Raw genomic sequence first — 113283 nt, forward strand, 5'->3', positions numbered from 1 at the left:
GATCGTGATGCTCTTCCGGCACGGTCTCGTAACGCGAACGCCCGTCACGGAAGTCATGACGCTCGATGATGCCGGCATCCTCGAACAGCTTTACGGTGCGGTAGACCGTCGAAATCGAGATCTTGGCATCCACCTTGACGGAGCGGCGGTGCAGCTCTTCGACATCGGGATGATCCTCCGAACTCTCGATGATGCGCGCAATGACCCGCCGTTGCTCCGTCATGCGCATGCCGCGCTCGGCGCAAAGCTCCTCAAGGGATTTTACGGGATCGTTCATTGAATACGGTCTTCGGTCTATTCGTCTATGACAACGGACTAGCGAAGAACACGGCGCATGACAAGCGCCGTCGATTTCGCGCCGCTTTCGTCGACATAATAGGCCTTGCGTTCGCCGACCGTTTCGAAACCGAGCTTGCGATAGAGACCGAGAGCCGGCTGATTGACGCCATCGACTTCCAGGAACATGGTTTCGCCGCCGCGGTTACGCGCCTCGCGCAATGCCGCCTGCATCAGCCGCCAGCCGAGGCCGGTGCGGCCCAGCTTGGCATTGACGGCAACCGTCAGGATTTCCGCCTCGCCCGCCGCATGGCGCGCCAGGACGAAGCCGGGAAGCGGCTTTTTCAGGATGGCGTTGGTCTGACGGGCAACAAAGCCAAAGGTCGTGTCCTGCGACAGGAGGCTTTGAAATTCGCTATCGTCCCAAACCCGCGAAAAACGTTCGCCATGCAGTGCCGCCACCTCGGCGCAATCCTGCAACTGCATCGGAACGATCTCGTATTCGGCTTTCAGGGTGAGATAGGATTCCAGCATGGTCATACCCTGGCGACTGCGTACCCTGCCTGCGGTCTGGCGTCGGGTCCGCGAAGATAAAGCGGCTTCGGCTTTTCGCTGACAGGTTTGACAGCGCCCAGCCGGGCGACGGTGGCAATCGGAAAGGCATCAGGCCGTGCCGCCGGCGGAGCGTCGCTTAGCCGGGCAACCGCCGAGCCGGTGACGACGCCATCGAAAGCATCAGCGATCGTACGCGCTTCATCAGTTGTCACGGCGCGCGCCTCATCCAGCGGATGGCCATCGGCATCGAAGGACTGGAGATAGATCTCCTCCCGCTTGGCGTCGATGGCAGCCAGAACCGATTTACCCGGATTCGTTTCCCGTGCGGCAGCGGCCATGACCTCGAGGGTCGTGACGCCGACAGCGGGAATGTTTAGGGAAAGCGCGAAACCGCGGGCCGCTGCAACGCCGATACGGATCCCGGTGAATGAGCCGGGACCGACGGTCACGACCACACGCTCCACGGCCGCGAGCGCTATATCGGCTTTAGCCAGCGCCCGGTCGACAACATCCATCAAATGTTCGGCATGCCCTCGCCCGATCGTTTCCGTGACCTCCCCCATCACAGAATCACTACCGCTATCATACACAGCGGCAGCGCAATCCACACCTGCCGTGTCAAGCGCCAGTACGATCATCACAATTTTTCCGAAAGAGCAGTACGCAAAGCACGGTGACCTATCTTCGAACCGTCACCGCACTTCAATCCGTGTCTTTGCATGCCGTTGTCCAAAAGCCGCCGCGCACTTTCTGGGATCATGCCTGGACGGCTTCGACTTCCTGCACTTCCGGCACGAAATGACGCAGCAGGTTCTGCACGCCATGCTTCAATGTCGCCGTAGACGACGGGCAGCCGGAGCAGGATCCCTTCATGTTGAGGTAGACCTTGCCGTCGCGGAAGCCACGGAAGGTGATGTCGCCGCCATCCTGGGCGACGGCCGGACGAACGCGGGTCTCCAGCAATTCCTTGATGGTGAGCACGATCGCTTCGTCGCCTTCATCGTAGAATTCGCCGCCGGCGTCCTGCGCTTCGGAGAGAACCGAGGATGCACCCATGACCGGCTTGCCGGACATGAAATGCTCCATGATCGAGCCGAGAATGGCGGGCTTCAGGTGCTGCCATTCCTGGTTTTCCTTGGAGACGGAGATGAAGTCGTAGCCGAAATAGACACCGCTGACGCCGGGGATATCGAAGAGGCGGGCAGCAAGCGGCGAAACTTCCGCTTCCTCGGCGCTGCGGAATTCGGCCGTGCCGCTTTCCATCACCACCTTGCCCGGCAGGAACTTAAGGGTTGCCGGGTTCGGCGTCGCTTCGGTCTGAATGAACATCTTGATCTCCATGCGGCGGACCAAAGGCCCATGCCACTTCAGTAGTGTCCGACTTTAGAATATTTCAAAAGAAAATAGGCTTTTTGGCCGCGCTATTCAAGAGACTGATTCTCAAGAATTAGCCCAATGGAACTCAGCTTAGCGCGTCGATTTCCTCGTTCGTCAGCGTATCCGGCAGCACCGTCACGGGGATCGGGAAGGCCGCGGCACGGCCGGCGATCGAAGACACCAGCGGTCCCGGCCCTTCCTTGGCCGAACCGGCAGCAAGAACAAGCAGCGCGATATCCCGGTCTTCCTCGATCACCGCATTGATCTGCTCGGCGGCCGATCCTTCACGAATTACGACCTCGGGATCGATGCCGATATTCTCGCGTACGATCTGCGCCGCCTTGGCCGTTGCCGCCTCGGCCTCCTCACGCGCTTCGGCCCGCATGATCTCCTCGACACCCAGCCATTGCTGGAAATCGCCTTCGGGGATCACAAACAGGAGCACAAGGCCGCCGTTGGAATTCTTGGCGCGCCGGCCGGCATAGTGGACGGCACGCTGGCATTCGGGAGTGCCGTCAATGACCGCCATGAACTTGCGGCGATGACCTTCGAGCCGTGAGAGACGTTTTGATACCATAGACCAAGTCTGACATCGAAATCCGTGCCATGGCAAGCCCCGTTTTGAACCCGGTGACTATTGCCGCTCAGCCGACCTACAGGTCCATCAGCCTCGCTTCGCCCGACACTCGGATGGAGCTGCCAACTGCGGCCGGGATATCGGCATGCAGGCGGGAACGCATACCCATATCCTCACCCTGGATGATGTCGATGGCGCCGCCATGCGGCCAGGCGATATCGCGGAGATATCCGGCGAAGGCTGCGGTCGAAGCGCCGGTCGCCGGGTCTTCATAGACCCCGCCCGAGGCGAAGGCATTGCGGGTCTGGAACAGTCGCGGCGTTTCAGCGTAGGCGAGCAGGATCGTGACCCAGCCTTCGCGGACCATCAAGGAGCGGCCCGCATCGAGATCGTATGCCATGGCGGCAAGCGTCTTGCGGGATTTCAGGGCCAGCATGAAATGATCGGCGCCACCGTGAATAAGCGCTGGCGGAATGGCCGGGTCCAGATCGTCGGTCGAATATCCGAACAATGCCAGCACCTCCGACAACACTTCCGGGGGCGGCGCTTTGCTTCTCGTCGGCGGCGACTGCAGGGCCGCCGAGAGGACGTCGCCATTCCGATGCCCTTCGACGGTGATATCAGCCTGATTGAGCGTCAGCGCAAAAATCCCGTCGCCTTCCCGCAACGCAAGCGCCGCTCCAAGCGCGATCGTCGCGTGACCGCAGAATGGAACTTCCGATTCCGGAGAGAAATAGCGCACTCTCCAGCCCTGCCCTTCCGGGCTGGCAAAGCGGTCTCGGAGAATCCAACCTCGGCTGCGATGCTCTGCATCTCGGCGGCATCGGGTATGACATCGGCAATCAAAACGCCGGCGGGATTGCCGCCAGCTCCGTTTTCCGAAAAGGAAGCAATCCGCAAAATCGTCAAGGTCGGCCATCCGTTCGCTGCTGTTGGCGCGCCGCATCGACAGCGCGCCAAGCGATAAGAGACCAAAAGCCTTAGTAGATAAAGCCGATAATGTCGCGGACTTGCTTCATCGTCACTTCGGCGCGGGCTCTCGCACGGTTGCTGCCATCGCGCAGGATAGCGTCGATATGGCCGGGGTCGGCCATCAGGCGACGCATTTCGCCGGTGATCGGCGAGAGCACATGCACGGCGAGATCGACCAGCGCCGGCTTGAAGACCGAGAATTGCTGGCCGCCGAATTCCGAGAGAATGTCGGCCTTCGACCTGTCGGCAAGGGCCGCATAGATGCCGACAAGATTGTCGGCTTCCGGCCGGCCTGCAAGACCTGCTATTTCGCTCGGCAAGCCGTCCGGATCGGTCTTGGCCTTGCGGATCTTCTTCGAGATGTTCTCTTCGTCGTCGAGCAGATTGATGCGCGACAGATCGGAAGCATCTGATTTCGACATCTTCTTGGTGCCGTCGCGCAGCGACATGACGCGCGGCGCCGGGCCATCGATCAACGGCTCGACCATCGGGAAATAGGCATGCACCGGCTCGTCACCGACGGTGATGTCGATGCCGTAGCCCGAGCGGCGGATATGTTCCATGTAGTCCAGATTGAACTTCATGGCGATGTCGCGCGTCAGTTCGAGGTGCTGCTTCTGGTCGTCGCCGACAGGCACATGCGTGGCGCGGTAGACGAGAATGTCGGCGGCCATCAGGCTCGGATAGGCGTAGAGGCCAAGAGAGGCCTGCTCGCGGTCCTTGCCGGCCTTGTCCTTGAACTGCGTCATACGGTTCATCCAGCCGATGCGGGCAACGCAGTTGAAGATCCAGGCAAGCTCGGCATGTTGCGGCACGGCAGACTGGTTGAAGACGATATGCTTTTGCGGGTCGATGCCGGCGGCGAGGAAGGCGGCCGTGATCGAACGGATCTGGCCCGGCATGTCCTCATGCACGAGCTGAGCCGTCAGCGCATGCATGTCGACGACGCAGTAGATGCAGTCGTTGTTGGCCTGCAGTGCCACGAACTTGCGGATCGCGCCGAGATAGTTGCCGAGATGGAGATTGCCGGTCGGCTGGACGCCGGAGAATACGAGCGGCTTGAATTCGGTCATGTCGTCCTCAAAAGGCTGGTGGAGGGCCTGGGCGAGCTCGCGCTCGACCCTTGGTTTCGAGCGGCTTATGCACGGCGGGCAGGCGGGGATCAAGAGGATATCTGGCGGAGTCTCAGGAAGAATGCTGGATCAGGTCCCAGGTGTTGCCATAGGGATCGGCGAAGACCGCCACCGTGCCATAGACCTCATGGCGGGGCTGCTCCAGAAACCGTACGCCCTTGGCAATCATCGCCGCATGGTCACGGGCGAAATCGTCGGTCTTGAGGAAGAAGCCGACACGGCCGCCGGTCTGGTTGCCGATCGCTGCACACTGCTTGTCGTCGGCTGCTTGCGCGAGCAACAACGCTGCCCCCTCGCCGCCCTTCGGCCTGATGACGACCCAGCGCTTGCCCTCCGGCTGCACCTCGTCCTGCAGGCAATCGAAGCCGAGGCAATCGCAATAGAAGGCCTTGGCGCGATCGTAATTGTCGACGACGAGGGTGATCAGGAAGAGGGATTGGGGCATGGGAGAACTCCGCATTTGCCAAAATCGTCCCCTCGCCCCGCTTGCGGGGAGAGGGTTAGGGTGAGGGGCCATGCACAAAAGTTCGGCGCTGGCAGACTATCTTGGCCAGCCGTTAAAATGGCGGCGCCTGCATACTTTTAACTTTGCGGGGGCATCGGTGAAGGCCCCTCATCCGACTTCTCGCAATCTCACTTCGTTCGATCGCTCCAAGCCACCTTCTCCCCGCATTGCGGGGCGAAGGAACTTGCTTACTCCCCATTCACCGCTTTTGCGTCCGGCGCAGGAGCTGGCGGCTTGCGGTTGATGTTGCGGCGGATCATGCCCAAATCCACGCCGCCGATCAGGAAGGCGACAACGAAATACACCACCATCGCAATCAATATGAGCAAGCCCAGGACGCCGGTCTTGATGAGCAGCGTCGAGCCGGACCCCAAAAGCGGCTCCCAGCGATGCGACAAATATATGATGACGCCGCCCATGACGGCGGAGGAGACGAGCAGCATGACGGTACGGCGTGCCAGCGACCATTCCCAGGCGAGATGTCCGCGGCGATAGAGCACGACGAAGAGCTGCACAGCGTTCAGCCATCCGGCAACCGCCTCGGCGAGCGCAATGCCGCGTTCAGCCAGCACCGGGAAAAGTAGGATGGACAGCGCCGAATTGACGAAGACGGCGACCGCCGTGTAGCGCATCGGCGATTTGGTATCTTCGCGGGCATAAAAGCCGGGTTGCAGCGCCTTGATCAGCACGAAAGCCGGCAGGCCCAGGCCGAAGATGGCGAGGATGGAGCCGACCAGCGTTGTATTGTTCGCGTTAAAGGCGCCACGCTCGTAAAGCACGCGGATGATATCGTCGGAGAGAAGCCAGAGGGCGACAGCGGCCGGCAGGGTCAGGAACAGCACGAATTCGATCGAGCGGTTCTGGATATTGGCGGCTTCCTTGATATGGCCTGACTTCAGCGAACGGGCCAGTTCCGGCAGAAGCACGATTCCGACCGCGACGCCGACGACGCCGAGCGGTAGCTGGTAGATGCGGTCTGCATATTGCAGGGCGGCGATCGCGCCTTCCTTGCCCGAGGCGATCGCCTGGCCGATTACCAGATTGATCTGGGTGACGCCGCCGGTGATGGCCGCAGGGATGGCGAGAAGCAGGAGCCGCTTGACATTGGGCGTGAAGCGCGGAAAGCGCAGGCCGATATTGATGCCGGCATGGCGCACGCCGATATAGACGACGGCCAGTTGCAGCACGCCTGCCACCAGCACCGACCAGGACAGGTACCAGGCGGTGGCCAGCGGATCGGCGCCGAAATAGATCGCGTAGAACAGCGCGCTGATCATCACCAGGTTGAGGAAGATCGGAGCCACGGCGGCGGCGAAGAAATGATGCAGCGAATTCAGCATGCCGCTCATCATCGCCGTCAGCGACATCGACATGAGATAGGGGAACATCACGGCGGCCAGCCGGACCGTCAGGTCGAATTTCTCGGCATCGTCGGCGAAACCAGGCGCGATGACCCAACGCACCAGGAGCGGCATGCCCAGTTCCATGACGATGGTGATCAGCAGCAGGACCGAGAAGAGAACGCCGAAGACTTCTTCGGAAAAGCGCTTGGCACCCTCGATGCCGTTCGCCTCGATCTCCTTGGCGAAGAGCGGCACGAAGGCGGCGTTGAAGGCGCCCTCGGCGAAGAGGCGGCGGAAGAGATTCGGAAAGCGGAAGGCAGCATAGAACACGTCGGCCATTGGCCCCGTGCCGAGGGCGGCGGCCATCAGCGTTTCGCGTGCGAACCCGAAGACGCGGCTGCCGAGCGTCGCGCCGCCGACGGTGATGAATTTCTTGACGAGGCTCATGCGGCTGAACCGGCTTTCTTTTCAGTTTCAGTATCGAGCTTTTCAACGGCGGAGGAACGCGTGGCGGCGGGCGCGATGATGCCGGACGGCATGCGCTCACGCACCTCATCCTCCTCGCCGGCCATCACGGCCTTCAGACGCGCGGTGATATTGGCTCGTTTGTTTTCGTTGGAGATTTTCTGTCCGACGAGATCGGTCACGTAGAAGCTATCGATGACTTTTTCGCCGAAGGTGGTGATGCGCGCCGACTGGATGTCGAGCGACAGGTCCGAAAGGACCGCAGTGATTTCCGACAGGAGGCCGGGGCGGTCGAGGCATTCCACTTCAATGACGGTGAACTTGTTCGACAGGCTGTTGGAGATCGTCACCGATGGCGGGATGACGAAAGCCTTGTTTTTGCGGCGATTCTTGGTGCGGGTGGCGATGACTTCCGGCAGGCGCTTGCGGCCGGCAAGCACGTCCTCGATCATCTTGCCGATGGTGCCGGCACGCCGCAGCTCGTCCGCATCGTCGGGGAATTCGCGGCTGACATGGATCGTGTCGAGCGCACGACCGTCGGACGTCGTGAAAATCTGCGCATCGGCAATATTGGCGCCCGCGGCAGCACAGGCGCCGGCGATAACCGTCAGGAGGCGCGGATGGTCCGGCGAGAGCACGGTGATTTCGGTGATGGCGTGGAAACTGTCGGTGCGCACCATGGTCGCGAGCACCTGGCCGGATTTGTCGGTCTGGCGAATGAATTGCGTATGGCGGATCTGATCTTCTAACGGCACCGAGAGGAGATAGGGCTGGTAGTGCAGCTTGACATAGGCCTTGCGGTCTTTCTGGCTCCAGTCTCCCAGCGCCTTTTCGAGCGCTTTGGCGGCCTCTTCAGCCCGCTCCTTGCGCGACACTTCCGAGAAACCGCCGGCGAGCAGTAGTTCGGTCTCGTAGTAAAGCGTGCGCAGAAGCTGGCCCTTCCAGCCGTTCCATACACCGGGGCCAACGGCGCGAATGTCGCATACCGTCAGGATCAGCAGCATCTTCAGCCGGTCGAGCGACTGCACCCGGTCGGCAAAATCGATGATGGTCTTGCGGTCGGTCAGGTCGCGAGTCTGGGCGACCATCGACATGGTCAGATGCTCCGCAATCAACCAGACGACCAGCTCCGTCTGCTTCGGCGTCAGGCCGAAACGCGGGCAAAGCTTGCGCGCCACCTTGGCGCCGGCCTCGGAGTGATCTTCCTCGCGGCCCTTGGCGATGTCGTGCAGCAGAACGGCGACATAAAGCGCGTCGCGGTCCTCGATATTCGGCATCAGCTTGTTGGTCAGCGGATGGGTATCTTCCGCCTTGCCCTTGTCGATCTCTGAAAGCACGTCGACGGCGCGGATCAGGTGCTCATCGACCGTGTAGTGATGATACATGTTGAACTGCATCATCGAGACGATCTTGCCGAATTCCGGAATGAACCGGCCGAGCACGCCGGCCTCGTTCATACGACGCAGGATCAGCGCCGGATCGCGCTTCGAGGTAAGGATCGCCAGGAAAAGACGGTTCGCCTCCTCGTTTTCGCGCAGGTCGTTGTCGATCAGCCCCAGCGAACGGGTGACGCGCTTCAACGCGTCGGGATGAAACTCCAGCCCATTGATATCGGCAACGAAGAACAGCCGGATCAGGCTTACCGGATCGCGCTTGAAAACATCGGGATTGGCAAGCGCGATGCGGCCGCGATCCTCGACGAATTCGAGCGTCCCAGGAATCTTGCGTGAACGGTGGGTGAAGCGGCTGAGGACGCCGGTCAGGCCCGGCGTCGCCTTGGCCTGCTGGTCCTCAAGCGCTGCGCAGAGGATACGGGTGAGATCGCCGACATCCTTGGCAACGAGGAAGTAGTGCTTCATGAAGCGCTCGACGGCGGAAAGACCGGGACGGGCGTGATAGCCAAGCGCCTCGGCAATCTCGCGCTGGATGTCGAAGGAGAGCCGCTCCTCCGCCTTGCCGGTCAGGAAGTGCATGTGGCAGCGCACCGCCCAGAGGAAATCCTCGGACTTCTGGAAAAGACGGTATTCCTGCTTCGAGAGCACGCCGAGCTTCACCAGATCGGCGGGATCACGGACGTGATAATAATATTTCGAGATCCAGAAGAGCGTATGCAGGTCACGCAGACCGCCCTTGCCTTCCTTGACGTTCGGCTCGACCAGATAGCGGGTATCGCCGGCTTTGCGATGACGTTCGTCGCGCTCGGCAAGCTTGGCGGCGATGAATTCCGGGCCCGTGTTGGTGACGATTTCCTTGTCGAAACGCGTTTCCAGTTCACCCGCCAAGGGTTCGCTGCCGCAGATATAGCGCGTTTCGAGGATGGCGGTGCGCACCGTCATGTCGGACTTTGCCTGGCGCATGCATTCTTCGACGGTGCGGGTGGCGTGGCCGACCTTGAAGCCCATGTCCCAGAGCATATAGAGAATGAATTCGACCGCCTTGTGCGTCTCGTCCTCCGGCTTCGGCTGGAAGAGGAACAGAAGGTCGATGTCCGAGCCGGGCGCCAATGTGTCTCGGCCATAGCCGCCGACAGCGGTGATCGCGAAGTTGCCCTTCTGCTTCGGATGGACGTGGTGGACCGTGAAGTCATAGAGAACGGTGATGATCTGGTCCTGCAGCCAGGAAATGCGGTACGCGCATTCGAGCCCGCTGCCGTCTTCCGAAAGCAGACGGCGCGCCTTTTCGCGGCCCTCCTGGCTCGCCTTCTTCAACAAGGCGAGAAGGGCGGAGCGCTCATCCTTCTTGTCCTCATGACGCTTGGCGAGGGTCTCGCATTCCGCCCTCAGCGCAGAAACGTCGAGAATGACGGAAAAATCGATCTCATGCTTTACCATGCTCGGCCGACCGGGATCCTGTTCATTGACCGCGGCCCATTGCCGGCGCGCCTGTCTTTTCGTCTGCATGCGCTATAGCCTCTTTGCCCGGCGATTGACACAGGCATTCTACGCCCGAATCCGCATAATTCAGCCTAGACCAAATTTCCCGGGTGAGCGGCTCCGGGAGTTCTATCGGTCAACGTTGACGAAGGGCGACGGCTGTCGATGCAGAAATCGGCAGTTTTAGGGCTGCGGCAGCTCAAGCGACCGTCTGAGTTCGTTGATGCTATATAATATATTTCGCGATTGGGCGCCGATCTGCATCAACATTTCCCGCTCGCACTCCCAATAGCCGGCCTTGGCGATCCTCGAGCTGATGTCGGAAATCCGGCTGCAGGACAGGGCTATATTCAGAAGTCCGCGATCGGATTCGCAGTCCGGCGCGTCACCCTCGCCACAGATCTTGCCGCGAGCGGCGATCGGAGAAAAACGTTCGGCGAGAATGCGGACCTCGGCGAGAAGATGTTCGATATGCATCGGATTATCCTTGGAAATCGCCTGTTATCAGCCGGCCTTGTTCAGGGTCTTCTTCAGTTCGTAAAGTGCGTCGAGAGCCGCACGCGGCGTCAAATCGTCAAGATCGAGCGCCTTCAGCGCCTCCTCTACCTTGGACGGCCCGCGCCGGCCAGCCACTTCCTCGCGGCGAACCGCGACCTGGAAGAGCGGCAGGTCGTCGATCAGTTGGCTCGCAGGGTTTTTGCGGTCGGCATCTTCCAGGCGCGTCAGAACGTCGCGGGCGCGCGCCACCACCGAAGCCGGCAGGCCGGCGAGCCGCGCCACCTGGATGCCGTAGGAGCGATCGGCCGCGCCCGGTCCGACCTCGTGCAGGAAGATCACGTCACCATCCCACTCCTTGACACGCATCGTCGCATTCGAGAGCCGGCCAAGCTTTTCCGACAACACCGTCAGCTCATGGAAATGGGTGGCGAAGAGACCCCGGCACCTGTTGGCCTCATGCAGGTGCTCGACCGCCGCCCAGGCGATGGAGAGACCGTCGAAAGTCGCAGTACCACGGCCGATTTCATCGAGGATGACCAACGACCGGTCCGTCGCCTGGTTGAGGATCGCCGCCGTCTCGACCATCTCGACCATGAAGGTGGAGCGGCCGCGCGCCAGATCGTCCGAAGCGCCGACGCGCGAGAACAGCCGGTCGACAATGCCGATATGGGCAGAGGCAGCGGGCACAAACGACCCCATCTGTGCAAGCACGGCAATCAGCGCGTTCTGGCGCAGGAAGGTCGATTTACCGCCCATGTTCGGGCCGGTCAGCAGCCAGATCGCGCCGTCCTTGCCGTCCGCCGTCGGCGACAGGTCGCAATTGTTGGCGACGAAGGGGCCACCCGCCTGCCGGCGCAATGCCTGCTCGACGACGGGATGGCGGCCGCCACCAATCGCAAACATCCTGGAGTCATCGACCAGCGGCCGGCAATAGGCCTGTTCCTCGGCAAGCAATGCCAGCCCGGCCGCGACGTCGATCACCGATAGCGCACGGGCGCCGGCCTTGATCGCCTCCGCCTCGGCGACGACGGCTGCGACCATGCGGTCGAAGGCCGCCAACTCGATCGCGAGCGCCTTGTCGGCGGCATTGGCGATGCGGCTTTCGAGATCGGCAAGCTCTGTCGTGGTGAAGCGCATGGCATTCGCCATGGTCTGGCGGTGGATGAAACGCGCCTTGGCTTCGGCAGTCTCCGTCATCGGCCCGGCATTGCCGGCCGTGACCTCGATGAAGTAGCCGAGCACGTTGTTGTGCTTGATCTTCAGCGATTTGATGCCGGTTTCCTCGGCATATTGCAGTTGCAACCCGGCAATGACCCGGCGCGACTGGTCGCGCAGCGCGCGGACTTCGTCCAGCTCGGCATTCGCCCTTTCCCGCAGGAACCCGCCGTCGCGCTTCAACAGCGGCAATTCGTCGGCGAGCATGCCGGCGAGCAGCGCTTCGAGATCGGCGGGCAATGCGCGGAGCCCGGCAAGGGCCGCTCCCAGTTCGGCGGGAAGCAAGGCGGCCCCAAGCAGATCGGCAACACCGGCGGCGGAACCGAGGCCTTGGCGGATCGCCCAGAGATCGCGCGGGCCACCGCGGTCGAGCGCTAGGCGAGACAGGGCGCGCGGCATATCCGGTACGTGTTTCAGCGCCGTCCTGAGATCGCTGCAAAGCGAGGGCTCTTCGGCAAGGAAGCCGATCGAATCCAGCCGTTCGTTGATACGCCCCGGAGCGGTCAACGGCGACATCAACCGCTCGGCCAGCAGACGCGCACCGCCGCCGGTCACTGTCCTGTCGATCGCTCGCAAGAGCGAGCCGTTGCGATCGCCGGAAAGCGTGCGCACCAGTTCGAGATTGGCGCGGGTGGCGGGATCGATGAACAATGTCGAGGCGCCGCTTTCGCGCTCCGGCAGGCCAAGCGGCGGCCGCTCGGCGATCTGCGTCTTCTCCACATAGGCAATGGCCGCGGCCGCGGCGGCAAGCTCGGCGCGCGTGAACGAACCGAAACCATCGAGTGTCGAGACTTCGAAGTACCGCGTGATACGCCCTTCGGCGCTGGCACTGTCGAAAAGCACGGCCGGCTGCGGCACCGCCGTACGGCCGAGCACGTCGAAGACCGGCTTCAGCTCGGGATCGTGGAATATCGTATCTGGGAGAATCAGCTCGCGCGGATCGATGCGCAGGATATCGGCGAGCAGCCGCGAAGGCTCCGTCTCGGCCAGACGGAAAACGCCGGTCGAAATATCGATCCAGGCAAGCGCCAGTTGCGGCTCAGAGCCGCCGCGAATGCGGGCGAGCGCCATCAGATAGTTGGATTCCGAGGGCGAGAGCAGCTTTTCTTCTGTGATGGTGCCCGGCGTCACCAGGCGGACGACATCGCGCCGAACAACCGACTTGCCGCCGCGCTTCTTCGCCTCCGCCGGGTCTTCCACCTGTTCGCAGACCGCGACGCGGAAACCCAGCGAAATCAGCTTCTGCAGATAGTCGTCGGCGGCATGCACCGGCACGCCGCACATCGGAATATCCTGGCCCATATGCTGGCCGCGCTTGGTGAGCGTAATGCCGAGAGCGCGCGACGCATCGACGGCATCCTCGAAGAACAGCTCGTAGAAATCGCCCATGCGATAGAACAGCAGCGAACCGGGATTGTTCGCCTTGATCTCGATATATTGCTCCATCATCGGCGTGGCCGAAGCGCGGCTTTCCTCCGAGGCAAGCTCGGTAGCCGAGAAAGCGTCGATGCTGGCAATTATTCGTTCGTTCACGGAGGTGCAGTTTTTCCCAAAAAATGAGGTGCCACCCTACCCGCGCGCCGCTATAGAAGACAACAGCTATCGGGCAAGAGGGACCGGTCGCCCACAGGAGGTTTGGAGGAACAATGCCTGACACCAACAGCACGTCGCGTTCGGGAACGGGGATTACCGATCAGGAAGCGCTCGACTTCCACAAGCATGGCCGCCCCGGCAAGCTCGAAATCAATCCGACCAAGCCGATGGCAACACAGCGCGATCTTTCGCTCGCCTATTCGCCCGGCGTCGCCGTTCCTGTGAAGGCGATCGCCGCCGATCCGCAGACGGCTTACGACTATACGTCGCGCGGCAACATGGTGGCGGTCATCTCCAACGGCACGGCCATTCTCGGCCTTGGCAATCTCGGTGCACTGGCCTCGAAGCCGGTCATGGAAGGCAAGTCCGTTCTCTTCAAGCGCTTTGCCGACGTCGATTCGATCGACCTCGAAATCGACACCGAAAATGTCGACGAATTCATCAACTGCGTCCGTTATCTCGGCCCCTCTTTCGGCGGCATCAATCTCGAGGACATCAAGGCGCCCGACTGTTTCATCATCGAGCAGCGCCTGCGCGAGCTGATGGACATCCCCGTCTTCCACGACGACCAGCACGGCACCGCGATCATCGCCGCCGCCGGGCTGATCAATGCGCTGGAATTGACCGGCCGCGACCTCAAGACCGCCAAGCTCGTCTGCAACGGCGCCGGTGCTGCCGCGATCGCCTGCGTCGAGCTGATCAAGGCAATGGGTTTCAATCCTGAGAACATCGTGCTCTGCGACACCAAGGGCGTGATCTACCAGGGCCGCAGCGAAGGCATGAACCAGTGGAAGTCGGCACATGCCGTCAAAACCGACAAGCGCACGCTAGCCGAAGCGATGAAGGGCGCCGACGTGGTTTTCGGCCTCTCGCAGAAGGGCGCCTTCTCCGAAGAGATGATCCGCTCCATGGCGGACAGGCCTATCATCTTCGCCATGGCCAATCCCGATCCGGAAATCACGCCGGAGGAAGTCGCCCGCATCCGCGACGACGCCATCATGGCGACCGGGCGCTCCGACTATCCGAACCAGGTGAACAACGTCCTCGGCTTCCCTTATATCTTCCGCGGCGCGCTCGATGTGCGGGCTTCGACGATCAACGATGAAATGAAGATCGCTGCCGTCAAGGCTCTTGCCAGCCTGGCACGCGAAGACGTGCCGGACGATGTTGTCGCCGCCTATCAGGGCGCGCGGCCGCGCTTCGGGGCGCAATACATCATTCCCGTGCCCTTCGATCCGCGCCTGATCTCGGCGATCCCGGTTGCCGTTGCGCAAGCGGCGATCGAAAGCGGCGTCGCCCGCCGCCCGATCCCGGACATGGCCGCCTATGCCCGCGAACTCTCAGCCCGGCGCGACCCGATCGCCTCTACGCTGGCGCAACTCTACGAACGTGTGCGTCGGCATCCGAAGCGCATCGTCTTTGCCGAAGCCGAGGAAGAGCAGGTCATGCGCGCCGCCTTGTCCTACGCCAACCAGGGACTCGGCACCGCCATCCTGCTTGGCCGCGAGGATCTGCTCCATGCCACGGCCGAACGCGCCGGGATCGACCTCAGCCGGCCGGGCCTCGAGATCGTCAACGCCCGCATTTCCAAGCGTGTCGAGGCCTATATCGACTATCTCTATGCCCGGCTGCAGCGCAAAGGCTATTTGCACCGCGATGTGACCCGCCTGATCCACAACGACCGCAACCATTTCGCCGCCTGCATGGTGGCGCTCGGCGATGCCGATGGTATGGTGACGGGGGTGACGCGCAACTATTCGACCGCGCTCGGCGACGTGCGCCGCTGCATCGACGCCAAGCCGGGGCACCGAGTTATCGGTGCGTCGCTGGTGCTTGCCCGCGGGCGCACCGTCATCGTCGCCGATACCGCCGTTCATGACATGCCGACGTCGGAGGAACTGGCCGATATCGCTGAGGAAGCGGCTGGTTTCGCGCGGCGCATGGGCTATGAACCACGCGTTGCCATGCTCGCCTACTCCACTTTCGGCCATCCCCCGGGCGAACGATCCGAGCGCGTGCGCGAGGCGGTGAACATTCTCGACAAGCGCTATGTCAATTTCGAATTCGACGGCGAAATGGCCGCCGATGTGGCGCTGAACCGCAAGATCATCGAGACCCAGTATCCCTTCTCGCGTCTCTCCGGTCCAGCCAACGTGCTGGTCATGCCCGCCTTCCACTCGGCCTCGATTTCGACGAAAATGCTGCAGGAACTCGGCGGCTCCACCGTTATCGGCCCGCTGCTCGTCGGCCTCGACAAGCCGGTGCAGATCACCTCGATGGGGGCCAAGGATTCTGATATCGTCAACATGGCGGCAATTGCCGCCTATGGAGCCGGTTAAGAGGGGACACTTTGCTGGAGCCCCTCACCCTGCCCTCTCCCCGGGGGGGAGAGAGTGGTTTCAGTGGGGACGGCAAGCTTTCGCTTCATCCAATGCAGTGTTTGAGCGAGAACTACCAGCAAACTCGATCTCACCCTCTCCCCTCAGGGAGAGGGTAGGGTGAGGGGGTGTCCCGTAACCTCGGTGACAAACCGAGGCGACAAGAAGACCAATGGCTGCGGTTTCGATTTGGTGTAAGATGCGCCAATGAGTGAAGCCCAGCTATTTGAAGTGCTGCGCCATTCAGCGCGGCCGGATATCGTCGACGCCATCGAGCGGCTCGTCCTTGACGCGTCCGATCGCAAGCTCAACCGGGTGAACGCGCTTGCCTTTGCAGCCGAGCACGGCTTCGACGAAGAGCAGACCATCAACGCCTTCCTGCATGCATCTCGCCTCGGCCTCTTCGAAATCTCGTGGAATGTTCTGTGCCCCGGTTGCGGTGGAGTGCTGGATGCCAATACCTCGCTGAAGACCGTTCAGAGCGACACCTATAGCTGCGCGCTTTGCGCTGCCGGCTATGAGCCGACCCTCGACGAGATGGTCGAAGTTACCTTCACCGTCAGTCCGCGCGTGCGCCATATCGAGGCTCACAATCCGCATGAATTGCCAGCCCTCGAATATTTTCGCCAGATTTATTGGGGCTCGGGCGTCGACCTTCCCGAAGAGGGGTACGAGGCGACGGTCGACCAATTCATTCTGGAGGCGCTGGAATTGCCTGCCGGGGAAAAGGCTGTCGTATCGCTTCAGTTGCCGGCGGAGTACGTCATCATCTTCGAGCCGGTGACGCATGCGGCACTCTTCCTGGACGTGAAAGGCGAACCATCGAAGGAGCGGCAGACCATCTCGCTCGTGTTCGATCGCATGCACCGGCATAGCGAACCCATGATCTTACGACCCGGCCCCCTGCGTATTCTCATGGAGAACCACACCGAAGTCCGCACATTGCCATCGATCTGCGTGGCCAACGACGTGCTGCACGGCCTGCTGGGGCAACGGCGTCCATTCCTGACCGCCAAGCGACTGCTTTCGAACCAAACCTTCCGCGACATCCACCGCACGGACACGATCGACGTGGACCAGCGGTTGAAGATCACCAGTCTCACCTTCCTGTTCACCGATTTGCGCGGTTCGACGGCCCTATATGAAAGGGTTGGCGACCTTGCCGCTTTCGATCTGGTGAGAACCCATTTCAGCATCCTGCATGAGATCGTCGGCGCAGAGGCGGGTGCGGTCGTCAAAACCATCGGCGATGCGGTAATGGCGACGTTTCCAACGCCGGACCGGGCATTGGTCGCCGCCATGCGGATGCGCGAAGCAATGGTCAGTCTCAACAAGGAGCGCGGCAACGACGATCTTCTTCTCAAGATTGGCATCCACGAGGGACCGTGCATCGCGGTCAGCCTGAACGAGCGCCAGGACTATTTCGGGCAGACCGTCAACATCGCTTCTCGCGTGCAACATCTCGCGAACTCACACGAGATATTCGCCACCGGTTCCGTACTCGACAATCCACGCGCCACGGAATTGCTGACGACACATGGTTTGAAACCGCAAACCCACCACGTCTCGCTTCGCGGCATTACGGATGAGATCGATATTTTTGCGATTCCCTAGAGCGGTTTAGCGTTTCACGGAATCGCTAAACCGCTCTATCCCTTTGTTTTTGCGCATTCCGGACGGAAAAACGCTCCGCACTTTTCCTGGAATTGCTTTGGGGATGGCCGAGGCCGAATCAGTCCGGCTTGCGACGATCAGCTCGCGAACCGACCGGCGTCAGCACCGTAATAATTGACGTAGCGGTCCGAAATGCTGGCGATCGGCAAGACGATCAGGACGTCCGTCGTATTGAAGGCATGATCGACGACGGCGGTGGAGCCGACCATGGCGCCGAGGCGCAGGTAACCCTTGATCAGCGGCGGCAGCGACATCAGCGCCTTCTTGGAATTGACCGCCTCGACGGGCATCAGGTCCATGGTGCGGGCAAGCGACGGCAGCGCGCTAACGGCCCATTCGTCCTTGGCAATGACGTTGTGGTAGAGGAAGGACAGAGCCAGCGCATGTTGCTCCGGACGAATGCCGGGGAAAGAAGCGCAGCCGAACATGGCGTTCATGCCGTGTTTCAGGGAATAGGCCCAATTGCCCTGCCACAGCAGTTCGACCGTGCGCTTGGTGCGGTATTCCGGCAGCACGCAGGAACGACCGAGTTCCATGAAGCGCTTTTCAGGATGACGGGCGAGCAGGGTGTCGATGTCGAATTCCGAAGAGGAATAGAAACCGCCATTCGCCATCGCCACGTCCTGGCGCAGCAGACGATAGGTGCCGACGATCTGGTCTTCCGAATCACCTTCCAGCGAGCGGTCGAGAACCAGCAGATGGTCGCAGATCGAATCCCAGCTATCGATATCGCGCTGGCGACGCATTGCATCGGCCGGCAGTTGCGCATTCATCTCCTCAACGAAGACGCGATAGCGCACCGCCTGGGCAGCATCAATTTCCCGCGCCGTGCGAGCAAGGCGCGTTTCTAGATTTCCGATGCGTCCGAGCACATCGCTGGCAACCGGCTCAACCGTTGCCTTTGAAGACTGAACCATTTCGCCCTGAGCTTCGCGATTCAAAATTTCGATGGACATGGCGACTCCCCCTCTACGGGTTGATATAGCCGCCATAAAGCAAATTCGTGCGACAGGAAAGTGACATGGTGCGTTGCGAAAAGCAAGAAGCGTGCCTGTTCCAATCACCGAATTTGGATGAAGCCCTTGTATCCCAGGGGGTACTCTTAAAAGCTGCGAAGCGGCTTTTCGACACGTTCGTCATCGCGCAGGCGGATGGGACCGAATCACGATTCGGAGGTATGTTTTCAATCTAGAGCGGTTCAGCTTAGAACCGCTCTATCTCTTTGTTTTTTGCAATTCCGGACGGAAAACCGCTGCGGACTTTTCCTGGAATTGCTCTAAGCGCGTCCCAAAGCCTGCTTCGACAGGCCTTGCACCTCTGCGATCAAACGATCGGGATCGACCGGCTTGACGATGACGGCATCGGCGCCGGAAAGCAGGGCCTGGCGTCGAATGGCATCGCGGCTGTCGGCGGTCAGCACGATCACGGGCAGCGGCGAAAGACCGTATCGACGCTCCAGCGCCCTCAGTTGCGCGAGCATCGCTGCCCCTTCGCCGCCGGGCATGGTGAGGTCAGTGACGACGACATCCGGGCGGTTCTCGCTGTTTTCGGCACGGGCGAGCAAGTTCTCGAAATCCTCGACGAGGCGAACCCTGTGGCCGGCTTTGGCGAGCATGGCGCGCACCAGCATGGCATTGACAGGATCGTCCTCGCCCAGGAGAACGTTGAGGGAGGCATCCGCCGCCTCCGGCGTCACGATACCGATTTCGGGCGGGCTACTCAGTACATCCCGCTTCTCCATGCCGCGCATGCGGCCGCTCAGCACGTCGATGAGCGATTGTTCGCGCAGCGGCCGGATGAGCCACGCATCGAAGAGATCGAGCGGATGCGTGTTGCGCTCCTCCGGATTGACCAGAAAGATCTTTCTGAGGCCGGACGCGGCAAGTTCGGTCCCTTCGCGGAAATACCATGGCGCCATACGGTGATCGACGATGAGATCCGTCAGCGACATGCCTCCGTCTTTGGGGACGGACCGCGCCAGGTTTTCCACATCAGTGGGACCGATCAGGCGGCAGCGGCCACCAAGGGTGCGGATAGTGTCGGCAATCGCCGTGCTTGCGGCACCTTCCGGCGCCAGCAGCAGGACGCGGGAGCCTTTGAGCAGCTCGTCGCGCCTAGCCTGTTCGTTCTCTCCAGCGACGACCGAAGCCGGAAAGCGGACCGTGAATTCGCTGCCCTCACCCCGCATGCTGGAAACGCTCAACTTGCCGCCGAACTCGCGCAGGATGCGGGCGGAGATGGCAAGCCCCAGACCCGTGCCGGCGCTTCTGTCCAACATGTTGCCCGCCTGTTCGAACTCGCCGAAGATGCGTGCCTGCTCCTCCTCGGTCATTCCCGGGCCGCTATCCCTGACCGATATCACGAGATCGTCGCCATCGTGGCCGGCGCGGATCAGGACGCCGCCTGTCTGCGTGAACTTCACGGCATTGCCGATGACATTGAACAACACCTGGCGGAGGCGAGCGGGATCGAACTCCATGGTTTCAGGAACATCCGCCGCGACGGTCGCGGCGATCTCGATGCCCTTTTCATGGGCGCGGTGGGCGAGCATCTCGACAACGCCTTCCAGCAGCGGCCTCAGATGTTCGGCGCGCGGCCGGAGCTGGAAGCGGCCGACTTCGATCGTCGAGAAATCCAGTAGGTCTTCGACGAGCTGCACCAGGGCATTGCCGGATTGGCGGATGCCGGTCAGGTAATTGGCCTGCTCCAGGGTCAGCGGCGTCTGGGCAAGCAGGTGGTTCATGCCGAGAATTCCCGACAGAGGCGTGCGGATCTCATGGCTGACGGTGGCGAGCAGCCGTGATTTGGCGGCGCTGTTATATTCCGCCTTCAGCCGTGCCTCCTCGCGGAGACGCGCGGCCTGGCGTTCTTCGGTGACGTCGCGGGCGACGCTCTGGATTCTCAACTGTCCGGTGGCGGGATCGCGGAACATGACATCGTGCCAGGCGAAGATGCGCGGGCCTTCCGGCGTGGAAATCTCGGCGTCTTGACGCTGCGAAGCTGCGACAGCGCGGAAGACGAGACCCGCTTCTTCCAGCGTCAAACCCTCCGGGTTCGACTTGCCGATCAGTTTGCGGAAGGTCGCATTGCCATGGACGATGCGGCGTTCGATGTCGCGTGTCACGGTGATATCGCCAAGCGCATCGTGGATGGTGGCGAGCAGGCTGGTGCTTTCGTTGCTCTCCCAGAGGCGGTCGTGGTCGTTTTCGCTGAGCGTCGGCGTATCCACGATGACCTTGCGGGTAGCATTTCGCCTGCGGAAGACGACGCCGGAAGCAACGATCGCCAGCGCTATCAGGCCCAGCAAAGCAGCAAGCGCCAGCGGGCCGCCGACATAGCCAACCGACAGGAACGCCACGCCGGCAATCAAGCCGCTGCCATTCAACCAATGACGCTGCAACCATTGGGGAAACGCGGGCTGCGGCACCTCCGGAATGTTAGCCGGCGAAATCTCGATGGGATCGGCAGCGATGAGAGACACGTCTTCGACCGGCCGTTCGCGCGGCACGGCATGGTCGTCGTCAATGGCGGCGACAAGCTTTTCCTGCAGGTTTGCCAGAGTGCTCATGTTGTCTTACTAACATGCGCACTCTTCCCGTTGCCTTCAGGGATTTGTTAGAATTTTACGCTTTCGCCTTTTTCGGCAGAAGCAGCTCGTCCAGAATGACGCAGCCCGCCCCGACGGTGATGAAACTGTCGGCGAGATTGAAGACGGCGAACGACCATGTTTCGGTATGGAAGAGAATGTAGTCGATCACATGGCCGTAAAGGAACCGGTCGATCAGGTTGCCGAGCGCGCCGGCGATAATCAACGCGAAGCCGAGATGGGCAAGCCAACGATGATTGGGTGTCCGCCGCCAGAGCCAGAGCACGAAAACGACGATGACGAGCCGCATGCCGACGATGAACCAGCCGTCCATGCCCGACAGCATCGAGAAGGCGACACCGAGATTATAGGTGCGGTAAAGCGCCAGCATCGGAATGACCGGCACCATCTCCTGCAAAGGCAGCCAGTTGTCGACCATGATCTTGACCACCTGGTCGAGGATGACAGCAGCCACAATGAAAATCAGGATCGGCAAAGGCCGTGAAAACAGCGCGGGTTTTACGGGCGCCTGTTCGTTTATCTCGCTGTCGGTCATCGCGTCTCGCTGAGGGTCAGAAGATGACGGCGGGCTTCGAACAGCATCACCGCCGTCGCCACCGCAAGGTTGAGGCTGTCGGCGCGGCCGGCCTGCGGGATGCGGGCAAGCGCATCGGCCTCCTTCGCCAAGGCGTCCGGCAAGCCGGACTGCTCGTTACCCATCAGCAGGACGACGGGCTTTTTCTTGTAATCGATCGTGCGGTAGTCGACGGCGCCGGCCAGATGGGTGGCGACAACAGAAACGCCGGCCGTCTTCTTCCAGGCCAGAAACTCCTCCGGCGTCGCCTTGACGACGGGAACGGCGAAGACCGAGCCCATGGTTGCCCTTACGGTTTCCAGCGAAAACGGGTCCGTCGTCTCGCCGACGAGAATGACGCCTGCGGCACCAGCCGCATCGGCGGTACGGATGATGGTGCCGAGATTGCCGGGGTCACGCACGCGGTCGAGCGCCACCCAGGTGTCGCCGGCCTTCGGCTTGACCTCGCGGAGCTGCCGCCAGCGCTGATCGAATATGCCAACCACCATCTGCGGATTGTCACGGCGGGTGATGGAGGCGATGACCTTTTCGCTGACTTCGAGCACCAGCCCGCCGGCGGCGACGGTCTTGGCGGCCACCTGCTCGACCAACGGCTTGCCCTTGGCGGCCTTGGCGTAGACCAGCGTGCGAATGGTCCAGCCGAGCTCCAGGGCATCGATGACCAGCTTCAAGCCTTCCGCCAGGAAAGCGCCGCTCTCCTCGCGCGACTTCTTGTTGGTCAGCGCCTTGATGTCCTTAATGATCGGATTGGCAAGGGAGGTGACCTCCTTGACATGTCCGACCTTGCGAGGGCCGTCATTGCGGAAATCGTGGTTCATTTCGGCACCCAGCGGCTGAAGAGAGATGTGGAGAGTGCCCGGCCCGGCGTCTTGCCGTCGAGGCCGGCCTCGCGGATCACCAGTTCGCCGGATTCGACGACGCCACCGGCGCCGCGCATGGTTTCACGCATCAGCTCATGGATCGAATAGAAGCTGGCGCGGATGGAATAGGCCGTCAGCACCAGACCAAGCGCCTTGGGCGACAGGATCTCGCGGCAGATATCGAGCATCGACGGCAAGTGTTCGAAGAGATGCCAGACCTCGCCGTTCGGGCCGCGGCCGAATTTCGGCGGGTCGGTCAGGATGATGTCGTATTTATTGCCGCGCCGTTCCTCGCGCAGGATGAATTTCATGGCGTCTTCGCAGATCCAGCGGATCGGTAGCTTTTCCATGCGGCCGAGCGCCTGGTTTTCCCGCGCCCAGCCGATCGCCTTCTTCGAGGCGTCGACATGGGTGACTTCGGCGCCGGCAGCAGCAGCGACCAGGGAGGCAACGCCGGTATAACCGAAGAGGTTCAACACCTTCAGCGGCCGCTTTGCGGCTTCGACCTGCTCCTTCATCCAGGCCCAGTGCACGATCTGCTCCGGGAAGACGCCGACATGGCGAAAAGCGGTAAAGCGGCCAAGAAAATCAACGCCGAGCAATTGTAAGGGCCAGGTCTCGCCGAGCGCTTCGCGCGGAAACCGCCAGCGACCCATGCCATCCTCATCGGTATCTCCGGTGAAGATCGCATCGGCATTGTCCCAGACATGTGCGGCGAGCGATGGCTGCCATAGCGCCTGCGCCTCCGGCCGGACGACGCGATAGGAACCGTATTGCTCGAGCTTCAGCCCGTTACCGCTGTCGATCAGGTGGAAATCGCCTGCGCCCAGCGATTCGAGGATGACGGGCACGCGCTCCATGGGACGTTCGCCGGTTCGCACGATCAACGGGCGTTCGGATGTGACCGCGACAGGCGCCTCGCCGCGCGGCTCCGAAATCCGCTCACCGCGGTCTCGCGCGGCCGGTGCAGACTTCGGGCCGGTATCGCGTGCGGGCTTTGCCGGCGGCTTGCCGGTCTTAAAGGGCGCGTCACGCCTGGCATCCCTTTGGGGCTTTGCGCCGGGGCCGCCCGCGGCTTTCGAACCGGGCCGGCGTTCCTTCTGTTTCACCATGCTTGTCTCAAAATTGATATGTGCGTGCAAATAGCATCTGGCCGCCACTTGGCAAAGCGCTTTCCGATCTGCGATTATCCCTGGATGAAATGCCAGATCGGGAGGGTTGCGCATGGATATGACCGGTGAAGAACGGATTGCCGCCCCTAGGGACGTCGTGTGGGCCGCATTGAACGATCCCGATATTCTCAAGCAGTGCATTCCCGGTTGTCAAAGCCTAGAGAAGATTTCGCCGACCGAACTGACGGCAACGGTGAAATTGAAGATCGGCCCGGTCTCGGCTTCCTTCAACGGTGAAGTGACGCTCTCCAACATCAATGCGCCGGAAAGCTATACAATCTCCGGCGAAGGCAAGGGCGGCATTGCCGGCTTTGCCAAGGGCGGGGCCGATGTCACACTGAAAGAGGAAGGCAGCGCGACGATCCTGCATTACGAGGCCAAGGCCCAGGTCGGCGGCAAGATCGCCCAGCTCGGCTCGCGATTGGTCGATTCTAGCGCCAGGAAACTGGCGCAGCAGTTTTTCGCCGATTTTTCCGCCGCCCTCAATGGCCAAGCCAGCGCTTGATCGCGATCGTCATCAGACCCACCATAGACTGCTCATGACGTCGACATCAGATCTTTGGACCATCCGGCCGGCACAAGCACGGGATACGGACATTCTCGCCGACATCTATCTGCGTGTGCGTCGCACGACGTTTCTCTGGGTGGATCCCGGCAAATTCCACAGTGAGGATTTCGTCGGTCAGACACCCGGCGAACGCGTCTTCGTCTGCGAGGATCGAAACGGAACCATCGCCGGCTTTATGACGCTATGGGAGCCGGATGATTTCATCCATATGCTCTACATCCTGCCCGAATTCCAGGGCCGTGGCGCCGGCAAGGCGCTGCTTGCCGCCCTGCCGGAATGGCCCAACCGACGCTACCGGCTGAAATGCCTGGTGAAGAATACGCGCGCCATCGCCTTTTACCGCAGCCTTGGTTTCGCGATCATCGGCGACGGTTCATCGCCGGAGGGCGATTATAAGGACATGCAGCTCAGCGGGAACTAGATCGTTATTTGGACGGAAGCTGGCCGGCGATCTGTTCGGCGCGATTGCGGTGCTTGTCGGCTTCCGCCTGCCAGCGCACGGCCTCGCGCGATTGGCTGCGGGCTAGCTTGCGGTGTTTGCCCTGATTGAACCAGGTCACCGCAGCGCCAACCAACATGCCGATGATCAGCGCGACAAACAGCAGCACGAACAGCGGCGCGCTCAGCGACAACACTTGGTCCTCGGGCCTGAACGGATTGAGCGCCAGCGTGACGGACTGGCGGTTCGCAACGCAGAAGATGATGAGGATAATGCCGAGCGGCAGCAATATCAGCAGATTGATGATCTTCTTGGTCATTGCGAATGCTCCTTTGTCCAGGCGCATCCGTGCAATGCACTCCTATCGCCTATAGCCGCAGAGAATAAGAAAGACCGGGCCGAGTTCAAGTGCCACCCGGTCGCGGCACATTCATGTCTACGGGGACATTCGCGAAGAGTATCAGCTAAAAACGACGATTAATTGTCGTCTTCTTCGTCGCCGGCGCCGGGATTCAGGCGCTCGCGCAGCTCTTTACCCGTCTTGAAGAAGGGAACCCATTTTTCCTCGACGAACACCGTATCACCCGTTCGCGGGTTGCGACCGGAGCGCGAGGGGCGGTTCTTGACGGAAAATGCGCCGAAACCGCGTAGCTCCACGCGATTTCCCGCAGCGAGCGCATCGGTGATCTCGTCGAGGACTGCGTTGACGATATTTTCGACATCGCGGTGGTAGAGATGCGGGTTACGTGCCGCCACAATCTGCACCAATTCCGACTTAATCACGGTTGCCCCCTTAAATCATTGATTTATCAATTGGCTGCACCCTGCCAAACAGAAAGCAGGCCGTCAAGAAACAACTTCTCTGTCATAATTTTCTGGAGATCCTCTCCCTTCATAAAATCATCATAACCGAGACGATTTAGCAACCAGGAAGCGGCACTCGGCCAAAAGAAGGATGAGGTTTTGTCTTCAGCTTTCCAATCGACGATCGGCAGGTCCTTTTTGACCTTGCGCGTGTCGAGATAGGCGCGGATTTCGTCCTCGCCGCCGAGGGTGTCGACCAGCTTGTTCTGCAATGCCTGCCGGCCGGTGAAGATGCTGCCGTCCGCGAGCTTCAGCACCTCGTCGCGCGGCAATTTGCGGCGGTCGGCAACGAGATCGACGAACCAGGCATAGCTGTCCATGACCATGTTGCGGATCATCGCCTTGGCCTCTTCGCTCGCCGGATGGAAAGGCGACGGCTCGGCCTTCAGCGGCGCCGACTTGATCTCGTCCAGCGACAGGCCGAGCTTGTCGAGCAGCTCTTTCGCCTGCGGATACTGAAAGATGACGCCGATCGAGCCGGTGATCGACGTGTCGCCGGCAACAATGTCGTCACCCGCCGTGGCGATCATATAGCCGGCAGACGCCGCAACGGTGCGGATATCGGAGACCACGGGCTTCTTTGCAGCAACGGCGCGAATGGCTTTGAAGATGCGCTCGCCGCCATAGGTCGTGCCGCCCGTCGATGAAATCGAGACGATCAGCGCCTTGACCTGATCATTGTCCTTGATCTTCTTCAGCCGGTCCAGAAGCTCGGTGTCATCCACGATGAGCCCGGAAATGGTGACGCGGGCGATCTGCGGTCCGCGTATGGAGGGCAAATCGCCTGCGGCAAAACGATAAAGTGCAAAGCCCAGCGCCACCAGGAGAAGAACGGCGATGATGCGCCAGAAGCCAAGCTTGCGGCGCAATTGTCGCCGATCTGCGATTGCAGAACTGTCCATGACGCCTTATCTCTCCCTTTGTCATAAATTGGATACAAAACGGACCGGATATACAACACCTTGAAACGGGCATAATCCTTCGCGAAAATCCACTTCAATTTTCGAGATTGTGTCCAGGCTTTCCATGCGACGTTTCGTCAGATAGGGCGATGACCGATCGGGCGAAACCGCCGCGCATTATATTTTTTTGCTAAAATTGCTTGTGGCAGAAAAAAATCCATATTGGCAAGCCAATGCAATAATGCGAAACGATCTGGCAGGCTTGTTGGCACAGTCTGTGCATGACTCGAACGTGTTTTTCCGGATCAGAGAAGACGGACCTGTTGCATGCTCAATACTATCGAGACCTCCGGCCAGGCGATCGGCTCCGCGCCAGAAAGAAACGCGTATAAAGACGCGATCTTTCATTCCTCGCGCGTGAGAAGACTGAAGATCCTGCTTCCCCTGGCCGCGTTGATCGTCTCGCTGATCTTCATCGCGGTTTCGGTCGTGCGCGCATATCTGCCCGAAAACATTCAGATCGAAGGCGCAAGGATCGAGGATGGCAAGGTTGTGATGGAGCGTCCCGCCATCGCCGGCCGCAACAAGGACGGCATCAATTATTCCATGCTCGCCGAAAAGGCGCTGCAGGACATCAAGAATCCCAATATGATCACGCTCAAGACCATCAAGGCATCTATGCCGGTCAACAACCAGGTGATCGCCCATGTGACGGCTCAGAGCGCGGATTTCGACCGCCAGGCCGACACACTGAAGCTCACCGCCCCCTTTACCATTCTGATGGACAACGGTTTGCGCGCAGAATTCAGAACGGCCTTCCTCGACGTGAAGAAGGGTGACCTCTCCAGCCAGGATCAGGTTGCAATCTACAGAGGAGGCATGTCGGTTGTTGCACAGTCGCTCAAGATGACGGATAAGGGGAGCGTAATCGAATTCGACGGGCAGGTTCAGATGCATATCGAACCAGCCGGACTCCATAATTCAGCTAGCGAGCAACAGCCGGGCGGTTCATGACAAACGATTGGCGACATTCTCTTTTCAACTCTGGCCTGCGTAAGGCAGCCATTCTCTGCGCCTTTAGCGCAGTTGCAATTTTTGCGGCGACGGAAGCGGGCGCCCAGGCAACGACGAGCAGCATGCCTGGCCTGAAGCTTTCCAAGGATCAGCCGATCCAGATCGAAAGCGACAAGCTGGAGATCCATGATGCGGAAAGCCAGGCGGTCTTCACCGGCAACGTCAAGGTCGTCCAGGGCACCACGACGATGCAGGCCGGCAAGATGACGGTCTTCTATAAGAAGAAGCAGCCTGCCGACGCCAATGCCAAGCCGGCAACCGAAAATCCGGTCGCAAACGCCGCCAAGCAGCAAAACCAGTCGCTGGTCTCGGGCGATGCCGATATCGACCACATTCTGGTCACCGACAAGGTCTACCTCGTTTCCGGCACGCAGACAGCGACGGCGGATGACGGTTCCTTCGACATGGCCAACCAGCTTGCCGTTCTCAAGGGCCAGAAGGTCGTGCTGACCGACGGGCCGAACGTATTCACCGGCTGTCAGCTCACCGTACATATGGCGACAGGTGAAGCGCAACTGGATGCCTGCGGGGGTCGCGTCCAGATTCAGCTCGACCCAAAATCGCAGCAAGTGCAGCAGCAACAGCAGAAAAAGAACTGATCCCGGTCTTCTCGTGACGATATCGACTACACCCACCTTGCCCGGCGCGTCCGGATCGAGCACTGCGGCATCCGGCACCGCGGACAAAGCGCGTTATCAGGGAACCCTGATCGCGCGCGGCCTCACCAAAACCTACCGCACGCGGCGCGTCGTCAATGGCGTCTCGCTCGTCGTGCGGCGCGGCGAGGCCGTCGGCCTGCTCGGACCGAACGGTGCCGGCAAGACGACATGCTTCTACATGATCACCGGGCTGGTGCCGGTCGATGAAGGCACGATCGAGATCGACGGCAACAATGTCACCTCGATGCCGATGTATCGCCGCGCTCGCCTGGGCGTCGGCTATCTGCCGCAGGAAGCCTCGATCTTTCGCGGCCTTACGGTGGAAGAGAACATCCGCGCCGTTCTTGAAGTCCATGAAAAGGACAAGAAGAAGCGCGAGCGGAAGCTCGACGAGTTGCTGGAAGAATTCCATATCCGCAATCTCCGCACGGTGCCGGCGATCGCCCTCTCCGGTGGTGAGCGGCGGCGTCTGGAAATTGCCCGCGCATTGGCGACCGACCCGACCTTCATGCTGCTCGACGAGCCCTTTGCGGGCGTCGATCCGATCTCGGTCGCCGACATCCAGAATCTCGTGCATCACCTGACGGCGCGCGGCATCGGCGTTTTGATCACCGACCACAATGTCCGCGAGACGCTCGGCCTGATCGACCGCGCCTACATCATCCATGCCGGCGAAGTGCTGACCCATGGCAGGGCCAACGACATCGTCAGCAATCCGGAAGTGCGTAAGCTCTATCTGGGTGACAATTTCAGCCTTTAAAAAGCTGCGGTTGAACCGGCGCGCGCCCTCCCTTACCAGAGGGCGTAGCGCTCCCGAAATTCACCATCCTGACACAGTTCCGCTTGACCAAACCCAATAAAAAAGCAATTTTTGGGCCAGTTGGAATTTTGCGGATTTTTCATAGCGAAGAACGCGAATTCCCAAAGAGAGGAAGGGGAGTTTCGCGTCCGCCATGGCATTATCGGCCAATCTTTTCCTGCGCCAAAGCCAAAGCCTGGTGATGACACCGCAACTGATGCAATCCATCCAGTTGCTGCAGATGACGCATTTTGAGCTCACCCAATTCATCGCGCAGGAAGTCGAAAAAAATCCGCTGCTCGAATTTACGTCAAATGACGAGGATATAGGCAGCAACGGCGACCGCGAGGCGAAGGACGAAAGGTTCGATGCCGCGGATGACAGCCATGGTGATGATGACCGCAACAGCGGCGATCTCGCCAGCGACTGGTACGAGAGCGAAAATACCGGCCATGCCGACCGGCTGAACGACGAACTCGACACCAATTTCAGCAATGTTTTTCCCGACGATGGCGGCCCGCAGCGCGCGGATGCGCCGGAACTGCTCAGCCAGTGGAAATCCATGCCTGGCGGCGAAGCCGGCGAAAGCTACGATCTCGATGATTTCGTTGCCGGCCAGATTTCGCTGCGCGACCACTTGAACGAACAGATTCCCTTTTCCCTGCCCAGCATGGCCGACCGGCTGATTGCCCAGCATCTCGTCGACCAGCTCGACGATGCCGGCTATCTGCAGGCCGATTTGAACGAAACTGCGGAGCGCCTCGGCGCCAGCGTTGCGGATATCGAGCGCGTGCTTGGCGCATTGCAATTGCTCGACCCTCCCGGCGTGTTTGCTCGTTCTCTCAGCGAATGTTTGGCAATCCAGCTTCGCCAAAAGGATCGTTTCGATCCGGCCATGGAACGGCTGATCCAGAACCTTGAACTTCTCGCCCGGCGCGATTTCGCGACGTTGAAGCGGCTCTGCGGCGTCGACGAGGAAGATCTGCTCGACATGATGGCCGAGATCCGTCAGTTGAACCCGAAACCGGGCAGCGGCTTCGAGACCGGCATATCCGAGGCGATCATGCCCGATATCGTGGTGCGGCCGTCCTCCGACGGAGGCTGGCTGGTGGAGCTCAATCCGGATACGCTGCCGCGCGTCCTGGTCAGCCAGTCCTATTTCGCTTCCGTCTCCAAGACGAGCCAGGATCACGCCTTCCTGTCGGAATGCCTGCAGAATGCCAATTGGCTGACGCGCAGCCTCGATCAGCGCGCCAAGACGATCATGAAGGTGGCGAGCGAGATCGTCCGACAGCAGGATGCCTTCCTCGTGCACGGCGTCGACCATCTGCGGCCGCTCAATCTGAAGACCGTGGCGGACGCGATCAAAATGCATGAGTCGACGGTCAGCCGCGTGACCTCGAACAAATACATGCTGACGCCGCGCGGTCTGTTCGAGCTCAAATATTTCTTCACCGTCTCGATCAGCGCCGTCGAAGGCGGCGACAGCCATTCGGCCGAGGCCGTGCGCCACAAGATTCGTCTTCTGATCTCCCAGGAGAGCCCGGAGGCCGTGCTGTCAGACGACGACATCGTCGATACCCTAAAGAAGGGCGGCATCGAGCTTGCTCGCCGCACGGTTGCAAAATACCGCGAAGCGATGAACATTCCCTCTTCCGTACAGCGCAGGCGGGAGAAGCGCGCGCTGGCAAAAGTGGCCGGCTTTTAGCAATTTTCTCGGCTTCAACCGCAGACTGCGAATCCCCTAACAGTTCCTTAAGATTTAGTTGACTTTCCGATGTGGCGGGGCTAGAAGCCCGCCGCAATCGGTGCAGGACATCACTGCCATGAACTTATCCCCACCATCCCCAGGGCGCCTGACAAACGCAATTTGTCTTTGACCGCGTGAAGTGCTTGGATGAGCTTGAGGCTTGGCGTAAACTGGCGCGCCCAATAACCGCTACAAGAAGGGAAACTCCATGAGTGTGCGTGTCTCCGGGAAACATATGGAAATTGGTGACTCCTTCCGCCAAAGGATTGAAGACCAGATCGGCATGGCTGTGACGAAATACTTCGACGGGGGGTATTCGGGCCAAGTGACGGTACAGAAATCCAGTTCCCGCTTCGCAGCCGATTGCAAACTTCATCTCGACAGTGGCGTTGTCCTGCATGCCGCCGGAGAGGCAATGGACCCGCAATTGGCGTTTGACGCGGCGTCTGAGCGCATCGAAAAGCGCCTGCGCCGCTACAAGCGTAAACTCAAGGATCACCAGGCCGGCAACCACACCAATGGCCTCGCCGAAGTCGCCTATACCGTCATGGACGGTGTTCCGGACGACGAAGACGAGGTCCCGGCCGATTTCGCGCCGGCGATCGTCGCCGAAAGCACGAAACAGCTAAAGACCATGTCGGTCGCGACCGCCGTGATGGCGCTCGACATGACCGACGAGCCGCTGCTGCTTTTCCGCAGCCCCGGCAAGGAACATCTGAATATCGTTTACCGTCGGCAGGACGGCAACATTGGCTGGATCGACGCAGCCAATATCAAGGGCTGAGAAAGGAAGATGAGCGACGGCCCCAGGCTGTAACAGCCGGCCGCCGCTCCTCCGTCATCGGATCTCGGCGACACGAAGGATAAAGAGAATGGCATTGGCAGATTTGCTGCACCAAGATGCGATCATCCCCGCCTTGAGGGCAAATTCCAAAAAACAACTGCTTCAGGAGCTGGCAGCCAAAGCCTCCAAATTGACCGGACTGCCCGAGCGCGAGATTTTCGACGTCGTGCTGCAGCGGGAGCGCCTGGGCTCCACCGGCGTCGGCAATGGCATCGCCATTCCGCACGGCAAGCTCAACAGCATCAAATCCATCATCGGTATTTTCGCGCGCCTGGAAGCGCCTGTCGACTTTGAGGCACTGGACGACCAGCCCGTCGACCTCGTCTTCCTGCTGCTCGCCCCCGAGGGCGCCGGCGCCGACCATCTGAAAGCGCTGTCGCGCATTGCCCGCGTGCTGCGCGATCAGGATCTCGTCGCCAAGCTGCGCGCCACCGAATCCGCCTCGGCGATCTACGCTTTCCTCAATGAAGAGCAGGCGTCTAACGCGGCCTAACGGACTGGATCGCATCGGACCACGGCAAAAGAAAAGAGCCGGATGATCTCACATCATCCGGCTCTTCTCTTTTGCTATTACCTGAAAATGATCAGGCGTCTTTTTCGTCGAACGGGCTGTTGGCGCCCGGTTCGGAAATCTCGGCAACCTTCGGGCCGCCCTTGGCAACGCCGACCATGGCCGGGCGAAGAACACGCTCGCCGATGACGAAGCCGGCTTGCACCACCTGCACGACCGTATTGTTCGGTACTTCGGTGTTCGGCACTTCGAACATCGCCTGATGGAAGTTGGGATCGAACTTCTGGCCGACCGGCTCGATCTGGCGGACGCCGTGGCGCTCCAAGGCCGAGAGCATGGAGCGCTCGGTCATTTCCACGCCTTCGATCAGCGTCTTCAGGCCGGCATCGGCTTCGGCGCGGGCGTCGGCCGGAATGGCTTCCAGCGTGCGGCGCAGATTATCCGCAACGGCAAGCATGTCGCGGGCGAAGCTGGCGACGGAATAGGACTTGGCATCCTTGACGTCACGCTCGGTGCGACGGCGCAAGTTGTCCATTTCGGCGGCAAGGCGCAGATAGCGGTCACGCAGATCGCTATTTTCGGCCTTAAGCAGCTCGACCGGATCCGGCTGCGAAGGCTGGCCCGCATCCGCGGTTTCCGCAGCCTCTTGCGCAAAGTCCGCGGGATTGTCAGTCGCCGTGGCGTCAGGTCCGGTTTTCGTTGTTTCGTCGGTCATGACGGTCTCCGAATTGCTTTGTCTTTTGAATGAGCCCGATATCGAGGTTTGGCCGGAAAAAATCAAGGCTTTGTCGCGAAGAACAGCCATTTCCCGGCAATCCAGCCCTATTTGCCCAAATACCAATCGGGTGAAAATGCCTCCCCCGTTGGGGCTTCTACTATCCAAGACCCTTTCCGGGTATAGTCGGGGCCGTTTCAACACGACATGAGGGATCGTCCATGTCCAGCAGCCAGTCCCATTCGGGCAAATGTTTCTGCGGCGCGGTGGAAATCGCGGTCAGTGGCGAACCGGTGGCGATGGGTTATTGCCATTGCGACTCCTGCCGGGAATGGTCGGCAGAACCAGTCAACGCCTTTTCGCTCTGGCCACCGGAAGCCGTGCATGTCACCAAGGGCGCTGACCACATCGGCAGCTACCAGAGAAGCGAAAAGAGCCTGCGCAAATGGTGCAAGATTTGCGGTGGCCATCTCTTGACCGAGCATCCCTTGTGGGGCGTGACCGATGTCTACGCCGCCATTATCCCAACCCTCGACTTCCAGCCGATGCTTCATGTCAACTACGAGAACACCGTGCTGCATCTGAGAGACGGCCTGCCGAAACAAAAGGACATGCCGGCGGAGATGGGCGGATCGGGAACCCTGCTACCCGACTAAAACGATCTCTGCGCGTTCAATGAAGGCCCGCCCTGCGGAGGCTTTCGTCACATCCCTGGCCGCGACAGCCTGGAAATCAGTTGGGCGGTATAGTCCACCATGGGCACGATGCGGGCATAATTCAGCCGTGTCGGACCGATGACGCCGACGGCGCCGACGATGCGGTCGTCGTCATCACGATAGGGCGCGACGATCAACGAGGAGCCGGAGAGCGAAAAGAGCTTGTTTTCCGAGCCGATGAAGATGCGCACGCCCGGCCCGCTTTCGGCCAGGTTCAGGATCTCGATCAGGCTGTCCTTCTTTTCGAGATCGTCGAACAACAGGCGCAGGCGATCCAGATCTTCAGCACCGCCCACTTCGGCCAACAGATTGGCGCGGCCGCGCACGATGAGCTGCGTCGGCTTGCCCTCATCCCCGTCGCCGGACCAGACGGCGATCCCGCGTTCGACGAGCTCGCGCGACAGAATATCGAGTTCCTGGCGCACACTCTCCTTCAACGTCTGTAACTGACGGCGCAGCTCCGGCAGTGTCTGGCCGGTCATGTGGGCATTGAGGAAATTCGCGGCTTCCGTGAGCTGCGAGGAGGTAACGCCGGCCGGTAATTCGATGATGCGGTTTTCCACCTGATCGTGATCGCCGACGAGCACGGCCAGCGCCTTGGTCGGCTCCAGGCGGATGAATTCGACGTGCTTCAGCACCGGATCGCTCTTCGAGGTGATCACCAATCCGGCGCCGCGCGAGATGCCCGACAGCATGCGGCTTGCCTCGGTCATCACAGATTCCATCGGCTGGTCTCGGTTGCTGCCACGCACCTGACGGTCGATGGTGGCGCGGTCTTCTGCGGAGAGATCGCCGACCTGCATGAAGGCGTCGACGAAAAAACGCAGGCCGATCTGCGTCGGCAGACGGCCAGCGCTGATATGCGGCGAATAGATGAGACCGAGCTCTTCCAGATCGCTCATGACGTTGCGCACGGAGGCCGGCGACAGAGACATGGGCAGCAAGCGCGAGAGATTGCGCGATCCCAGCGGTTCGCCATTTTCAAGATAGCCTTCAACGATACGGCGGAAGATTTCCTTCGAGCGTTCGTCCAGCGCTGCAATGGCATCCGAAACCGACGATGTCGTGAACCCCATTTCGCTGTCAAATCCGTTCTGTTGAGCCTTAGTCAAAATATAATCATTCAGTTAGCAATGGCAAAAGGGAAAAATATCAACGCTAGCACTACAAGGCCCTTCAGCCTGCTTTTCCTTTGCAAAAGCCGCCGGTGGATCGTAGAAGCGGTCAATAAACTTTCAGGAGAGCAGAATGCGGCCTTCAGGCAGAAAAACCGACCAGATGCGCAAAGTGTCATTTGAGCGCAATTTTTCCAAGCACGCGGAAGGCTCTTGCCTGGTCAAATTCGGCGATACGCATGTGCTCTGCACGGCAAGCCTGGAAGAAAAGACGCCGCCATGGCTGCGCAACAGCGGCAAGGGCTGGATCACGGCCGAATACGGCATGTTGCCGCGCGCCACCGGTGAACGCATGAAGCGCGAAGCCGCCGCCGGCAAGCAGGGCGGCCGCACGCAGGAGATCCAGCGCCTCATCGGCCGCTCGCTGCGCGCCGTCGTCGACCTGCAGGCACTGGGCGAACGCCAGATCACGCTCGACTGCGACGTCATCCAGGCCGATGGCGGCACCCGCACGGCCTCGATCACCGGCGCCTGGATCGCGCTCTACGACTGTCTGAAGTGGATGGAAAGCCGCAACATGATCAAGACGGACCGTGTCCTGAAGGATCACATCGCCGCCGTTTCCTGCGGCATCTTCGCCGGCCAGCCGGTGATCGACCTCGACTATCTCGAGGATTCATCCGCCGAGACCGATGCCAATTTCGTCATGACCGGCGCCGGCGGCATTGTCGAGATCCAGGGCACGGCCGAAGGCACGCCCTTCAGCGAAGAAGAATTCACAACCCTGATGCATCTCGCCAAAAACGGCATTGCCGAGCTGGTGGAGCTGCAGAAGCAGGCGATTGCCTGACCGAAGAGGCGGTCAACCGATGAGCCCGTTGATGGAAGGCATTCTGGAAACCGCTCTTTATGCGGACGATCTCGATGCAGCCGAGGCCTTCTATGGCGGCGTTCTCGGACTGCAGAAGATTTCGCGCGGCGGCAACCGTCATGTCTTTTATCGCTGCGGGCCGGGCGTGCTGTTGATCTTCAATAGCGCGGAAACCGTCAAGCCGCACGAACCGGGTGCCCTACCCGTGCCGCCCCATGGCACGAAAGGGCACGGTCACGTCTGCTTTCGTGTCAGCGGCAACGACATCGAAGCCATGGCGCAAAAGCTGAAGGCTGCCGGGGTCGATATCGAAGCCGATTTTCAATGGCCGAGTGGCGGCCGCTCGATCTATTTCCGCGACCCGGCCGGCAACAGCCTGGAATGCGCCGAACCCCGGATCTGGGGCCTATGACAGGACAGGATATGCGCAAGCTCGATACCAAGACCATCGTCGTCGCCAGCCACAATGCCGGCAAGATCCAGGAAATTCGAGACCTGATCGGCCCGCTCGGTTTTGCTGCCAAATCTGCCGCCGATCTCAATTTCATCGAACCGGATGAAACCGGCACCACCTTCGAGGAAAATGCCGCGATCAAGGCGCTGGCCTCCGCGCATGCCTCCGGCCTGCCGGCGCTATCGGACGATTCTGGCCTGGTCATCGATGCGCTGGGTGGCGATCCTGGCGTCTATACGGCCAATTGGGCGGAAAAGCCTGACGGCACCCGTGACTTCGCAATGGCAATGCAGAAGGTCGAGACTGCGTTGGAAAAGGCCGGTGCCGCTTCACCGGAGAGCCGCACGGCGCGCTTCGTCAGCGTGCTTTGCCTCGCCTGGCCGGACGGGCATACCGAGTTTTTCCGCGGCGAGGTCGAGGGCACCGTCGTCTGGCCGCCGCGCGGCACCCAGGGTTTCGGCTACGATCCGATTTTCCAGCCCAAGGGGTATGACACCACCTTCGGCGAGATGAGCGCCGGACAAAAGCATGGCTGGAAGCATGGCGACTCCCAAGCGCTTTCCCATCGCGCCCGCGCCTTCAAGATCTTTGTCGAAACCTGCCTGGAGGCGTAAGCTAACCCCGTGGAAATCGTAGATACGCAGGACCTGATGCGCGGGGCGCAATTGCTACCGGATACCGGCGAACCCGGTTTCGGCGTCTATGTGCATTGGCCCTTTTGCGCGGCCAAGTGTCCCTACTGCGATTTCAACAGCCATGTCCGCCATCAGCCGGTCGATCAGGAGCGTTTCGCTACCGCCTTTCTGAAAGAAATGGCGACGATGCGGATGATCAGCGGGCCGAAGACGGTGACCAGCATCTTCCTCGGCGGCGGCACGCCTTCGCTGATGAAGCCGGAAACTGTCGGTGCGATCCTCGACGGCATTGCCCAGACCTGGCATGTGCCTAACGGTATTGAGATCACCATGGAGGCCAATCCGTCCAGCGTCGAAGCCGAGCGTTTCCGCGGCTATCGTGCGGCGGGGGTCAATCGCGTGTCCATGGGCGTGCAGGCGCTGAACGACCGCGATCTGAAATTCCTGGGCCGGCTCCACGACGTCGCCGATGCGCTGAAGGCGATCAAGCTGGCGCGCGAGATCTTTCCGCGCATGTCCTTCGACCTCATCTATGCCCGCCCCAACCAGACCGTCGAGGAATGGGAGCGCGAGCTGAAGGAGGCGATTTCCTACGCCGTCGACCACCTCTCGCTCTATCAATTGACCATCGAGGAAGGCACGCCCTTCTATGGCCTGCACAAGGCGGGCAAGCTGATCGTACCGGATGGCGACCAGTCGGCGCTGCTCTACGAGGCGACGCAGGAGATTACCGAACGCGAGGGCATGCCGGCCTATGAGGTTTCCAACCATGCGCGCCCCGGCGCCGAGAGCCGCCACAATCTCACCTATTGGCGCTATGGAGACTATGCCGGCATCGGCCCCGGCGCCCACGGCCGGCTGACCCAAGGCCCGAAGAAGCTGGCGACGTCGACCGAGCGGAAGCCGGAAAGCTGGCTGGAGCTGGTCGAGCGCGACGGCCATGGCATCCTCGAGCAGGAGATGCTCGGCTTCGACGAGCAAGCCGATGAGTTGCTGCTGATGGGCCTGCGCCTGAAAGAAGGGATCGATCTCGTGCGCTGGCAGCAGCTTTCCGGCAGAGAGCCTGATCCGAAGCGCGAGCAGCTCCTGCTGGAACACGGCTTTATCGAGCGCCTCGGCAATTCCCGCCTGCGCTGCACACCGGCGGGCATGCTGATCCTTGATTCCGTGGTCGCGGATCTGGCGTGCTGAAAAGGCGGCAATCCACCCTACTCTGCCGCCACGCGTCTTCTCCCGAAAGCGAGTAATCGTCCATCGATCGCCGCAAGGCCGACCGCAATCATCGCCATGCCGATAAAGTGCTTCGGCTGCAATTGTTCGCCGAGGATCAGCGCGCCGAGCAGGATGGCGCTGACGGGGATAAGGAAGGTGACCAGCATCAGGTTGGTGGCGCCCGCCGTTGCCAGGATGCGGAAGAACAGGACATAGGCGATTGCGGTCGAGAGGATCGCCAATCCCGCCAGCGCCACCCAGGTCTCTGTCGAAGGCGTGCCGAGCGTCCAAGGATGATCGACAAAAAGGGCAACCGGCAGCAGCAGGATGGTCGAGGCCGTCACCTGTCCGGCCGCGGGAATGATGGGCGCGAGACCCATGCGACGGAAACGGCGGCCGAAAATGCCGGCGAGCGAATAGGAGAAGGCGGCGCCCAGCACGGCGAGCTGGGCCAGCACGTTCGAACCGAAGCTGCTCAGCACCGACGGGCCGATCATCAGCGCGACGCCGGCAAAACCGACGACAACGCCGATCAGGCGATTGCCGGTCATTTTCTCGTCCGTCGTCAGAAAATGCGCCACCACGACGGCGAAGAGCGGCGTCGTTGCGTTGAGGATGGAGGCCAGACCGCTGGCAATATGGGTCTGGCCCCAGACGATCAGCAGGAAGGGAATGACATTGTTGAGGATACCCATGCCGAAGAAGGCGGCCCAGGTCTGACGGTCGCGCGGCATCGCCTGGCCGGTCATCCGGACGATGACGTGCAAGGCTATCGCCGCCAAGGCGACGCGCGAGGCGACGATGGTGAAGGGCGGCAGTTGATGTACCAGGATGCCGTTGAACAGAAACGAGCCGCCCCAGAGGACCGATAATCCAAGCAGCATGCCCCATTCCGCAGCGCCCATAGATTTCTGCGCCATGGCGATATCTCCTGTTTTCCATTCTATGAGTTAAGCTCGATGCTGGTGAAGAAGCACTTTCTTGCCAACATCCGAAACTGATGGAATAATCCCGCTAATAGGAAGCTCTGGCAAACGAGTCTTTTTCGTTCGATCGTTTAGCTGAACTCAATCGTCATGGATCAATTGCCTTCCCTTTCGGCGCTGCGCGCCTTCGAAGCCTCGGCGCGGCATCTGAGCATGACGATTGCCGCCAGGGAGCTGCATGTGACCCCAGGTGCGGTCAGCCTTCAGGTGCGCGATCTCGAAACCGCGCTCGGTGTGCGGCTTTTCGACCGTCGGGCGCGGGGCCTGGCATTGACGGCTGACGGTGCGGATTATTTCGCGACGCTGCGCACCGCCTTTCGCCTGGTGCGAGAGGCGACGGCGGCACTGACGATGCGGGCACGCGATACGGTGCTGACCGTCACCTGCACCGCGGGCTTTGCCACACACTGGCTGGTGCCGCGGCTGATGCGTTTCGAACAGGCGCATCCCGAGATCGATCTCAGGATCAGTGCCTCGCACCGGATGATGGATTTCCAGCGCGACGGCATCGACATCGCCATCCGCCACGGGCTCGGCGGCTATGAAGGCCTGGCGAGCGAGCGGCTGCTCGATGACGAATACGTGCCGGTCTGCACGCCTGAGACCGCCGCTTCGCTTGGCCCCTCACCCACAGCCGACGCGCTGGCTGGCCTGACGCTGATCCATGATGTCTACCGGCGCGATTGGCAGCTCTGGCTGCAGGCAGCGGGCGCAACCGGGGTCGACGCCACGCGCGGGCCGATCTTCACCGACGGCACCGGCGCTTACCATGCCATGAAAGCGGGGCTCGGCATCGCGCTGATGCGGCGCTCCTTCATCGAAAAAGATTTGGCAGAGGGCACGATTGTTGCGCCCTTCCCGATGGGGCTTGCCAGCACGCTGGCCTACCATCTGGTCTATCCGCCCGCCGCGTTGGAACGGCCGGCCATCGCCGCCTTCCGTACCTGGCTGTTTTCCGAGGTCTCGCATACGCCGCCACCGGCATAGGCGGCGTCATCCGTGATGCGTGATGCCACCCTTGAACAGGCTGCCGGTCCGCGTCTCCAGGAAGGTGTCGAGCGGAATATGTTCCTGATGCAGGAAGCCAGTCGACGGCAAACGGCCGGCGCGTACCAGCTCGATAACGGCGACGACGGAGGCCGATGTGGTCCAGGAAATGGCGGTGCGGCTCTCGCCGACGACTTCGATCGGATAATAGGCCCGCACGAATTCCCGCCGGCGCAGATTGCCGTTGATCGTGCCTTCGGCGGAAACATGGACATAGACGACATCGTCATCGACCGGCGGCTTCGCCTCGGTCAGGATCTCACCGGCAAGCTGGCGGCGGTCGCGCATCAGCAACTCATGGAAGAAGAAATTCATCAGCTCCATGTGGCCGGGATATCGCATGGTTTTATAATCGAGGTTTTCCACCCGGCCGAGCATGGTGCTGCACATGGTCCCCAGGCCGCCCGAGGTGGTGAAGGCTTCGAGCTTGACGCCGTTGACATAGAGCGTCTCATGCCATTCCATCGGCGAGACCAGCTTGCGGACACCACCCTCGATGACTTCGCAGTCATTCAGATATTCGTTGACCACGCCCTCCGGCGACCAGTTGAAGGCATAACCCAACAGTCCGGTCGGATTCTGCGGCAGGGCACCGACGCGCATGCGGATCGAGCGGCAGCGATCAAAGACATCGGCAAGGCTCGCACCGACAATGCCGACGAAACCGGGCGCCAGGCCGCATTGCGGCGCCATCAGGCCGCGCGCGCTCTTTGCAAGCTCGATAATGCCGTTTGTGGTCGGCACATCCTCGGTCAGATCGAAGTAATGAATGCCGGCGCCATGGGCAAGGCGCGCCAGATCGGCGTTCAGGTGAAACGGAAGGCAGGAGAGCACGGCATCGACGCGGGAAAAGAGATCGCCGATCAGCGCCGGATCGGAGACATTTCCGACCTCACAGGCGAAAGGCACGGCCTCCGCGGGCAAATGCGCGTCGATGCCGGTGACGGCGAAACCGCTTTCATGCAACAACGTGGCGGCGAGCCGCCCGACCTTTCCAAGACCGAGAACGGCAATCCTGTCAAAACCCATAGACATCCTCCCGTTCGGCGCGCCGGCCTCCTCCGGCCGGGCATCCGATTCAGTATTTCAGACATCTATAGAATAAAAGCCGCATAAATGAAAACGGCCGGCGATGAAGCCGGCCGTGGATAAAATTGCCGATAACGGCGCGTCTTATTCGTTGATCAGACGCTTCAACAGCTCGATTTCATGCGACAGCTTGCTGTCACCGGAAATCAGCTCCTCGATCTTACGCACCGCATGCAGCACGGTCGTGTGGTCACGACCACCAAAACGGCGACCGATCTCTGGGAAGGAGCGCGGCGTCAGCGTCTTCGACAGATACATGGCGATCTGGCGCGGCTTGACGATGACGCGGGTGCGACGGTTGGAAACCAGCTCCTGGCGGGAGACATTGTAATGGCGCGCCACGATACGCTGGATGTCCTCGATGCGGACACGGCGCGGCTCGCCGGAGCCGACCAGATGGGCCAACAACTCGTCAACACGCTCGACCGTCAGGTTCGGCTCGAAAGAACGGCGGAAGATCAGTTGGTTGAAAGCGCCTTCTAGCTCACGGCCGCTCGCGGTCACATTGCGGGCAACATGCGAGAGAAGTTCGGCCGGGATTTCCAGCGACGGATCGTCCATGCGGGCAGCATCCAGGCGGCGCTTGAGGATTTCGAGACGCATCTCGTAGTCCGGCGCCTCGACCTCGATGGCGACACCGCCCTGAAGACGCGAACGTACGCGCGGATCGAGCGATTCAAGCTCCCAGGGCGCGCGGTCGGCGGCAACGACGACCTGCTTGGCGCTGTCGAGCAGCATATTGAGCAGATGGCAGAACTCATGCTGGATCATCTTGCCCTGCAGGAACTGCATGTCGTCGATGATCAGAAGATCGATGTTGCGCAGCGAGTCCTTCAACGTCAGCGCGTCATTGTCGCGAATGGCGGTGGCGAAGCGCCACATGAAATATTCCGCCGTCAGATAGACGACGCGCAGTCCGCGCGGATTCTGCACGGCAGCATTGGCGATCGCCTGCAAAAGGTGCGTCTTGCCGAGGCCGACCGTCGCATGGACGAAGAGCGGATTGAAGCGCACTGCGCCGGAGCCGGCTTCAGCAATCGTCTTGGCGGCAGCAAGGCCGACGCGGTTGGAGCTGCCTTCGACAAAGGTATCGAAGGTAAAGCGGGAGTCGAGCGGCGAGCCGAACAGCGGCGCACCTACGGTCGCCGGTCGGGCGGCGGCTGCCGCGGAGATCGTCTGAGCAACGACCTGGCCGGCAGGCTGGGCAACCGGGCGACGGATCGGCGCCACGGAAGCCGTGTCGGGCACCGCTACATGTTCGTCCACGCAAGGCTTCGCGCCGTGGCGGGTCGCCGTGCGTACGAGAATTTCAACCTTCAGGATTTCAGCATCTTCTGCCTGGAACAGGTTGGTGATCAGATCGAGATAACGATTGTTGATCCAGGACTTCAGAAACGTCGTCGGAACAGTCAGCCGTACGACGCTCTTCGATACCGAATGCAGCTTAAGCCGCGCAAACCAGCTAGCATAAACATCCGGACCGACCTGAGCCTTCAAGCGCGCACTGACACGCTCGAACAATACGTTATGCTGCATATCTCCTTTTTCCCCCGCCGCTTCAAGACAAACCGCACTGAACGCCTGCTGTGCATTGTCCCCGTTTTCCAACGCACCCGTCGTTCTCGTAATCATTTGCATAATGCCGCCTTCCACAGTCTCTTTTTATAGGGCGGTTTTGGATAATACCGCCGCCCTTAGGTCTACGCCATGGCATAGCGGTCGCGCTCGTGGTTCCGAGCTTCGCCGCATACCGGTTCATCAGCCGGGTCCAAGCCAATAGGACCTTACGCGAAACACCCTGGCGAAAACTGCTCCCCGAGCGGCCTTCGTCTTGGTGTTTGCATCTGAAGCAGTCGCCCGGTCCTCGTATTCCGACCGACTGCCCCAAACGGCTGTCAATTTTTCTCCCCTCCCCGCAGCCACGCTTGGGACTTAGGCTGCAAAGAGCAGACAAGTTTCCTCGTTCCGCAGGCGTTACCGCCAGTGGCCTTAACTCGTCAACTGTTTGAAAAAACGGAACTGAACCGCTCCGTCACAAGGAACAAAAACCACCCCCCGCTGCCGTGACTGGCAGTGTTCGCCGAAGCCGTTTGAGATGATGTCCGCGCCCCTTGTTGAAAGTCATTTAGGCAGGATCGTAGGCTGAGATCAACGATGAATTTTACACAAAATTAAGAGGCGGTCCTTGACTCCGGAGGCCGTTTTTGAGTGTCACAACCCCGTCAAAAAAGAATCGCTTTTGAATCAAGGAGATTCCCGTTCAGCGCGATTCCCACAGCTTTCAAAACAAAAAAATAAAAAAAATCCTTGACTCACCCGGGAGCCCGCGGGCCGTCATGCAGATCACCCAATATCGGGGCATCCTGCTATAACCGCTTGTTTTTAAACGGTTTTTTCTGTCACCTCAGTGACATGGTCAGCCGGCTACATTTTTACCATACAGCCCAATTTTGGCTGAATCCAAAAAGCCCGGCACAAGGGCCGGGCTCAAGTCTAACGATCAAATCGTTAAGGAAAAATTACGCGGTCGGGGCCGAAAGTGCCTTCACACGCTTGGCAAGACGCGAGACCTTGCGGGAAGCGGTGTTGGCATGCAGGACGCCCTTGGTGGCAGCGCGAGCCAGTTCCGGCTGCGCTACGAGGAAGGCTTCCTTCGCACGATCCGCATCACCCGATGCGATGGCTTCTTCGACCTGGCGGACGAAAGTGCGAACGCGCGAGCGACGAGCCTTGTTGACATCGGTGCGGCGGGCGATCTTGCGGGTCGCTTTTTTCGCCGAGCTGGTATTGGCCATGTATGCCTCTCTTAGAATTCGAACATAACTCCGTCAGTGCAGCGCGGGCCTTGCGGCCACTTCATCCAGCAATGCGGGAGCAATTGCGGAAAACCAGATCGGCTTTCCAAACTGTGGCGGGCATATAACCGGAATGAGCGTCGGCGTCAACGCGGATTCTCACGGAACCCGCGCAATTCCGGAATCTCGCTTCACCTGTTCTTGAAGACGGGTTTGCGCTTCTCGATGAAGGCCGCCATGCCTTCCTTCTGATCCTCGGTGGCAAACAGGCTGTGGAACAGCCGGCGCTCGAAGCGCAGGCCCTCTTCCAGCGTCGTCTCCAGCGCCCGGTTGACCGCCTCCTTGGCCATCAGCACCGAGGGGCGCGATAGTGAGGCGATCTTGGCGGCGGCGGTCAGCGCCTCGTCGATCAGCTTGTCGGCCGGCACGATGCGCGACACGAGGCCGGAACGCTCCGCTTCAGCGGCATCCATCATCCGGCCGGTCAGGATCAGATCCATCGCCTTCGCCTTGCCGACGGCGCGCGTCAGGCGCTGCGAACCGCCCATGCCCGGAATGATGCCGAGCGTGATCTCCGGCTGGCCGAACTTTGCCGTATCGGCAGCAATGATGAAGTCGCACATCATGGCAAGCTCGCAGCCGCCGCCGAGCGCAAAGCCGCTGACGGCCGCGATGACGGGCTTGCGCGCCTTGGCGACCTCGTCCCAGCCGCTAATGAAATCGCTCTTATAGACATCGGCGAATTCGAGCGGCTGCATCTCCTTGATGTCGGCGCCGGCGGCGAAGGCCTTTTCCGAGCCCGTCAGCACGATTGCGCCGATCGCCTCGTCCGCATGAAAAGCGCCATACGCCTGCTTCAATTCGGCAAGCACCGTCGAATTCAGCGCATTCAGTGCCTGCGGCCGGTTGATCCTGATGAGACCGACGGCCTCATGCGTTTCGACGATGAGGGTTTCATAGGCCATGTGTCTCTCCCTTCACATTAGCTTTGGCAGAAGGCGCAATAGAAAGAAGAGCGCCCCGCCTGGACGATGCGGGCGACCGTACCGCCGCAGCCGGGCGTCCTGCAAGGCTCCGCCTCGCGATCGTAGACGGAAAAGGAATGCTGGAAATAGCCGAGCGAGCCATCCGTCTGGATATGATCGCGCAATGACGAACCGCCGGCGGCTATGGCATCGGCGATGACCTCGCGGATTGCGACGACCAGCTGAAGCAATTGCTCTTTCGGCTGGCCGGCTTCGGTCACCAATGTCCCGGCGGCGCGCTGCGGCGACAGATGCGAACGCCATAACGCCTCGCACACATATATATTGCCGAGCCCGGCGATATTCTTCTGGTCGAGCAATGCGCTTTTCAGCGGCTGCGCCTTGCCCGAGAAACGTTCGGCCAGATAGTCGGCGCTCAATTCATTGCCGGTCGGCTCCGGGCCGAGATCGCGGAAGGAAGGATGACTCGCAAGATCCGCGCGCCGGACGATGTCCATGAAGCCGAAACGGCGGGGATCGTTGTAAATGACGCGCGCAGGGCCGTTGGCGCCCTTTAAATGGAAGATGACATGATCATGCTTCTCGTCTTTCGAGCGCGGATGATGGAAGTCACCCGGCGTATCGGCAATCGCTCCATTCTCGATGCGAAACGAGCCGGACATGCCGAGATGCGATACGATCGTCATGCCATCATCGAGATCGATCAGCAGATATTTCGCGCGGCGCGACAGCGACGTGATGCCGCGGCCGGACGCGAGGCGCGAAAACTCGGGCGGAAAGGGAAAGCGAAGATCGTTGCGCCGCAGCTCCAGTTCGGCGAGCAGCGCACCTTCCATCGAAGGCGCAAGCCCGCGCCTGACGGTTTCGACCTCTGGTAATTCCGGCATTGCTATCCATCTTTATGTTTCAACCGCTTATGATCTGAGCTATAGCCCAAAGCATTGCGGCTGGTGACCTGGCTCAGGAGATAGCGTGGCAAACGCGATTTCGCTATGGTCCGCCACGAATTTATGTAACGGAGTTGAGCTGATGGCAGAAAGCCGCACCTCCGCCGATGGCGGCATGGAAACATCCTATGGCTTCCGCGAAGTGGCCGATGGCGAGAAGCAAGGTCTCGTCAACGAGGTGTTCCACAAGGTCGCCAAACGCTACGACATCATGAACGACGTCATGTCCATGGGCCTGCACCGGGCCTGGAAGGATGCGATGATCGCCGCGCTCAATCCGCGCAAGGACCCTGCCTATAAGGTCCTCGACGTTGCCGGCGGTACGGGCGACATCGCCTTCCGCATCGTCGAGGCCTCGAACCGGCTGGCGCACGCCACCGTGCTCGATATCAACGGCTCGATGCTGGGTGTGGGCGCAGAGCGCGCTGCGAAGAAGAAGCTTACCGACAACCTCACCTTCGTCGAAGCCAACGCCGAGGAACTGCCCTTCGAGCCGAACTCCTTCGACGCCTATACGATCGCTTTCGGCATCCGCAACGTGCCGCGTATCGATGTGGCATTGAAGGAAGCCTACCGCGTGCTGAAGCGCGGCGGCCGGCTGCTGGTGCTGGAATTTTCCGAAGTCGACCTGCCGCTGCTCGACCGCGTCTACGATGCCTGGTCCTTCAACGCCATTCCACAGTTCGGCAAGGCAATCACCGGCGATGCCGAACCCTATCAGTACCTGGTGGAATCGATCCGCAAATTTCCGAACCAGCAGGATTTCGCGACGATGATCCGCGAGGCAGACTTTTCGCGCGTGAGCTTTACCAACTATACCGGCGGCATCGCCGCCCTGCACTCCGGCTGGAAGCTCTGACGCATGATACCGAAAAATGTGACGCGGTTTTCGGCTGGCATCCAGCGAGACATTGAGACCCGATGAGTGCTTTCACCGCATATTTCGGCCTCATCAGGGTCGGCTGGGTGATGGTGCGCGAAGGCGTGGTCATCGCGCTTCCGTCCGAGGGACTGCCGCCCTCCGTCAGCCTTGCGAAATCCTTCGTCAGCATTTTTGCCCGCAAGCGTGCCAAGACCCAGGCGCGCAGCGATCGTTTGGCCAAGGCGGTCGAGCGTCTCGGACCTTCCTATGTGAAGATCGGCCAGTTCCTGGCGACGCGACCCGATGTCGTCGGCGTCGACATGGCCAACGACCTTTCGCAATTGCAGGACCGCATGGCTTTCTTTCCGAATGCGGCGGCAAAGGCTGCAATCGAGGGTTCGCTCGGTCGCCCGCTCGACGATCTCTACGTAAGCTTTGACGAACCGATTGCCGCCGCGTCGATTGCGCAGGTGCATCCAGCGGAAGTGCAGACCGCGCAAGGCCGCAAGCGCGTTGCCGTCAAGGTCGTCCGGCCGGGCGTCCGCCAGCGCTTCGTCAACGATATCAAGGCGATGTATCTTGTTGCCGGTCTGCAGGAACGCTTCATGCCGTCGAGCCGCCGCTTGCGGCCTGTTGAAGTGACGCGGACACTGGAGCAGACGACCAAGGTCGAGATGGATCTGCGGCTCGAGGCGGCGGCTCTTTCCGAGATCGCCGAAAACACCGAGAAAGATCCAGGCTTCCGCGTCCCCAAGGTCGATTGGGAACGCACCGGCCGCGACGTCATCACCATGGAGTGGATCGACGGCGTCAAGATGTCCGATGTCGAGGGGCTGAAGGCCGCCGGCCACGATCTCAACCTGCTCGCCGACACGCTGATCCAGTCCTTCCTGCGACATACGCTACGCGACGGCTTCTTCCACGCCGACATGCATCCCGGCAATCTCTTCGTCGATGCCGAAGGGGAGATCGTCGCCGTCGACATGGGCATCGTCGGGCGCCTCGGCAAAAAGGAACGCCGCTTCCTGGCCGAAATTCTCTATGGCTTCATCACCCGCGACTATGTCCGTGTCGCCGAGGTGCATTTCGAGGCCGGCTACGTGCCGGCGCATCACAACACAGAGAGTTTCGCGCAGGCGATCCGCGCCATCGGCGAACCGATCCACGGCCAGCCGGCCGAAACGATCTCCATGGGCAAACTGCTGACACTGCTCTTCGAAGTGACCGAGCTTTTCGATATGGAGACGCGGCCGGAACTGGTGATGCTGCAGAAGACCATGGTCGTGGTCGAGGGCGTGTCGCGCATGCTCAATCCGCGCTTCAACATGTGGAAGGCGTCGGAACCCGTCGTCGGCGACTGGATTCGCACCAATCTCGGACCCAAGCGTATCGTAACCGACCTGAAGGACGGTTTGAAAGCGGCCGTGAAACTTGCCGAAGCCGTCCCCGAAATCGCGGCCAAGACCGAGAAATTCCACCACGAACTCCTCGCCATGAGCGAAAACGGTCTGCGCTTCGATCCGCAGACGGCGGAGGCGATCGGCAAGGCCGAGGCGAAGCACAGCCGTTCCGGACGCCTGGCGCTTTGGATCATCGCGCTCGTGCTGATTTATATTGCATGGCTTTTGAGCTGACCTGCTCCCGTGGCCGCGCCGTTGCGGCCAGGGCACTCGTATGCGCTATGTCGCGGTAGCCCCTTGGGCGATTTCAGTCGACGATGAACAACTTAACGCCTGTCTTCGTCGATGACCGGTGCGCGGCGTCGCCGAAATCGGACACTTGATAGCTCATCCCCTGCGTGAGGATCGATACCCGCCCATCCTTCAACTCGGAGATCAATTCGCCTTCGAGCACGTAGATAATGTGGCCTCGATCGCACCAATGATCGGCCACATAGCCGGGCGTATATTCAACAATTCGAACACGGATGTCGCCGATATTCAATGTCCGCCAGAGCGCATAGCCGCTTTCGCCTGTATGCTTGGTCGGCGAAATCTCATCCCAATTCGTTACTGTAAAAGGTAGTTCAGGAATCTTCATCGCCGCGCTTTTCCGAGATTGAGCGGATCGTTCGGCATAGAAACGGCGGCGACGTCCATTCGTCAATCCTGCCGCATTGCAGGGTGATGCAGCAGCCTGCTTTGCATGTACTTCTGCTCGCGCGGTATGGCAGGTGTTCGACATTTGGGATATCCCATTATCAATTATGCTCGCATAACCTCACGGGAAAGGAGAACCGCAAAGATGGAGCGTCAGAAGGCCGGCATCGAACTCACCGGGCAACCCCTGGGGTTCAGCGATCTGGTGCGGATCGGCGCTGGCGTCGTGATCCCCTCGGCATCGGAAAGCGGCCTGGTGCGCGTGCGCGCGGCGCGCGAAGTTCTCGAAAGCACGATCGAATCCGGCATGCCCGTCTATGGCTCGACCACCGGCGTTGGAGCGATGAAGGATGTGGAGTGGTCGCCGGAAGACCTCGACACCTTCAATCTTGGCCTGGTACGCGCCCATCATTTCGGCACCGGGGCACCCTTTTCCTTGTCCGTCGTGCGCAATGCCATGGCGATCCGGGTCAATACCGCGCTTACCGGCCGGGTCGGCTGCTCGCCGGAACTGATCGACGCCTATCTCCAGCTTCTGCATGCGGATGTCATTCCCGTCGTCCGCCGCACCGGCTCGATCGGCTGCGCCGATATTGGCCTGATGGGGCAGATCGGCGCGGTGCTGACCGGGGTCGGCGAAGCGGTCTATCACGGCCGGCGCATGCAGGCGGCGGATGCCTTTGCCGCGGCAGGCATCAAGCCGGTGAGGATGCTGCCGCGCGACAGCCTGGCGTCGCTCAGCGTCAACGCCGTCAGTTTCGCGGCGGCCGCCGAAACGACCCGCAATGCCGCCTCCTCGATCCGCGTATTGCTCGCGACCGGCATGATGGCGGCCGGCGCGCTCGGTGCCTCGCGTGATCCCTGGCACGCGGTACGACACGTCGGCACGGCGCGCGAAGCCCTGATCGGTGCATGGCTTTGCAAAGCCTCCGACGAATGGCCATGGCCCGTCGCGACACATGTGCAGGACCCCTTAAGCTTACGCATGATCGGCCAGGTCTTCGGCGCGGTGATCGAAAATCTTCTGGCCGCCGGTCATAAGATCCTGGCGGCGACGGGCCGCTCCGACGACAATCCCGTCATCGTCGACGGTCGCGTCATGACATCGGGTGGTTCCCTGCCACTCGACGTGACCATCTTGCTCGAGGCTGCGGTCATCTGCATGGCGCATGCGGCGCGCAATGCCTTCAATCGTTGCGTCCTGCTCGGCAATGGCCAACGGCGCGGCCTGCCGGTCAATCTGGTGCCCGAAGGCAAGATCGCCACCGGCTTCGGCCCGATCATCAAGCTTGCCGGCGAGATCTTTTCGCGGGTGCTGTCCATGTCCAATCCGGTCTCGGCGCAGTCACTGGTGGTTGCCGCCGGCATGGAGGATGAAGCCGCCTTCTTGCCGCTGGTGATCGAACGTTTCGAGCGGCAGATGCGGGCGCTGAAGCGTCTTGCGGCACTGGAAGCCCTGCTCTCGGCGCAGGCGATCGACATTCTCGGCGACACGCCGGAAGGTGTGGCGCGCATGCTCTACGACGTCGTGCGCAAACATGCGGACTTCTATGTCGTCGACCGACCGTTATCGGCCGAAGTTGAAGCGATCGAAGAGGAACTGGCCTCAGAAGCCTTCGTGTCCGAGATGATCGCCCATGCGCCGATCCTCGCCTATGATGACTTCTTCGCCCTCGGCTCGCTGGAGCGAGTGGAAGAGCGGCTCTATCACGACACTGTCGCGATCTGATCAACCGGTGAACGGGGAGACTGGATATGGCTGATTTCGATCTCGTTCTGCAGGGCACCGTGGTTCTTCCCGAACGCATCGTGGAAGAGGGTTATGTTGCCGTGCGCGATGGCAAGATCGCAGAGATCGGCATCGGCACCCCACCCGCAGCGCGCGAACGGCATCTGCTCGGCAAAGCAATGATCCTGCCCGGCGCGATCGATGCGCAGGTCCATTCGCTCTCCCAGAAAGACCAGGAGGATTTCATCTGGTCGACGCGCTCGGCAGCCGCCGGCGGCGTTACCACCATAGTCGACATGCCCTATGACGAGGGCAATCTGGTCTGCTCGGCAGCGGCGGTGAAAAAGAAGATCGATCGTGCCGCGCCGCAAGCCCGCGTAGACTTTGCGCTTTACGGCACGGTCGACCCGGAGGAAGGGCCTGCACGCATCCGCGAAATGGTCGAGGCCGGCGTCGCCGCCTTCAAATTCTCCACATTCGGCACGGACCCGAAGCGCTTCCCGCGCATTCCGCCGGCCCTGCTCGACGCCTGCTTCGCGGCGATCGCACCGACGGGGCTGACGGCCGGTGTGCACAATGAGGATGATGAAGCCGTCCGCACCTATATGGAGCAGGTGAAGGCGAGCGGTATCAGCGACTATCGCGCACACGGCCTGTCACGACCGCCGATCACCGAACTGCTTGCCATGCATACGATCTTCGAGACGGGCGCGGACACCGGCTGCCCGGCGCATGTGGTGCATTGCTCGCTCGGCCGCGGCTACGATATTGCCCGCGCCTACCGCCGCGACGGCTTCGAGGCGACGGTGGAGTGCTGCATTCACTACCTGACGCTGGACGAGGAAAACGACGTGAAGCGCCTTGGCGGCAAGGCAAAGATCAATCCGCCGATCCGCCCGCGTGCCGAAGTGGAGACGCTGTGGCGCAAGGTGGCGGAAGGCAATGTCTGGCTTGTCTCGACCGACCATGTCAGTTGGTCGGAAAACCGCAAGACCAATCCGGACATGCTGGCAAACGCATCGGGTGTTCCGGGCCTCGAAGTCATGGTGCCGCTCTTCGTCAAGGGCGCGCTGGAGCGCGGCGTGCCGCTCACCTGGGCGGCGAAGCTGATGGCGGAAAATCCCGCAAGGCACTTCCGCCTCGACCATATCAAGGGGGCGCTAACCCCTGGCAAGGATGCCGATATCGTGGTGCTGGAACCGCGCGAAACCGTCTACGATGCTGCTTCGAGCGGCAACAATGTCGTCGGCTGGAGCCCCTATAACGGCATCCGCCTGCCTTGGACGGTATCCGCCACCTATCTTAGGGGCAAGCAGATTACTGACGGAAACAAAGTATTGGCCGAGCCGGGCAGCGGCAGATTTGTCCACCCGCTTCCTCGCCAGATTATCGCCGGAGAGACTGCCTGATGAACCAACCAAAACGCCACAACCTGCCTGTCAACGCCGATCGCATCGCCGAGGATATCGAGGCGCTGGCTGGCATCACGGAACCCGATCACCCCTGGACACGCCGCGCCTTCTCGCCGCTGTTTCTGAAAGGTCGCACTTACATTGAGGCGCGCATGAAGGCGGCGGGGCTCACGACGCGCATCGATGCCGCCGGCAATCTGATCGGCCGGCGCGCGGGCGCAAAATCCGGTCTCGGCACGATCCTCGTCGGATCGCATTCCGACACCGTACCCGATGGCGGCCGCTTCGACGGCATTGCCGGCACCATTGCTGCGCTCGAAGTTGCGCGCTCCCTTAAAGATCGCGATATCGAGCTGGATCATGATCTGGAGATCGTCGATTTCCTGGCCGAAGAGGTCAGCATCTTCGGCGTATCCTGCATCGGCAGCCGCGGCATGACCGGGCAGATCCCCGAGGCGTGGCTTTCCCGCGTGAGCGGTGACCGCACGCTTTCGCAGGGCATTGCAGAGGTCGGCGGCGACCCGTCGGTGCTGCTCGCCCAGAAGCGCCCGGATCTCGCAGGCTTCCTGGAACTGCATATCGAGCAGGGACCGGTGCTGGAGGCAGAGAACAAGGATATCGGCATCGTCACCGCGATCGCCGGCATCACGCGCATCGAGATCACCGTGGAAGGCCGCGCCGACCATGCCGGCACAACGCCGATGGACCGCCGCGCGGATGCGCTGGTGGCCGCCTCGCAGCTCGTGCTCGATATCCGGAGCCGAGCGGCCGAGCAGGCGAAGACGCCGGGCCATTTCGCCGCCACCGTGGGCGAATTCCGCATCGAGCCGAATGCCGCCAATGTCGTGCCGTCCAAGGTGGTGCTGCTGATCGACGGCCGCGCCGAAATCCGCAGCGACATGGAAGAGTTCCTGGCCTGGATCGACGCTGCAGTGCAACGGATAGCGGAAGCTTACGGAGTGACCATCAAGTCGCCGGTCCGTGTCTCCGATAATTTCCCGACGCCGGGCGCTCCGGTTCTGCTGGAAACGCTGGAGCGCGCCTGCGACACGGTCGGTGCTAAGCATCGCCGCATGGCCTCCGGCGCCGGCCACGACACGGCGTGGATCGCCAAGGTCGCACCGGCAGCGATGATCTTCGTGCCCTGCAAGGAAGGCCGAAGCCATTGCGCCGAGGAATGGGCCGAGAATGATGACATCGCCATGGGCGCGGCCGTTCTGTTCGAAGCGGTGCGCGACATGGACAGGAACCTCAAGCAAAACCGGGAGTAGCCAATGGGACGCGTACTCGTTGCCAAGGATGTGGAAGCGGCCGTCAAGGGTGGCTCCGTTTACGCTGCCGGCGGCGGCGGCTGGGCCGATCACGGCCGCATGCTCGGCTATGCGGCCGTCAACGTCGGCAAGCCGGAGCTGGTGTCGATCGACGAGCTCGACGACAACGACTGGATCGCAACGGCCGCCGCCATTGGCGCGCCTGCCTCCACGACCGCCTGGGAAATGCAGGGCATCGATTACGTGAAAGCCGTGCAACTGCTGCAGGACGAGCTTGGCGAAAAGCTTTCCGGCCTGATCATCGGCCAGAATGGTAAGTCCTCGACGCTGAACGGCTGGCTGCCATCGGCCATCCTCGGAACGAAGGTCGTGGACGCGGTCGGCGACATCCGCGCCCATCCGACGGGCGACATGGGCTCGATCGGCATGGCGGGTTCGCCCGAGCAGATGATCCAGACCGCGGTCGGCGGCAACCGCGCCGAGAACCGCTATATCGAGCTGGTCGTGAAGGGCGCGACGGCGAAGATTTCGCCGATCCTGCGCGCGGCCTCCGACCAGTCCGGCGGTTTCATCGCCTCCTGCCGCAACCCGCTGCGCGCCTCCTATGTCCGCACGCATGCGGCGCTGGGCGGCATCTCCATGGCGCTTTCGCTCGGCGAAGCGATCATCGAGGCAGAGAAGAAGGGCGGCAGCGCCGTCATAGACGCGATCTGCAAGACCACCGGCGGCCATATCCTGGCCGAAGGCACGATCACCAGGAAGGATGTCGTCTACACGAAGGAAGCCTTCGATATCGGCACCGTCACGGTCGGCAGCGGCGAGAAGGCCGTGGTCATGCATGTGATGAACGAATACATGGCGGTCGAAGATGCCGGCGGCAAGCGCCTTGCGACCTTCCCCTCCGTCATCACCACGCTGTCGCCGGAAGGCGAGCCCTTAAGCGTCGGTCACTTGCGCGAAGGCATGCACGTCTTCATCCTGCATGTGCCGATGGATATCATTCCGCTGTCTGCCAGCGTGCTCGATCCGACCGTCTATCCCTCTGTCGAAAAAGCCATGGGGATAGAGATCGCGAAATACGCTCTGGCCGGCAAGAAAGGCTGACAGCACCGGGAGAAGACAATGGCACGCGACGCAGGTCTTGAGGAATTGCTGAAAGAAGAAATCGGGCAACGGCCGGGCCTCAGCGAAAAAACGATGTTCGGGGGTTGGGCCCTTCTGCTCAACGGCAACTTGCTTTGCGGCGCCCGCGACGACGGCATGCTGATCCGCCTCGGCAAGGGCAATGATGCCTGGGCGCTGGAGCAGCGTGATATCAAACCCATGTTGTCAGGCGGCCGCGAAATGCAGGGATGGGTGCGCGCCGGGCCGGAAGCCTATGGCAACGACATGCTACGCAAGCGACTGCTTTTGGCCGCGCTGAATTTCGTTGAAGGCCTGCCGCCGAAATGAATGCCGAGGGGTGCCACCCTCTTCTCCTCATCGGGGAGGAGAAGGAAGACCACCAAACAAGAGGTAAGAGGACCATGCCGAAAGCCAATCCACGTCACCCGAAATTCCCCATTCCGGGCGGCCCGGAGCTGCGTGCCAAAGGCTGGCGGCAGGAGGCCCTGCTGCGCCTGCTCGAAAACGTGCTCTCGGTCGGCGAAGATCCAGACAATCTTGTCGTCTACGCAGCCCTCGGCAAGGCGGCCCGCAATTGGGCAGCACATAAGGGCATCGTGAAGGCGCTGACGGAAATGGATGAGAACCAGACGCTGCTCATTCAATCCGGCAAGCCGATCGGCCTCATCCGCACGCATGACAAGGCGCCGCTCGTCATCATGGCGAACTGCAATATCGTCGGGCAGTGGGCGAAGGCAGAAGTGTTCTACGAACTGCAGCGCAAGGGGCTGATCTGCTGGGGTGGGCTGACGGCCGGCGCCTGGCAATATATCGGCAGCCAGGGCGTGATCCAGGGCACCTACGAAATCTTCATGCGCATCGCCGAGCGCCGCTTCGGCGGCGATCTCTTCGGCCGCTTCGTTTTGACCGCCGGTCTCGGCGGAATGGGCGGCGCGCAGCCTCTCGCCGGCCGCATGGCGGGTGCCGCGATCCTCTGCGTCGACATCGATGCGGAGCGCGCCAGGAAACGCCAGGACATCGGCTATCTGCAGGAGATCGCGCCCGATCTCGATTCCGCGCTGGCGATGATCGACGCCGCGGTCAAGGAAAAGCGGGCGCTTTCCGTCGGCCTCGTCGGCAATGCGGCCGAGATCTACCCTGAGATCGCACGGCGCGGCATCGTGCCCGATATCGTCACCGATCAGACCTCCGCCCACGATCTCGTCTATGGCTATGTGCCAAAGGGCATGAGCCTGCAACAGGTTCGGGATTTGCGCGACGATGGCCAGGGCCAGCTCATGGCAGCCAGCCGCGCCTCCATCGTCGAGCATGTGAAGGCCATGCTGGACTTCCAGAAGAAGGGCTCCGAAGTCTTCGACAACGGCAACCTGATCCGCACCCAGGCGAAGGAAGGCGGCGTTGCCAACGCCTTCGATATCCCGATCTTCACCGAAGCCTATCTGCGGCCGCTCTTCTGCCGCGCCATCGGTCCATTCCGCTGGATGGCGCTTTCGGGCGAGGAAAGCGATATAGCCCGCATCGACGATCTGCTGCTGGAGATGTTCCCGGACAATAAGATCATCACCAACTGGATCCGCCTTGCCCGCCAGCATGTGCCCTTCGAAGGGCTGCCGGCGCGCATCGCTTGGCTTGGCCATGGCGAGCGCACAGCACTTGCCCGCCGCGTCAACGAGCTTGTGGCAAGCGGCGAGCTGAGGGGGCCGATCGCCTTTTCGCGCGACCATCTCGATGCCGGCGCCATGGCGCATCCGAATATCATGACCGAGCGCATGAAGGATGGCTCCGACGCCATCGCCGACTGGCCGCTGATCGACGCCATGATGCTCTGCTCATCCATGGCCGATCTCGTCGTCGTCCATTCCGGCGGCGGCGGCTATGCCGGCTATATGACGAGCTGTGGCGTCACCGTGGTCGCCGATGGCACGCCGGCGGCCGATGAACGGCTCGATCACGCGCTGACCAATGACACGGCGCTTGGTGTCATGCGCTATGCCGACGCCGGCTATGAGGAAGCGCTGGACGAAGTTGCGAAAAAGGATGTGCCCTATATCCGTCTCGGATAAGCACGTCTGTTATTTGCAGCTTTGAAAGACTATGGTCCCGGGCAATTCGAAACGACCTATTTTACATGCAATTCCGGACGGAAAGCGGCTCACGCATTTTTCCTGGAATTGCTTTGGAGAGTGCCCGTGATCCCCTGGACCTTGCTCGACACTGCGAAAATCCCCGGTGGCGGCGAGCTGCGCTTGAAGCAGCGCGGCCAGGAATTCTCCATCATGCTCGGCACCAACGAGCTGATGAACAGCCGCTTGAGCGGCTCGGAGCGGGCACTAGCCACGCTTTCCTACGAAAAGATCAAGGACCGGAAGGCGCCGCACATCCTGATCGGCGGCCTCGGCATGGGCTTTACCTTGCGGGCAGCCCTCGGTGAACTCGGTGCGGACGCCAAGGTCACGGTTGCGGAGCTGGTTCCGGCCGTCGTCACATGGGCACGCGGGCCGATGGCAATAGTCTTCAACGGCTGCCTCGACGACCCGCGCGTCGCCATCCACGAAGGCGATGTGCGTCCGCTCATCCGAGCCCGCAAGGCGACATACGACGCCATCCTGCTCGATGTCGACAACGGCCCGGATGGCATCACATCAGAAGCCAATGACGGTCTTTACGATTATCAGGGATTGAAGGCAGCACGCGATGCGCTGCGGCCCGGTGGCGTGCTCGCGGTCTGGTCTTCGGGACCTGACGATCGCTTCACACGGCGGCTGCGCGACAGCGGTTTTGCCGCCGAGGTGGTCAATACGCGCGCCAATGGCAAAAGCGGCGCCCGTCATGTCATCTGGTTGGCTACCAAAGGCTAGAACCCTTTCGCTAAAGATAACGCGTTTCCTCCGGCGCGCGATCGAAGCGATCATCGCGGCCGTCAAAATATCCGACGGGAAGCGAGGCGAGTTCTTCATCCGTGGCATCGTCCAGGCAGCTAATGCTGATTGCGTAGAATTTGCCGCCGAGTGCGGGATTTTCACCCCAGTTGAAAGAACTGATGCCGCAACTCTTGCAGAAGAGATGATGCAGGATGCGCGGGCCGAATTGATATTCGCCGATGCTGTCCTCGCCCGAGGTCAGGCGGAAATCTGCTGGCGTGGCGACGGCCAGCCAATTGCGCTTTTTCCTGCAGATCGAGCAGTTGCATTTGAAGGTGCCGCCCTGCAGATCGAGATCAGCTTCATAAGCGACGGCGCCGCAATGGCAGCTTCCATGATAGGTCTTTTTCATCACTCTCATCCTTCCCTTGAGGTGGCTTCTGCGTAGGCGACGTATTTGTCGAGGGCCTGCTCCCAGCCGCCGGTCTGCAATCTTAGTTCGGTGTCGTCGGGCAGTTCGACCTTGCGGAAGATGAGGCGTGTCTTCTCGCCAAGCTCTTGAAATTCCACGGTCACCTGCATCGAGTGGCCGGATTTTCCATCCAGATTTTCCCAGGCGAAGGTGAAGACGAGGCGCTCGGGCGGGACGATCTCCAGATAGCGCCCGTGGCTCCAATATTCCCTGCCCTCTGGTGTCAAAATGCAATGCCGCCAGGCGCCGCCTTCGTGAAGGTCGACGGAGACGAATGGCGCCGTCATGTTCTGCGGCCCCCACCAGCGCATCAGATGTTCCGGCTCGGTCCAGATGCGAAACAGCAGGGCGCGCGGCGCGGCAATATCGCGGGTCAGCACGATCTCGCGCGGTGGCCGCATGCTGCCGCCCTCAGTTGCTGGGGTCATTCTTTCCTCCCTTTTGCAATAGTTCCGCGTAAGCTTCCAGGCGATCAAGGTTGTCGTTCCAGAACTGACGGTAGCTCTCCAGCCAGTCATCGACCTGCCGCAGCGGCTTCGGCTCCAGCCGGCAAGGCCGCCATTGCGCTTCCCTCCCCTTCGAGATCAGCCCGGCCTTTTCCAGCACCTTCAGATGCTTGGAGACAGCGACCAGCGACATGTCGAAGGGTTCGGCCAGTTCGGAAACGGATGCCTCGCCAGTCGCCAACCGCGCCAGGATTGCCCGGCGGGTTGGGTCAGCCAAGGCGGAAAGGGTGATGCTCAATGTGTCCATGCGACTTCATAAACCATATAGTTAATTAACTAATAGGTTTATTATAGGCCGCAACAATGCTCTGTCGAGAAGCGCCGGTCGGCGGGGCAATCTCAGGAAATGTTGTTGGATACTTCGATCAGATTCTGATCCGGATCGCGGAAATAGACCGAGAGAATGGGGCCGGTCGCGCCGGTTCGGCGGACGGGACCTTCTTCGATCGCAACGCCCTCGGCATGCAAGTGAGCTGTGATGTCATCGAGCGGAGTGGTGCTGATGAAACAAATGTCGGCCGAGCCCGGTGTCGGCCGATCGGCCTTGGGCTCGAACTCGTGGCCGGCGCGGTGCAGATTGATTTTCTGGTTGCCAAAGGTGAGAGCCTTGCGGCCCTCGCCGAAAGTTTCGACGCCCATGCCGAGAACGCGGACATAGAAATCGCAGCTTTCATCGATGCTCGCAACCGTGAGCACCAGATGATCGAGATGGTCGATGCGGATCATGGCGGCCTCCGGCCTCAACGACGCGCCAGTCTGGCAACGGCAAGGGCGCTAATGACACACATTGCCAGCATGACGAGGATGAAGGCAACCACGGCATTCCAGCCGTCGGCAAGCCAGAAATAGCCGCCGACCGAACCGGCAATGCTGGAGCCAAGATAGTAGGCGAGCAGGTAGAGCGAGGAGGCGTGTCCCTTGAAGTTGCGAGCAAGCCGTCCCACAAGCGCGCTGGCGACGGAATGGGTCATGAAGAAGCCGATCGTCACCAGAACGATGCCGAGGATGATGAGCGGCAGGGAGCTGAAAAGCGTCACCGCCGCACCAAGCGCCGCGATCAATACGCCCGCCGGCAGCACGACGAAATGGCCGATGCGATCGCCGAGTAGACCCGCGACCCATGAGGCGGCGATGCCGAAGAGATAGGCGGTAAAGATCAGGCCGAGCTCGGTCTGGCTGAGGTCATAGGGATCGGCGACGAGGCGGAAACCGGCATAGTTATAGACCGTGACGAAGGAGCCCATGACGAGAAAGCCGATGGCGAACAGCAGCGGCAACGCCGGGTTACGGAAGTGGCCGCTCCAGGCCTTCAGGTGGAAGGCGGCATCAAATCCCTTGCGCGGCGTGAAATTGCGCGACGGCGGCAGAAGATAGAGGAAGCCGATGGAGGCGATCAGGCCAAGAATGCCGACAGCGGCCAGTGCCGGCCGCCAGCTCAGGAATTCAGCAATCGTACCCGTGACCACGCGGCCAGCCATGCCGCCAAAGGCATTGCCGGCGATATAGAGACCCATGGCGCTACCGAGGCCGCGCGGTTCGATCTCTTCAGCCAGGTAGGTCATGGCAACGGCGGGCACACCACCCAGCAGGAAACCCTCGAGCGCGCGGGCGACGAGCAGCATATGCCAGCTCGGCGAGACCGCACAGACGAGCGTACAGATTGCTGCGCCCAACAGCGATATGAACATCAGGCTGCGTCGGCCGAGGCTTTCGGAAACGGCGGCCGCGCCGAAGATCGCGAAGGCCAGGAAGCCGGTCGAAAGCGACAGCGACAGCGAACTTGCAGCCGGCGTGACACCGAAATCCTCGGAGAAAATCGGCATTAGCGGCTGCACGCAATAGAGCAGCGAGAAGGTGGCAAAACCCGAGAGAAACAGGGCAATGGTGGCGCGGCGGAAGGCGGGCGTGCCGCGCGTGAGGAATTGGCGGGACTCGGCCGGCGGCTCATTTCTGACGAGCGTCAGTTCGGGACGGGATGGGACTTCGGAAGCAATGGTTTGCTGCTTGCTGGCGGCGCGGAACATGGGGCACACAACCTTTCTTGCCCCGGAATCTAGTCAGATCCGCTTCATTAGTCCAATATATGGAACAGGCGATCTCAATAGCTTTTGGAGATAGCGATGGAGCTGCGTCATATCCGTTATTTTCTGGCGCTGGCGGAAGCGGGAAATTTCACCCGAGCCGCCGCCAAGCTCGGCATCGGCCAGCCGCCGCTCAGCCAACAGATCCGCGATCTCGAAAACGAGGTGGGCGCGATGCTGTTTCACCGTGTTCCCCATGGGGCAGAGTTGACGGAGGCGGGAGAGGCTTTCCTCAGCGAAGCCAAAGCCGCCGTGGATGCGGCGGAAAAAGCCAAACTTGCCGCCCAGCGCGCCAATCGCGGCGAGATTGGCCGGCTGGCGCTCGGCTTTACCGCCTCTTCCGCCTTCAACACGATCGTCACGGAAACCATCCGCGAGTTTCGAGGCCATTGGCCCGAAGTGAGGCTGTCGCTCACGGAGATGAACACCAACGCGCTGATGGAGCGGCTGATGCGCGGCGAGATCGATGCCGCCTTTATTCGTCCTGGCCTGGAAGACCCACGGGATGTCCGGCTGAAGCGCTTTGCCGACGAGCCGATGCTGATCGCGCTGCCAGCGCATCATCCGCTGGCAGAAAAGGAACGCGTACCGATCGCGGCATTGGCCGGTGAGCCCTTCATTCTCTTTCCGCGCATGGTGGGGCTCAGCCTCTATGACGATATCGTTGGAGCTTGCCGCGAAGCGGGATTTGAGCTGGTGGTGATGCAGGAAGCGCCGCAGATTCCCTCCGTCGTCAATCTCGTCGCCGCCAATCTGGGCGTTTCCATCGTTCCGGCTTCGATCGCACAGATCAAGCTCGACGGCGTGGCCTATCGGCAGATCGATGGGCCGCCGGTCGTGGCACGGCTTGGCCTCGCGAGCCTCAAGGCGCAGCGATCGCCTGTCGTTGCCAATCTCATGAGCCTGATCGCGTAGTCAGCGGTTTCGCTCCCAATAGGGCGGATCGCCGAACGCCTGCTTCAGATGGTCGGCGATGGCTCGGAGCTTTGCCGAGGGATTGCGCCCCTCGGGATGGGCCATGAAGATGAACTCCGGTTCGGGCCGGTAGCCGACGTCGATCTCGACAAGCCGCCCCTCCCCGATCGCCGGGCCTGCGATGAAGACCGGCAACAATGCGATCCCCAAGCCGGCGACGGCGGCATCGTGGATGACATCGCCATTGTTGACGCCGAATGCCAGCTTCCCTCTGATGACGACAGCGCCATCGGGCCCTTGGAAACGCCAGTCGGCCACGCCGCGATTGCTGTAGAAAATACCGCGATGGTTCTCGAGATCGGATAGCGATGTTGGCCTGCCGTGACGGCTGAGATAGTCCGGCGACGCCACGAGAAGGCGGCGGCTGCGGGCAAGCTTCCAGGCAACGAGGCGCGAATCGGCAATCAGGCCATGGCGAATGATGGCGTCATAGCCGTCCGAGGAGGCATCGACACGCCGGTCGTCGAGATCGAGCGTCAATTCAATTTCAGGGTGATCGGCCAGAAAGGGATAGAGCGCCGGACCGAGATGCATGCGGCCGAAGGTGACGGGGGCAGTGATGCGCAAGGGGCCCGCCAATGTGCCACGTCGCCTGGCCAGATCGGCCGCCGCCTCCCGCACATCGTGCACGATCCGAGACGCGCGCTCCAGGAAAGCAGCACCATCCTCCGTCAATGTCAACTTACGGGTCGTGCGATGCAGCAGCGTCGCGCCGAGCGTCTTCTCCATTTCCGCCAACCGCTCGCTGACGACGGATTTCGACAGGCGCAGCCGGCGCGCGGCTTCACTGATCGATCCCGCTTCGGCAACGGCCACAAAAGCAGCGATTCCTTCAATCTTGAGCATCGTTCGGCAATCCCGAATTCGAATTCCATGATTAGAAGACTAATCCGAACGATCGAAAAATACCATTCTCTGCGCATCGGACGGAACAACAGACACGTCCACACACAGGAGATGGAACAATGAACCGCTTGAATGGAAAAGTCGCAATCGTCACCGGCGCCAGCTCCGGCATTGGCCGCGCCACCGCAAAACTCTTCGCTGCCGAAGGTGCCAAAGTTATCGTGGGCGCCCGGCGTGGGGCCGAGTTGGAAAGCCTTGTTGCAGAAATCAAGGCTGCGGGCGGCAAAGCGGCCGCGCTTGCCGGTGACGTGCGTTCGGAAGATTACCACAAGGCATTGGTCGCCCTTGCCGTCGAGCGCTATGGCAAGCTCGACATCGCCTTCAACAATGCCGGCACGCTGGGCGAAGCCGGCCCGAGCACTGAGGTTTCCGAGGCAGGTTTTAGCGATGCGCTCGCAATCAACTTGACCGCTTCCTTCCTCGCCGCAAAGCATCAGATCGGCGAAATGGTCAAGAATGGAGGCGGCTCGGTGATCTTCACGTCGACCTTTGTAGGCTACAGCTTTGCCTTCCCCGGCGTTGCCGCTTATGCCGCCAGCAAGTCCGGCCTGATCGGCCTGACGCAGGCACTCGCGGCCGAATTCGGCCAGCAGAATGTGCGGGTCAATGCCGTGCTGCCGGGCGCCGTCGATACCGACATGTATCGCGAGATGAACGACACTCCCGACAAGCAGGGCTTCATCACCAATCTGCATGCGCTGAAGCGTGTCGCCGGTCCTGACGAACTGGCCCGCTCGGTCCTCTACCTCGCCTCCGATGATGCAAGCTTCGTCACCGGTACTGCATCGCTGGTCGATGGCGGCGCCTCGATCACGCGTACCTAACCACGTACGGAATGACTGAAGAAAGGCCGCGGACCCTCTCCCTCCGCGGCCTCCTCGCATCCAAAAGACTTTGACGGAAATGCATCGTGACTTCATGATTGCTGACGGAAAATCATGGATGGGACAATGTTCGACGGACGATTGCTGAATGGCGTCAGCGTGCTGACGGCCGTGGTCGAGGGTGGCAGCTTCGTGCGGGCGGCGGAAGCGCTTGGCCTTACGCCATCAGGAGTCAGCCGAGCAGTTTCGCGGCTGGAGGCGCGCATCGGCGTGCGCCTGCTCGATCGTACCACGCGAGCATTGCGGCTTACGGATGATGGCGCGCGGTTTTATGAGCAGGTCGTGCCGCTGCTCGGCGGCATCGAGGAGGCCGCGACGACGGTGGCGGGTGTCGCTCAATCCGTACGCGGCCGTCTGCGCATCAATGTCGACCCCTATTTTTCCCGCCTCGTCCTGGCGCCGCGGCTCGGCGCCTTCCTCGACCTCTATCCCGACCTGCAGATCGAGATCCTGACCCGCAACGAGATCGGTGATCTTGTGGCCGACGGCATGGATGTAGCCCTGCGCTTCGGCGAGCCGCCGCAGACCTCGCTGATTGCCCGGTTGCTTCTGGAAACCCGCGTGATGACGGTTGCAGCACCCGCCTATATCGAGCGTTATGGCCGGCCGAAAACGCCGGCCGACGTCGCGAACCATCTCTGCATCCACTATCAGGACCCGAGCACCGGGCGCGCATTCGAATGGGAATTCCGACGCGGGTGCAAGGTCATCCCGGTCGAGACGCGCGGCCGCATCCTGGTCAACGATGCCGGGACGACGCTCGGAACCTGCCTTGCTGGCCTCGGTATCGCTCAGGTCTTCACGCTCGGCATCACGGATTTTCTGGACCGCGGAGAGCTTGTCGACCTTTTTCCGGACTGGAAGGACGAGCTTTACCCGCTTTACGCCTTTTACCCGTCCCGCCACCATGTGCCGGCAAAGGTGCGCGCCTTCATCGACTTCTGCGTCGACATTCTCGGCTGACGCTGCTGCCGATTGCCTATTATGCGCCAAAGGCTTAGGTTCATGGGCACAAAAACAGGCGACGGGTTCGAGCCATGGTTCTCGCGGGAAAACGCATCCTTCTTATCATTTCCGGTGGCATCGCGGCCTATAAGAGCCTCGACCTCATCCGGCGGCTGCGCGAGCGCGGCGCCTCAGTCCGCCCGATCATGACATCGGGGGCACAGCAATTCATCACGCCGCTTGCCGTCGGCGCATTGGCGGCGGATCATGTCTTCACCGACCTGTTTTCCCGACAGGATGAGCAGGATGTCGGCCATATCCGGCTGGCGCGGGACTGCGACCTGGTGCTGATTGCGCCGGCGACTGCCGATCTCCTCGCCAAGATGGCCAATGGCCTGGCCGATGACCTTGCGTCGACCGTGCTGCTCGCGACCGACCGGCCCGTACTCGCAGCACCCGCGATGAATCCGAAGATGTGGGCGCATCCGGCGACGAAGCGCAACATCGAGACATTGAGGGGCGACGGCATCCGCTTCGTCGGGCCTATGGCCGGCGAAATGGCCGAGAGCAAGGAGGCAGGCACCGGCCGCATGGCGGAGCCGCTAGAGATCGTCGCTGCCGCCGAGATGCGGCTGGATGATGGGGCAAGACCGCTCGCCGGCAGAAAGGCCGTCGTCACGTCGGGTCCGACGCATGAGCCGATCGACCCGGTGCGTTACATCGCCAATCGTTCTTCCGGCCGGCAAGGGCATGCTATCGCCTCGGCACTCGCGGCCCTTGGCGCCGATGTCACACTAGTCACCGGGCCTGTTTCGATCCCCGATCCGATGGGCATGCACGTCGTTCATGTCGAGCGGGCAGAAGAGATGCGCGATGCCGTGCTTTCGGCTCTTCCGGCCGATATCGCCGTGATGGTCGCGGCCGTCGCCGACTGGCGCGTCGCCTCTGCCGCCGATCAGAAGATCAAGAAACATCCGGGCGAATCCATTCCGACGCTGGCGCTCACCGAAAATCCCGACATCCTGAAAACCGTCGGCCATCACACGCAGCGGCCGAAGCTCGTCATCGGCTTTGCCGCCGAAACGCAGGATGTCGAGGCGAATGCCAGGGCGAAACTGGAGCGCAAGGGCGCCGACATGATCGTCGCCAACGATGTCTCGCCGGCAACGGGCATCATGGGCGGTATGCGGAACAGCGTAAAACTCATCCGCCATCACGGCGTGGAGCAGTGGCCCGATCTCGACAAGGAAGAAGTGGCAGCGCGTCTGGCGGCTTTGATTGCCGAACAGTTCAAGCCGGGATCGTGACGGGCGCCTGCGGCCCGGCGGACGCGCGCTTTTCCGGCTGGAAGGGCGTGATATGCACGCCCATATCGTCGATCAATACTGCGCTGCCATCCGGAACTTCCGTCCAGGCATCGATATCGTCGTTCAACGGCTCGGATACGAGGCAATAGCCAATGCCGACAGGCGAGGCATAAAGTGTCGGCGCCTTGCGGTCGGTGGCGTAGCGCACCGCATATAGCGACTTTCCATCGGAAAAAGCGGCCGTGAAGCGCACCAGCGCCGAACCGGTCAGATGAACCGACAGGCCCTCGGCAAAACCGATGGCTTCCGAAATCGCGGCAAACGGATTGGATGCAAGACCGAATTGCAAGGCCAGCAGGAACAGAAGCTCGGAATCGGTCGTGCCGCCGCGGGCATGAAAAAGCTGATCGTCGAGCATGGATTCCATCGGCCGACGCAAACGGTCGAAATTGGAAATCTGCCCGTTGTGCTGGAAAGACCAGTTCCCATGCACGAAAGGATGGCAATTGTCCCGACGCGTGCCGCCGCCGGTCGCGGCGCGGACATGGGCGAGAAAGAGTGGCGAACGGATCTGCCGCGCCAAGCTCTTGAGATTGCAATCGGACCAAGCCGGGAGGATATCGCGATAACGGCCGGGCTCTGGCCGGTCGCCATACCAGGCGATACCAAATCCGTCACCGTTGGTTGCCGTCTTGGCGCGTGTGGCGCAGTGGGATTGTTCGATCAGGGAGTGGGCAGGCGAAGACACCAGCTCCTCCAGATAGAGGGGGTCTCCACGATAGGCTGCCCAGCGACACATACGTCTTTCGCTCCAATTCCCGCTCGCTCCCTGTCCCGCGGGAGAATGTCAAAATCAAGGACGATTGTTCGTGCGGAATAGGTAATAAACTCTTAATTTACCAAGAATTGAGGGGTGAAAGTGACAGATTCTTGACACGCCGTCCGATCACGTTTCGGCGTCGCAACATTATTCTTATGTGAACGTGCCGACTTTTAAGCGGCTTTTCGCCCCACGCTGCATAGCTTGATGAAAATGTCGGCTTGGCCTATATTTCCGGAGTGAGGGGCGGGTTGCAGCCCACCCCTCGTTTATTTCGCGATTAGAAAGTCACCCGGACCTCAAGCTGCCAGCTAGTCCGGGTTTTTCTTATGCGAAACGTGACGCTAAATGGAAACCACATAGCTCACCTCCTTGTTGACGGCGAGGCCGATCGCCACGGTCGAGGTTGCACATCTTCCCCGATCCTGTCCGCTGGCACAGACAGGTGCCACTTCCGCTACCAACTGCCACGATTAATATCACGCAAAAGTTGAACGAACCCTTGCGTTTCAATGCGTCACGAAGAGTGAAACATTCCGCCTTTGAACACCCTTGAATTCAGTGAAATTTGAGTTACGTTAGGCATATCGTCAACGTAGCGAAAGGAAGGTGATCCAATGTCTAGTGAGATTTCGGTCCGCGTATCAGGCATGGAAATGGTTGTGAGCGTTGCGAGGCAGCCCTCGCTCTGATCAAGCCTTCCGGAAGCGTCTTGCGCTTCAGGCCAGTTACGGGCCAAAACTCATGGAAGGGTCGCTTCGTGCGGCCCTTTTTTGCATCTATCGGTTGCCTATATTGCGGTACTTAGGGCTGTCATTGCCGGAATAAACCTCCGTCGTGGTCGTTTTTCTCTTGCCGAACGAAAAGTGCGCCATAGCTAAACCTCCATGACTTACAAGGAACAGCCCGAACAGGGTGAAGCCGAGCCAGCGCCGCCGAATGAGCCGGCGCTTACCGCACTCTCATTGTATCCTGACGAATGGGCGCTGTTCCTCGATATAGACGGAACGCTGCTCGATCTCGCGGAGACCCCGGAAGCGATCGCCGTACCTCCGAGCCTGCCCTCTGTACTTGAGACGCTCTCACGCCGGCTCGGCGGCGCGCTGGCGCTGGTGACCGGGCGCGCGGTTGCCTTTGTGGACCCTCTGTTTGCTCCCTTCCACTTCTCTGTCGCCGGCCTGCATGGCGCCGAACGACGCGATGGGGCGGGACGCCTGCGGCGCGCGCTGATACCGCATGCCTTCCATGAGATGAAGCTCATGATCGCGCGGGAGGTCGAGGCCTGGCCCGGCGTTCTCGTCGAGGACAAAGGGGCTGCGGTCGCCGTTCACTACCGGCTGGCGCCCGAGCGCGAAGCTGACGTCGCCGAAGTGATGCAGCGCTATCTGCAGGAAGCCGGCCCGGACTGGATCCTGCAGCACGGCAAGCTTGTGGTCGAAATTTGTCCGGCGCATGCGAGCAAAGGGCATGCCGTCGAGGCCTTTCTCAATGAGCCCCCCTTCAACGGGCGGCGGCCTCTCGCGATCGGTGACGACGTCACCGACGAGACCATGTTCGCCGTCGCGAACCGCCTCGGCGGTCAATCCGTGCGCATCGGCCCGCCCAAGGGCAAGACGCTCGCCCGTGCATCCATTCCCTCGCCCGCGCGTTTAAGAGAGATACTCGCAGCGCTCGCCAAATAATCACTTTTTGGTCATTTCGGCCTACCGCCGCGGCCCTCTCGAAAGGAGCATTCCGTGAGTCGTCTCATCATTGTTTCCAACCGTGTTTCCGTCCCCGACAACCAAGGTGCGGCGGCGGCGGGTGGGCTTGCCGTGGCGTTGCAGGCTGCCCTTGCCGAACGCGGCGGCGTCTGGATGGGCTGGTCCGGCAAATCGAGCGGCGATATCGAACCCGAACCGCTGGTGCTGACCGAAGACGGCAACATCACCTACGCGCTGACCGATCTCACCCAGACCGATGTCGAGGAATATTACCAAGGCTTCGCAAACCGCGTGCTCTGGCCGATCTGCCATTACCGGCTGGACTTGGCCGAATATGGCCGCAAGGAAATGGCCAGCTATTTCCGCGTCAACCGCTTCTTCGCCCACCGGCTAGCGCCGCTCGTCGAGCCCGATGATATCATCTGGGTGCATGACTACCATCTTATTCCGCTGGCGGCAGAACTGAGGCAAATGGGGTTCAAGAACCGCATCGGTTTCTTCCTGCATATTCCCTGGCCGCCGGCCGATGTGCTCTTCACCATGCCCGTGCACGAGGAAATCATGCGGGGTCTCTCCTCCTATGACCTCCTCGGCTTCCAGACCAAATACGATCTCGAAAATTTCGCTGGCTGCCTGAAGCGCGAAGGCATGGGCGTCGAAAACAGCCCAGGCCATTTCAGCGCACACGGCCACAACTTCCGCGGCGGTGCTTACTCGATCGGCATCGAGACCGCGGCCTTCGCCGCTTTCGCCCGCAAGGCCGCAGCCCACAGCATGGTGCGCAAAGCGCGGCAAAGCGTCGAAGGCCGCGACCTGATCATCGGCGTCGACCGGCTCGATTATTCCAAAGGGATCACGCAGCGCATCGACGCGTTCGAACGCTTCATCACCAACAATCCGGCCCATCACCGCCGCGTCACCTATCTGCAGATCACGCCGAAATCGCGCTCCGAAGTGCCGGAATACGAGGCGATGCAGCATGCCGTCGCTGAGCAGGCAGGCCGGGTCAACGGCGCGATCGGCACCGTCGACTGGGTGCCGATCCGCTACATCAACCGCTCGATCAGCCGCCCGGTCCTGGCTGGCCTCTATCGGCTGGCGAAAGTCGGCCTGGTGACGCCCCTGCGCGACGGCATGAACCTCGTCGCCAAGGAATATGTGGCGGCGCAGGACCCGGATGATCCCGGCGTGCTGGTGCTCTCGCGTTTCGCCGGTGCGGCGCGCGAATTGAAAGGTGCGCTGCTGGTCAACCCCTATGACGTCGATGGCACCGCAAATGCCCTGGCGCGCGGCATCAATATGCCGCTGGAAGAACGGCGCGAGCGCTGGCGCGGCATGATGGACCATCTGCTGGAAAACGATGTTTCGCGCTGGTGCGATACCTTCCTGACCGACTTGAGGGCGGAGTAATGAGCAACGGCTACATTGCTGCCGCTTCCCTGACCAGCCATTCCGTCAGCCGCTCGGCATGCATGCTCTGCGACTTCGGCGGCAGAAGCCAATAGCCGCGGTTCGGCCCGTCCAGCACCGGACCGGCGGTCACCAGCATGCGCCCGGCCAACAGTGAATCCACCAGTCCCATCCAACCGAGTGCCAGCCCCTGTTCGCCGATCGCAGCCTGGACGACCAGCGAATAGGTGTTGAACCGCAGGTCGCCATGGCCAGCATAGGTATCCCGAGTGATGCCAAGTGCCGCAAAATAGCTCTTCCAATCGAACCAGGGCGATGGTGTTTCCGTGTCCAGATGCACCAGCGTCGCTTGCGCCAGACGGCTGGGATCGCTGAAAGGACCGTATTTATCGACGAAGCCCTGCGTACAAATCGGCGCTACCTTCTCAGGCAACAACAATGCCACTTCCGGCCCGAACTCTTCCCGCGCGCCAAAGACGACGGCGACATCGCCGCTTTCCGAATGGCTACGCTCCTGCCGTTGCGTGGCGACGATCTGAATATCCAGCTCCGGATGAAGCAGGCGAAACCGATGCATGCGCGGGATCAGCCAGAGCGCCGAGAAGGCATAGTCGGTCTTGAGCCGCACTGCCGGCCGCTGCGCCTCAGCGCGAAAGCTGCGCACCAGCGAATCGATACCACCGACCACCTTCTCCGCGATCTCGAACAGACGGCGGCCTTCCGAGGACAGCTCGACGCCGCGATGCTGGCGCTCGAAGAGCGTGACGCCCATCTGCTCCTCGATCCGCCGGATCTGATAGCTGACTGCAGGCTGGGTCAATCCAAGGTTTGCGGCTGCGGATGACAGGCTGCCCGAGCGCGCCACCTCGACAAAAATTCGCAGCCATCCGAGGTCTACGGGCCGCTCAGCCATAAAAATTCCTTTTGTCACCCATTGAAAAAAGCCTGCTTCACAGGCCGAATGCTACTGATGTTCAATAAAATGAGCAAATAATAAAAGGGAACTGTCGTCATGCGAATTTCTGCCATGGGCCGGCTTGCCGTCGGCGCTTTCTTGTCCGCCTTGTCCTTCGCCGGCGTCGCCAAGGCCGATGGCGATTCCTGCCGCACCATCCATCTGTCCGATCCGGGCTGGACCGACATCACCTCGACCAATGGGGTGACGGGCGTGCTGCTTGGCGCACTCGGCTATGTGCCAGATATCAAGACGCTCTCCGTGCCGATCGGCTATCAATCGATGAAAACAGGCGAGATCGACGTCTTCCTCGGCAATTGGATGCCGGCACAGAAAGCCTTCGTCGATGACCTCAACAAGGCGAAAGCTGTCGAAGTGCTGAACCGCAATCTTCAGGGCGCGAAATTCACCCTAGCCGTTCCGACCTATATCGCCGACAAGGGCATCAAGGATTTTGCCGACCTGCAGAAACATGCCGACGACTTCGACCACAAGATCTATGGCATCGAACCCGGCGCGCCGGCCAATGCTAATATCCAGAAGATGATCGACGCCAACGACTTCGGCCTGAAGGGCTGGGAACTGGTGGAATCGAGCGAGCAGGCAATGCTGTCGCAGGTCGAGCGCGCCGGCAAGGACAAGCACGCCATCGTCTTCCTCGCCTGGGCGCCGCATCCGATGAATGAACGCTTCAAGATTGCCTATCTCTCCGGCGGCGACGCCTATTTCGGCCCGGACTACGGCGGTGCACAAGTCTACACGCTGGCGCGCAGCGGTTGGTCCGCCACCTGCCCAAACGCCGCAAAATTGTTCCACAATCTGACCTTCGACATCGGCATGGAAAATTCGTTGATGGGTTCGATTCTCGGTGGCCAGGATGCTAAGACTGCGGCGACCGCTTGGCTGAAGGCACATCCCGAGGCTCTGACGCCCTGGCTTGCTGGCGTGACGACGATCGACGGCAAGCCCGGCGTCGATGCCGTCAAGGCCGCGGTCGGCCTTTAATCCGTCGAGGACATCCAACATGGCGCGCCCGAATATCCTCATCCTCATGGTCGATCAGTTGAACGGAACATTGTTTCCCGACGGCCCGACCGATTTTCTCCATGCACCCGTGCTGAAGGCACTGGCGAAACGCTCCGTGCGCTTCGCCAACAGCTATACGGCAAGCCCGCTCTGCGCGCCGGCGCGGGCTTCCTTCATGTCGGGACAACTGCCGAGCCGCACCCGCGTTTATGACAATGCCGCCGAATTTGCCTCCGATATCCCGACCTTCGCGCATCATCTGCGGGCAGCCGGCTACCAGACGGCGCTCTCCGGCAAGATGCACTTCGTCGGGCCGGACCAGATGCATGGCTTCGAGGAGCGGCTGACCACCGATATCTACCCCGCCGATTTCGGCTGGACGCCGGACTATACGAAACCGGGCGAACGCATCGACTGGTGGTATCACAATCTCGGTTCGGTGACCGGAGCCGGCGTCGCCGAGATCACCAACCAGATGGAATATGACGACGAAGTCGCCTATCACGCCACCCGCAAACTGCTCGACCTGTCGCGCGGACATGATGAGCGGCCCTGGTGCCTGACCGTCAGCTTCACCCATCCGCACGACCCTTATGTCGCCCGCCGCCGCTTCTGGGATCTCTACGAGGACTGCCCGGCGCTCGACCCCGATGTCGCGGAAATTCCCTTCGACGAACAGGACCCGCATTCGCAGCGGCTGATGAAGGCGAGCGACCATACCGCCTTCGACATCACGCCCGAACAGGTGCGCCAAGCCCGGCGCGGCTATTTCGCCAATATTTCCTATGTCGACGAAAAGATCGGCGAAATCCTCGACGCGCTGGAGCGCGGTCGCATGGCCGACAACACCATCGTGCTCTTCGTTTCCGACCATGGCGATATGCTCGGCGAACGCGGATTGTGGTTCAAGATGAACTTCTTCGAAGGCTCCGCCCGCGTGCCGCTGATGATTGCCGCGCCCGGCTGGAATGCCCGGCGCATCGATCAGCCGGTGTCGACGCTCGATGTAACGCCGACGCTTGCCGGCCTTGCCGGGCTCGATATCGCCTCGCTGCGGCAATGGACGGATGGAGAGGATCTTGCTCCGCTCGTCCATGGCAGGGGAAACCGTGGCCCGGTGCCGATGGAGTATGCAGCGGAAGGATCGGAAGCGCCGCTCGTCGGTCTGCGTGACGGTCGCTACAAGCTGACGCTCTGCGACAAGGACCCGCCCCTACTTTTCGATCTCGACGCCGATCCCAAAGAGCTCACCAATCTTGCGGACGATCCCGCATACGCAGAAATCCTGGCGCGGCTGACCGAGCAAGCCAGGCAGCGCTGGAATCTCGCCACCTTCGACGCCGCCGTGCGCGAAAGCCAGGCGCGGCGATGGGTGGTCTATGCGGCGCTCCGCAACGGTGCCTACTATCCATGGGACTACCAGCCGCTGCAGAAGGCGTCCGAGCGCTATATGCGCAACCATATGGACTTGAACGTGCTGGAGGAGAACCAGCGTTTTCCGCGTGGAGAGTAAGGTTTTTGTGGCCGAGATTTTCGGAAGTCGATATGGTCGCGCCGATATATCGGAGAAATATTCATGAAAATCAGTGCACGCAACCGTCTCAGGGGCAAAGTCGTCGAAGTCACCAAGGGTGCCACGACGGCCCATATCCGCATCGATATCGGCAACGGCTCGATCGTCACCTCCTCGATCACCAATGAGGCGGTCGATGAACTAGGCCTGACGGTCGGCTCCGACGCCTATGCCGTCATCAAGGCCTCCGACGTCATGGTCGCTGTCGACTAGAGCGGTTCAGCGTTTCACGGAATCGCTTTCCCGCTCTATCCCTTTGGTTTGACGCATTCCGGACGGAAAACCGCTACGCACTTTTCCTGGAAGTGCTCTAATACCCAAAATGAGCATGATCTTGTCCGAAAACCGCTTCGGGATCATGGTTCACGCCTTCTGACAAAAATGCGCCGTCTTGCCGTCGCCGGTCTGAAAATCGCCAGGCCGCGGCGGCGCGATCGGTTTGAACAGCGTGCGGTCCGGCTTCAGGTCGAGAAGCGGCGTGCCATCCAGGCAATCAAGACCGCGCACGAGTAAGACGGCGCCTTCGACTGCCTCCAACTTGACGATGGAGGTGCCGATCGGGTTTGGCCGCACCGGCGAGCGCAGCGAAAATGTGCCGTGCACCTTGCTATTGCTGGCCGGGCTTTGCAGCACGAGATCGCGACGCGAGCGGTCCAGCCAATAGAGGATTTCCAGCCGCTCGAAATTCTCCACGCCCTTCAGCGCCGGCACCCAGGGCTCGAAAATCTCGATCCGGCAGAGCGGACCGTCATGCCGTCCCTGGCGCGGCGTCTCCATGCGGGAAGTCCACGGCGTCGAAATGCGGCCGATGAAGACAAGACCGGCGTCTGTCGCCGCCGGCGGCGCAATGGCGACTTCGTTTTCGCGGATTTCGTTTTCACGGACCATGATTTCCCTCCGATGCGTCGGCACCATCATCCAACGGAACAATAGTTCGACGGCACTATGGCATAGCGTTATATCTCAAGGAATATCCCGAGCGCCAAAATGCACGCTGTTTGGTGCAACAGATGGCGCATTGACGATGTGGAAATTTCTGTCTAGCTGTATCGTCATGAAGATCGCAACGGTTCTTATCGTAGTGGTAGAGCGCATGGGCAGGATGGCGTAGCCATCCGGCGAAAGCACCCATGCGCGGAAAGTAGGCTCCTGACGGGGCCTTTTTTTATGCCCGGAAATTGGGCCGCGCCTCGTCAGACTTTCGCTATTTCCCACCATAAGACGGACGAGACCATGACGAGCGATAGTCCCCTACAGACTTCCAGCACGCAGATGACCGCGATCGCTGCCCCTCCCCGCCTGACAACCCTGATCTTGCTTTCGGCTCTTGCGGTGCTGCCGGTGAACATGATCTTGCCCTCACTGCCGCATATAGCCGCGACGTTCCAGGCCGATTTCGCACTCGTGAACCTTTCAGTCGCCGGCTATTCGATTATCACCGCGCTCTTAGAAGTCATCGGCGGCGCGATATCGGATCGGTTTGGACGAAGGCAGGTCGTATTGATCGCTCTCTCCATCTTCATCGTCGCATCCATTGGCTGCGTTTTGGCTCCGAATATCGGCGTTTTCCTGCTGTTTCGCGCGATGCAGGCCTGTATCGCACCCTGCTATTCCGTCGCCCTAGTCGTCATCAAGGAAACGTCGGGCGAACGCGAAGCCGCCAGCAAATTCGGATATCTGGCCATGGGATGGGCACTAGCACCCATGATCGGCCCTCTGTTTGGCGGAGCGCTGGACGAGCTGTTCGGATGGCGGGCATGCTTCGTTGTCCTGGCGATCCTGGGCGTCGGCGCCTTCGCTTTGTCCATGCGCGAACTGAGGCAAACGGCAGTGCCCTCATCGAGGACAAGCGGGGCCTATCTTGCCTCCTATAGGCTGCTGCTCGGCTCGGTACGGTTTTGGGCTTACACCCTCTGCATGGCCTGCTCGATGGGGGTGCTTTATGCGTTCCTGGGCGGTGCGCCATTGGTTGTCGGCGACACACTTGGCGGATCGAGCGCGAAGCTCGGCTTCTACATGGGGCTGGTTCCCGCCGGCTTCATTCTGGGCAGCTATTTGGCCGGCCGTTACGCCTCGAAGATCCCGCTCGCCACCATTCTCGTTCTTGCGCGTCTCCTGACCTGCGTCGGTCTGTCGGTCGGCCTGATCCTTTCGACGCTGGGCATCACCCATAGTCTGGCATTCTTTGGACCCTGCATGTTCATCGGCTTGGGCAATGGGTTGACCATGCCCGCCGCAAATAGCGGCGCACTGTCCGTGCGACCCGATCTTGTCGGCACCGCTGCGGGACTGGCCGCTGCCATGAGAATTGCCGGCGGAGCGCTGATAGGCTCCATCGCCGGTCTATTTCTTGAACGATCGGCGGCAATCCATACACTGTTTGCCTTGATGCTCGTATCGGCATCGCTCGCATTGCTGGCTGCACTTTACGTCGCGCGCGTCGAGCGACGTGTGGTCAAGCGGGTTTCATAGAGGGCGGCGGCATGATCATCGTTAGCCGGCTTTTCAGCCCCTGCGACGACAGTTGTATTACCGATGGATAACCTGTCATAAAAATTGTAGGATCATGTGTCTCTATTGCAAAATGCCATCGCGCCGATCGTGATCGCGATGAAATGCCGTTTGATGCAATCAGTTTCGCGCTCGGCGCATGCTTTCGAAATCCACATCCAAATCACTCTGAAACCTGGTGGGCGGACTCATGGATACTCTCTTCAAAAGCAGCAGCAATTTCGCTTCTCTTTCGCTCAAGGACTTGGTGGAGGCGCGCGATCTCTTCCACTACCATTTGATGAACAAGAAGAATGTGGTGGCGACGGCGCTCGGTCTCTACAGAATTCGCAAGAGCGACCCCTGGCCTTCGAAAGACGAGCAGGCGCTGCGCAAGCGTTCACCGGAGAGCGAACGGCGAACGCTTTTCAACTCGGAAGTACGCCCCTATTCCTGGCCTTGCGTCTATGTGTTCGTCTCCAGTTGGGAATATGAGAAGGATCTGGCGAAACAAGATCCCTCCGATGTCGTTCCTAAGACGCTCTATCTCCCGGACGGGCGGACCGTGCCGGTATGTGTCATCGAAGCGCGCAAACAGCCGCTATCCAAAGACCTGAAGGTCAAGCTCGACACCCGGACGCCGCGCAATCTGCTGGCGCCGGGCTCGGCCATCATCAACGAGGATGGCCAGGGCATGACGCGTCTCGCGACCGCGGGCTGCATCGTGCGCGATAGCGAACGCTATTTCGTGATGACCAATCGGCATGTCGTCGGCGGACCGGGAACGGAGATCAGCGCCTTGCAGACACATCGCCGCCCCAAGATCGGCGTCGCCGCAAAAAAGGGCCTTGGCAGACAGGACTTCCGAACGATCTATCCGAATTTCCCGTCCACGAACCAGCGGCTGCTGATGGATGTCGGATTGGTGGAACTTGACAACATCCTACAATGGAAAACCGAGTTTCCCGGCATCGCGCCCATCGGTTCGGTGCTGGATCTCTATGACAACAGCTTCAGCCTCAAGCTGATCACCATGAAAGTGGTCGGCCAGTCGGCTGTGACCGGCAAAATCAGGGGCGAAATCCACGGCCTGTTCTATCGCTATAAGGCGATGGGTGGATCGGACTATATCAGCGATTTCCTGATCGGGCCGGAAACCTATGGCATCGACAGGGATCGCCTGAAGATCGAGGAAGAAGCTGAAGCGCACGATCGGGCGGAGAATATCAGTCTCGGCGTTCATCATGGCGATTCCGGCACGGTCTTCTTCATCGAACATGCCGAGGAGAGCGACCGCGACCATCCGAAGGATGCCAGGAAGATCACCTATTACCCCTTCGCGCTGTTGTGGGGGAAAGAGGAATTCTTCGAAGGCGGCGAAAGCCTATCCCAGCCCTATGCCCTCGCCACATCCCTCAGCACGGCGCTCGATCACTTGGACCTCGATTTGGTGCGCGACATCAATCTGGATCAGGATTTCATCTGGGGATGGGTCGGGCACTACATCATCGGCCGCTCCCTGCCCTTGTCCGGAGATCTCGTGACGTCACAGACCCTGCAAAGGTTGCTCGACAATAATCTCGATCTGCTGGCGCTCACTCCGGACGACGCGCTCGGCAACGATCCCCGCGTTCTCGAAAAGGATGATACCGAGGTTCATTTCGTGCCGCTGGCCGACGTTCCGGACAATGTCTGGAAAAGCAATGTCAATTTCATCATGGTGGAGGGGCCTGACGGCAAGAAGCAGCGCAAGATCGGACCCGGCAGTCGCGGACAGAATGACAATCCGAACCATTTTGCCGATCTGGACCTTCCCTATCAGAATGGCGAGACGTTTCTCGCCCTCAATCAATCCGCACCGGACACCTACCTCAATCCGGAAGCCTGGATCGACTATTTTGCTTCGATCAAGCCTCAATATGACGCCTGGGCGCAATTGCTCGATCCCAATGCCGATCTGCGCAACAAGCACTGGGGAGCCCTGCCCTTCAGAGTTCATCAGCTATTCGACATCATGGTGAAGGCAGCCAGGGATGGCGACGCGGCGATGTTCCTTTGCGCCGGCGGCGTCCTCATCCACTATATGGGCGATGCCTGCCAACCGCTGCACACCTCCTATCTTTCGCAGGGCGATCCGGCCAAGGTTGTTCCCCGCCCACGGTCACCCAAGATGAAACTGGAAGCCGACGGCGTCCATGTGGGCTACGAAGACGACATGATCGCCTATGGCTATCAGAACAAAAAACTCGGCCAGGAACTCGCACAGCGCATTACAGCTCTCGCAGCCGAGCCGATGCCGGCAATCGCCAATGGCTATGATGCCAGCAAGGCGGTCATTGCTCTGATCGCCGACACGCAAAGGGATATCGCGCCAAGGGATATCGTCGATAAATGGGTTGAGCTTATCGGCCAACCCGCCAAGGAAAAGGCGGCGGCGATGTGGGACGACTTCGGCGACCGCACCATCACCTGCATGGCGCGCGGCACCCGCTATCTGGCGAAGATCTGGCAGGCGGCCTGGGACGCGGGCAATGGCGATGCCGATATCCCGGCAGCGACCGCTGTCACGGAAGCGGCCATCATGGCGCTCTACAACGATCCGGACAAAATGCCGTCGGTAGCGCTCGACCGCTACCCGGCCGATCGGAATGCCGATTGGTCAAAGATAACACGGAACGTGCAGGCATAAGGCGCTGCGACGTTCAGATGAGAACTGAAATCACGCCGCCTTGACGGCGTGATATTCCTTGATGGCGACCATCTTGATAGCCGGATAACGTTCGGATTCGTAGCGCAGCGAAAAGCCGTCCTGGGCGAGGAAGACCGGATCGCCGTCGAGGTCGCGGGCGATGTCGCCACGGCGGGCAGTGACGAATTTGTCGAGGTCGACAGCCTGATCGGCAGATATCCAGCGGCAGACGGAGAAGCGCGACATTTCGAAGGAGACCGGCAGGCCATATTCGGCCATCAGCCGCTCCTTCAGAACGTCGAGCTGCAGTGCGCCGACCACGCCGACGATGGCGGGAGAGCCATCCTCGGGTGAGAAGAGCTGCACCACGCCCTCTTCGGCCATCTGTTGCAGCGCTTCCTTCAGCTTTTTCGCCTTCATCGCGTCTTCAAGGCGGACGCGGCGCAGGATTTCCGGCGAGAAGTTCGGCACACCCTGGAAGACCAGGGATTCGCCTTCCGTCAGCGTGTCGCCGATGCGCAGCGTGCCGTGATTGGGAATGCCGACGACATCGCCAGCATAGGCGGTATCGGCGAGCTGGCGCTGCGAGGCAAAGAAGAATTGCGGTGCGGTCAGGCCAAGCTGCTTGCCGGTGCGCGACAGCCGGGCCTTCATGCCGCGTTCCAGCTTGCCGGAGCAAATGCGCGCGAAGGCGATGCGGTCGCGGTGGTTCGGGTCCATGTTGGCCTGGATCTTGAAGACGAAGGCCGTCATCTTGTCGTCGGTCGCTTGCACGGTCCGGATATCGGCAACCTGATCGCGCGGCGGCGGCGCAAAGTCACCCAATGCGTTGATGAGATCACGAACACCGAAATTGCGAAGAGCCGAGCCGAAGAAAACCGGCGTCATATGGCCTTCCAGGAAGGATTCACGGTCGAAGGGACGGCAGGCTTCGATAGCGAGCTCGGTCTCGTCGATGAAGGCTTGCCGCTCATTTTCCGGCAACCGGTTGGCGATGGCCTGCGGGCCGTTGACCAGGGTCGCCTCTACCTCGGTATCGGAGCCACGGGCGGTATTGTCCGCTAGGTGATAAGAACCGCAGAAGGTCTTCGATCGGCCGATCGGCCAGGTGACCGGAGCGGTGTCCAGCGCCAGCTTTTCTTCCACTTCATCGAGAATTTCAAAGGGATCGCGGCTTTCGCGGTCCATCTTGTTGATGAAGGTGATGATCGGGATGTCGCGCATGCGGCAGACTTCGAACAGCTTCAGCGTCCGCGGCTCGATACCCTTGGCGGCGTCGATGACCATGACGGCGGCATCGACTGCCGTCAGCGTGCGATAGGTATCGTCGGCGAAGTCCTCGTGACCGGGCGTATCGAGAATGTTGAAGACGTTGCCGTCATATTCAAAGGTCATGACCGAGGTCACGACCGAGATGCCGCGCTCGCGCTCGATCTTCATCCAGTCGGACCGCGTCTGCATGCGATCCTTCTTGGCCTTGACCTCGCCGGCAAGCTGAATGGCGCCGCCGAACAGCAGCAGCTTTTCGGTGAGCGTCGTCTTGCCCGCGTCCGGGTGGGCGATAATAGCGAATGTGCGGCGGCGGGAAACCGCCTCGGCGAGACTTTCGGCCATGCTTGTGAAATCCTGTGAATTGCGGCTGTATCTAGCGATTCAAAGGCGCAATTGCAATTGACCTCAGCGGTTCGAGCACAAACTAATGCCGTATGACCATTCACACCGATACGCGCCCGACGCTGAACCTCATCCGCCTGGCCCACGGCCAGAGCCTCGATCTGCCCGCCTACGAGACCAAGGGGGCCGCCGGCATGGACCTGCGCGCGGCCGTCGAGGAAGGTGCGACCCTGACGATCGCACCGGGCAAACGGGCACTGGTGCCGACGGGCTTCATCATGGAGATCCCCGAGGGTTTCGAAGCCCAGATCCGCCCCCGCTCCGGCCTCGCCTTCAAGCACGGTATCACCTGCCTCAACACGCCGGGTACCGTTGACAGCGATTATCGCGGCGAAGTGAAGGTACTGCTCATCAATCTTGGCGAAGAGCCGTTCGACATCACGCGCGGCATGCGCATTGCGCAGATGGTGATTGCGCCGGTCACGCAGGCGCGTGTTGCTGAGATCGCCGAAGTCAGCGAAACCACGCGCGGGGCCGGCGGCTTCGGCTCGACCGGCGTGTGACGGCGGAATTTAACGCGAAAGCGGCGGCAATCGCCGTTTGACCGGGGTCGCCTTGATCATCGATGTATTGGTTTCCGCGCGCTCGGTGATCTTGTCGAGAATGCCGTCAAGCTCACCCATCGAGCGCACCACCAACCGGCCGATGAAACAGTCGTCGCCGGTAACCTTGTCGCATTCGATGAATTCCGGCGTCTCCTGGATAATGCGCTCGACCACATGCAATTGGCCGGGCAGCGGCCGGATGCGCACGATCGCCTGCAGGGGATAACCAACCGCTTCCAGCGCTATATCCACGGTGAAGGCCGCGATGACACCCCGCTCCTCCAGCCGGCGCAGCCGCTCGGCAGCACTCGGCGACGACAGGCCGGCCACTTCGGCCAATTCCTTCAGCGAAATCCGGGCATTGCGCGCCAGGGCGTCCAGCATGCGCTGGTCTATTGTATCGAGCTCCAGAGCTGCATTAGGTATACCCATAACAATGCCTCATATAATTAGGCTGTTTACCCATTAATCTTCATTCAGACTACATCATGCGCTCGCTCGCCGCAATATTATCAGGCTCTGGAAAACGGGAGTCCTGACAATGAACGAGATAAGACGCGGCACAGCGGAAATGACGGCAGCAATGCTGATTTCGGGGACCATCGGCTGGTTCGTGCTGATGTCGGAGCAGCCTGTCACCGGCGTCGTCTTCTGGCGTTGCCTGTTTGGGGCGCTGACTCTTCTTGTCATCTGCGGAGCCATGGGTCTGTTGCGCCCCGGCATTCTCAGCCTGCGGACCTTCGTGATCGCCGTCGGGGGCGGTGTCGCTATCGTCCTCAACTGGCTGCTGCTCTTCGCCGCCTATTCGCATGCCTCGATCTCGATCGCGACGACGGTCTATAATACGCAACCTTTCATGCTGCTCGGCCTCGGCGCACTGTTTCTCGGCGAAAAGATCACGCTCACCAAGCTTTTCTGGCTGGGTCTCGCCTTTGCCGGCATGGCCGTCATCGTCGAAGGCAAGCCGGCGGAAGCAACGGGCGCCGGCAGCTATGCCATCGGCATCCTGTTCTCGCTCGGCGCCGCCTTCTTCTATGCGCTGGCAGCGCTGGCCGCCAAATGGCTGAAGGGCACGCCGCCGCATCTGATTGCACTGATCCAGGTTTCGACGGGCATCCTGATGCTCCTGCCTTTCGCCGACTTTTCCGCCCTGCCGCGCGACGCGGGCGGATGGTCGATCCTCGTCACCATGGGCGTTGTACATACCGGCGTGATGTATGTGCTGCTCTACGGCGCCATCCAGAAGCTGCCGACGCATCTGACCGGGGCGCTGTCTTTCATCTATCCAATCGCCGCCATTGTCGTCGATCGCTTCGCCTTCGGCCATGTGCTCGGCTTGGCACAGATCATCGGTGCCGTGATCATTTTGGCCGCGGCGGCAGGCATGAACCTCGGCTGGACGATCGCCTTGCCGCGTCTTAAAAGCGGTCCTCTTTCAAAGGAAGCCGCTGAATGATCACTTCAGGCAGCCCGTGTTCTGATCTAGCGCTGCGCCTCGAAGGCCATGCGCATGGCAAGCCCCGCAAGCACCGTGCCCATCAGCCAGCGCTGCACCAGCATGAAGGACGGGCGGCTTGAGAAGAACAGCGCGACGGAACCGGCCGTCAGCGCGAAGATGGAGTTGAGCGTCACGCTGACGGCAATGTGGGTGAAGCCGAAAATGACGGACTGGCTGAAGACGCTACCGTTCGCGGGATCGATGAACTGCGGCAGCAGTGAAAGATAGAGGACCGCGACCTTCGGGTTCAGCAGGCTGGTCACCAGGCCCATAGCGAAGAGTTTGCGCGGCCCATCCTTCGGGAGATCGCGGACCTGAAAGGCGGAACGGCCGCCCGGCTTCAACGCATTCCAGGCAAGCCAGGCGAGATAGGCCGCGCCGACGAGACGCAGCGCGTCATAGGCAAAGGGCACGGCGAACAGGAAGGCCGTGATGCCGAGCGCGGCCGAAAGCATGTAGAAGACGAAGCCGAGTGCCACGCCGCCGAGCGAGATCAGCCCGGCCGCCGGCCCCTGCGAGATCGATCGCGACACCAGATAAATCATGTTTGGCCCGGGCGTTACCACCATTCCGACGGCGATCAGGGCAAAGGTGATGATACTGGTCAGATGCGGCATGGAGGTCTCCGGCGGGGGAAATAAATTTAAAAGGCAATTTGGGCGGTCGGGATAAGCTTGATCTCATGCGGGCCGGCATCGAAGCCGTCCAGCAGCATATTGTGATGAGCGATGATCGCCTCGAATGTCAGCTTGCCCATATCGGCGGTCGTATGACCATCCGAGAGCAACGTCACGTCGAAGCCGAGCGAAACGGCACGTCGTGCGGTGGTATCGACACAGAATTGCGTCATGCAGCCGCCGATGACGAGATGGGTGATCCCCTTTGCGCGGAGGCGCGCCTCCAGATCGGTCTCGAAGAAGGAATCGCAGCTCGTCTTATGCACCACGACATCGCCGGCTTCCGGCGCGATTTCGCGGCGCAACTGCCAGCCTTCGCCACGCTTGGCCAGACGATGCGTTCCCTGGCCGTCATGCTGCACGATGAAGGAAGGAATGCCGGCGGCGCGGGCTTTGTGTTTCAGTTCCGCAAGCCGGGCCACGACACCTTCCAGAGCGGCGTCGATCACCGGCTGGCGCTCTGGCGTGCCGAGGCCGGTCAATATGGCATTCTGAAGGTCGATCAGGAGCAATGCGGACGACATGAGAGCCTTATGCAACACGGTTTCGACGGGCCGTTAACTCTTGGTAGTATGTTCGCGCCGTTTGCGCAATCGCTTGAAAAGGCAGGAGCGGTGCGATAGAGCAATGAGCTATCCTGGGAGGAACGGACCATGACGCTCGCAACTCTGCTCGCCTATAGCGGTGCGCTTTTCATTGCGGCAGCAATTCCCGGTCCAGGCATTACGGCGATCGTTGCCCGCGCGCTTGGTTCCGGCTTTCGCGAGACCTTCTTCATGGGCCTCGGCCTCGTGCTCGGCGACACAATCTACCTGACGGCGGTCATTCTCGGCCTCGCTTTCGTGGCGCAGACCTTCACGGAGATCTTCATCGTCATCAAGGTCGCCGGTGCGCTTTATCTCGGCTACATTGCCTGGAAGCTCTGGACGGCCGGGCTGCTCTCCACCGATGTCACGGCAAAAAAATCGACCAGCGTCGGCATGTCCTTCCTGTCCGGACTGCTGGTGACGCTCGGCAATCCAAAGACCATGCTGTTTTACGTGGCACTCGTGCCAACCCTGATCGATATCGGCAGCATTGGGCTTCGCGAATATGCCATTCTGCTCGCGGCGACCTTCGTCGTGCTTCTGGTGGTGCTGATCCCCTATATGCTGCTCGCTTCCCGCGCCCGCACTTTCCTTAAGCGGCCGAAAGCACTGCAGATTTTGAACCGGGTCGCCGCCAGCATTCTCGCCGGCACGGCAGCCTTCATCGCCACCCGGGCCGCCTGAAAAAACCTTTCCCGATAAAACCCTATGCGGAATTCTTTTCTCGCGGTGGGGGATCGGCAAAGTGATCTCATTCTGGTTTCCGGCAGCGTTTGATCTTATTGTGCCTCTACGATTCCAATAAAGGGGGAGCTACCCATGTCCGACACCCGCAAACCAGGCCGCGGCCGCGTCTATGCCTCGATCACCGACACCATCGGTGACACGCCGATCGTACGTCTCGACAAGCTGGCCAAGGAGAAGGGCGTCAAGGCCAACCTTTTGGCGAAGCTCGAGTTCTTCAACCCGATCGCCTCCGTCAAGGACCGTATCGGCGTCGCCATGATCGAGAGCCTGGAAGCGCAGGGCAAGATCACCCCCGGCCGGAGCGTGCTGGTCGAGCCGACCTCCGGCAATACCGGCATCGCACTCGCTTTCGCCGCCGCTGCCAAGGGTTACCGGCTGATCCTCACCATGCCGGAAACGATGTCGATCGAGCGCCGCAAGATGCTGCTCCTGCTCGGCGCCGAGCTGGTGCTGACCGAAGGTCCGAAGGGCATGAAGGGCGCGATCGCCAAGGCGGAGGAACTTGCCGCGACGTTGCCTGACGCCATCATCCCCCAGCAGTTCGAAAACCCGGCCAACCCGGAAATCCATCGCAAGACGACAGCAGAGGAAATCTGGAACGATACGGACGGCCAGGTCGACATCTTCGTATCCGGCATCGGTACCGGCGGCACGATCACCGGTGTCGGCCAGGTGCTGAAAGCCCGCAATCCGAACATCAAGGTCGTTGCCGTCGAGCCAGCCGACTCGCCGATCCTCTCCGGTGGCAATCCCGGTCCGCATAAGATCCAAGGCATCGGCGCCGGCTTCGCCCCGAAGATTCTCGACACGCACATCTATGACGAGATCGTCACCGTCACCAATGACGAGGCGTTCCAGCAGGCACGTCACATCGCCAGGCTCGAAGGCGTGCCGGTCGGCATCTCCTCCGGTGCGGCACTGGCGGCTGCGATCAAGATCGGCCAACGTCCGGAAAACGAAGGCAAAAATATCGTCGTCATCATCCCCTCCTTTGCCGAGCGCTATCTCTCGACGGCGCTGTTCGAGGGTCTGGGCGGCTGATACGGCCTGCTTCGATCGTCAGCTATCGAAAGGGCGCTGCGGCGCCCTTTGTCATTTCAGCCGCTTGATTTACGCCGCCGCGGTCAGCCGTTCGCCGGCAATGCGGTAGGAAATGGCTTCTGCGAGATGGATGCGCCCAACAGTTTGCTTGTCGTCGAGATCGGCGAGCGTGCGGGCCATCTTAAGGATGCGATAATTTCGTACTGGGCTGCTGGAAATGCTCTGGAAGCACTTTCCTCCGTGAGATGTTGGAAGTCTTTATAAAACCTACCAGTGATTAAATCGCCGTCAATTTCGATCTTAGATGGAAACTTGCGATGAAATTACTTAGACTATAGCTTGGCTTCTGAATGTGGGGGACAAATGATTAGCGCGAAAATTCGTATTAAAGTCGGCTCGATGGAACTCGAATATGAAGGCGATCCTGCGTTTCTGACAGGCGGCATCGAGGCTCTGCTGACGACCATGGGTGATTTGGCGGGACGTATACCGAACGAGCCCGCTCAAGCGGCGGGTATAGCAATCGCGAATAGCCCGCCAAGCGAACTAGCTGGGTTTCATTTCTCAACTAACACCATCGCCGCCCATCTCGATGCTAAGACCGGCCCTGAACTTGTCATATGCGCGATGGCACAACTCGAACTCGTTCAAGGAAAATCTTCATCCAGTCGGAGCGAAATACTTGCGGAGATGAAAAGCGCGACAACTTACTTCAACACGAACATTGCTAGTAATTTGAGTAAGAGCCTAAGCAATCTCACGAAAGCTAAGCGCATCAATCAAGTAGGAGCAGGGTCGTATTCTCTTAGCGCCTCTGAAAAGAAAAAGGTTGAGGTCAAGGTTGCTGAAATCGACTGAACTTAAAGACTGGCTCCATAAAAACCTTGACCGGCTAGACAAGCTCCTTTTGGTCCTTGCAACTCAGGACACTCCCATCAGCGTTTCAAAATTGATCGAAGTAGCGGAAAGCGCGGGTTTTCGAGAACCCAAAAAATGGAACGTGTCGGCAATACTTACTGGTTCCAAAGGCAAGGCCATTAGAACTAGTGGTTGGGAGCTCACGTCCGAAGGTAAGATGCATCTCCGTGCTCTGGGCGTGGCTTCGATCAGCCCCGCCGCCATGCAAGTTGCAACCGATCTTCGGCACCATCTATCCAAGGTCGCGGACGCTCAGACGCGAAACTTTGTTGAGGAAGCGATTAAGTGCCACGAGGCAGAACTCTATCGCTCGGCCATAGTCATGTCGTGGCTCGGTGCCATGGATGTACTTCAGAAACATGTTCTCCTCAATCACCTTGCAGGTTTCAACACCGAAGCGACACGCGTCAATAGCAAATGGAAGATGGCGCTAACCCAAGATGATATCGGAAGAATGGGCGAGAGCGATTTTCTCGATCGGATTGAGGCCCTTTCGATTATCGGCAAGAATGTTAAGGCACAATTGAAAGGCTGCCTTGATTTACGCAACGGATGCGGCCATCCGAACAGCTTGAAAGTTTCTGTAAACAAGTCTGCGGCCCATATCGAGACCCTGTTGCAAAACGTCTTCGAGAAATTTTCGTAGTTGCAGCAAAAAATTTGAAAGAATGTGAAGCCGTCGCCTCAAATCAATGAGCGGTCTGCACGTTGCCGGAGATTGTAGGAAGGGTACCACAGCGCCCTTTGTCATTTCAGCCGCTTGATTTACGCCGCCGCGGTCAGCCGTTCGCCGGCAATGCGGTAGGAAATGGCTTCTGCGAGATGGATGCGCCCAACAGTTTGCTTGTCGTCGAGATCGGCGAGCGTGCGGGCCACTTTCAGCACGCGATGATAGCCGCGGGCGGAAAACTTCATCTTCTCCGCCGCGTCGCGCAGCAATTGCAAGCCGGCGGCGTCGGGCTCGGCGATCGTCTCGATCATCGATGTCGAGCAGCGGGCATTCGTGGATATTCCCTTCATGCCGGCAGCCTCGAAACGTTCGCGCTGCCGTTCGCGGGCGCGAGCAACACGAAGCGCGACATCGGCGCTCTTTTCGGCCGTCGTCGGCCGAATGAGATCGGCCGCGGAAACGGCGGGCACGTCGAGACGAATATCGATACGATCCAGCAGTGGTCCGGATATGCGGCCCTGATAATCCGCGACGCAACGCGGGCCACGGGCGCAGGTGTGACCCGGCTCGCCGGCCATGCCGCAACGGCAGGGATTCATCGCCGCAACCAATTGGATGCTGGCGGGATAGGAAACGCGATGATTGGCCCTGGCGATGACGCATTCGCCAGATTCCAGCGGCTGGCGTAGCGCGTCCAGCGCCTGCGGCGAAAACTCGGGAAGCTCGTCGAGAAACAAGACGCCATGGTGCGCCAGCGAAACCTCGCCGGGGCGGGCACGCATACCGCCGCCGACCAGCGCCGCCATGGTGGCGGAATGATGCGGCGTGCGATAGGGCCGGCGGTCGGAGAGCTTTCCGCCCGAGAGTTGACCGGCAACGGAATGGATCATCGACACTTCCAGCAGCTCCGCCGTAGACAATGGCGGCAGAATGGACGGCAGGCGCGACGCCAGCATCGACTTGCCGGAACCGGGCGGACCAACAAAAAGCAAATTATGGCCGCCGGCCGCCGCCACCTCCAGCGCCCGTTTGGCGCTCTCCTGGCCCTTGATATCGGCAAGGTCGGGGAAGTTGGCGGCATTCGCTCTGATCGCCGGTTCGGGGCGCGACAGGACCTGGGTGCCGCGGAAATGATTGGCGAGCGCAATCAGGCTACGCGGCGCGAGGATATCGATGTCTGGGCCGGCCCATGCGGCCTCCGGGCCGCTTTCGGCCGGGCATATCAGCCCCTCCCCTTGCCGATTGCGTTGGCGGCGATCGCGGCCGGCAGCGCGCCCGCAACGGGCGCGATCGTGCCGTCGAGATTGAGCTCGCCGACAACGGTATAGGCGGAGAGCGCATCCGCCGGAATGGCGCCCAGCGCCGCCATCAGCCCAAGCGCGATCGCAAGATCGAAATGGCTGCCCTCCTTGGGCAGGTCCGCGGGCGCGAGATTGACCGTGACCTTCTTCGGCGGCAGCGACAGGCCGGAGGCATGAAGGGCTGCCTGCACACGTTCGCGGCTTTCGGCCACGGCCTTGTCCGGCAGGCCGACGATATGCATCAACACCTTACCCGGTGCGATCATCACCTGCACTTCGACGGGAACGCCCTCAATGCCCTGAAACGCAACCGTGCTGACGCGCGCTACCATCCCCGCCCTCTTTTAACTCGTTTACCGTTATCAATTTTTCATAACAGACTATGGGTTGCATAGTGGCAGAAGTTATGGAATGAAACAAGAACAATAAAAGAACGAAGGGACGATTTCTACAATCGGGAGCAAATATGAGACGTGTAGTATCGCTTTCCCTTCTGCTGGGTGCTGTTCTGGCCGGCTGTCAGTCTATCGATGGCGGGGGTAATCTGGAAAAAGGCGTTCCCTATCAATTGAGCGCCAAGGAAATTGCCGCTGTGGAAAAGGGTTTGCACGAGCAGCTTCCCTATGAGGGCGCGCTGATCTTCGGGCCGATGTTGGCTTCCAAGGATAGCAAGGGCTACGTCAGCGTCTGCGGCACCATCAGCTCCTTTGGTGGCCTGCACGGTGTCATGGACAAGCGGCCTTACGTCGGCATGATGGTCGACGTGAAACCGTTTTTCGGCTTCGTCCCGACCGTCATCGCGGACGATAGCTCCACCGGACCGTCGGCAGTGATCCTAACCTGCCACCGGATGGGCATCGCGATATAGCGCGCCTTGCGGCGAGCGAAGAGGCGGCGTCGTGATCCCTGGAGGACAGGCGCCCCTCAAGCGCGCTTCGCTTCGATTGCATCCCACAACAGGCTTGCGATATCGGCACCGCCGAAGCGTTTGACTTCGCGCAGGCCGGTCGGCGAGGTGACGTTGATCTCGGTCATGTAGTCGCCGATGACGTCGATACCGACGAGCAGGAAGCCGCGCGCCTTCAGCGCAGGGCCGATGCGCTCGCAGATTTCCTTTTCGCGTGCCGTCAGATCGGTCGCCTCGGCACGGCCGCCGACATGCATGTTGGAGCGGGCGTCATGCTCGGCCGGCACGCGGTTGATCGCGCCAACCGCCTCGCCGTCGACGAGGATGATGCGCTTGTCGCCCTTGCGCACGTCAGGCAGATATTGCTGCGCGATGAAGGGCTCGCGGAAGAGCTGGCCGAACATTTCGAGCAGCGAAGACAGGTTGCGGTCGTCACGGGTCGAATGGAAAACGCCGGCGCCGCCATTGCCATAAAGCGGCTTCAGGATGATATCGCCCATCTCCTCGCGGAAGAGACGGATTTCGGCGGGATCGCGGGTGATCAGCGTCTTCGGCATCAGGTCGGCAAATTCGGTGACAAAGATCTTTTCCGGCGAATTGCGGACCCACGCCGGATCGTTGACGACGAGCGTCTTCGGATGGATGCGCTCGAGCAGGTGCGTCGAGGTGATATAGGCCATGTCGAATGGCGGGTCCTGGCGCAGCAGTACGACGTCCATCGTCGAGAGATCGACGCGCTCCGACTCGCCAAGCTCGAAATGATCGCCCTTGACGTCGCGCAGGATCATCGGCTCGACGGACGCATAGATCTTGCCGTCGCGCATGCTGAGACGCTCGGGCGTGTAATGGAAGAGCTTATAGCCGCGGGTCTGGGCCTCAAGGCTCATGGCGAAGGTCGAGTCGCCTGCGATGTTGATGCTCTTGACGTGGTCCATCTGGACCGCAACATTCTTGATACCAGCCATAGTCAGCCCTCGCTCGAATTTGCGGACAGATGTAGGTCGGCCCGCATCCAAACGCAACGGCTATTCAAGGACTTCCATCAAGGCCGGCAGCACTCAGGCGGCAAGCCCCTGTGCGCCGCCCTGACGGACGAAGTTGCGCAGGCGATACGCCATGGTCAAAGGCTTCGGGAACGGCTTGCGGCAGAAGGCGACCTTGCGCAGATAGCGATCGATACGCCAGGTGGCCCAAGTGCCGCCGGCGAAATAGGCGACATCGCCGGCGCTGAGCGTGCGTTCGACGCCATCTTCCGTTGTGATATGCACCTCGCCTTCGAGGATCATCACCGTTTCGTCCCAGCCGAAATACCAGCGAAACTCGCCTGCGGTGCAATCCCACAGCGCGGTCATCGCGGCATCGTCCTGCCCGCGCGAATGCTCCGCAATGCGGGCGACCGGATCGCCCGCCAGAATCCAAGACGGCTCGATCGGCGAAGGCTTCATTTCCATCTCGCCGCTGGCGCCCGCCACGAAACTCTTCGACTGCGGCGGCGCGGCAATGACCGGAGCGGCACGCGCGGCAAAGGCCGCCATGCTCGCCAACATCAATTTCAAGACCATGCAATCCCCCAATTCCATGCGCGTCTCAATCTCCATCGCATGGAAGAGGTAACGGCGCGGTTCATGAAATCCGGCGCATTTTAATGATTGCAGAGATCAGGCAGAAAAACCTTCGATTGTACAAACGACCATATCGTGATCGGAAAGCGGCTTGCCCTCTTCATTGAGGGAGGAAACGAGGTGGCTTTCGCTGATCTTCAAACCGCGACTCAAGAACCAGTCGAGCTTCATGATGCGATCGGGAAAGCGCGTGATCAGGCTTGGGCGCGTGCTCGTTTGATCCAGCGGGCCGCCATGGCACTCGAAGCCGCGGCCTTCGGCCATGGCGAATAGGGTATCGGTCGAGAAATCGCCGCCCGTGTGATTGCCGGTATTGAGATCGCCGCCAATCAGGATCGGAAGGCCAGGCGCAAAACCTTCGACGGCATCGATCAACGCCGCCATCTGCCGCTCGCGATAGGCAACCGTCGCGACACTTTCGAGATGGACCGAAACGGCGACGAAGGGACCAGCCTCGGTTTCGACGATAGCGCCGACAGCGCAGCGATCGCCGATGCGCGGCTGTTCGTTGCTGTCGTTGAACCACTTGGCCTCGCCCGGCAAACGGAAGAGGAAAGCATCCCGCAAGGCAACGGACGCCATCAGGGAATTGCCGTGAAAGCCCTTTTCGTTGAAATCGTCCTTGCAGAGGGAGCGCTCGATTTCCGAGCCGAGGCTGAGTTCCAGGAATTCGACGCCATAAGCATAGTTCATGCCGAGTTCGCCTGCGACGATGGCGGTCGGGTCATTCTGTTCGGTGCGCGCCATGCCCTCGTCCATCTCGGAGAGCAGGATCAGCGGCGCCTTGGTCGCCTGCAACTTGGCGGCGGATTCGAGGGGAAAAAGGCAGCGCTCCATGTTCCACGCGGCCACGGTGAAGGGGAAGCCAAGCGGCCGAACCTCACCGGTCGCGCCACCGATGCGCACGGTGTTCATGCAGGCAAGGGATGCCAGTTTTGCGGCGTGAACATCGGGGGTCTTTTCCAACGAAATAAAGCCTTTGCGTTCCTCCTGCGAGGGAACGGCGAAGGCGGAAACGGTGCTGCGGATCATCATGAGACCTGTCGAAATGGGTGGGGCGCTATACCTGGAAGCAGTGCGAGCGCGGCGGTCTGGCAATAGTCGCGCTTTGTGACGCCGCCATGATGGCCAGTCTCAAAAAGCATCCGGAAAATGCCGTGGCCAGTGGCGCGGCAGGATGGCGACGATGTCGTAGCGCTGCGACAGGCGCGCATAGTCCGGCTGGCGTGCCAGCCAGAGGTCGCTGGCGGCACGAATGCGTTTTTGCGCGGAAAAGGAAACGGCATCGATCGCCTCCTGCTCGCCGCGCCTGGCTTTGACCTCGACGAAGACGGCGAGATCGCCCTTGCGGGCGATGATGTCGATTTCGCCGAGCTTGGTACGATGGCGGATGGCGAGAATGCGGTAGCCCTTGAAGAAGAGGAAAAGCGCTGCGGCATATTCCGAGACATGGCCGCGTCGCCATGCTTCCCGCCGCTTCAGCCGCTCGCCGGTCTCAACCATGGCGCTCCTTCATATCGAGCAGGCGCTGATAGAGATCCTTGCGCGGCAAGCCTGTGATCCGGGCAGCCTCTGCCGCCGCCTTGGCTGTCGGCATGCTCCGTGCGAGATCGCTGAGAATGGCCTCGACATCAGCTTCGGCAGCAACCGTCTCTTCCGGCCGGCCGACGAGCCAAACGATCTCACCCTTGACGTTATCGACCTTGTCGTAAAAGGCGGCAAGCTCGGTGAGCGTGCCGCGACGGAATTCTTCGAAGGTCTTGGTGAGTTCGCGGCAGACGGCCGCTTTGCGCTCGCCGCCCAGCACATCGGCGGCGGCGGCGAGCGTTGCGGCGATGCGATGGGGCGATTCAAAGAAGATCAGGGTCGCGGGGACGAGGGCAAGCTCGGCCAGCCGGTCGCGGCGGCCCTTGTCCTTGGCGGGCAGGAAACCGGCAAAGAAGAAGGCATCGTTGGGCAGGCCGGAGCCGACCAGCGCGGCAAGCGGCGCAGACGCCCCTGGGATCGGCACGACACGGTAACCCGCCTCGATCGCCTGCAGCGCCAGCCGGTAGCCGGGATCGGAGACCAACGGCGTGCCGGCATCGGAGACCAGCGCCACAGAGCGCCCGGCTTCCAGCGCCTGCAGCAGCCGTGGCCCTGCCTCATCGGCATTGTGCTCATGATAGGCGAATGGCCGGTTCTGGATGCCGTAGCGATCGAGCAGCACACGGGTCACCCGCGTATCCTCGCAGGCAAGCACATCGGCGCCCGCCAGCGTTTCCAATGCCCGCAGCGTGATATCGCCGAGATTGCCGATCGGCGTCGCGACAAGATAAAGCGCCGGCTCCAGCGGCCGGGCGGGAACCGTGGTATTATGCAGGCGGAAACTGCGCGCTCCGCCGCCTGTGTGTTCGTCGCTCATACCGACCCTGAATTCGTCTCGGAATCATCGCCTTTATGGGCGAGGTATGTCCTGACGGCAAGAGCGGCGCAAATCCTGTGAGCATTGTCGGCCAAATACCGAAATGACGTGCAGCATATCCCGATGCCTCTTGCATTCGCATGCTGAGTTCTGTCATTTTGCCCGTCCAATCTCGGGCCTTGTCCGAAAATGCATCCTTCGGGCGCCTGTGGCTGCCCGGGAGTAACGGTCGAAAGCGGTAGCATCATGCGTATTACAATTGAGCGGTCGAACCTCCTGAAATCGCTGAACCACGTGCATCGCGTGGTCGAGCGTCGCAACACGATCCCGATCCTGTCCAACGTATTGCTCAAGGCCGACGGCGCGAGCCTCGACATGAAGGCGACCGACCTCGATCTCGAAATCACCGAAGCGACGCCCGCCAATGTCGAGAAGGCCGGCGCCACCACCGTGCCGGCGCATCTGCTCTACGACATCGTGCGCAAGCTGCCGGACGGTTCGGAAGTGCTTCTCGCCACCAACCCCGATGGCAGCTCGATGACGGTTGCTTCGGGCCGCTCGAAATTCTCGCTGCAGTGCCTGCCGGAATCGGACTTCCCGGACCTGACCGCCGGCAGCTTCAGCCATTCCTTCAAGCTGAAGGCGTCGGATCTGAAGATGCTGATCGACCGGACGCAGTTCGCGATCTCCACCGAAGAGACCCGTTATTATCTGAACGGCATTTTCTTCCACACGATCGAAAGCAAGGGCGACCTGAAGCTGCGGGCCGTGGCCACGGATGGTCACCGTCTTGCCCGCGCCGATGTCGACGCCCCCTCGGGCTCGGAAGGCATGCCAGGCATCATAATTCCGCGCAAAACGGTCGGCGAGTTGCAGAAGCTGGTCGACAGCCCCGATGTCGTCGTCACCGTCGAAGTGTCTGACGCCAAAATCCGCCTGACGATCGGATCGATCGTTATGACCTCGAAGCTGATCGACGGCACTTTCCCCGATTATCAGCGCGTCATCCCGACCAGCAACGACAAGGAAATGCGGGTCGATTGCCAGACCTTCGCCCAGGCCGTCGATCGCGTCTCGACCATTTCGTCGGAGCGCGGCCGCGCCGTGAAGCTGGCGTTGTCGGACGGTCAGCTCCTGTTGACGGTCAACAATCCCGACTCCGGAAGTGCTACGGAAGAAGTTGCCGTGGGCTACGACATGGACGCGATGGAAATCGGCTTCAACGCCAAATATCTGCTCGACATCACCGCGCAATTGTCCGGCGATGCCGCGATCTTCCTGCTTGCCGATGCCGGCTCGCCGACGCTGATCCGCGACACGGCCGGCGATGACGCTCTCTATGTCCTGATGCCGATGCGCGTCTAGCGAAACCGAAGCATCCTCGTAAGTTCTTGGGAACGAAAGAGGGCGCTTTCATTTGAACCTGTAGAGGTTTGCGACATTTTCTCTTGTTATTGCGCCATAGCATTGCAAGATAAGACATAAGCGATATGTAACTCGCAACTGTAAAATCTGGTGGGGGGAGAGCATGGCGCTGCGTCTCAAGGAACGGCTGGGCAAAAAGTTCGACGAAGAAATCCGTTTCTTCAAAGGCATGATGCAGGGCCCGAAAACGGTCGGTTCCATCGTTCCGACATCCTCGATCACCGCCCGCAAGATGGCGAGCATCGTCAACACCCATTCAGGGCTACCGGTGCTGGAACTCGGCCCGGGAACGGGCGCGATCACCAAGGCGATCCTGGCGCGCGGCATCGAGCGGGAAAATCTCGTCGCCATCGAATATTCCACCGACTTCTACAATCATCTCGTCCGTCTTTATCCCGGCGTCCATTTCATCAATGGCGATGCCTTCGATCTCGACAAGACTCTGGGGGTATTGCGCGGCCAGACATTCGATTCCGTCGTCTCGGGCATTCCGCTGCTGAACTTCCCGATGAAGGCGCGCGTCGCGCTGCTCGAAAGCCTGCTGGACCGCATACCGCCCGGCCGTCCCGTGGTGCAGATCTCCTACGGGCCGGTCTCGCCGATCATCGCCCGGCCGGATCGCTATCATATCCAGCACTTCGACTTCATCGTCCGCAACATCCCGCCGGCACAGCTCTGGGTCTATCGGCGGGGCTGACGCTATTTTCGTAGAGCCGTCTTCCCTCGACCGGGCATATCTCGGCTTCGAAACTGCGCCTTTCAACATGGGATCATGCAATCGATGTTCGCTCTCTATATCACGCACCCGCAGGTGCGCATTGATCCCTCGGTGCCAGTTCCGGAATGGGGCCTTTCCGATATCGGCACGGCGCGCGCCAAACTTGCGGCAACGCGCCCATGGGCGAGCAAGCTCGGCCTCATCGTTTCCAGCGGCGAGCGAAAGGCAATCGAGACTGCCGAAATCCTGGCGACGGCGAGCGCTGCTGCGGTCGAGATCATCGAAGCCACGCACGAGAATGACCGCAGCGCCACGGGCTTTCTGACCCCACCGGAATTCGAGAAGGCGGCGGACTGGTTCTTTGCCCATCCACATGAGAGTTTTAAGGGCTGGGAGCGTGCGATCGATGCGCAGGCACGGATCGTCTCCGAGGTGGAAGCCGTTCTGTTGCGGCACGACCCGAGCGTGCCCATCGCTTTCGTCGGCCACGGCGGCGTCGGCACGCTGCTGAAATGCCACCTCGAGGGCAAGCCGATCGCGCGTCAAGGCGATCAGCCACCGGGCGGCGGCAATCTTTTCTGTTTCGACCTTGCGAAGCGCGCCGTCTCATGCGACTGGACGCCTATAGAAGATTGGCAGGGGTGAACCTGAGATGACCGCACGCGACCGCTTGATCGTTGGACTGGATGTTCCAAACCTTCAGGAGGCCGAAAAGGTCATCACGGCGCTCGGCGACGATATTCTCTATTATAAGATCGGCTATCAGCTCGCCTTCGCCGGCGGGCTGGAATTCGCCCGCGACCTTGCCGCCGATGGCAAGAAGATTTTCCTCGACATGAAGCTGCTCGATATCGACAACACGGTTGCTTCCGGCGTCGAGAATATCGTCAAGATGGGCATGTCGATGCTGACGCTGCATGCCTATCCGAAGGCGATGCGGGCGGCCGTCGCCGCAGCCAAAGGTTCCGATCTCTGCCTGCTCGGCGTCACCGTGCTGACCTCGATGGATGAAGAGGACCTGATCGCCGCCGGATACGAATACGACCCGCATACGCTGGTGCTGCGCCGCGCCGAACAGGCGCTGCTCGCCGGCATGGGCGGCATCGTATGCTCGGCTGAAGAATCCGCCGCCGTTCGCAAAATTATCGGCCCGGACATGGCGCTGGTGACCCCGGGCATTCGCCCGACCGGCAGCGACAAGGGCGACCAGAAGCGTGTGATGACGCCGACTGAGGCCATCAAGGCCGGATCGAGCCACCTCGTCGTCGCCCGGCCGATCGTCAAGGCCGCCGATCCGAAGGAAGCCGCCCGCGCCATCCTCGCGGAAATGGACGCCGCGATCTAAATTTTAGGAAACAGGGAGACCGGACATGGCAAAGGGATATTGGATCGCACGCGTGGATGTTCGCGATCCCGAGCGCTACAAGGATTATGTTGCCGCCGCCAAGCCGGCTTTCGAAAAATACGGGGCGGTTTTCCTCGCCCGCGGCGGTGCTTTCACGCCACTGGAAGGCCAGGCGCGCGGCCGCAATGTCGTTATCGAATTCCCATCGCTGCAGCATGCCGTAGAGTGCTATAATTCACCGGAATACCAGATCGCGGCCAAGATCCGTCATGAAGTGGCGGATGCCGAAATGGTGGTCGTCGAAGGCGTCTAAGGCTTCCAAAAAAGTGGCCCGAACATGCGGCGCGATAGTACTTCACCTCGGCCCTCGGATCGGTTAAGACGAAGCCACATCAGCCCTATTCTAAGCCTTTCGAGGAGCCTGCCATGACCCTGTCCAACCTTCCGCCGCTCGTGACCGTGTTCGGGGGATCGGGCTTCATTGGGCGGCATGTCGTCCGCGTACTCGCTAAGCGCGGCTATCGTATCCGCGTCGCCGTGCGCCGGCCTGATCTTGCCGGTTACCTGCAGCCGCAGGGCAATCTCGGCCAGATCTCGATCGTCCAGGCGAACCTGCGCTATCGCAACTCGATCGATCGCGCCGTCGAAGGTGCGCAGCATGTGGTCAATTGCGTCGGCATTCTCACCGAAAGCGGCCGCAATACATTCGATGCGGTGCAGGAATTCGGCGCCAAGGCCATCGCGGAAGCCGCACGCGGCGTCGGCGCTTCGCTGACGCATATTTCCGCCATCGGCGCCAACGCCAATTCGGCTTCCGCCTATGCCCGCACCAAGGCCCGCGCCGAAGCCGCCATCCTGTCGATCAAGCCGGATGCCGTCATCCTGCGGCCGTCGATTGTCTTCGGTCCGGAAGACGGCTTCTTCAACAAATTCGCCGATATGTCGCGCACCGCGCCCTTCCTGCCGCTGATTGGCGGCGGCCTGACGAAGTTCCAGCCGGTTTATGTCGAGGATGTCGCCGAGGCAGTCGCCCGCGGCGTCGACGGCAAGCTCAAGGCCGGCACGATCTATGAGCTTGGTGGCCCGGAGGTGCTTTCTTTCCGCGAATGTCTCGAGACGACGCTTGCCGTCATCAATCGCAAGAAGTCACTTGTCTCTCTGCCGTTCGGCCTTGCCTCCCTCATCGGCAACATCGCTTCATGGGTGCCGCTCATCACGCCGCCGATCACTGCCGATCAGGTTCGCCTGCTGAAGCACGACAACGTCGTCTCCAAGGAAGCCGAAGCGGAAGGCCGGACCCTGAAGGGTATCGGCCTCATGCCGACCCTGCTTGTCTCCGTGCTGCCGTCCTATTTGGTGCGCTATCGCCCGCAGGGTCAGTTCACCGGCTCCGGCAAGGCTGCGTGACGCTTTACCGATTCGAAAAATCGAAGCGCCGCCTGGTTCCTCCAGGCGGCGTTTTTGTTTCGTCTGATCGCGTTTCCGGCACCAATGAGCCGCTTTTACCGTCTTGATTCACAGCTTGGCGTTGCTCAAAAGACGCACACCGAAAATAGTAGCATTAACGTCAAATTTAACATGAACCTTTATTGCTATTCATCATTTCACTGACTAACACAACCGCGCGTCGCCGAGCCCGGCAAGGCACAATGCGTGGCGCGCTTCACTTCTGCGGAAAGGCATTCTTCGATGGGTAAGTCTATCGCGCTTTTGTTTGCGTGCGCGGCACTGGTGATTCTGGCAGGCTCATTCGTAGCCCGCGGAAGCATCGCTTCGGTCAAGGGTGAATGCGCCCCGACCTATGGCGTCGACCCCTGCACGACAGGGTCCATCGAGCCTTCATCCTCGAACTAATCGAGCATGAAAAAGGCCGGTTCTCACCGGCCTTCGTTTTCTCAAGATCTCAACTTAGGCGATCCGCCTCAGCCGACCGTATAAAGTCCGATCAGGCCGAGAACGCCGACGCCAATGCGCCACCAAGCGAAGGGCGCGTAGCCGCGGCGCGAGACGAAATCGAGCAGTGCCCGGACCACGAACAATGCCGATATGAAAGCGGTGAAGAAGCCGATGACGATCAGCAGGCCCTGATCCATGCTGAGGTCGTGGCGGCTTTTCCACAAATCCAGCGCGAAGGCGCCGGCCATGGTCGGCATGGCAAGGAAGAAAGAGAATTCCGCGGCCGAACGCTTGTCGGCACCGAGAAGCAGGGCACCAACAATGGTGGAACCCGAACGCGACGTTCCAGGGATCATTGCCAGACATTGGAAGAAGCCGATCTTGACTGCCATCGGCCAAGAGAAGTCATAGGCGCTGGTATATTTCGGCTTGAACGGGATCCTGTCGATAACCAGGAGGACGATGCCGCCGAGAATCAGCGAGATGCAGATAACCTTCGGCGAATCGAACAGCACCGTCTTGATGAAATCATGCGCGATCGCGCCGATGACGGCAGCCGGCAGGAAGCCGAAGAGGACCGCGAGCACGAAATGACGGGCCTTGACGCTGACCGGCAGCGCCTTTGCGATTTGAACGAGGCGATTGAAATAGACAAGCAAGATGGCGAGGATTGCACCGAGCTGGATCAGAACGTCGAAAGTGGCAGCTTCATCAAAACCGAGGAAATGTCCGATCAATATCAAATGTCCCGTGGAGGATACCGGAATGAACTCCGTCAGGCCTTCCACGAGGCCCAAAAACAACGCGATAACAATTTGTTCAGCCATATTGTGTCCTTTGTCAAAGGCCGGGGTGGCCCGATTCGCTTGTAATAGCTAGGCCAAACTCCTATAGCTTCAACCGATGACGTATGACTAGGGCCGCAAATCGTGGCCCGAGACTCTTATAAGCATCAACTGCAAAAGCCCGAGTATCAATGCCGACGCTGTATCATCACTCCATGTCATCTCCGTCACGGTTCGTCCGTCTGATCCTGACCGAATACGGTTATCAGACGGAGTTGATCGAGGAACAGACGTGGGAAAAACGGCGCGATTTTCTGGCGCTCAATCCGGCCGGCACGCTGCCCGTCTATGTTGATGACAGCATGCGTGCGCTCTGCGGCGCGACCGTGATCTCCGAATATCTCGACGAGACGCATGGCGTTTTGAAGCGAGATCGCCGGCTTCTTGCCGAAGACCCGTTCCAGCGCGCCGAAATACGCCGGCTGGCGGAATGGTTCATGCAGAAGATGGAACAGGACGTGACGCGGCCTTTGGTGCGCGAACGCGTATACAAGCTGCAGATGACCGCCGATCAGGGCGGCGGCGCTCCTGACTCCAAGGTGATGCGCATGGCTCGGGGCAATATCCGCCAGCACATGAAGTATCTCTCCTGGCTCGCGGGTTCCCGCCAATGGCTCGCCGGCGACCGGCTGAGCTATGCGGATCTCGCGGCCGCCGCTTCGATTTCCGTCCTCGATTATCTCGGCGAGATCGATTGGGTGGAATCGCCCGTTGCCAAGGAGTGGTATCAGCGGCTGAAATCGCGCCCGTCTTTCCGGCCGATCTTGGCGGAACGCGTGCGCGGCATCACACCCGTATCGCACTACGCCGATCTGGATTTCTGACGAGGGCTGGATATGCCCGAAGACCGTGCCACAGAAAAAGAAAGCAAGCGACGGCGTACGCTGACCGCCTTTCTTCGCGACGAAGCGCGGACGCAGGGTTTCGATCTCTGCCGCATCACTCGGCCAGACGCCATTCCCGAGGCAGGGATCAGGCTCAATCAATTCCTGGAACAAGGCTACCACGGCACCATGGCGTGGATGGAGGAGACGCGCGAACGCCGCGGCGATCCCAACGTGCTCTGGGGGGATGTCCGCTCCATCGCCGTCTTCGGCCTCAACTACGGCCCCGAGGAAGACCCGCGCGGCATTCTGGAGAAACCCGACAAGGCGGCCATCTCCGTCTATGCCCGCAATCGCGACTATCACGACATCATCAAGGGGCGGCTGAAGGAGATCGCCACCCGCTTCGCGGCGCGATCGCAGGAAGACGTCAAGGTCTTCGTCGACACGGCGCCGGTCATGGAAAAACCGCTGGCGGCCGCAGCCGGCCTTGGCTGGCAAGGCAAGCACACCAATCTCGTCAGCCGCACGCACGGTTCCTGGCTGTTTCTCGGCTCGATGTTCACCACGGCCGATCTCGAACCGGATCAGGCGGAGATCGATCATTGCGGCTCCTGCCGCGCCTGTCTCGACGTCTGCCCGACAGCGGCTTTCCCGGCCCCCTACCAGCTCGACGCGCGCCGCTGCATTTCCTATCTGACCATCGAACACAAGGGGCCGATCGATCCGCAGCTTCGGCCGCTGATCGGCAATCGCATCTATGGCTGCGACGACTGTCTCGCCGCCTGTCCCTGGAATAAATTCGCAAACGCTGCCGCGGAGATGAAGCTGATCGCCCGCGATGACCTCAAGGAACCATCGATCGCCTTTCTGCTCGATCTCGACGATGCCGCCTTTCGCACCTTCTTCAGCGGTTCGCCGGTCAAACGCATCGGCCGTGATCGCTTCATTCGCAATGTGCTGATCGCCGCCGGCAATTCCGGGGAGCGCGGCTTAATCCCGGCATGCCGCGGTCTGGCAGGCGATCCCTCGGCCGTGGTGCGCGGCATGGCCGTCTGGGCATTGTCGCGGTTGATGATGGCTGGCGAGTTCCGCACTTTTGCGGCAGAAAGAAGTGACGAACCGGACGCGGATGTGCGCGCGGAATGGACAATGGCGGGAGTTGCGTGATGCATGTGATGATTTTCGGCTGCGGCTATTCGGGAACGGCTATCGCAAAGGCCTTCGCCGGCCCGGGCGTTCGGATCACCGGCACGACCCGTTCGCCCGACAAGACCGGTCCTCTTGGTCAGGAGGGCATCGAAGCTTTCCTCTTCGACGGCGAGACGTTCGATCCCGCATTGAGCGAGACGATGAAATCCGCCTCGCATCTCGTCCAGTCGATCGCGCCCGGCAAGGCGGGTGATCCGCTGCTGCGGCTGGCGCATATGAATATCCGCGCGCTCATGCCGAAGCTCGAATGGGTTTGCTACCTTTCCACCGTCGGCGTATATGGCGACCACAAGGGCGCATGGGTCAGCGAGGAAACACCGCTGCATCCGGTTTCCGACCGCTCGGTCGAACGCGTCGAGGCAGAGGATGGCTGGCACCGCGTCGGCATCAGGCTCGGCATTCCGGTTGCCGTGCTCCGGCTTGCCGGCATCTATGGTCCGGGCCGTAACACTTTCTGCAATCTGGAAAAGGGAACGGCACGGCGGCTGATCAAGGCGAACCAAGTGTTCAACCGCATCCGCGTCGAGGACATCGGCGCCTGCGCCAAGTTCCTCTCCGAGCGTAAGCTGGGCGGCATCTATAATGTCACCGACAACGAACCCGGTCCGCCGCAGGACGTCATCGTCGAGGCGGCCCGTCTCATGGGGATCGAGCCACCGCCGGAACAGGCTTTCGAAACGGCGGAGCTAACGCCGATGGCGCGTTCGTTCTATGGTGAGAACAAGCGTGTTTCGAACGCAAAACTGCGCGCGCTGGGCTTCCCGTTCCGCTATCCTGACTACCGCATGTCGCTCGCCCAACTGTGGTCCTCTGGCCGTTGGCGCGGCTAAACGAACGCGAGATTATCTCCCCAAAAATCGCACGAAAATTCCTACTAACCCATATTGGTTAGTTCAATTTGCTCCACATTTATGGTTAATGGTCTCTGAAATTGCACAAATGCGGCAGCAAATAAGGCGAAGTCAGAAAATTATTTTTTCAAATTTCGTGATCTTCTGCATTGCAACATCGATTTGAGAAAATTCGTTCGGTTTTTAACTGAATTTATTGTGTTTTTTCCATCAAATCTTAGTTTTAGAGATACTCGATATTTATTGTCATAAATCACGAATGTTACAGGCTGTAACATTCCGTGATATTAGCAGGCACTTTTTTGCCATTTTTCGCCCGATTTAAGCCCCCGCCGCTCACCAGGCGTAAGTTCAATTGTTTGAGGGAAAATCGGTTTGAAGAAAATCAATCGCTCTGTTGCGATCGTCGCAACTATATCCGCTGCTTTTGCTATCCTCTCGACGGATGCATTTGCAGCATCGGGATGCGGGGGCGCATCATGGTACGGGGGAAGCTCCAAGACTGCTTCCGGGGAACGCATGAGTTCAGGCAATTTTACTGCCGCTCATCGCTCGCTTGCCTTTGGCACACGCCTGAAGGTGACCAACCGCCACAACGGCCGCAGCGTTGTCGTTCGCATCAACGATCGCGGACCTTTCATTCGCGGACGCGTGCTCGATCTCTCCCGTGCTGCAGCGCAGGGTATCGGCATGGTTGCCTCCGGCACGGCGAGTGTTTGTTACGACGTCGTCGCCTCGAAATAACCGGCGGATTTGCTGGGAACGACCCCGGCGTTTCGGCCTGACGCTTGCTCTCTCCGTCAATCGCGGCTACCACGCGGTTGAGACGTCTCAATAATCTGCCGCCACGTGCTTATTTCGTGCGGATTGATGAGGTGTCAGTGACACTTTAGTGGGCGCATGAGCCTTTCCGGCAACCCACGTGATTTCGGACCATGCGCAAGCAGGAGAATAGTAAATGCGTCTGGGCGGCCGGCTGCAGGGGGCCATCGAAGTTCTTGCCGATATCGAAGCGCGCAAGCGACCGGTGGCTGATGCCCTGAAGGATTGGGGACTGGCCCATCGCTTCGCCGGCTCCGGCGACCGCGCCGCAATCGGCAATATCGTCTACGACGCTCTGCGCATGCGGCTATCCCATGCTTGGCTGATGGGTGACGACAGCCCTTCCGCTCTTGCCCATGCCGTGCTCTTTCGCCAATGGGGCTTAACGCCCGAAAAGCTGGCCGCCGAATTTGAAGGCGACAAATTTGCGCCCGAGCCGCCAAGCGCCGAGGCGCTGGCAGCCTTTGCCACACGCAAGATCGAGGATGCGCCTCGCCATATCCAGGGCGACATTCCGGAATGGGTAGAGCATTCCTTTCAACAGGCATTCGGCGATAGCTGGCTTGCAGAAGCGCAGGCCTTGGCCGAGCGGCCGACGCTCGATCTGCGCGCCAACGCGCTGAAGGCCAGCCGCGACAAGGCCGTGAAGGCACTGGAACGCGCAGGAGCCCATGCTTCGAAGATCGCCCGTTACGGCATCCGCATTCCTGCCGGCGAAGGCGCATCACGCCTGCCGAATGTTACCGCCGAACTTTCTTTCCAAAAGGGCTGGTTCGAGGTGCAGGATGAAGGATCGCAGATCGTTGCCGATCTCGTTTTGCCTGAAGAAGGCGACCAGGTGCTCGACTATTGCGCCGGCGGCGGCGGCAAGACGCTCGCCATGTCGGCAGCAATGCACAATAAGGGCCAGGTCCATGCCTATGATTCCGATCGGCGGCGGCTGGCGCCGATCATCGAGCGCTTGAAGCGCGCCGGCACGCGCAATGTTCAGGTTCATGACGAAAGAAACGGCCTGCTTCCGCTGCGCGGCAGATTCGACAAGGTGCTGGTCGATGCGCCCTGCACCGGCACCGGCACGTGGCGCCGCCGCCCCGATACGAAATGGCGGCTGACGCAAAAGAACCTCGACGAGCGCACCAGCCAGCAGCAGGAAGCGCTGGCTCAGGCTGGCGAATTCGTGCGCCCCGGCGGCATGCTGCTCTATGTCACCTGCTCGGTCCTGCCGGAAGAAAATGAAACGCAGGTCAACCGCTTTGCAGCCAACAATCCGGACTTCGAAGTGGTCGAAGCGCTGAGTTCCTGGGAGAAGCTGTTCGGCGGCGATGCGCCGAAGCCGCGCTCATCGGACGGCAAGACCATCACCCTGACTCCGGCATCGACCGATACCGACGGCTTCTTCTTCTGCCGGCTGCACCGGAAGGGATAGGCTGAGCTCACTCTGCCCGCGGCGAGTGCTTTCGCGCGGGCGGAACGAGATTGTGCGACATCAGCCGCTTTTTCCAGCGAATCCACTCCTTTCCCGATACTGAAACCGATAATTTCCCGCTTTATAATCATTCCAAACTAGAGTGTTTGACACCAGTTTGTTTTTAATACATGAGACAATTTGCCAAGTTTCTGGCGGCGCCCCCGCCGTCACAGGAGAGGATCATGAAACTGAAAATCAATTTTGGCGCCGCCCTGGCGCTGGCCGTCGCCTCGACCGCCATGTCCATCCTTCCGGCGCTTGCGGCCGCGCCCGAGCCGGCCGCCATCATCAAGCATTACGCCGAAGTGGGCCATGCCAAGTATCAGGACGCGCTGACCACGGCGCAGGCGCTGGACAAGGCGATCGACGCATTGCTTGCCAATCCCAGCGACAAGACGCTGAAGGCTGCCCAGGCTGCCTGGATCAAGGCGCGCGTTCCCTACGAGCAGACGGAAGTCTACCGTTTCGGCAATCCCATCGTCGACGATTGGGAAGGTGCAGTGAATTCGTGGCCGCTCGACGAAGGCCTCATCGACTATGTCGACGCCTCCTACGGCACCGAGAGCGATGAGAACTCGCTTTATGTCGCCAATGTCATCGCCAACAAGACGATCAAGATCAACGGCAAGGATGTCGACGCTTCGCATCTGACGCCGGAATTCCTCTCCGGCACGCTGCAACAGGCCGGCGGCGTCGAAGCCAATGTCGCGACCGGCTACCATGCCATCGAATTCCTGCTCTGGGGCCAGGATCTGCACGGCACCGGTCCGGGTGCCGGCGAACGTCCCGCCACCGACTACGACCTGAAGAATTGCACGCACGGCAATTGCGACCGCCGCGCCGAATATCTGAAATCGGCCTCGACCCTGCTCGTCTCCGCCATGCAGGAAATGACCAATGACTGGGCGCCGGATGGTGAAGCCACCAAGCATATCGAAGCCGATCCGAAGGCTGGCCTCGCCGCCATCCTGACCGGCATGGGCTCGCTCTCCTATGGCGAACTCGCCGGCGAGCGCATGAAGCTCGGCCTGCTGCTGCACGATCCCGAGCAAGAGCATGATTGCTTCTCCGACAACACCTACAACTCCCACAACAATGCCGCCATCGGCATCGCTGCGGCCTATAACGGCAATTACACGCGCGTCGACGGCACCAAGATGAAGGGTCCGTCGCTGCACGATCTCGTCGCCGCCAAGGACAAGGCGCTGGACAAGGAGATGGAAGGCAAACTGAACGCGACGCTCGATGCCATGAAGGCCATGGTTCATCGCGGCGAGACGGTCGAGAAGTACGACCAGATGATCGCCGAAGGCAACACCGTCGGCAACGCCACCGTCCAGAAGGCGATCGACGGCCTACTCGATCAGACGAAGAGCATCCAGCGCGTCGTCGCCGACCTCGATCTCGGCACGATCAAGCTTGAAGGCTCGGACAGCCTGGATAATCCTAACGCCGTCTTCAAGAAGTAATAAAGGAGGGCGGCGGCATCCGATGATGCTGCCGCTCTGATCCAGATGATCCGCATTCCGGTTGTCAGCGCATTCTTGCCCGCTCTCGCAGCGGGCTTTCTGGCTTTTGCCGTCACGCTGGCGGCAGCCGATGTTCTGAATTTCCCGACCGTCCGCACCGATCTCTCGGCCGACACCCTGAAGAGGGTTCAGGACGTCACCCGTCCGACCGCGGATTTTTCCAAGGCCGAGCCCTATGAGGCGATGGAGAGCGGCGCGACGACCTCGATCGCGCCCGTCGGCCGCAACATCTTTTCGCAGCCTTCCGCCAATCTGGGCCTGGAGCGTCAAGAGAATTTCCATCTCGGCAATGCGCTGTTTCGCCAGCTCTGGGTCTCTTCGCCCTCTTCCACGCAGGCGACAGACGGGCTGGGGCCATTGTTCAACGCCCGCTCCTGTCAAAGCTGTCATGTCAGGGATGGCCGTGGCCATCCGCCGGAGGCGGCGGGAGCCCCTGCCACTTCGATGGTTCTGCGGCTGGCGCGACCGGCGATTACGCCGGAAGAGGAACAGGCCCTGAAGGATTTCAAGGCGCTGAACTTTCCGGATTCGACCTATGGCGCGCAGTTGCAGGACCTCGCCGTGCCCGGCCTCGCCGCAGAGGGGAAGGTGGCCGTCACCTATACCGAGGAAATGGTGACACTGGCGGGCGGCGAAACCGTTTCGCTGCGCAAGCCGCATTATGCCGTGACCAGCCTCGCCTACGGTCCGCTCGGCGAGACAACGACGATCTCACCGCGTGTTGCCCCCGCGATGATCGGTCTCGGCCTGATCGAAGCCATTCCCGATACGGATATCCTCGCGCATGCCGATCCCGAGGATAAAGATGGCAACGGCATTCGCGGCCGCGCCGCTGTGGTCCGCGACCACCGCACCGGCCAGCTCGTGCTCGGCCGCTTCGGCTGGAGGGCGCAAAATGCTAGCGTGCATGATCAGGTGGCGGACGCCTTCCTCAACGATATCGGCATTTCCACGCCCGACCAGCCGAACGCCCACGGCGACTGCACGGCTAAGGAAGCCCATTGCCTTGCCATGCCGACCGGTGTGCAAAAGCGTCTCGGCGATACGGAAGCACCGGGGCCGATCCTCGATCTCGTCACCTTCTATTCCGAGAACCTCGCCGTGCCCGCGCGCCGCAAGGCAAGCTTTCCCGACGTGCTGCACGGCAAGCAACTCTTTTATCAATCCGGCTGCGCCGCCTGTCATACGCCGAAATTCGTCACCCGTGACGATCTCAAGGGCAGCGACGGCAAGCCTACGGCGCAGGCCTTCCAGCTCATCTGGCCCTATACCGATTTCCTGCTACACGACATGGGCGACGGGCTTTCCGATGGCCAGCAGGTCGGTGTGGCATCCGGACGCGATTGGCGCACACCGCCACTCTGGGGTATAGGCCTGACGCAAACGGTCAGCGGCCAGCAAGCCTACCTGCATGACGGCCGCGCCCGCACACTCACCGAAGCCATCCTCTGGCATGGAGGAGAGGCAGAAAAGGCCCGCAATACGTTCGCAAACCTGCCGCAGAGCGACAGGCAAGCGCTTATCAATTTTCTGGAGTCCCTCTGATGCGCTATTGGAAGCCTTTCGCGGCCGGCCTTTTCCTCAGCCTTGCGGCACTGCCCGCCAGCGCCCAGGACGCGACGGCGAATGGCGCCGGGCTGAACGAGTCAGCCGTGCCGGCAGTACTGCAGAAGGCTATCGATGACGTCATCCGCCCCGGATACCGGGCCGTGCATGACAGCGCCTCGAAGCTGACCACGGCGATGAAAGCACTCTGCGCCGATCCTTCCGCCGCAAGCCTCGCCAGCGCGCAATCCGCCTTCGGCGACACGGTCAAAAGCTGGTCGCGCATCGAGATCGTGCAGACCGGGCCGGTCCTCGAAAAGAACCGTTTCGAACACATCCTCTTCTATCCCGATCGCAAGGGCGTCGGCCTTCGGCAAGTGCAGGCGCTGATCGCCAAGGCCGATGAGCAGGACACTACGGTCGAGGCGGTCGCCGGCAAGAGCGTGGCGCTGATGAGCCTGACGGCGCTGGAATATGTGCTCTATGGCAACGGCTCCATTGTTCTCAGCACCGAAAAGCAAGGTTTTCGCTGCCGCTATGGCGCGGCCGTCGCCGGCAATATCGAAAACACGGCCAAGGATATCGCCGACGAGTGGGACGACCCGAACGGCGTGCAGAAGTCCTGGAAGAATCCCGGCAAGACCAGCGACGACTTCATGGACAACAAGGAAGCTGTGACGGCACTGCTCGGCATCCTCGTGCACGGTGCGGGAAATGTCAGGGATCAGCGGCTCGAGACCTTCTACAAGGGCGATCCCGCTACGGCGCGGCCGAAAATGGCGATCTATTGGCGTTCCGGCGACACCTGGGCCTCGCTGTCCGGCAATCTCGAAGGGCTGAAAACGCTCTGGGAAAAAGCCAGCATGGCCAACCTTCTGCCCGCCGACAAGCGCGATATCGCCGACAAGATCGACGGTCTGCTGAAGGAACTGACCCTGACCGCGCCGACGGTCAATCCCGATATCGAAGCAGCGCTCGGAAACGATACCGAGCGCGCTAAGATCGACAAGCTGCTGAATGTCAGCCGCGACCTCACCACCGCTTTCAGCGACAATTACGGCGGCGCGATTGGCCTTTCCGCCGGTTTCTCCTTCGCTGACGGGGATTGATGGCATGCGCAGCGCGCTGATCGACCGCAGGGCCTTCGTGAAAGCGGCGGGGCTGACTTTCCTGGCTGCCTTGAAACCGGGTGCGCTGATGGCGCTGGAACAGGCTGACGCGGTCTATGCCTCCGGCATCCGTACGTCAGACGGTTCCTTCGCCGTGGCGACGGTCACCGAGCGCGGCCAGATCCTCGATCAGGTGGCGCTGCCGGCCCGTGCCCACGGCATGGCCTTTTCGAAGGCAACCGGCAAGACCGTCGCCTTCGCCCGCCGCCCCGGCACTTATGCGATGATCTTCGATCCCTGGAACAAGGGAGAGCCAATCGTCATCACTGCGCACGAGGGCCGGCATTTCTATGGTCATGGCACGTTTTCCCCTGACGGAAAGCTGCTTTACGCCAGCGAGAACGACTTCGACAACAACAGGGGCATGATCGGCATCTACGACGCCCGCAATCGCTTCGCGCGCATCGGCGAATACGAAACCTACGGCACCGGCCCGCATGACATGACCGTTTCCGACGACGGGAGGCTGTTGATCGTCGCCAATGGCGGCATCGAGACCCATCCTGATTTCGGCCGAACCAAGCTCAACCTCGATCACATGGAGCCGTCGCTGACGCTGATCGAGGCAGCAAGCGGCCGGCTGATCGAAAAGCACGCCCTGCCGCCGCAATATGCCCAGGTCTCCACCCGCCATGTCGACATCGACGCGCAAGGCCGGATCTGGTTCGCCTGCCAATATGAAGGCCATCGCAGCGACCTGCCGCCGCTCGTCGGCCATTTCTCCAAGGGAGAGGACCTGACCTTCATCTCCTTGCCCGACGACACCACCCGCGCCCTCGGCAACTACGTCGGCGCCATCGCCGTCAACCGCGCCGAAAACCTTGTCGGCGTCACCTCACCGGTCCAAGGCACGTCGGTGACGCTCGATGCGAAGACCGGGGCGGTGTTGAAGGTGGAAAGCATCGCCGATGCAGCCGGCATCGCGCCGGCGCAGCATGGCTTTGCCGTTTCCTCCTATGACGGCGCTTTCCTCGGCGAGCACAGCGATGTCGCCTGGGATCAGCACATCGTGCGCATCGCCCGCGCCTGATCTGGGCGCTGCCTAAGCCAGCTTGTTGGCTTCGATGAAGCGCCGCAATGTCGTCGCCGCATTCAGCATATGTGCCCGCATACGGCGCGACGCCAGTTCCCCGTCACCCTCTGCGATTGCCTGCATAATGGCTTCATGCTCCGCCCTGGATCGATCGAGGCGCTGTTCCTGTTGCAATTGCGCGCGGCGGAAGGCCATCAGACGATTGTGTATCGCGATCGCCTGTTCGGCGAGGAAGCTGTTGTGGGTCGCGTGATAGATCGCCTCGTGGAACGCACGGTTGAACGTGTCATAGGCGTCAAAATCGCCTTTTTTCACGATAGCTTCGGATGAATCGTGCAGTTCGATCAGGTGGCTGCGCTCCAAGGGCGTCATGCGATAGGTGGCGAGCCTCACGCACATTGCCTCGATTTCGGCTACCGTCTCGAACATGTCCATGATGCGTTCGGGTGTCATGCGGGCGACGACCACCCCGCGCCGCGCTCGCATTTCCACCAGACCGTTCGCTGCCAGTTGCCTCAATGCCTCGCGAACCGGGGTACGCGAGGCGCCGAAGCGATCGGCAAGCTGCTGTTCGTCCAGTGCGGCGCCTGCCTCAAGCTTACCGGCGGCGATCTCATCCGCTAGCGCGTTGCGGATGCGATCGGACAACAACTCGCGATCCTCTATCGTATCATCCGATTCATCAGTCATTCCTCATTCTCCCTTGTCGCTTGTATGCAAAGATGCTTCGACCGCCTCATCTTGCATGCAAATACTCGATCACGCAACCGTTACGCATCCAATTATTGACTGATATCGCATTTAAGAATACAAGAATGCTCAACGGGCTTGCTTTTGCATACACAAAGCAGCCTCGATACCCAGCCGGAATGCAAGACGGGGCGCATTCGATCGGTGTGTTTGGGCAGATGCCGCTCCCAGAAGTACGAAACCCGCAAGAAGCTCACCGCTCCGATATCCGGCGCGGACGGCTTTCTGTCGCCCATTTATCCTCTACGCCATAAGGATCACGATGATGATGATGACCAGACGGAATTTCTCGACCGCGCTCATTGCCGGCGCCGCCGCTTCCTTAGTCTCCTCACGCGGCACGGCCGCCAGCAGCCCAACCTCAAGCCCGGTGACGCCGGCGCCATCGAAGGCCCGCAACGTCGTCCTTGTACACGGGCTCTTCGCAGACGGCTCCTGCTGGACGGAAGTCATCGCGCGGCTGCAGGCCAAAGGGCTGAATTGCACGGCCGTACAAAATCCATTGACGACGCTTCCCGAAGCGGTCGCATCGGCACAGCGCGTTCTCGATCGCCAGGATGGCCCGACTGTCCTTGTTGGCCATTCCTTCTCCGGCATGATCGTGACGGAAGCCGGTGTGCATCCGAAGGTCTCTTCTCTGGTCTATGTCGCAGCCCGCGCACCGGATGCAGGCGAAGACTATACGGCACTCGCCAAGACATATCCGACGCCTCCGGCATCGGCAGGCATCGTCTTCGACGGCGATGAAGGGCGGTTGACTGAGGAAGCTTTCCTGCGGGATTTCGCCGGCGATCTGCCCAGGGCCAAGGCAGAGGTGCTTTATGCCGTGCAGCAGCCCTTCCATACGGCGTTGCTGACCGGCAAGACCAGCCAAGCCGCCTGGCGCACCAAGCCGAGCTGGTACGCGGTCTCCACCGAAGACAGGACGATCAATCCGGATCTGGAACGCTTCATGGCAAAACGCATGGGCGCCAAGACCATCGAGGTGAAGGCCAGCCATCTCGCGCTGATCTCGCATCCCGATACGATCGCCCATATGATCCTGGAAGCCGCCGGGTATTGACCGGTTTTTGCCGGTCTAACCCTTCGCCGCGAACTCCGCCTGCTCCATGCCGATCGCAACAGCCGCCGCCTTGGCGGAGTTCCTCAGCCAGTCCACCTCCCTCTTGTCGAGGTCAGCCAAAATCCCCGGAATGCGGGAGGCGTCATCGGCATGGCAATTGGCGATCTCGAAGCCCATCAGGTCGAGCATGGCCGGCGACAGCAGGATTTGTGCATCACCCTCGACCTCGATTTTACGGCTGTTCGGCGAGAGGCGACGGACCAGCAGCTTGTCGACCACCTGATAGCGCGGATCGGGAGAGCGGGCGCGGCCGGAGGCAATGACCGCCGTATGGATCGTCGTGTCCGATGGGTTGTGTCGAAGCGACCAGGCGGATTGGGCAAGTGCCTTGACCTCGCGGAGAACCGGCCCGCCGCGCCATTCGACATCAGCGATAAAGCGTGGGCGGCCGAGGCTGCCGGTGCCGGCCGTGCGCGGCTTAGCGACAAACGGAAGTTTCTCATCCGGCAGCGATTGCCGCAGCACGTCAAGATAAGGCGTGGGTACCGGTTTGGCCGGGGGCGGCAGATCGCGATATTTGTCCCAGAATTCCTTGCGCTCGGCATTCGAGAGGATGACGTCGTTGCGCAGCCACTTGTAATCCCGCTCCAGAATGACCGGTGACGGCGCGTTCAATCCGCGGCGATAACCACCGAGGATGGCTTCGGCGATGGCGCGCGGCGTTGGCGCTGTGGTGCCCCGTGCAAGGATCGCGCTCGTTGCCAGGCGCACGAGGTCCAGCGCATAGGGCATGACAGCCGCATCGTCGAAATCGTTGGCACCCCAGACCAACCGCCCCTCTTCATCGCGCCAAGTGCCGAAATTCTCCAGATGCGTATCGCCGATCGCCAGCACCTGCGGTGCGCTCGCGAGATCGGGACACATATCGAAGATGGTCTCGGCCCAGCGCCAATAGGTGGCGCGCAGGAAGACGAAACCGCCGCTCTTCATCTTCTTGTATTTCTTTTGGAGATCGGCCTCGACAAGATCGGCGCCCAATTGCGCCCGCATCCAGGTTTCAAAGGCCTTGGTCGATTGCAGGATCGTCGTCATCTCGGGTTCCATCTCGAATCTGTTGATGGCCATATCGAATACCCACCATCATGGGAAAAAAATGTCGATGGCGCGTCATTCTTCAAAAGGCGAATTCTACCGCAGTACCCTTGTCCAAACCGCCTCTCCATGCCAATTTCGCACCCGCGAAAGGGAATGGGATGACTGGAGAAAGCAGCGGCGACTTTCGGGCGCGCATTCGGACGAGTTTCGAGCGACAGGCGGCGATGGCGACCATCGGCGCAGAACTGACGCGCGTCGAGCATGGCACGGTCGAGATCGAGCTGCCGTTCGACGTCAAGCTGACGCAGCAACACGGCATCCTGCACGCAGGCATCATCGCCGCCGCGCTGGATTCGGCCTGCGGATTTGCGGCCTACAGCGTCATCGATCCCACGGCATCTATTCTCACGATCGAATTCAAGATCAATCTGATGTCACCGGGACGCGGCGAGCGCTTTCTGTTCCGCGGCGATGTTACCAAGCCCGGCACCACCATCATTGTCGCCGATGGGCGAGGCTATGCCATAGGCGACGGGCCTGCCAAGCTGATTGCCTCCATGACCGGGACGATGATGGTCATCCGAGGCCGAGAGGGAATTACCGGATGAAATTCGAACTGAAACGCGTGTCGGGAAAATCGATCCTGTTCGTCATGGCGGCAGAGGCAGAATACGGCCCGTTCCTCCGCTCCCGCATCGATCCGCTGATGACCGGCGTCGGCCCGGTCGAGGCGGCCATTGTCATGACGCGGGCGCTCGCTCAGCTCGAAGCACAGGACGATCTGCCGGACATGGTGGTTTCGCTGGGTTCGGCCGGCTCGGCGAAGCTGGAACAGACCGAGGTCTACCAGGTCACCTCCGTTTCCTATCGCGACATGGACGCTTCGCCGCTCGGCTTCGAGAAGGGCCGCACGCCATTCCTCGACCTGCCCGCAGCGATCGAGATGCCGCTGCGCATTCCCGCCATTCCGGAAGCGAGCCTCTCGACCGGCGGCAATGTCATCTCCGGCGCGGAAGCCTATGGCCGGATCGCCGCCGACATGGTGGATATGGAAACCTTCTCCGTGCTGCGTGTCTGCCAGATCTACGACCGGCCGCTGATCGGACTGCGCGGCATTTCCGATGGCGTGGTCGAGCTGCAGCACATTTCCGGCTGGACCGAATATCTGCATGTCATCGACCGCAAGCTCTCCTATGCCGTCGACGCGCTGTTCACGGCACTGGAAGACGGCGTTTTCTGGTTCTGAGCGGCGCAACGGCTGATACAATGGGGACAATAAAATCGGCACCGGCTTGATTTGCCGGATTGCCAGGGAAAGCGCTTTTCATTAAAGGCTCGCCATGACCCAGACAGCACATCCAGACACCGTTCTCATC

General features: G+C 60.7%; 112 protein-coding genes and 3 pseudogenes (2 of these 115 only partly in view). 62 read left to right on the forward strand and 53 right to left on the reverse strand.

Annotated elements, in window-relative coordinates; all coding sequences use genetic code 11:
* The 12 genes and pseudogenes from GGD50_RS18465 to mutS form a co-directional block, all read right to left on the reverse strand.
* Positions 1-277, reverse strand: partial view of a Fur family transcriptional regulator gene (locus tag GGD50_RS18465; protein ID WP_107106820.1) — the 5' portion only. Its footprint begins 152 nt before the window's first position; 277 of the gene's 429 nt are visible here — the first part of the coding sequence; it begins with the start codon at positions 275-277; its stop codon lies off the left edge, out of view.
* Positions 278-315: 38 nt separating this feature from the next.
* Positions 316-810, reverse strand: coding sequence for a GNAT family N-acetyltransferase (locus GGD50_RS18470; protein WP_107107040.1), 495 nt, complete (start codon positions 808-810; stop codon positions 316-318).
* Positions 811-812: 2 nt separating this feature from the next.
* Positions 813-1469, reverse strand: a complete 657-nt coding sequence (gene tsaB, locus GGD50_RS18475; RefSeq protein WP_107106819.1) for a tRNA (adenosine(37)-N6)-threonylcarbamoyltransferase complex dimerization subunit type 1 TsaB — start codon at positions 1467-1469, stop codon at positions 813-815.
* A gap of 118 nt (positions 1470-1587) precedes the next feature.
* The gene (locus GGD50_RS18480) at positions 1588-2160 is read right to left on the reverse strand and encodes a NifU family protein (protein WP_107107039.1); all 573 of its coding nucleotides are present in this window, start codon (positions 2158-2160) and stop codon (positions 1588-1590) included.
* A gap of 133 nt (positions 2161-2293) precedes the next feature.
* On the reverse strand, positions 2294-2785 hold the full coding sequence (locus GGD50_RS18485; RefSeq protein WP_107106818.1) for a universal stress protein: 492 nt from the start codon (positions 2783-2785) through the stop codon (positions 2294-2296).
* A gap of 76 nt (positions 2786-2861) precedes the next feature.
* Positions 2862-3694 (reverse strand): annotated as a pseudogene (locus tag GGD50_RS18490) (PhzF family phenazine biosynthesis protein).
* Positions 3695-3765: 71 nt separating this feature from the next.
* Entirely contained in the window at positions 3766-4830 is a 1065-nt protein-coding gene (gene trpS / locus GGD50_RS18495; protein ID WP_107106817.1) for a tryptophan--tRNA ligase, read from the reverse strand.
* 112 nt (positions 4831-4942) lie between these two features.
* Positions 4943-5335, reverse strand: coding sequence for a VOC family protein (locus GGD50_RS18500; RefSeq protein ID WP_107106816.1), 393 nt, complete (start codon positions 5333-5335; stop codon positions 4943-4945).
* Between the two features lie 248 nt (positions 5336-5583).
* A complete protein-coding gene (murJ, locus tag GGD50_RS18505) occupies positions 5584-7185 on the reverse strand; it encodes a murein biosynthesis integral membrane protein MurJ (protein ID WP_107106815.1) in 1602 nt (533 codons plus the stop codon).
* Positions 7182-10103: a [protein-PII] uridylyltransferase gene (locus GGD50_RS18510; protein WP_107106814.1), complete on the reverse strand. Its 2922-nt coding sequence runs from the start codon at positions 10101-10103 to the stop codon at positions 7182-7184. Before GGD50_RS18510 ends, murJ begins: the two co-directional genes overlap by 4 nt.
* A gap of 156 nt (positions 10104-10259) precedes the next feature.
* Positions 10260-10553 (reverse strand): hypothetical protein, encoded by a 294-nt coding sequence (locus GGD50_RS18515; protein WP_107106813.1) that lies wholly within the window; start codon positions 10551-10553, stop codon positions 10260-10262.
* 27 nt (positions 10554-10580) lie between these two features.
* Positions 10581-13238 (reverse strand): DNA mismatch repair protein MutS, encoded by a 2658-nt coding sequence (mutS, locus tag GGD50_RS18520; RefSeq protein WP_210318900.1) that lies wholly within the window; start codon positions 13236-13238, stop codon positions 10581-10583.
* A 197-nt stretch (positions 13239-13435) separates the two neighbouring features.
* On the opposite strand from mutS, the gene GGD50_RS18525 reads away from it, so the two are divergent.
* Both GGD50_RS18525 and GGD50_RS18530 read left to right on the forward strand, forming a co-directional pair.
* On the forward strand, positions 13436-15721 hold the full coding sequence (locus GGD50_RS18525; protein ID WP_107106811.1) for an NADP-dependent malic enzyme: 2286 nt from the start codon (positions 13436-13438) through the stop codon (positions 15719-15721).
* A 246-nt stretch (positions 15722-15967) separates the two neighbouring features.
* The gene (locus tag GGD50_RS18530) at positions 15968-17374 is read left to right on the forward strand and encodes an adenylate/guanylate cyclase domain-containing protein (RefSeq protein WP_107106810.1); all 1407 of its coding nucleotides are present in this window, start codon (positions 15968-15970) and stop codon (positions 17372-17374) included.
* Between the two features lie 137 nt (positions 17375-17511).
* Here the strand turns inward: GGD50_RS18530 and olsB are convergent, their stop codons facing one another.
* From olsB to GGD50_RS18555, 5 genes are all read right to left on the reverse strand, one after another.
* Positions 17512-18390 carry a l-ornithine N(alpha)-acyltransferase gene (gene olsB / locus GGD50_RS18535; RefSeq protein ID WP_107106809.1) on the reverse strand — a complete coding sequence of 293 codons (879 nt, stop codon included), beginning with the start codon at positions 18388-18390 and terminating at the stop codon, positions 17512-17514.
* A gap of 320 nt (positions 18391-18710) precedes the next feature.
* Positions 18711-21002, reverse strand: coding sequence for a hybrid sensor histidine kinase/response regulator (locus GGD50_RS18540; protein ID WP_107106808.1), 2292 nt, complete (start codon positions 21000-21002; stop codon positions 18711-18713).
* Positions 21003-21057: 55 nt separating this feature from the next.
* Positions 21058-21576, reverse strand: coding sequence for a signal peptidase II (lspA, locus tag GGD50_RS18545; protein ID WP_107106807.1), 519 nt, complete (start codon positions 21574-21576; stop codon positions 21058-21060).
* A complete protein-coding gene (locus GGD50_RS18550) occupies positions 21573-22433 on the reverse strand; it encodes a TrmH family RNA methyltransferase (RefSeq protein WP_107106806.1) in 861 nt (286 codons plus the stop codon). Before GGD50_RS18550 ends, lspA begins: the two co-directional genes overlap by 4 nt.
* On the reverse strand, positions 22430-23584 hold the full coding sequence (locus GGD50_RS18555) for a class I SAM-dependent methyltransferase (RefSeq protein WP_181316001.1): 1155 nt from the start codon (positions 23582-23584) through the stop codon (positions 22430-22432). Before GGD50_RS18555 ends, GGD50_RS18550 begins: the two co-directional genes overlap by 4 nt.
* Positions 23585-23699: 115 nt before the next feature.
* Here GGD50_RS18555 and GGD50_RS18560 point away from each other — a divergent pair, with 115 nt between their 5' ends.
* The gene (locus GGD50_RS18560; protein WP_107106804.1) at positions 23700-24152 is read left to right on the forward strand and encodes an SRPBCC family protein; all 453 of its coding nucleotides are present in this window, start codon (positions 23700-23702) and stop codon (positions 24150-24152) included.
* Positions 24153-24186: 34 nt separating this feature from the next.
* Complete coding sequence (locus GGD50_RS18565; protein ID WP_107107038.1) at positions 24187-24636, forward strand: GNAT family N-acetyltransferase; 450 nt, start codon at positions 24187-24189, stop codon at positions 24634-24636.
* A gap of 4 nt (positions 24637-24640) precedes the next feature.
* On the opposite strand, the gene GGD50_RS18570 is transcribed toward GGD50_RS18565, so the two are convergent.
* From GGD50_RS18570 to sppA, 3 genes are all read right to left on the reverse strand, one after another.
* Complete coding sequence (locus tag GGD50_RS18570) at positions 24641-24973, reverse strand: LapA family protein (protein WP_107107037.1); 333 nt, start codon at positions 24971-24973, stop codon at positions 24641-24643.
* A gap of 158 nt (positions 24974-25131) precedes the next feature.
* Positions 25132-25437, reverse strand: coding sequence for an integration host factor subunit beta (locus GGD50_RS18575; RefSeq protein ID WP_004120746.1), 306 nt, complete (start codon positions 25435-25437; stop codon positions 25132-25134).
* Positions 25438-25463: 26 nt separating this feature from the next.
* On the reverse strand, positions 25464-26420 hold the full coding sequence (gene sppA / locus GGD50_RS18580) for a signal peptide peptidase SppA (protein ID WP_107106803.1): 957 nt from the start codon (positions 26418-26420) through the stop codon (positions 25464-25466).
* Positions 26421-26747: 327 nt separating this feature from the next.
* Between sppA and lptC the strand changes: the two genes are divergently transcribed.
* The 6 genes from lptC to ptsN all read left to right on the forward strand — a co-directional run bounded on the left by lptC (position 26748) and on the right by ptsN (position 32039).
* The gene (gene lptC, locus GGD50_RS18585) at positions 26748-27434 is read left to right on the forward strand and encodes an LPS export ABC transporter periplasmic protein LptC (protein WP_107106802.1); all 687 of its coding nucleotides are present in this window, start codon (positions 26748-26750) and stop codon (positions 27432-27434) included.
* On the forward strand, positions 27431-28093 hold the full coding sequence (locus GGD50_RS18590; protein ID WP_107106801.1) for an LptA/OstA family protein: 663 nt from the start codon (positions 27431-27433) through the stop codon (positions 28091-28093). Before lptC ends, GGD50_RS18590 begins: the two co-directional genes overlap by 4 nt.
* Positions 28094-28130: 37 nt before the next feature.
* On the forward strand, positions 28131-28913 hold the full coding sequence (gene lptB / locus GGD50_RS18595; protein ID WP_181316000.1) for an LPS export ABC transporter ATP-binding protein: 783 nt from the start codon (positions 28131-28133) through the stop codon (positions 28911-28913).
* Between the two features lie 241 nt (positions 28914-29154).
* The gene (rpoN, locus tag GGD50_RS18600) at positions 29155-30660 is read left to right on the forward strand and encodes an RNA polymerase factor sigma-54 (protein ID WP_425503985.1); all 1506 of its coding nucleotides are present in this window, start codon (positions 29155-29157) and stop codon (positions 30658-30660) included.
* 250 nt (positions 30661-30910) lie between these two features.
* Positions 30911-31486 (forward strand): ribosome hibernation-promoting factor, HPF/YfiA family, encoded by a 576-nt coding sequence (hpf, locus tag GGD50_RS18605; protein ID WP_028751007.1) that lies wholly within the window; start codon positions 30911-30913, stop codon positions 31484-31486.
* Between the two features lie 88 nt (positions 31487-31574).
* Positions 31575-32039 (forward strand): PTS IIA-like nitrogen regulatory protein PtsN, encoded by a 465-nt coding sequence (gene ptsN / locus GGD50_RS18610; protein ID WP_107106798.1) that lies wholly within the window; start codon positions 31575-31577, stop codon positions 32037-32039.
* 91 nt (positions 32040-32130) lie between these two features.
* On the opposite strand, the gene grpE is transcribed toward ptsN, so the two are convergent.
* Entirely contained in the window at positions 32131-32772 is a 642-nt protein-coding gene (gene grpE / locus GGD50_RS18615) for a nucleotide exchange factor GrpE (RefSeq protein ID WP_107107036.1), read from the reverse strand.
* 221 nt (positions 32773-32993) lie between these two features.
* Here grpE and GGD50_RS18620 point away from each other — a divergent pair, with 221 nt between their 5' ends.
* On the forward strand, positions 32994-33428 hold the full coding sequence (locus GGD50_RS18620; protein ID WP_107106797.1) for a GFA family protein: 435 nt from the start codon (positions 32994-32996) through the stop codon (positions 33426-33428).
* A 47-nt stretch (positions 33429-33475) separates the two neighbouring features.
* Here the strand turns inward: GGD50_RS18620 and hrcA are convergent, their stop codons facing one another.
* The gene (hrcA, locus tag GGD50_RS18625) at positions 33476-34564 is read right to left on the reverse strand and encodes a heat-inducible transcriptional repressor HrcA (RefSeq protein ID WP_107106796.1); all 1089 of its coding nucleotides are present in this window, start codon (positions 34562-34564) and stop codon (positions 33476-33478) included.
* 172 nt (positions 34565-34736) lie between these two features.
* Between hrcA and rph the strand changes: the two genes are divergently transcribed.
* The 4 genes from rph to hemW are packed head-to-tail and all read left to right on the forward strand — an operon-like array spanning position 34737 to position 37754.
* The gene (gene rph / locus GGD50_RS18630; protein WP_107106795.1) at positions 34737-35453 is read left to right on the forward strand and encodes a ribonuclease PH; all 717 of its coding nucleotides are present in this window, start codon (positions 34737-34739) and stop codon (positions 35451-35453) included.
* Between the two features lie 19 nt (positions 35454-35472).
* Positions 35473-35886, forward strand: a complete 414-nt coding sequence (locus GGD50_RS18635; protein ID WP_107106794.1) for a VOC family protein — start codon at positions 35473-35475, stop codon at positions 35884-35886.
* An 11-nt stretch (positions 35887-35897) separates the two neighbouring features.
* Positions 35898-36542, forward strand: coding sequence for an RdgB/HAM1 family non-canonical purine NTP pyrophosphatase (gene rdgB, locus GGD50_RS18640; protein WP_107107035.1), 645 nt, complete (start codon positions 35898-35900; stop codon positions 36540-36542).
* Positions 36543-36578: 36 nt separating this feature from the next.
* The gene (hemW, locus tag GGD50_RS18645; protein WP_107106793.1) at positions 36579-37754 is read left to right on the forward strand and encodes a radical SAM family heme chaperone HemW; all 1176 of its coding nucleotides are present in this window, start codon (positions 36579-36581) and stop codon (positions 37752-37754) included.
* Between the two features lie 17 nt (positions 37755-37771).
* On the opposite strand, the gene GGD50_RS18650 is transcribed toward hemW, so the two are convergent.
* The gene (locus tag GGD50_RS18650; RefSeq protein WP_107106792.1) at positions 37772-38695 is read right to left on the reverse strand and encodes a DMT family transporter; all 924 of its coding nucleotides are present in this window, start codon (positions 38693-38695) and stop codon (positions 37772-37774) included.
* A gap of 156 nt (positions 38696-38851) precedes the next feature.
* Between GGD50_RS18650 and gcvA the strand changes: the two genes are divergently transcribed.
* Entirely contained in the window at positions 38852-39748 is an 897-nt protein-coding gene (gene gcvA / locus GGD50_RS18655) for a transcriptional regulator GcvA (RefSeq protein WP_107106791.1), read from the forward strand.
* A gap of 6 nt (positions 39749-39754) precedes the next feature.
* Here gcvA and GGD50_RS18660 read toward each other — a convergent pair whose 3' ends face one another.
* The 5 genes from GGD50_RS18660 to mutM form a co-directional block, all read right to left on the reverse strand.
* Positions 39755-40837, reverse strand: a complete 1083-nt coding sequence (locus GGD50_RS18660) for a saccharopine dehydrogenase family protein (protein WP_107106790.1) — start codon at positions 40835-40837, stop codon at positions 39755-39757.
* Between the two features lie 144 nt (positions 40838-40981).
* Positions 40982-42535: a chromosomal replication initiator protein DnaA gene (dnaA, locus tag GGD50_RS18665; RefSeq protein WP_107106789.1), complete on the reverse strand. Its 1554-nt coding sequence runs from the start codon at positions 42533-42535 to the stop codon at positions 40982-40984.
* Between the two features lie 881 nt (positions 42536-43416).
* Positions 43417-43692 carry a 30S ribosomal protein S20 gene (gene rpsT, locus GGD50_RS18670; RefSeq protein ID WP_107106788.1) on the reverse strand — a complete coding sequence of 92 codons (276 nt, stop codon included), beginning with the start codon at positions 43690-43692 and terminating at the stop codon, positions 43417-43419.
* Positions 43693-43883: 191 nt separating this feature from the next.
* Positions 43884-44657 (reverse strand): enoyl-CoA hydratase, encoded by a 774-nt coding sequence (locus GGD50_RS18675; RefSeq protein WP_107106787.1) that lies wholly within the window; start codon positions 44655-44657, stop codon positions 43884-43886.
* Positions 44658-44674: 17 nt separating this feature from the next.
* The gene (gene mutM, locus GGD50_RS18680; RefSeq protein WP_107106786.1) at positions 44675-45565 is read right to left on the reverse strand and encodes a bifunctional DNA-formamidopyrimidine glycosylase/DNA-(apurinic or apyrimidinic site) lyase; all 891 of its coding nucleotides are present in this window, start codon (positions 45563-45565) and stop codon (positions 44675-44677) included.
* Positions 45566-45707: 142 nt separating this feature from the next.
* On the opposite strand from mutM, the gene ubiE reads away from it, so the two are divergent.
* Both ubiE and ubiB read left to right on the forward strand, forming a co-directional pair.
* The gene (gene ubiE / locus GGD50_RS18685) at positions 45708-46484 is read left to right on the forward strand and encodes a bifunctional demethylmenaquinone methyltransferase/2-methoxy-6-polyprenyl-1,4-benzoquinol methylase UbiE (protein ID WP_107106785.1); all 777 of its coding nucleotides are present in this window, start codon (positions 45708-45710) and stop codon (positions 46482-46484) included.
* A 62-nt stretch (positions 46485-46546) separates the two neighbouring features.
* Positions 46547-48121 carry a 2-polyprenylphenol 6-hydroxylase gene (gene ubiB, locus GGD50_RS18690; protein WP_107106784.1) on the forward strand — a complete coding sequence of 525 codons (1575 nt, stop codon included), beginning with the start codon at positions 46547-46549 and terminating at the stop codon, positions 48119-48121.
* A gap of 73 nt (positions 48122-48194) precedes the next feature.
* On the opposite strand, the gene GGD50_RS18695 is transcribed toward ubiB, so the two are convergent.
* Positions 48195-48527 carry a DHCW motif cupin fold protein gene (locus tag GGD50_RS18695; RefSeq protein ID WP_107106783.1) on the reverse strand — a complete coding sequence of 111 codons (333 nt, stop codon included), beginning with the start codon at positions 48525-48527 and terminating at the stop codon, positions 48195-48197.
* 204 nt (positions 48528-48731) lie between these two features.
* Here GGD50_RS18695 and GGD50_RS18700 point away from each other — a divergent pair, with 204 nt between their 5' ends.
* The 7 genes from GGD50_RS18700 to GGD50_RS18730 all read left to right on the forward strand — a co-directional run bounded on the left by GGD50_RS18700 (position 48732) and on the right by GGD50_RS18730 (position 56981).
* Positions 48732-50315 (forward strand): aromatic amino acid lyase, encoded by a 1584-nt coding sequence (locus GGD50_RS18700; RefSeq protein WP_107106782.1) that lies wholly within the window; start codon positions 48732-48734, stop codon positions 50313-50315.
* Between the two features lie 26 nt (positions 50316-50341).
* Positions 50342-51724: a dihydroorotase gene (locus GGD50_RS18705; protein WP_107106781.1), complete on the forward strand. Its 1383-nt coding sequence runs from the start codon at positions 50342-50344 to the stop codon at positions 51722-51724.
* Positions 51724-52998, forward strand: a complete 1275-nt coding sequence (locus tag GGD50_RS18710; protein WP_107106780.1) for a Zn-dependent hydrolase — start codon at positions 51724-51726, stop codon at positions 52996-52998. The genes GGD50_RS18705 and GGD50_RS18710 overlap by 1 nt, the downstream gene beginning before the upstream one ends.
* A gap of 3 nt (positions 52999-53001) precedes the next feature.
* Entirely contained in the window at positions 53002-54102 is a 1101-nt protein-coding gene (locus GGD50_RS18715; RefSeq protein ID WP_107106779.1) for a thiohydantoin desulfurase, read from the forward strand.
* An 18-nt stretch (positions 54103-54120) separates the two neighbouring features.
* A complete protein-coding gene (locus tag GGD50_RS18720) occupies positions 54121-54450 on the forward strand; it encodes a TfoX/Sxy family protein (protein ID WP_107106778.1) in 330 nt (109 codons plus the stop codon).
* 74 nt (positions 54451-54524) lie between these two features.
* Positions 54525-56186 (forward strand): thiourocanate hydratase, encoded by a 1662-nt coding sequence (locus GGD50_RS18725; protein WP_107106777.1) that lies wholly within the window; start codon positions 54525-54527, stop codon positions 56184-56186.
* Between the two features lie 126 nt (positions 56187-56312).
* Positions 56313-56981, forward strand: a complete 669-nt coding sequence (locus tag GGD50_RS18730; protein ID WP_107106776.1) for a spermidine synthase — start codon at positions 56313-56315, stop codon at positions 56979-56981.
* A 10-nt stretch (positions 56982-56991) separates the two neighbouring features.
* Here the strand turns inward: GGD50_RS18730 and GGD50_RS18735 are convergent, their stop codons facing one another.
* From GGD50_RS18735 to GGD50_RS18755, 5 genes are all read right to left on the reverse strand, one after another.
* Positions 56992-57396: a GFA family protein gene (locus tag GGD50_RS18735; RefSeq protein ID WP_107106775.1), complete on the reverse strand. Its 405-nt coding sequence runs from the start codon at positions 57394-57396 to the stop codon at positions 56992-56994.
* 5 nt (positions 57397-57401) lie between these two features.
* Positions 57402-57884, reverse strand: coding sequence for an SRPBCC family protein (locus tag GGD50_RS18740; RefSeq protein ID WP_107106774.1), 483 nt, complete (start codon positions 57882-57884; stop codon positions 57402-57404).
* Entirely contained in the window at positions 57868-58209 is a 342-nt protein-coding gene (locus GGD50_RS18745; protein WP_107106773.1) for an ArsR/SmtB family transcription factor, read from the reverse strand. The genes GGD50_RS18740 and GGD50_RS18745 overlap by 17 nt, the downstream gene beginning before the upstream one ends.
* Positions 58210-58301: 92 nt before the next feature.
* Positions 58302-58688, reverse strand: coding sequence for a VOC family protein (locus tag GGD50_RS18750; protein ID WP_107106772.1), 387 nt, complete (start codon positions 58686-58688; stop codon positions 58302-58304).
* A gap of 14 nt (positions 58689-58702) precedes the next feature.
* Positions 58703-59986, reverse strand: coding sequence for an MFS transporter (locus GGD50_RS18755; RefSeq protein ID WP_107106771.1), 1284 nt, complete (start codon positions 59984-59986; stop codon positions 58703-58705).
* A 96-nt stretch (positions 59987-60082) separates the two neighbouring features.
* Between GGD50_RS18755 and GGD50_RS18760 the strand changes: the two genes are divergently transcribed.
* The gene (locus GGD50_RS18760) at positions 60083-60958 is read left to right on the forward strand and encodes a LysR family transcriptional regulator (RefSeq protein WP_107106770.1); all 876 of its coding nucleotides are present in this window, start codon (positions 60083-60085) and stop codon (positions 60956-60958) included.
* On the opposite strand, the gene GGD50_RS18765 is transcribed toward GGD50_RS18760, so the two are convergent.
* On the reverse strand, positions 60959-61864 hold the full coding sequence (locus tag GGD50_RS18765) for a LysR family transcriptional regulator (protein WP_107106769.1): 906 nt from the start codon (positions 61862-61864) through the stop codon (positions 60959-60961).
* Positions 61865-61983: 119 nt separating this feature from the next.
* On the opposite strand from GGD50_RS18765, the gene GGD50_RS18770 reads away from it, so the two are divergent.
* The 3 genes from GGD50_RS18770 (at position 61984) to coaBC (ending at position 65060) form a co-directional block, all read left to right on the forward strand.
* Positions 61984-62748 (forward strand): SDR family oxidoreductase, encoded by a 765-nt coding sequence (locus tag GGD50_RS18770; protein ID WP_107106768.1) that lies wholly within the window; start codon positions 61984-61986, stop codon positions 62746-62748.
* A gap of 126 nt (positions 62749-62874) precedes the next feature.
* Positions 62875-63771 (forward strand): LysR family transcriptional regulator, encoded by an 897-nt coding sequence (locus GGD50_RS18775; RefSeq protein WP_107106767.1) that lies wholly within the window; start codon positions 62875-62877, stop codon positions 63769-63771.
* A 74-nt stretch (positions 63772-63845) separates the two neighbouring features.
* Positions 63846-65060, forward strand: a complete 1215-nt coding sequence (coaBC, locus tag GGD50_RS18780) for a bifunctional phosphopantothenoylcysteine decarboxylase/phosphopantothenate--cysteine ligase CoaBC (RefSeq protein WP_107106766.1) — start codon at positions 63846-63848, stop codon at positions 65058-65060.
* Here coaBC and GGD50_RS18785 read toward each other — a convergent pair.
* Positions 65044-65859 carry a class II glutamine amidotransferase gene (locus GGD50_RS18785; RefSeq protein WP_107106765.1) on the reverse strand — a complete coding sequence of 272 codons (816 nt, stop codon included), beginning with the start codon at positions 65857-65859 and terminating at the stop codon, positions 65044-65046. The two genes, coaBC and GGD50_RS18785, sit on opposite strands and share 17 nt — an antisense overlap.
* 908 nt (positions 65860-66767) lie before the next feature.
* On the opposite strand from GGD50_RS18785, the gene otsB reads away from it, so the two are divergent.
* Together otsB and otsA are read left to right on the forward strand one after the other, a co-directional pair.
* Entirely contained in the window at positions 66768-67562 is a 795-nt protein-coding gene (otsB, locus tag GGD50_RS18790; RefSeq protein ID WP_107106764.1) for a trehalose-phosphatase, read from the forward strand.
* 54 nt (positions 67563-67616) lie between these two features.
* Positions 67617-68993, forward strand: a complete 1377-nt coding sequence (gene otsA / locus GGD50_RS18795) for an alpha,alpha-trehalose-phosphate synthase (UDP-forming) (protein ID WP_107106763.1) — start codon at positions 67617-67619, stop codon at positions 68991-68993.
* Positions 68994-69003: 10 nt separating this feature from the next.
* Here the strand turns inward: otsA and GGD50_RS18800 are convergent, their stop codons facing one another.
* Positions 69004-69906 carry a choline sulfate utilization transcriptional regulator gene (locus GGD50_RS18800; RefSeq protein ID WP_107106762.1) on the reverse strand — a complete coding sequence of 301 codons (903 nt, stop codon included), beginning with the start codon at positions 69904-69906 and terminating at the stop codon, positions 69004-69006.
* A gap of 99 nt (positions 69907-70005) precedes the next feature.
* Here GGD50_RS18800 and GGD50_RS18805 point away from each other — a divergent pair, with 99 nt between their 5' ends.
* The 3 genes from GGD50_RS18805 to GGD50_RS18815 all read left to right on the forward strand — a co-directional run bounded on the left by GGD50_RS18805 (position 70006) and on the right by GGD50_RS18815 (position 72760).
* Positions 70006-70953, forward strand: a complete 948-nt coding sequence (locus tag GGD50_RS18805; RefSeq protein ID WP_181315992.1) for a choline ABC transporter substrate-binding protein — start codon at positions 70006-70008, stop codon at positions 70951-70953.
* 19 nt (positions 70954-70972) lie between these two features.
* Positions 70973-72487, forward strand: a complete 1515-nt coding sequence (betC, locus tag GGD50_RS18810) for a choline-sulfatase (protein WP_107106760.1) — start codon at positions 70973-70975, stop codon at positions 72485-72487.
* 63 nt (positions 72488-72550) lie between these two features.
* Positions 72551-72760, forward strand: coding sequence for a TOBE domain-containing protein (locus GGD50_RS18815; protein ID WP_107106759.1), 210 nt, complete (start codon positions 72551-72553; stop codon positions 72758-72760).
* A gap of 150 nt (positions 72761-72910) precedes the next feature.
* On the opposite strand, the gene tsaA is transcribed toward GGD50_RS18815, so the two are convergent.
* Positions 72911-73435: a tRNA (N6-threonylcarbamoyladenosine(37)-N6)-methyltransferase TrmO gene (tsaA, locus tag GGD50_RS18820; RefSeq protein WP_107106758.1), complete on the reverse strand. Its 525-nt coding sequence runs from the start codon at positions 73433-73435 to the stop codon at positions 72911-72913.
* Positions 73436-73780: 345 nt separating this feature from the next.
* Here tsaA and GGD50_RS18825 point away from each other — a divergent pair, with 345 nt between their 5' ends.
* Together GGD50_RS18825 and GGD50_RS18830 are read left to right on the forward strand one after the other, a co-directional pair.
* Positions 73781-75019 (forward strand): MFS transporter, encoded by a 1239-nt coding sequence (locus GGD50_RS18825; RefSeq protein ID WP_107107034.1) that lies wholly within the window; start codon positions 73781-73783, stop codon positions 75017-75019.
* 229 nt (positions 75020-75248) lie between these two features.
* A complete protein-coding gene (locus GGD50_RS18830; RefSeq protein WP_107106757.1) occupies positions 75249-77726 on the forward strand; it encodes a phospholipase C/P1 nuclease family protein in 2478 nt (825 codons plus the stop codon).
* A gap of 30 nt (positions 77727-77756) precedes the next feature.
* Here GGD50_RS18830 and GGD50_RS18835 read toward each other — a convergent pair whose 3' ends face one another.
* Positions 77757-79340, reverse strand: a complete 1584-nt coding sequence (locus GGD50_RS18835; protein WP_107106756.1) for a peptide chain release factor 3 — start codon at positions 79338-79340, stop codon at positions 77757-77759.
* 92 nt (positions 79341-79432) lie between these two features.
* Here GGD50_RS18835 and dut point away from each other — a divergent pair, with 92 nt between their 5' ends.
* Entirely contained in the window at positions 79433-79903 is a 471-nt protein-coding gene (dut, locus tag GGD50_RS18840) for a dUTP diphosphatase (RefSeq protein ID WP_107106755.1), read from the forward strand.
* 9 nt (positions 79904-79912) lie between these two features.
* Here dut and GGD50_RS18845 read toward each other — a convergent pair whose 3' ends face one another.
* The gene (locus GGD50_RS18845) at positions 79913-80377 is read right to left on the reverse strand and encodes an Lrp/AsnC family transcriptional regulator (protein ID WP_107106754.1); all 465 of its coding nucleotides are present in this window, start codon (positions 80375-80377) and stop codon (positions 79913-79915) included.
* 109 nt (positions 80378-80486) lie between these two features.
* Between GGD50_RS18845 and GGD50_RS18850 the strand changes: the two genes are divergently transcribed.
* Complete coding sequence (locus tag GGD50_RS18850; RefSeq protein ID WP_107106753.1) at positions 80487-81401, forward strand: DMT family transporter; 915 nt, start codon at positions 80487-80489, stop codon at positions 81399-81401.
* Positions 81402-81427: 26 nt separating this feature from the next.
* On the opposite strand, the gene GGD50_RS18855 is transcribed toward GGD50_RS18850, so the two are convergent.
* Together GGD50_RS18855 and GGD50_RS18860 are read right to left on the reverse strand one after the other, a co-directional pair.
* On the reverse strand, positions 81428-82060 hold the full coding sequence (locus GGD50_RS18855) for a LysE family translocator (RefSeq protein ID WP_107106752.1): 633 nt from the start codon (positions 82058-82060) through the stop codon (positions 81428-81430).
* A gap of 26 nt (positions 82061-82086) precedes the next feature.
* Positions 82087-82644 carry a cysteine hydrolase family protein gene (locus tag GGD50_RS18860; RefSeq protein WP_107106751.1) on the reverse strand — a complete coding sequence of 186 codons (558 nt, stop codon included), beginning with the start codon at positions 82642-82644 and terminating at the stop codon, positions 82087-82089.
* Between the two features lie 129 nt (positions 82645-82773).
* Here GGD50_RS18860 and GGD50_RS18865 point away from each other — a divergent pair, with 129 nt between their 5' ends.
* A complete protein-coding gene (locus GGD50_RS18865) occupies positions 82774-83391 on the forward strand; it encodes a LysE family translocator (RefSeq protein ID WP_107106750.1) in 618 nt (205 codons plus the stop codon).
* Between the two features lie 135 nt (positions 83392-83526).
* Entirely contained in the window at positions 83527-84495 is a 969-nt protein-coding gene (cysK, locus tag GGD50_RS18870; RefSeq protein WP_107106749.1) for a cysteine synthase A, read from the forward strand.
* 69 nt (positions 84496-84564) lie between these two features.
* On the opposite strand, the pseudogene GGD50_RS18875 reads toward cysK, so the two are convergent.
* Positions 84565-84690 (reverse strand): annotated as a pseudogene (locus tag GGD50_RS18875) (magnesium chelatase subunit ChlI family protein); the annotation flags it as partial.
* A gap of 168 nt (positions 84691-84858) precedes the next feature.
* Between GGD50_RS18875 and GGD50_RS18880 the strand changes: the two are divergent.
* Positions 84859-85353 (forward strand): hypothetical protein, encoded by a 495-nt coding sequence (locus tag GGD50_RS18880; protein ID WP_107106748.1) that lies wholly within the window; start codon positions 84859-84861, stop codon positions 85351-85353.
* The gene (locus tag GGD50_RS18885) at positions 85337-86059 is read left to right on the forward strand and encodes a hypothetical protein (protein ID WP_210203678.1); all 723 of its coding nucleotides are present in this window, start codon (positions 85337-85339) and stop codon (positions 86057-86059) included. The genes GGD50_RS18880 and GGD50_RS18885 overlap by 17 nt, the downstream gene beginning before the upstream one ends.
* 119 nt (positions 86060-86178) lie before the next feature.
* Here the strand turns inward: GGD50_RS18885 and GGD50_RS18890 are convergent.
* Positions 86179-87716, reverse strand: a pseudogene (locus GGD50_RS18890) (YifB family Mg chelatase-like AAA ATPase).
* Between the two features lie 134 nt (positions 87717-87850).
* Here GGD50_RS18890 and GGD50_RS18895 point away from each other — a divergent pair.
* Positions 87851-88252: a hypothetical protein gene (locus GGD50_RS18895; RefSeq protein WP_146143970.1), complete on the forward strand. Its 402-nt coding sequence runs from the start codon at positions 87851-87853 to the stop codon at positions 88250-88252.
* 56 nt (positions 88253-88308) lie between these two features.
* On the opposite strand, the gene gshB is transcribed toward GGD50_RS18895, so the two are convergent.
* The 5 genes from gshB to rsmI form a co-directional block, all read right to left on the reverse strand.
* Complete coding sequence (gshB, locus tag GGD50_RS18900; protein ID WP_107106746.1) at positions 88309-89256, reverse strand: glutathione synthase; 948 nt, start codon at positions 89254-89256, stop codon at positions 88309-88311.
* A gap of 93 nt (positions 89257-89349) precedes the next feature.
* Entirely contained in the window at positions 89350-89853 is a 504-nt protein-coding gene (locus tag GGD50_RS18905) for a cupin domain-containing protein (RefSeq protein WP_181315991.1), read from the reverse strand.
* 96 nt (positions 89854-89949) lie between these two features.
* Positions 89950-90945, reverse strand: coding sequence for an endonuclease/exonuclease/phosphatase family protein (locus GGD50_RS18910; RefSeq protein ID WP_107107031.1), 996 nt, complete (start codon positions 90943-90945; stop codon positions 89950-89952).
* 102 nt (positions 90946-91047) lie between these two features.
* On the reverse strand, positions 91048-91416 hold the full coding sequence (locus tag GGD50_RS18915; RefSeq protein WP_107106745.1) for a YraN family protein: 369 nt from the start codon (positions 91414-91416) through the stop codon (positions 91048-91050).
* Positions 91409-92317, reverse strand: coding sequence for a 16S rRNA (cytidine(1402)-2'-O)-methyltransferase (gene rsmI, locus GGD50_RS18920; protein WP_107106744.1), 909 nt, complete (start codon positions 92315-92317; stop codon positions 91409-91411). Before rsmI ends, GGD50_RS18915 begins: the two co-directional genes overlap by 8 nt.
* 246 nt (positions 92318-92563) lie before the next feature.
* Between rsmI and dnaN the strand changes: the two genes are divergently transcribed.
* The 6 genes from dnaN to GGD50_RS18950 all read left to right on the forward strand — a co-directional run bounded on the left by dnaN (position 92564) and on the right by GGD50_RS18950 (position 97212).
* The gene (gene dnaN / locus GGD50_RS18925) at positions 92564-93682 is read left to right on the forward strand and encodes a DNA polymerase III subunit beta (protein WP_107106743.1); all 1119 of its coding nucleotides are present in this window, start codon (positions 92564-92566) and stop codon (positions 93680-93682) included.
* A 163-nt stretch (positions 93683-93845) separates the two neighbouring features.
* Positions 93846-94439, forward strand: coding sequence for a phospholipid N-methyltransferase PmtA (gene pmtA, locus GGD50_RS18930; RefSeq protein WP_107106742.1), 594 nt, complete (start codon positions 93846-93848; stop codon positions 94437-94439).
* A gap of 84 nt (positions 94440-94523) precedes the next feature.
* Positions 94524-95105, forward strand: coding sequence for a histidine phosphatase family protein (locus tag GGD50_RS18935; protein ID WP_107107030.1), 582 nt, complete (start codon positions 94524-94526; stop codon positions 95103-95105).
* Between the two features lie 7 nt (positions 95106-95112).
* Positions 95113-95805, forward strand: a complete 693-nt coding sequence (pyrF, locus tag GGD50_RS18940; RefSeq protein ID WP_107106741.1) for an orotidine-5'-phosphate decarboxylase — start codon at positions 95113-95115, stop codon at positions 95803-95805.
* Positions 95806-95830: 25 nt separating this feature from the next.
* Positions 95831-96118: a DUF1330 domain-containing protein gene (locus GGD50_RS18945; protein WP_107106740.1), complete on the forward strand. Its 288-nt coding sequence runs from the start codon at positions 95831-95833 to the stop codon at positions 96116-96118.
* A 113-nt stretch (positions 96119-96231) separates the two neighbouring features.
* Positions 96232-97212, forward strand: a complete 981-nt coding sequence (locus GGD50_RS18950) for a complex I NDUFA9 subunit family protein (protein WP_107106739.1) — start codon at positions 96232-96234, stop codon at positions 97210-97212.
* A 515-nt stretch (positions 97213-97727) separates the two neighbouring features.
* On the opposite strand, the gene GGD50_RS18955 is transcribed toward GGD50_RS18950, so the two are convergent.
* Positions 97728-98528, reverse strand: a complete 801-nt coding sequence (locus tag GGD50_RS18955; protein WP_107106738.1) for an undecaprenyl-diphosphate phosphatase — start codon at positions 98526-98528, stop codon at positions 97728-97730.
* Between the two features lie 149 nt (positions 98529-98677).
* Between GGD50_RS18955 and GGD50_RS18960 the strand changes: the two genes are divergently transcribed.
* The 3 genes from GGD50_RS18960 to GGD50_RS18970 are packed head-to-tail and all read left to right on the forward strand — an operon-like array spanning position 98678 to position 101412.
* On the forward strand, positions 98678-99370 hold the full coding sequence (locus tag GGD50_RS18960) for a glutathione S-transferase family protein (RefSeq protein ID WP_107106737.1): 693 nt from the start codon (positions 98678-98680) through the stop codon (positions 99368-99370).
* A 12-nt stretch (positions 99371-99382) separates the two neighbouring features.
* Positions 99383-100540 carry a tRNA epoxyqueuosine(34) reductase QueG gene (gene queG, locus GGD50_RS18965; protein WP_107106736.1) on the forward strand — a complete coding sequence of 386 codons (1158 nt, stop codon included), beginning with the start codon at positions 99383-99385 and terminating at the stop codon, positions 100538-100540.
* Entirely contained in the window at positions 100540-101412 is an 873-nt protein-coding gene (locus GGD50_RS18970; RefSeq protein WP_107106735.1) for an SDR family oxidoreductase, read from the forward strand. The genes queG and GGD50_RS18970 overlap by 1 nt, the downstream gene beginning before the upstream one ends.
* A 308-nt stretch (positions 101413-101720) precedes the next feature.
* On the opposite strand, the gene GGD50_RS33360 is transcribed toward GGD50_RS18970, so the two are convergent.
* Positions 101721-101933 (reverse strand): hypothetical protein, encoded by a 213-nt coding sequence (locus GGD50_RS33360; RefSeq protein ID WP_245407412.1) that lies wholly within the window; start codon positions 101931-101933, stop codon positions 101721-101723.
* On the opposite strand from GGD50_RS33360, the gene GGD50_RS18975 reads away from it, so the two are divergent.
* The 6 genes from GGD50_RS18975 to GGD50_RS19000 all read left to right on the forward strand — a co-directional run bounded on the left by GGD50_RS18975 (position 101836) and on the right by GGD50_RS19000 (position 108996).
* Positions 101836-102177, forward strand: a complete 342-nt coding sequence (locus GGD50_RS18975; protein WP_245407408.1) for a septal ring lytic transglycosylase RlpA family protein — start codon at positions 101836-101838, stop codon at positions 102175-102177. The two genes, GGD50_RS33360 and GGD50_RS18975, sit on opposite strands and share 98 nt — an antisense overlap.
* A gap of 214 nt (positions 102178-102391) precedes the next feature.
* Positions 102392-103681 (forward strand): RsmB/NOP family class I SAM-dependent RNA methyltransferase, encoded by a 1290-nt coding sequence (locus GGD50_RS18980; RefSeq protein WP_107106733.1) that lies wholly within the window; start codon positions 102392-102394, stop codon positions 103679-103681.
* A 224-nt stretch (positions 103682-103905) separates the two neighbouring features.
* Positions 103906-105192: an imelysin family protein gene (locus tag GGD50_RS18985; protein ID WP_107106732.1), complete on the forward strand. Its 1287-nt coding sequence runs from the start codon at positions 103906-103908 to the stop codon at positions 105190-105192.
* Positions 105193-105237: 45 nt separating this feature from the next.
* Entirely contained in the window at positions 105238-106797 is a 1560-nt protein-coding gene (locus GGD50_RS18990; RefSeq protein WP_107106731.1) for a di-heme oxidoreductase family protein, read from the forward strand.
* A complete protein-coding gene (locus GGD50_RS18995; protein WP_107106730.1) occupies positions 106797-107906 on the forward strand; it encodes an imelysin family protein in 1110 nt (369 codons plus the stop codon). Before GGD50_RS18990 ends, GGD50_RS18995 begins: the two co-directional genes overlap by 1 nt.
* 4 nt (positions 107907-107910) lie before the next feature.
* A complete protein-coding gene (locus GGD50_RS19000) occupies positions 107911-108996 on the forward strand; it encodes a DUF1513 domain-containing protein (RefSeq protein WP_107106729.1) in 1086 nt (361 codons plus the stop codon).
* Positions 108997-109008: 12 nt separating this feature from the next.
* Here GGD50_RS19000 and GGD50_RS19005 read toward each other — a convergent pair whose 3' ends face one another.
* Positions 109009-109689: a GntR family transcriptional regulator gene (locus GGD50_RS19005; RefSeq protein ID WP_107106728.1), complete on the reverse strand. Its 681-nt coding sequence runs from the start codon at positions 109687-109689 to the stop codon at positions 109009-109011.
* Between the two features lie 325 nt (positions 109690-110014).
* Here GGD50_RS19005 and GGD50_RS19010 point away from each other — a divergent pair, with 325 nt between their 5' ends.
* Complete coding sequence (locus GGD50_RS19010; RefSeq protein WP_107106727.1) at positions 110015-110812, forward strand: alpha/beta fold hydrolase; 798 nt, start codon at positions 110015-110017, stop codon at positions 110810-110812.
* 15 nt (positions 110813-110827) lie between these two features.
* Here GGD50_RS19010 and GGD50_RS19015 read toward each other — a convergent pair whose 3' ends face one another.
* Positions 110828-111904 (reverse strand): DUF2252 family protein, encoded by a 1077-nt coding sequence (locus tag GGD50_RS19015; RefSeq protein WP_107107029.1) that lies wholly within the window; start codon positions 111902-111904, stop codon positions 110828-110830.
* Positions 111905-112065: 161 nt separating this feature from the next.
* On the opposite strand from GGD50_RS19015, the gene GGD50_RS19020 reads away from it, so the two are divergent.
* From GGD50_RS19020 to guaA, 3 genes are all read left to right on the forward strand, one after another.
* Positions 112066-112515 carry a PaaI family thioesterase gene (locus GGD50_RS19020; RefSeq protein ID WP_107106726.1) on the forward strand — a complete coding sequence of 150 codons (450 nt, stop codon included), beginning with the start codon at positions 112066-112068 and terminating at the stop codon, positions 112513-112515.
* Positions 112512-113153: a 5'-methylthioadenosine/S-adenosylhomocysteine nucleosidase gene (locus GGD50_RS19025; RefSeq protein WP_107106725.1), complete on the forward strand. Its 642-nt coding sequence runs from the start codon at positions 112512-112514 to the stop codon at positions 113151-113153. Before GGD50_RS19020 ends, GGD50_RS19025 begins: the two co-directional genes overlap by 4 nt.
* Positions 113154-113247: 94 nt before the next feature.
* Positions 113248-113283, forward strand: the beginning of a protein-coding gene (gene guaA / locus GGD50_RS19030; RefSeq protein WP_107106724.1) for a glutamine-hydrolyzing GMP synthase. Its footprint extends 1527 nt past the window's final position; 36 of the gene's 1563 nt are visible here — the first part of the coding sequence; the start codon lies at positions 113248-113250; its stop codon lies beyond the right edge, outside the window.

Origin of the sequence: Martinezella paranaensis (genome assembly GCF_014200235.1) — a bacterium.
Lineage (GTDB): Bacteria > Pseudomonadota > Alphaproteobacteria > Rhizobiales > Rhizobiaceae > Rhizobium > Rhizobium paranaense.

Coding starts and splice junctions, on each gene's coding strand:
- GGD50_RS18650 (WP_107106792.1), bottom strand. CDS start 38,695: ATGGCGCAGAAATCTATGGGCGCTGCGGAATGGGGCATGCTGCTTGGA.
- GGD50_RS18565 (WP_107107038.1), top strand. CDS start 24,187: ATGACGTCGACATCAGATCTTTGGACCATCCGGCCGGCACAAGCACGG.
- GGD50_RS18830 (WP_107106757.1), top strand. CDS start 75,249: ATGGATACTCTCTTCAAAAGCAGCAGCAATTTCGCTTCTCTTTCGCTC.
- rpsT (WP_107106788.1), bottom strand. CDS start 43,692: ATGGCCAATACCAGCTCGGCGAAAAAAGCGACCCGCAAGATCGCCCGC.
- dnaN (WP_107106743.1), top strand. CDS start 92,564: ATGCGTATTACAATTGAGCGGTCGAACCTCCTGAAATCGCTGAACCAC.
- GGD50_RS18660 (WP_107106790.1), bottom strand. CDS start 40,837: ATGGGTTTTGACAGGATTGCCGTTCTCGGTCTTGGAAAGGTCGGGCGG.
- GGD50_RS18785 (WP_107106765.1), bottom strand. CDS start 65,859: ATGTGTCGCTGGGCAGCCTATCGTGGAGACCCCCTCTATCTGGAGGAG.
- GGD50_RS18910 (WP_107107031.1), bottom strand. CDS start 90,945: ATGATCCGCAGCACCGTTTCCGCCTTCGCCGTTCCCTCGCAGGAGGAA.
- GGD50_RS18955 (WP_107106738.1), bottom strand. CDS start 98,528: ATGGCTGAACAAATTGTTATCGCGTTGTTTTTGGGCCTCGTGGAAGGC.
- GGD50_RS18695 (WP_107106783.1), bottom strand. CDS start 48,527: ATGAAGATTCCTGAACTACCTTTTACAGTAACGAATTGGGATGAGATT.
- GGD50_RS18895 (WP_146143970.1), top strand. CDS start 87,851: ATGAGACGTGTAGTATCGCTTTCCCTTCTGCTGGGTGCTGTTCTGGCC.
- GGD50_RS18540 (WP_107106808.1), bottom strand. CDS start 21,002: ATGAGCACTCTGGCAAACCTGCAGGAAAAGCTTGTCGCCGCCATTGAC.
- GGD50_RS18715 (WP_107106779.1), top strand. CDS start 53,002: ATGGGACGCGTACTCGTTGCCAAGGATGTGGAAGCGGCCGTCAAGGGT.
- gcvA (WP_107106791.1), top strand. CDS start 38,852: ATGGATCAATTGCCTTCCCTTTCGGCGCTGCGCGCCTTCGAAGCCTCG.
- olsB (WP_107106809.1), bottom strand. CDS start 18,390: ATGTCCATCGAAATTTTGAATCGCGAAGCTCAGGGCGAAATGGTTCAG.
- betC (WP_107106760.1), top strand. CDS start 70,973: ATGGCGCGCCCGAATATCCTCATCCTCATGGTCGATCAGTTGAACGGA.
- GGD50_RS18945 (WP_107106740.1), top strand. CDS start 95,831: ATGGCAAAGGGATATTGGATCGCACGCGTGGATGTTCGCGATCCCGAG.
- hpf (WP_028751007.1), top strand. CDS start 30,911: ATGAGTGTGCGTGTCTCCGGGAAACATATGGAAATTGGTGACTCCTTC.
- GGD50_RS18635 (WP_107106794.1), top strand. CDS start 35,473: ATGAGCCCGTTGATGGAAGGCATTCTGGAAACCGCTCTTTATGCGGAC.
- GGD50_RS18570 (WP_107107037.1), bottom strand. CDS start 24,973: ATGACCAAGAAGATCATCAATCTGCTGATATTGCTGCCGCTCGGCATT.
- GGD50_RS18960 (WP_107106737.1), top strand. CDS start 98,678: ATGCCGACGCTGTATCATCACTCCATGTCATCTCCGTCACGGTTCGTC.
- GGD50_RS18720 (WP_107106778.1), top strand. CDS start 54,121: ATGGCACGCGACGCAGGTCTTGAGGAATTGCTGAAAGAAGAAATCGGG.
- GGD50_RS18750 (WP_107106772.1), bottom strand. CDS start 58,688: ATGATCCGCATCGACCATCTCGATCATCTGGTGCTCACGGTTGCGAGC.
- GGD50_RS18725 (WP_107106777.1), top strand. CDS start 54,525: ATGCCGAAAGCCAATCCACGTCACCCGAAATTCCCCATTCCGGGCGGC.
- GGD50_RS18710 (WP_107106780.1), top strand. CDS start 51,724: ATGAACCAACCAAAACGCCACAACCTGCCTGTCAACGCCGATCGCATC.
- GGD50_RS18805 (WP_181315992.1), top strand. CDS start 70,006: ATGCGAATTTCTGCCATGGGCCGGCTTGCCGTCGGCGCTTTCTTGTCC.
- GGD50_RS18880 (WP_107106748.1), top strand. CDS start 84,859: ATGATTAGCGCGAAAATTCGTATTAAAGTCGGCTCGATGGAACTCGAA.
- gshB (WP_107106746.1), bottom strand. CDS start 89,256: ATGGCTGGTATCAAGAATGTTGCGGTCCAGATGGACCACGTCAAGAGC.
- GGD50_RS18815 (WP_107106759.1), top strand. CDS start 72,551: ATGAAAATCAGTGCACGCAACCGTCTCAGGGGCAAAGTCGTCGAAGTC.
- GGD50_RS18590 (WP_107106801.1), top strand. CDS start 27,431: ATGACAAACGATTGGCGACATTCTCTTTTCAACTCTGGCCTGCGTAAG.
- GGD50_RS18865 (WP_107106750.1), top strand. CDS start 82,774: ATGACGCTCGCAACTCTGCTCGCCTATAGCGGTGCGCTTTTCATTGCG.
- GGD50_RS18765 (WP_107106769.1), bottom strand. CDS start 61,864: ATGCTCAAGATTGAAGGAATCGCTGCTTTTGTGGCCGTTGCCGAAGCG.
- tsaB (WP_107106819.1), bottom strand. CDS start 1,469: ATGATCGTACTGGCGCTTGACACGGCAGGTGTGGATTGCGCTGCCGCT.
- GGD50_RS18850 (WP_107106753.1), top strand. CDS start 80,487: ATGAACGAGATAAGACGCGGCACAGCGGAAATGACGGCAGCAATGCTG.
- GGD50_RS18970 (WP_107106735.1), top strand. CDS start 100,540: ATGCATGTGATGATTTTCGGCTGCGGCTATTCGGGAACGGCTATCGCA.
- GGD50_RS18525 (WP_107106811.1), top strand. CDS start 13,436: ATGCCTGACACCAACAGCACGTCGCGTTCGGGAACGGGGATTACCGAT.
- GGD50_RS18980 (WP_107106733.1), top strand. CDS start 102,392: ATGCGTCTGGGCGGCCGGCTGCAGGGGGCCATCGAAGTTCTTGCCGAT.
- ubiE (WP_107106785.1), top strand. CDS start 45,708: ATGGCAGAAAGCCGCACCTCCGCCGATGGCGGCATGGAAACATCCTAT.
- GGD50_RS18515 (WP_107106813.1), bottom strand. CDS start 10,553: ATGCATATCGAACATCTTCTCGCCGAGGTCCGCATTCTCGCCGAACGT.
- GGD50_RS18620 (WP_107106797.1), top strand. CDS start 32,994: ATGTCCAGCAGCCAGTCCCATTCGGGCAAATGTTTCTGCGGCGCGGTG.
- mutM (WP_107106786.1), bottom strand. CDS start 45,565: ATGCCGGAATTACCAGAGGTCGAAACCGTCAGGCGCGGGCTTGCGCCT.
- GGD50_RS18480 (WP_107107039.1), bottom strand. CDS start 2,160: ATGTTCATTCAGACCGAAGCGACGCCGAACCCGGCAACCCTTAAGTTC.
- GGD50_RS18995 (WP_107106730.1), top strand. CDS start 106,797: ATGCGCTATTGGAAGCCTTTCGCGGCCGGCCTTTTCCTCAGCCTTGCG.
- otsB (WP_107106764.1), top strand. CDS start 66,768: ATGACTTACAAGGAACAGCCCGAACAGGGTGAAGCCGAGCCAGCGCCG.
- trpS (WP_107106817.1), bottom strand. CDS start 4,830: ATGACCGAATTCAAGCCGCTCGTATTCTCCGGCGTCCAGCCGACCGGC.
- GGD50_RS18800 (WP_107106762.1), bottom strand. CDS start 69,906: ATGGCTGAGCGGCCCGTAGACCTCGGATGGCTGCGAATTTTTGTCGAG.
- rpoN (WP_425503985.1), top strand. CDS start 29,155: ATGACACCGCAACTGATGCAATCCATCCAGTTGCTGCAGATGACGCAT.
- GGD50_RS18675 (WP_107106787.1), bottom strand. CDS start 44,657: ATGGCCTATGAAACCCTCATCGTCGAAACGCATGAGGCCGTCGGTCTC.
- hrcA (WP_107106796.1), bottom strand. CDS start 34,564: ATGGGGTTCACGACATCGTCGGTTTCGGATGCCATTGCAGCGCTGGAC.
- GGD50_RS18835 (WP_107106756.1), bottom strand. CDS start 79,340: ATGGCCGAAAGTCTCGCCGAGGCGGTTTCCCGCCGCCGCACATTCGCT.
- pmtA (WP_107106742.1), top strand. CDS start 93,846: ATGGCGCTGCGTCTCAAGGAACGGCTGGGCAAAAAGTTCGACGAAGAA.
- dnaA (WP_107106789.1), bottom strand. CDS start 42,535: ATGCAAATGATTACGAGAACGACGGGTGCGTTGGAAAACGGGGACAAT.
- ubiB (WP_107106784.1), top strand. CDS start 46,547: ATGAGTGCTTTCACCGCATATTTCGGCCTCATCAGGGTCGGCTGGGTG.
- GGD50_RS19005 (WP_107106728.1), bottom strand. CDS start 109,689: ATGACTGATGAATCGGATGATACGATAGAGGATCGCGAGTTGTTGTCC.
- tsaA (WP_107106758.1), bottom strand. CDS start 73,435: ATGGTCCGTGAAAACGAAATCCGCGAAAACGAAGTCGCCATTGCGCCG.
- GGD50_RS19000 (WP_107106729.1), top strand. CDS start 107,911: ATGCGCAGCGCGCTGATCGACCGCAGGGCCTTCGTGAAAGCGGCGGGG.
- GGD50_RS18735 (WP_107106775.1), bottom strand. CDS start 57,396: ATGAAAAAGACCTATCATGGAAGCTGCCATTGCGGCGCCGTCGCTTAT.
- pyrF (WP_107106741.1), top strand. CDS start 95,113: ATGACCGCACGCGACCGCTTGATCGTTGGACTGGATGTTCCAAACCTT.
- GGD50_RS18755 (WP_107106771.1), bottom strand. CDS start 59,986: ATGTTCCGCGCCGCCAGCAAGCAGCAAACCATTGCTTCCGAAGTCCCA.
- coaBC (WP_107106766.1), top strand. CDS start 63,846: ATGGTTCTCGCGGGAAAACGCATCCTTCTTATCATTTCCGGTGGCATC.
- GGD50_RS19020 (WP_107106726.1), top strand. CDS start 112,066: ATGACTGGAGAAAGCAGCGGCGACTTTCGGGCGCGCATTCGGACGAGT.
- GGD50_RS18550 (WP_107106806.1), bottom strand. CDS start 22,433: ATGAACCACGATTTCCGCAATGACGGCCCTCGCAAGGTCGGACATGTC.
- GGD50_RS18705 (WP_107106781.1), top strand. CDS start 50,342: ATGGCTGATTTCGATCTCGTTCTGCAGGGCACCGTGGTTCTTCCCGAA.
- GGD50_RS18510 (WP_107106814.1), bottom strand. CDS start 10,103: ATGCAGACGAAAAGACAGGCGCGCCGGCAATGGGCCGCGGTCAATGAA.
- grpE (WP_107107036.1), bottom strand. CDS start 32,772: ATGACCGACGAAACAACGAAAACCGGACCTGACGCCACGGCGACTGAC.
- GGD50_RS18500 (WP_107106816.1), bottom strand. CDS start 5,335: ATGCCCCAATCCCTCTTCCTGATCACCCTCGTCGTCGACAATTACGAT.
- GGD50_RS18860 (WP_107106751.1), bottom strand. CDS start 82,644: ATGTCGTCCGCATTGCTCCTGATCGACCTTCAGAATGCCATATTGACC.
- GGD50_RS18855 (WP_107106752.1), bottom strand. CDS start 82,060: ATGCCGCATCTGACCAGTATCATCACCTTTGCCCTGATCGCCGTCGGA.
- lptC (WP_107106802.1), top strand. CDS start 26,748: ATGCTCAATACTATCGAGACCTCCGGCCAGGCGATCGGCTCCGCGCCA.
- GGD50_RS18950 (WP_107106739.1), top strand. CDS start 96,232: ATGACCCTGTCCAACCTTCCGCCGCTCGTGACCGTGTTCGGGGGATCG.
- GGD50_RS18700 (WP_107106782.1), top strand. CDS start 48,732: ATGGAGCGTCAGAAGGCCGGCATCGAACTCACCGGGCAACCCCTGGGG.
- GGD50_RS18845 (WP_107106754.1), bottom strand. CDS start 80,377: ATGGGTATACCTAATGCAGCTCTGGAGCTCGATACAATAGACCAGCGC.
- GGD50_RS19025 (WP_107106725.1), top strand. CDS start 112,512: ATGAAATTCGAACTGAAACGCGTGTCGGGAAAATCGATCCTGTTCGTC.
- rdgB (WP_107107035.1), top strand. CDS start 35,898: ATGCGCAAGCTCGATACCAAGACCATCGTCGTCGCCAGCCACAATGCC.
- GGD50_RS18990 (WP_107106731.1), top strand. CDS start 105,238: ATGATCCGCATTCCGGTTGTCAGCGCATTCTTGCCCGCTCTCGCAGCG.
- GGD50_RS18760 (WP_107106770.1), top strand. CDS start 60,083: ATGGAGCTGCGTCATATCCGTTATTTTCTGGCGCTGGCGGAAGCGGGA.
- GGD50_RS18740 (WP_107106774.1), bottom strand. CDS start 57,884: ATGACCCCAGCAACTGAGGGCGGCAGCATGCGGCCACCGCGCGAGATC.
- hemW (WP_107106793.1), top strand. CDS start 36,579: ATGCGCGGGGCGCAATTGCTACCGGATACCGGCGAACCCGGTTTCGGC.
- sppA (WP_107106803.1), bottom strand. CDS start 26,420: ATGGACAGTTCTGCAATCGCAGATCGGCGACAATTGCGCCGCAAGCTT.
- GGD50_RS19015 (WP_107107029.1), bottom strand. CDS start 111,904: ATGACGACGATCCTGCAATCGACCAAGGCCTTTGAAACCTGGATGCGG.
- GGD50_RS18770 (WP_107106768.1), top strand. CDS start 61,984: ATGAACCGCTTGAATGGAAAAGTCGCAATCGTCACCGGCGCCAGCTCC.
- GGD50_RS18745 (WP_107106773.1), bottom strand. CDS start 58,209: ATGGACACATTGAGCATCACCCTTTCCGCCTTGGCTGACCCAACCCGC.
- dut (WP_107106755.1), top strand. CDS start 79,433: ATGACCATTCACACCGATACGCGCCCGACGCTGAACCTCATCCGCCTG.
- GGD50_RS18530 (WP_107106810.1), top strand. CDS start 15,968: ATGAGTGAAGCCCAGCTATTTGAAGTGCTGCGCCATTCAGCGCGGCCG.
- GGD50_RS18825 (WP_107107034.1), top strand. CDS start 73,781: ATGACGAGCGATAGTCCCCTACAGACTTCCAGCACGCAGATGACCGCG.
- GGD50_RS18560 (WP_107106804.1), top strand. CDS start 23,700: ATGGATATGACCGGTGAAGAACGGATTGCCGCCCCTAGGGACGTCGTG.
- GGD50_RS18485 (WP_107106818.1), bottom strand. CDS start 2,785: ATGGTATCAAAACGTCTCTCACGGCTCGAAGGTCATCGCCGCAAGTTC.
- rph (WP_107106795.1), top strand. CDS start 34,737: ATGCGGCCTTCAGGCAGAAAAACCGACCAGATGCGCAAAGTGTCATTT.
- GGD50_RS18915 (WP_107106745.1), bottom strand. CDS start 91,416: ATGGTTGAGACCGGCGAGCGGCTGAAGCGGCGGGAAGCATGGCGACGC.
- lspA (WP_107106807.1), bottom strand. CDS start 21,576: ATGACCGACAGCGAGATAAACGAACAGGCGCCCGTAAAACCCGCGCTG.
- murJ (WP_107106815.1), bottom strand. CDS start 7,185: ATGAGCCTCGTCAAGAAATTCATCACCGTCGGCGGCGCGACGCTCGGC.
- mutS (WP_210318900.1), bottom strand. CDS start 13,238: ATGATGGAGCAATATATCGAGATCAAGGCGAACAATCCCGGTTCGCTG.
- GGD50_RS18905 (WP_181315991.1), bottom strand. CDS start 89,853: ATGGTCTTGAAATTGATGTTGGCGAGCATGGCGGCCTTTGCCGCGCGT.
- GGD50_RS18470 (WP_107107040.1), bottom strand. CDS start 810: ATGCTGGAATCCTATCTCACCCTGAAAGCCGAATACGAGATCGTTCCG.
- queG (WP_107106736.1), top strand. CDS start 99,383: ATGCCCGAAGACCGTGCCACAGAAAAAGAAAGCAAGCGACGGCGTACG.
- rsmI (WP_107106744.1), bottom strand. CDS start 92,317: ATGAGCGACGAACACACAGGCGGCGGAGCGCGCAGTTTCCGCCTGCAT.
- GGD50_RS18935 (WP_107107030.1), top strand. CDS start 94,524: ATGTTCGCTCTCTATATCACGCACCCGCAGGTGCGCATTGATCCCTCG.
- cysK (WP_107106749.1), top strand. CDS start 83,527: ATGTCCGACACCCGCAAACCAGGCCGCGGCCGCGTCTATGCCTCGATC.
- GGD50_RS18985 (WP_107106732.1), top strand. CDS start 103,906: ATGAAACTGAAAATCAATTTTGGCGCCGCCCTGGCGCTGGCCGTCGCC.
- GGD50_RS19010 (WP_107106727.1), top strand. CDS start 110,015: ATGATGATGACCAGACGGAATTTCTCGACCGCGCTCATTGCCGGCGCC.
- GGD50_RS18775 (WP_107106767.1), top strand. CDS start 62,875: ATGTTCGACGGACGATTGCTGAATGGCGTCAGCGTGCTGACGGCCGTG.
- ptsN (WP_107106798.1), top strand. CDS start 31,575: ATGGCATTGGCAGATTTGCTGCACCAAGATGCGATCATCCCCGCCTTG.